Here is a 93028-nt window from a genome sequence, read left to right as displayed (position 1 = left end):
GGCTCTGCGCGCCGCATTCACTTGCGGCCGTGTCGAGACTTCCGGCACGGCGACATCCCACCAGCTTCCACCGGCTTCGGTCGAAACCAGCGGATCGGTATCGATGACCAGCACGGTGGTCCTTGTATTCTTCTTCGCTTGCGTCAGCGCCGTTTCCAGCCCGGCGATCGACGAAACCTTCTCGGCGATGGCACCCAGGCTTGCCGCATGCGCCGCAAAGTCGATATCAGGCACAATCTCGTGGCGTGCGTCCTTCAGCAGATTGTTGAAGTTGGCGCCGCCGGTCGCCATCTGCAGCCGGTTGATGCAGCCATAGCCTCTGTTATCGAGCAGCACGATGGTCAGCTTGAGGCCGAGCATGACCGAGGTCGCGATCTCGGAATTGAGCATCAGATAGGAGCCGTCGCCGATCATCACGACGACCTCCTCGTCGGGCTTGGCCATCTTGACGCCGAGCCCGCCAGCGATCTCGTAGCCCATGGTCGAGAAGCCGTATTCGGCGTGGTAGGAGCCGGGCGCGCCCGCCTGCCAGAGCTTGTGCAACTCGCCGGGCAGGCCGCCGGCGGCATGAAGCAGGATCACGTCGGAGCCCACGGCGCGCTGCACGGCGCCAATCACTTGCGCATCGGACGGGTAGGCGGCATTGGTCGACGCCGTTACCTTGCCGGCTTCGGCCTGCCAGTCCTTCTTGCCCCTGGCCGCATCGTCGGTCCAGTCAGCCGGCGCCTTCCAGCCGTTCAGCGCCGCGCCAAGCTCGGCGAGCCCTTCCGCCGCATCGGCGACCAGCGGCAGCGCCTGGTGCTTTCCCGCATCGAAAGGCTGCGTATTCAGTCCGATAATGGTCTTGCCGGAATTCTTGAACAGCGCCCACGAGCCGGTGGTGAAATCCTGCAATCTGGTGCCGACGGCAAGCACGACATCGGCTTCTTCAGCCAGCCGGTTGGCAGCCGAAGTTCCGGTGACGCCGACCGCCGCCATGTTGAGCGGATGATCGTCCGACAGCGAGGATTTGCCGCCTTGCGTCTCGCAGGCCGGAATGCCGGCGCCTTGCACCAGCTTCGCCAATTCGCCGGAAGCCTGCGAATAAAGCACGCCGCCGCCGGCAATCACCAATGGCTTCTTCGCGCTCTTCAGTGCTGCCACCGCGGCCGCCAGCTCCTGGCGATCAGGACGCAGTCGGCGCTGGGTCCAGACCCGTTCGGCAAAGAAGCTCTCGGGAAAATCATAGGCCTCGGCCTGCACGTCCTGGCAGAGCGCCAGCGTCACCGGTCCGCATTCGGCCGGATCGGTCAGCACCTGCATCGCACGGTTCAGCGCCGGGATGATCTGCTCGGGCCGGGTGATGCGGTCGAAATAGCGCGACACGGGCTTAAAGCAGTCATTGACCGTCGCCGTGCCGTCGGAGAAATCCTCTGCCTGCTGCAGGACAGGGTCGGGGATGCGATTGGCGAAGACGTCGCCGGGCAGAAACAGGACAGGCAACCTGTTTACATGCGCAAGTGCTGCCGCCGTCACCATGTTGAGCGCGCCGGGGCCGATCGAACTTGTCGTGGCCATGAAGCGGCGACGGAAATTGGCCTTGGCGTAGGCGATCGCCGCATGCGCCATCGCCTGTTCGTTGTGGGCGCGGAAGGTCGGCAATTCGTCACGCACCTGGTAGAGCGCCTCGCCGACACCGGCGACATTGCCATGGCCGAAGATCGCCCAGACGCCGCCGAAGATCGGCATTTTTTTGCCGTCGATCTCGGTCATCTGGCGGGCAAGAAAGCGGGTCAGCGCCTGCGCCATCGTCAGGCGGATTGTCTTGGTCATGTTGTCTTCCTCCGCAGTCCTAGTGCCGCGCCTTCTTATGCTGCTTTGCGGCCGCGCGCGGCAAGCCATGCCTCGGTTAGTCTCTCGAAGCGCGACGCCATGTCGGCCACTGCCTCGTCGTCCGACATCTTGCCCGCAAGCCACTGTTCGGCCGCGTTGATGAAGATGGTGCGTCCGACGGCGAAGCCCTTGACGATGGGCGCTTTGGCGGTGGCGGCGAAGGCCGCTTCCAGCTCGTCCTGCGGCGCTTCGAGGCCGAGCAGCACAACCCCACGGCACCACGGATCGTTCTTCAGGATCACCGCCTCGATCTTTGCCCAAGCCCCGGCCGAAGCCTGCGGTTCGAGCTTCCACCAGTCGGGCTTGATATCGAGCGCATAGAGTTCCTCCAGCGCGCGCGGGATCGTCGTGTCGTCGAGCTCGCCGTGCTTTCCGGCGATGATCTCGATGAGAAGTTCTCTTCCCACTTTCCGCGCGGCCTCGAACAGGCTCCGCAGTTTTTGCTGCTGCTCGGTCTTCAGCGGCTCCGGGTCGTCGGGGTGATAGAAGCACAGGCACTTGATGCAATGGTCGACCGGCCACTCGATCAATTGCGAGCCGATGTCCTGCGAGAATTCGAAACGAAGCGGCCGCGATCCGGGCAATTCGACCGGCCGGCCGAGCCAGGCGAAGGAATGGCGGGCGAATTCGAACATCGCCTCGCGGCCGTATTTCTCGTCGAGCAGCATGCCGTAACCGGCTCGGCCGGCGGCCACCCTTGCCGCCGCCTTGACCGTCAGCACCTTGAAATCATGGATGCGCGACGGGTCGGCGCCGGCTTTCGCAGCGACATCGTCAAGCTGGATACGGTGGTCGCAGGCCAGCGCCATCAGCGAGGGAATATCGCGCCGGCGCGTCGTCGCCCAATGGATATGGTTGATCGCCTCGTCCTTGCGCAACGCCAGATGCTGGCTGCCGTTCTTCAGGAAGAATTGCAATTCCTCGAAGGTCGGATATTCCGGCGCACAGAGCAGCCGCGACACGGCGAAGGCACCGCAGGCATTGGCCCAGGTCGCCGCCGTCTCAAGGCTTTCGCCGCCGAGCCAGCCGCGCAGGAAGCCCGACATGAAGGCATCGCCGGCGCCGAGCACATTGTAGACCTCGATCGGAAAACCCTTGCCGACAATGCCGTCTTCGAGATCGTCGCTGATCGGCCCGTCATAGACGATGCAGCCCATGGCGCCGCGCTTCAAGACGATCGTGGCTTTGGACAGCAAGCGGATCGTCTTCAACGCGCTGAGGCAATCGTCAGTGCCGGAGGCGATCATGATCTCTTCTTCGGTGCCGACGATGAGATCGCAGTCGGGCAGCACTGTCTTCAGCTGCGCGGAGACCCGGTCGGATTTCACATAGCGCTCGAACCCTTCGGCATGGCCGGCAAGGCCCCAGAGATTGGGGCGGTAGTCGATGTCGAACACCACCTTGCCGCCCTTGGCCTTGATGGCGCGGATCGCCTTGCGCTGCGCGGCGTCGCTGTTGGGCCGCGAAAAATGCGTGCCGGTGACGACGATGGCGCGTGCCGAAGCGATGAACGCCTCATCTATGTCTTCCTCCGCCAGCGCCATGTCGGCGCAGTCGCTGCGATAGAAGATCATCGGCGAGACGCCTTCGTCCTCGACCGACAGCAGCACAAGCGCGGTCAGCCGGTCCGGGTCGGTCCTGAGGCCGTCGACGGAAACCCCTTCGCGCGTCAGCTGCTCGCGGATGAAGCGGCCCATCTGCTCGTCGCCGACGCGGGTGAGCAGCGCCGAGCGCAGACCGAGCCTCGCCGTGCCGACCGAAATGTTGGCTGGACAGCCGCCGACCGACTTGGCAAAGGAGGTGATGTCCTCCAGGCGCGAGCCGATCTGCTGGCCGTAGAGATCGACCGAGGCGCGGCCAATGGTGATGACGTCGAGCGGCGCATGTTTCGCGTCCATGGCTTCGCCCATTCGAACCTCCCATCAGCCTTGTTGTCTTGGGGTACACGCGCGAGCGGCAGCGTGGCGCCGGGAATATGAAATAATAATTCCAATCCATAGTCAATATGGAACACGCATTCCTTTGCTGAAAAGTAGCCTGTCAGGCCTTGCGCTTGCGGCCGGCATCGCGGCGCTTCTCGCCAACCGCAACGGTCAGCGCCATGGCCAGCGCCATCGTCGCCGACAGCGAGCGGAAGCCGGCGAAATCGGCCTCGGCGATCTCGAACCAGACCTTGGCGAACTGGGCGAGCGGCGAAAAGGAACTGTCTGTGATCGCCACGATCGGAACGCCTTGCTCGGAAATGACGCGCGCCTCGTCGATAGCCGCCGGGGCATAGGGTGAGAAACTGATGGCGATGACGGCATCCCTGGGCGAGGCAAAGCTGATCATCTCGGCGTTGAGGCCGGCGGCCGATTCGATCAGCTGGTTGCGGATCTTGAGCTTGCCCAGCGCATAGGCGATGTAGGAGGCGACCGGATACGAGCGGCGCTTGGCCAGCACATAGATGGTTTCCGCCTTTGCCAGCAAGGCGATCGCATCTTCGAAATGGTCTTCGTTCAACCTGCCTGAAATATCGTTGAGCGAGGTGCTGGCCGCGGCGACGAAGCCGTCGAAGATCGCCCGGTGACCGGCGCCTTCCTCGGCCTTGGCGCGCAATGCCGCCAGTCTTTCGTCATAGGACGAATTGCGCTCACGCAGGCGCTCGCGAAACACCAGCTGCAGACTGGTGAAGCCGTCGAAGCCGAGCTGCTGGGCGAAGCGGATCAAGGTCGAAGGCTGGACGCCGGCGGAGGCGGCGATGCTGGCAGCCGTGCCGAAGGCAATGTCGTCAGGATTGTCGAGCGCATAGGCGGCGATCTGCGCGATACGCTTGGGCAGGCTATGGCGCCGTTCCAGGATCGTCGTCCGCAGCGTCTCGAAATCGCGGGGCACCCGTTCGTCCATCGTCGCTCCGCCTAGGCTCATCAGTCGATGCCGTGTGTGCCCCATCATAGCGAGCCTGTGCAAGAAGGCCATAAAAAATGAGGAATGCGTTCCATTTCTGGATAAAATGGACTAATTCATCCACGCAAATCTTGCTGACAGCGGAGACAAGGGAAATGGTCGGAGTCGGTCTTATCGGCACAGGCTTCATGGGCAAGTGTCACGCCATCGCCTGGAACGCGGTCGGCACCGTCTTTCCCGACGTGGCCAAGCCAGGGCTGGTCCATCTCGGCGAGGTCAATGAGGATCTTGCCAAACGTCGTGCCAGCGAATTCGGCTTCGCCAAGGCCTCCGGCGACTGGCGTGCCGTCGTCGATGATCCGGATGTCGATATCGTCTCGCTGACCACGCCGAACCAGTTCCATCCGCAAATGGCCATCGCCATCCTCGAAGCCGGCAAGCATCTGTGGTGCGAGAAGCCGATGGCGCCGAGTTTTGCCGAGGCGCAAGCCATGGCGGCGGCGGCGCAAAAGGCCGGCAAAGTGGCCGCTCTCGGCTACAACTACATCCAGAATCCTGCGATCCGCCATATCGGTGCGCTGCTCGACGAGAAGATCATCGGCGAGGTAAATCACCTGCGTATCGAGATGGACGAGGACTTCATGGCCGATCCGGAGGCACCGTTCTTCTGGAAACACGAGGCGGCGTCCGGTTACGGCGCGCTCGACGATTTCGCCGTACATCCGCTGTCGCTGGTCGCCGTGCTGTTCGGCCGCGTCGCCCGCGTCATGTGCGACATGGCAAAACCCTATGCCGATCGGCAGGTCGCCTCGGGCGGGCGCCGCGAGGTCGAGACATACGACATCGCCAGCGTGCTGATGCATCTCGAAAACGGCATTGCCGGCACGCTGCTGGTCAATCGTTCGGCCTGGGGCCGCAAGGGCCGGATCGCCATCCAGATCTTCGGCTCGAAGGGCTCGATCCTGTACGATCAGGAGCGGATGAACGAGTTCCAGCTCTACCTCACATCAGACCGGCCGACCGAGCAAGGCTATCGCACCATCCTGGTGGCGCCGCATCACAAGCCCTACGATGCCTTCCTGCCGGCGCCCGGCCACGGTCTCGGCTTCAACGACCTCAAGATCATCGAATGCCGGGAACTTTTGACGCGGCTGGCCGGCAAGCCGGCGCGGATCATCGATTTCGACGAAGGACTTGAGATCGAGCGCACCGTGCATGCCATGGCGCGCTCGTTCGAGGAGCAGCGCTGGGTAGATGTGAGGTAACGCTGGCGTTGGCTCCCCTTCTCCCCTTGTGGGAGAAGGTGGCCGAGCGAAGCTCGGTCGGATGAGGGGTGTTGGACGGATCGTGACTTGAAGTCGTAAGGGCTTCAATTCATCTGATATTTCAGCGTATCGTGTCTTCCAGCACCCCTCATCCGTCTCGACGCTACGCGCCGATCCACCTTCTCCCACAAGGGGAGAAGGTGAAAGCTTCAGGCGGCTCCCGGACGGCTGTCGATCATGGCGCGTCGCGCTGACCGGCGCCGCTCGACGGCGTCGGCAAGACCGTGCAGCACCGTCTCGGTGGTTGTCCAGTCGATGCAGCCATCGGTGATGCTCTGGCCGTAGACGAGCGGCTTGCCGGGCGTGACGTCCTGGCGGCCGGCGACGAGGTGGCTCTCGATCATGACGCCGATGATGCGCTCGTCGCCTGCCGCGACCTGATCCGCCACGTCGGCCGCCACCATCGGCTGGTTCTCCGGCCGCTTGTTGCTGTTGGCGTGGCTGACATCGATCATCAACCGTGGCGGGATGCCGGCGCGGCCGAGTTCCTTGCAGGCAGCCGCGACGCTCGTTGCGTCGTAATTCGGCACAATGCCGCCGCGCAGGATGACGTGGCAGTCCTCGTTGCCGGTGGTCGTCGCGATGGCGCTGCGTCCGCCCTTCGTCACCGCCATGAAATGATGCGGCTGGGCGGCGGATTTCACCGCCTCGGCGGCGATCCGCAGGCTGCCGTCGGTGCCATTCTTGAAGCCGACCGGGCAGGACAAGCCGGATGCGAGTTCGCGATGGATCTGACTCTCGGTCGTACGCGCGCCGATCGCGCCCCAGGCGACGAGGTCGGCAATGTATTGCGGGGTGGCCATGTCGAGGAATTCAGTCGCCGCCGGAAGGCCGAGATTGTTGACGGCGGAGAGCACGTTGCGGGCCAGCCTCAGTCCTTTGTCGATGTTGAAGCTGCCGTCCAGGTCGGGATCGTTGATCAGGCCCTTCCAGCCGACCGTCGTGCGCGGCTTCTCGAAATACACGCGCATCACGATCTCCAGCCGGTCCGACAGGCTCTCGCGCAGACCCGCCAGACGGCTGGCGTAGTCTACGGCGGCGGCCGGGTCGTGGATCGAACAGGGGCCGACGACGACAACAAGTCGATCGTCGGTCCCCGTCAGGATGGAATGGATGGCGTTGCGTGACGTGGCAACGGTGCGCGTTGCCGTCAGCGTGCGCGGTATCTCCCGCATCACCTGGTCCGGCGTACTCAATTCCCTTATTTCCTTGACCCGAAGATCGTCGGTGGTGGTCAACACGGCTTTCTGCTCCTGGTTGGGAGACCTGCCGGCTGAAACAAAAAAAGCCGCCAGGTCTGGCGGCTGTTCGGATTTTGATGCTGCAATCTTCAGATCGAGCGCAATCCTCCCGCCGCCAGCGAGCTGCCGTAGCTAAAGTACCAGAACGAGGCGGTCAGGTGGATCATGCGGCTCATATAGTCGAAGCCGAAACACTTGTCACTACTCGCCGATCACCCCGGCGATGTTCTGATCGTAGTCGACCAGTGAGCCGGTCATGACGCCGGACTGGGGGCTGATCATATAGGTGATCAGCCTGGCAAGCTGCGCCGGCTTCACCAACTGGCCCATCGGCTGCGCGGCCTCGGCCTTTTCCAGCCAATCGTCGGGCGCATCGTGCCACTTCTTCTGCACGATCGCCTCGCCTTCCGTATCCATCCAGCCCGGCAGCACGGCATTGCAGCGGATACGGTGCTTTCGATAGGAACTGGCGACATTCTTGGTCAGCGTCATCAGCGCGCCCTTGCTGGTCGAATAGGGAGTCAGGAAGGACTGACCGGCATGCGCCGACATCGACAGCACGTTGACGATCGAACCCGGCGCGTTGCGCTCCAGCAGGTGCGCGACGAGACCCTGCATCAGGAAGAAGGGGCCGCGCACATTGGTGTCGAAGATTTGGTCGAAAAGCTCCTCCGACGTCTCGACCAGCGAGCCGCGCGCCGAAGTGGCGGCGGCATTGACCAGCGCGTTGACGGTGCCGAAATGAGTGATCGCCGTTTCGACGGCCCGCTTGCAGTCGGCCACCTCTGAGACATCGGCGCTGATGAAGATGGCGTCGACGCCGCTTTTCCCAAGTACGGCGACCGCTTTGTCGCCTTTCTCCTTGGAACGGCCGACCAGCGCCAGGGCGCGACAGCCCTCGTCGGCCAGCGCCTCGGCGACGGCGAAGCCGATGCCTTGCGCGCCGCCGGTGACGATGGCGCGTGTTTCGGAATTTCGACCGGCTGAACCGTTCATCGCCTTGCTCCTGTGCCTGGTGTTGCTCAGATGGTTTTGTCGAGGCGGACGGTCTTGCCTTCTTTGGCCGATTTCAGCGCCGCGTCCGCCAGCCTCAGCGCGACGAGCCCGTCCTTGCCGCTCGGCGCCGCCTTCTTGCCTGACGTCGCCGCCGCGATGAAGGCGGCGACTTCGTTGGCGTAGGCGTCGAGATAGCGGGTCATGAAGAAGTCGTGCAGCGGCGGGCGCGTATAGCCCTTCTCATTAGCCAGTTCGATCGACACCGGCCGCTGGTTCTCGGCCGCAACCATGCCTTTCGAGCCATGCACCTCAATGCGCTGGTCGTAGCCATAAGTGGCGCGCCGCGAATTGGAGATAATGCACTGCTTGCCGGAGGCGGTTTCGAGGATGACGCTGACACTGTCGAAATCGCCGGCGTCGCCGATTTGTCTGTCGACCAGCACCGAGGCATGGGCGCTGACCGCCACCGGCTCCTCGCCGAGCAGGAAGCGCGCCATGTCGAAATCATGAATGGTCATGTCGCGGAAGATGCCGCCCGAGCGGCCGATATAGTCGAGCGGCGGCGGGCCGGGATCGCGCGACGTGATGGTCACCATCTCGACGGTGCCGATGGCGCCGTCGTCGATCGCCTTGCGCACGGCGGCGAAATGCGGATCGAAGCGGCGGTTGAAGCCGACCATCAAAGTGGCGCCGGCCTTGTCGACCACAGCCAGGCATTCTTCCACTCTGCCGGCGTCGAGGTCGATCGGCTTCTCGCAGAAGATCGCCTTGCCGGCCTTGGCGAACCGCTCAATCAGATCGGCATGGGTGTCGGTCGGCGTGCAGATGATGACCGCATCGATGTCCCCGGCTTTTTCGATGGCCTCGATAGTGCGTACTTCCGCGCCATAGGCCGACGCCAGCTCCGTCGCCGCCTTCTCGAAGGCATCGGCAACTGCGACCAGTCTGGCCTGCGGATTGGAACCGACGGCACGGGCGTGGACCTTGCCGATGCGGCCTGCACCGAGAAGAGCGAAGCGGAGAGACATGGGATTTCCTTTGAGAATTGTTCGAAATGGAAGTGCGTCTTTACTGCACCGTTCACGGCAAGGCGCAGTAGATTTTCTTATTGCGGTTGCTCGGCGACGGGCCGATGACCCGCCGCGCCGGCATTCGCCTTAGGCCGCAAGTTCTGCCTCCCCGGTCTTGGCGCCGGTGATGTATGAGACGACGTCGTTGCCGTCGGTGTCCTGCTTGCGCAGATTGGCGACGATGCGGCCGCGTCGGAACACGACGATGCGGTCGACCAGATCAAACACCTGGCGCATGTTGTGACTGATCAGAATCAGCGGCTCGCCATTGGCTTTCAGCGTGCGGATGATGTTTTCGACCTGCAGCGTCTCCTGCACGCCAAGTGCTGCCGTCGGCTCGTCCATGATGATGAGCTTGGACGCAAAAGTCGCGGTTCTGGCGATTGCCACGCACTGGCGCTGGCCGCCCGACATGTGGCGGATGGTGTTGGAAAGGTTGGGAATCTTGACCGCCGTGCGGATCAGCGCTGCCTCGGTCGCCTTACGCATGAACTTGCGGTCGAGGATCGAGAAAGGCCCGAGATTGAAAAGCACCTTTTCGCGGCCGAGAAACAGGTTCGACGGCACGTCGAGATCGTCGGCGAGCGCAAGGTTCTGGAACACCGTTTCGATGCCTGCCTCGCGCGCTGCGATCGGGCCGGCGAAGTTCACTTCCTTGCCGTCGAACCAGACCTTGCCGCTGGTGCGCTGCTCGACGGCCGTGATCTGGCGCACGAAGGTCGATTTGCCGGCGCCGTTGTCACCCATGATGGCAACATGTTCGCCCTTGCGCAGTTCGAAGTTCGCGCCTTCGAGCGCATGCACGCCGCCATAGTATTTGGTCAGGTTTTCGGTCTTCAGGACGATGTCTGACATGGTCAAGCCCTCATTGCCCGCAGGCGCTGGCGCCACTGGTCGAGAACGACTGCGCCGATGATGATCACACCCTTGACCATCTCCTGGTAGTAGGCGTCGAGGCGCAGGAAGGTGAAGCCGGAGATGATGACGCCGAAGATCAGCGCACCGATCACCGTTCCGATGATCGAGCCGCGGCCGCCAGACAGCGATACGCCGCCGATGACCGCCATGGCGATCGCGTCCAGTTCGTACATCACGCCCATGCCGGCCTGAGCGGTGAGGTTCTTGGAGCTCAGCACCACGGCAGCAAGCGAGGCGAGGATGCCGGCAATGACGAAGACGAGGATCTTGTGGTTCTGGACATTTATGCCGGACATGCGGGCGGCGTCCTCGTTGGAGCCGATGGCATAACAGTGCTTGCCGTACCTGGTGTACGACAGGATCAGCTGGAACAAAATCGCCAGCGATATAAAGATGATGACCGGCATCAGCCCCTTGCCGATGGCGGCGAAACTTTCGGTGGGAAACGAGATCGGCTGCCCCTTGGACCACCATTTGGCGACGCCGCGCGCGGTGACCATCATGCCGAGCGTGGCGATGAACGGCGGAATGCGGGTGTAGGCGACCAGCGTGCCGTTGATCAGGCCCGCCAGCAGGCCGCAGCCGATCGCGACGAGCACCGGCACGATCACCGGCAGGTCGGTCCAGCCCTGCTCGATGAACATCGCCTTGGGGTTAGGGTTGCCGTTGACCGTCGCCACCTGAGCGAAACTCATGGCGATCATCGCCGTGGCGCCGACGACCGAACCAGAGGAAAGATCGATGCCGCCGGAAATGATCACCTGCGTCACGCCGATGGCGATGATGCCGACGATCGACACCTGCAGGATGATGATCTGAAGGCGCGCCTGGTTGAAGATCGTATCGACATTGGCGCGGGTGTTGAACAGGAAGCTGTCGCCAAGAAAGACGCGGCCTATCAGCTCGAAGGCGCCGACCAGGATGATGAGCGCCAGGAAAACGTTGAATTCGGCAGGCCATGTGCGCTTCTTCGCATCATAGCTGAGTCCGCCGACGCCATGGGTTGTCTGTGCCAAATCTTGCTTCCTCCATCAGCCGCAGTCGCCCTCCCGCCGCCTGTCTACGGCGATGAGCGGAAAGAGGAGCGGCGCTGCTTTTTTGTTCTTCGAACATCGGACTTCCCAAAACCGGTCCGATGCTCTGCCGCCGCTCCCTGTCGAAAAACGGTCCTCTGCCTCAGTTCTTCTGCAGGAACTTGTCGATGTTTGCCGGCGTGACCAGCTGGAACGGGATGTAGACCTTCTGTTCAACCGCCTCGCCCTTGGAAAGCTTGAGTGCCGCGTCCAGCGCCCCGGCACCCTGGCCGGCCGCATCCTGGAACACGGTGACGTCGAGGTCGCCCGCCTGCATCGCGGCAAGCGCGTCCTGAGTGGCGTCCACGCCGCCGACGACAACCGACTTCATGTCGATGTTGGCGGCCTTCATCGCCTGGATCGCACCGATGGCGCTTTCGTCATTGTTGGCGATGACGCCATCGAACTGCGTGCCGGTCGACAGCCAGTTGGTCATCAGGTTCTGCGCTTCCTCGCGTTTCCAGTTCGACGTCTGCTTGTCGATGATCTTGATGAAGCTGCATTCCGGAGTGGCGATTACATCGTCAATGTCCTTGGTGCGCTGCACCGCGGCCTGGTTCGACAGCTCGCCCATGATCACGTAGACATTGGCTTCGGTCTTGCCGGCTTCCTTGAACAGGCGGCAGACTTCCTGGGTTTCGAGAGTGCCTGACTCGACCTCGTTCGAGGCGACGAAGGCCTGGTTGTCCGGCAGCGTGTCGACATTGACCGGCTCGCGGTTGACATAGACCAGCGGAACATTGGCCGCAGCCGCGGCGTCAGACATTGCCTGGGTGGCCGAGGTGTCGACCGGATTGACGATGATTGCGTCGACGCCCGAGGCGACGAAGTTCTTGATCTGGTCGAGCTGCTTGGCGACGTCGTTCTGCGCGTCCTCGACCTGCAGCTCCACGCCGTCCATGCCCTTGGCCTGCTCGATCATGCCGTTGCGCAGCACGGTGAGAAAATTATCGTCGAACAGCGCCATCGACACGCCGATTTTGGCAGCGAGGGCGGACGAGCTCATCAGCGCCAGGAATGCGGCGCCCAACAGCAGTTTCTTCATTTTATTTCTCCTCCACAGAATTGGTGTCCGGCTGCACCGATCTACCCGGAATCCCCGATCTCCCAGGGAATCTCTCCCGATTGCCATCTCCGTTCCCGATGGCGATTTCCGCGCTGGCTGGGACGCCAAGCCCTCTGCTTGAAACAGATGTTCCGGAACGAAAGAACCAAAATACCTATCTGGTGAAATATTTATTCCATTCTGCGGGCGGGCGTCAAGGAGATTCCGAAAGCGGATGGCGGATTTTCGGACAACGCGGCTGAGGGCCGGCAAATCTTCTGCAAGAATCCATCAGGCTGATGGTTCACCTCATTGCCGATGCATGGTGGTGCCGGATCTGAACCTGGATGCATTGGCTGAGCCCAGATGTTTTGCCCGCATCTAGATGTTTTCCGGCAGATAGATGTCGAAGGGCAGGAAGGTCTGGCCCGGCGCGTTGGCAGCGCCTGCCTCGATGGCATGCGCCATCAGATCGACAAGCTCGCGGCATAGTGCTGCCAGCGGCGTCGAAATCACCATGGTCAGGATGTTGTCGGCGAGCGCCGCGCGCGACTCGGCGTTGATCTCATTGCAAACGACCACCGGCATATTTACGGGCCTCGCTGCCCTGAGCGCGGAAACCGCGCCTTCCATGCCGCCGCCGGCGACGTAGCAGCCGGCAAGATCCGGGTACCGCGCCAGAAGATCGATCATCGCATCATGGGTCACCTGGTTGGCTTCCAGGTTGACCAGCGTCTCCATCACCGTGAATTCCGGCGCATGCTCGCGGAAAAATGATCTGAAGCCGATCTCGCGTAGCTCATGGCCATGGAAGCGATGGCTGCCGACAAAAAGCGCTACCTTGCCAGGCTTCCTCGCCGCCCTGGCGATCATCCAGGCCGCGGTACGACCGACCTTGCGGTTGTCGAGGCCGACATAGCCCTCGCGGATGCCGGCGGCAAAGTCGGATAGCAGGGAGAAGACGGGTTGCCCCCTTGCCTTCAGGGTCTCGACGGCTGCCGTCAGCGTCGGATGGTCCGGACCGACAAGGGCGACCGCCCTGGATTTCGCCGCCAGCTTGCGCACCTGGGCGGCGATCTCGTCGGGGGCCAGCGAACTGGCGAAATCGATGGTTGCGACGCCGCGGAAGCGCTGTGATTGCGACACCGCCAGTTCGAGTTCCCGCGCGAAATCACTGTAGAAAACATCATTGCCCCTCAGCAGCAGAAAGCCGAGCCGATATTCCGGCAGTTCCTGGCGCATCCGCTGCTTGATCAGCCCGGCGGCGTGGTAGCCGATGCTGGTGGCGGCCTCATAGACGCGACGCGCGGTCTCCTCGCGCACCGGGAGGCGGTTGTTCAGCACCCGGTCGACGGTGGCGACGCTGACGCCGGAGGTGCGCGCCAGATCGGTGATGGTCGGCCGTTTTGCCATGGCTGTCTCTCCGCTTCCAAATCAGCTTACATCATTCTGATGGGAAATGATAGAAACCATCTTTGTGATATTGAGCCTATCATGGCTTGGCGTTACTTCTAGGCTTCGAGGCCTGCGACCACGGCCTGGTCATCGACCGGGCGGATTGCAGGACGCTGGTGGAGGCACTCTCATGGACGCAATGTTGGACGCAGCACCGTCCCGGCGTGATTACAGCCTGCTCGGCCGCGACGCGAAGCTCGCCGTCGAGACCGGGCTGGCGGCGGCTGAATGGTATCATACCGACGTACCCCGCAAGCAGATGAAGGAGCTGATGCAACGCTCCGACGGGCCGGCGATCCGCGACACCATCATCTGGCTTGGCGCCCTGATCCTGAGCGGCGCGGGCGGCGCCTGGTTCTGGGGCACGTGGTGGTCCGTCCCGTTCTTCTTCGTCTATGGCGTCCTTTACGGCTCTTCCACCGATTCACGCTGGCACGAATGCGGTCACGGCACCGCGTTCAGGACGCAGTGGATGAATGACGTGATCTATCAGATCGCCTGCTTCATGATCATGCGCAACCCGGTGACCTGGCGCTGGAGCCACACGCGGCACCACACCGATACGATCATCGTCGGCCGCGATCCGGAGATCGCGGTGATGCGTCCACCGGACCTGTTGCGCGTCGTGCTCAATTTCTTCGGCATTGTCGATGGCTGGCATGCCATGAGCGACATGGTGCGCAATGCGGCCGGCATCATCAGCCCGGCGGAAAAGACCTTCATCCCCGAGCAGGAGCAGCCAAAGGCGATCCGCATTGCCCGCATCTGGACGACGATCTATGCCGCGACCATCGCGCTGGCGCTTTATAGCGGCTCGTTCCTGCCCTTGATGCTGGTCGGTCTGCCCCGGCTTTACGGCGCCTGGCATCATGTCATGACCGGCCTGCTGCAGCATGGCGGCCTTGCCGAAAATGTCATCGACCATCGTCTCAACAGCCGCACCGTCTACATGAACCCGATCAGCCGCTTCATCTACTGGAACATGAACTACCATGTGGAGCACCACATGTTCCCGATGGTGCCTTATCACGCGCTGCCCAGGCTGCACGAGCTGATCAAGCACGATCTGCCGGCGCCGACGCCGTCGATCCTTGCCGGCTATCGCGAGATGGTGCCGGCCTTCCTGCGCCAGCTGCGCAATGAGGACTATTTCCTCAAGCGCGCGCTGCCGCCGACTGCCAAGCCTTATCGCGAGGAATTCCACAACGACAACGATGCTGTCGCGGCAGCAGCGGAATGATATGCGCCCATGCCAGGCAACATGCCGGGCAAAGTGACCAAGCAAAAACCGCCGGGAGGACTGATGAGCGACTGGGTCGAGGCCTGTGACGCCGGAGACATCGACGAAGAGGACGTGATGCGGTTCGACCATGACGGCCGCACCTTCGCCATCTATCGCAGCCCCGACGACGAATATTTCGCGACGGATGGTCTTTGCACACATGAGAAGGTGCACCTGGCCGACGGGCTGGTGATGGACGACATCATCGAATGCCCGAAGCACAATGGCCGCTTCAGCTACAAGACCGGGGCCGCCAGGGGTGCGCCGGTCTGCGTCAATCTGAAGACCTATCAGGTCAAGGTCGACGCCGGCAAAATCCTCATTCAGATCGGGTGACGGTGATGACGAAGGGGATGGTCATCATCGGTGCCGGCGAATGCGGTGGACGGGCTGCCTTGGCGCTGCGCGAACTCGGCTATGACGGGCCGGTGACGCTGGTCGGCGACGAGCCGCATCTGCCCTATGAGCGGCCGCCGCTGTCGAAAGACGCGATGGCCAGCGATGCGCCCGCAATCAAGGCGATCGCCAGCGATGAGATCCTGTCCGAAAGATCGATCAGGCATATCCATTCGGTTCAGGCGATTGCGATCGACCGCGCGGCGCACGTCGTGCACCTGTCGGACGGTTCGGTCCTGCCTTACGACAAACTCTTGCTGGCGACTGGCTCAACCCCGCGCAAGCTGCCGATGCCGGGGCTGGGCGAGCGCTGCGTCTACCTCCGGACCTTCAACGACGCGCTGGCCATTCGCGCGTATCTCAGCGCCGGAAACCGCATCGCCATCGTCGGCGGCGGCTTCATCGGTCTTGAGCTCGCCGCCGCGGCACGCAGGCTGGGGGCCACAGTCACTGTCATCGAGGCGCAGCCGCGGATCCTGATGCGCGGCGTGCCGGCCGAGATCGCCAAAATCATCCACGAGGCGCATGAAGCCGAAGGCGTCAAAATCCTGTGCGGCGACGGCATCGCGGCGATCGCCGACGACGGCGCCGGGGTGCGCATCGCGCTTGCCGGCGGACAGGAAATCCTCGCCGACCTGGCAGTGATCGGCATCGGCGCTGTGCCGGTGACCGGACTTGCCGCCGAAGCGGGGCTGACGATCGACAACGGCATAGCAGCCGATGCCGAGCTTCGCACCAGCGATCCGGACATTTTTGCCGCCGGCGATTGCTGCTCGTTTCCGCTTGCCGTCTATGGCGGCAGGCGCGTGCGGCTGGAGGCCTGGCGCAACGCGCAGGAGCAGGGCGCGCTTGCGGCCAGGAACATGCTTGGCGCCGGTGAGGCCCACGCGGCGGTGCCCTGGTTCTGGTCGGATCAGTACGGCCTGACCTTGCAGATATCAGGCCTGTCGGACGAGGGCAGCAAGGTCGTGCGCCGCGACCTCGACGATGGCGCCTTCATCCTGTTCCATTTGGCGCAGGACGGCAGGCTGGCCGCTGCGAGCGGCATCGGCCCAGGCAATTCAGTGGCCCGCGACATAAGGTTGGCCGAGATGCTGATCGCAAAAAGGGCAAAACCGGCGCCTGAGGCGCTCGGTTCGCAAACAGTCAAGCTGAAGTCACTGCTGGCGGCGTGAGCCGCCGCGGGTTCCGGAACCATTTGAAAGAACTGGCGGAGCGCTTGTCGTTCCGGTGGCGACAATCCGACACTTGGTAGTTGGCATGGCGGGAGACGACCCGAAGCGGTCGCTGGCGAAGTGAGCACGGACAGTCATTTCCTTTCACTTGTGGCCGCCGCCGCGAAGATGTACCAGCTTTGCATTGTGCACCCTGATCCTGAAGGGTCACGTTTTGCGCCCTGCCAGCCCCGACGGCGGTTCGGCCTGCGCCTCCCCCCTCATCCTAAGAGTTGTCTCACCGAGGAAGACGGAGGATTTCCCATGTCCGATGCCCAATGCGTATGCGGCGCGCTCAGACTTAAGATGCGCGAGCCGACAAAATTGGTTGCCGCGTGTCATTGTCTAGCCTGCCAGCGGCGAACGGGTACATCATTCAGCGTCAACGCGTTCTACGCAACTGACACCGTCGAGGTTTCGGGAGCCGCAAGGGAGTTCATTCGCGTTGCCGACAGCGGCCGCAATGTACGCATGTATTTTTGCCCGGCCTGTGGTTCGACAGTCTATTGGAAGCCTGATGCGCTACCCACAATAATTGGAGTAGCAGTTGGTGCATTGGCCGATCCAAATTTTCCGGCCCCAACCTTATCAATATTCGAGCGAGATAAACATCATTGGATAACTCTTCCGGAAGCGGTCGAGCGCTTCCGGACAAGTCTGGACGACGACAGGTCCGACATTATTTAAGAGTAATCGCCTGCGCGGCGCAGAGACCCCATAGCATAGCAGGCGTTCGGATCCGTCATCATCGGGGTTCTCATGATAAACCCACCCGGGGCGGCTGTGGTCGTCAGGTACCAAGCGGTAGATTTTCACCGCTAAAACAGCGCCTTCAGCTCCGGCAATTTGTCGTTGACCAGCCAGCCATAGTAATTTTCCTCGGGCAGCTTCTCCGGTTCGCCCGCGTCGCGGCGCCTGTCGTTCTCGGCCTTCAGCGCATGGGCACGCTGTTCCGGATTGCCGACATTGTAGAGCGTCGATGTGATGCCGGGATTGCCCGATATGTCGAAGCCGGCAATGCTCTGGTAGGCATCGATCGATTTCCGGATCGTCGCTGCGACATAATCCAATGTCAGGTCCGGATCCATGATGGTCTTGTAGACCGCGTTCGGATCGCTGACGTCGAGCTTCGGCAGACCGGAAACCTGGTGCACGAGATCGCTCATCTGCAACGCCGTCAGCGGATTGAGCTGACCGAGGCCAAAAGTCTGGCCGGCATAATAGGGCTGGAAGAAAGTGGCGCCGAAGCGGTCGTCGGGGAAGCTCTCACCGCCGACAGTCTTGCCGCGAAAGGACTGGTTCCACACCTGCTCGCGGCATTCCCAGAGCGCGTAACTGTCCGATTTGCCGGCGCATTCCTGGAATTGCGGCCGCTGCACGAAGTCGGTGATGTCCTCGCCCTCATAGGCGAAGGACAGCTTGCTCGACAGATAGGAGATCGCCTTGACGTAGTAGGTCTGCAGCCGGTCGTAGGCGTCGACATTGTAGGTGTGCTCGCCGACGATGGCGCCGACGATATGCATCGGGTCGATGCCATAGGTCGCCGCAGCCTGGCTGATCTTGCCGCGAAGACCGGCGTCGTGCTGCAGCAGCGCATAGACCTTGCTGTATTTTGCCTGGAAGGTGGTGTTGGTGGCTTGGGTGCGCCGGCTCGAGGCGCCCGGTATGTTGGGCTGCTCGGCATGACTGTTGCCCGGCGGCACCATCGTCGCCGCTTCGGCGGCGAACATGGCTGTCGCCAGCGTCAGCCCGAGAATGACGAGGATCAGTTTTTTCATGCGCCGCCGCCTGCAACAGCGCATGACCCCCGGAATCGATTTTCGGGGTCATGCGCAAAACCAACTGTATAGCGCCCTATGCACGCCCAACTGATGCGCGGCGCTGTAGTTGCCGGGCAAACTAGGTAAAGCTGGAAGTGGAGTCGAGGGCCCCTGCGCCGGGCAAGACAAAAGCTGGCCAGATGCTTCCATTTGGCCACACGTTTCAGAACTTGCCGGCTCCCCCGGCCCATTTCTCGTGGGATGGATTGCCTGCTACAGGATGAAACGCGACAAATCCGTGTTTCTGGACAGGTCGCCGACATGCTTCTCCACATAGGCTGCGTCGATGGTCACCGCCGTGCCGTGGCGGTCCGGCGCGTCATAGGAGATCTCGTCCAGCACTCGCTCCATCACCGTCTGCAGCCGTCTGGCGCCGATGTTCTCGACGCTGGCGTTGAGATCGACGGCGATGCCGGCCAAGGAATCGATGGCGTCGTCCGTGAAGACGAGATCGACGCCCTCGGTCTTCATCAGCGCGATGTACTGCTTGATCAGGCTGGCCTCGGTCTCGGTGAGGATGCGGACGAAATCGTCCTTCTCCAGTGCACGCAGCTCGACGCGGATCGGCAGTCGGCCCTGCAATTCCGGCAGCAGGTCCGACGGCTTGGCGACGTGAAACGCACCCGATGCGATGAACAGGATGTGGTCGGTCTTCACCGGTCCGTATTTGGTCGCCACCGTGGTGCCTTCGACAAGCGGCAGCAGGTCGCGCTGCACGCCTTCGCGGGAAACACCGGCGCCCATGCCACCTTCGCGCGAGGCGATCTTGTCGATCTCGTCGAGGAAGACGATGCCGTCGTTTTCGGTCGATTCGAGCGCCCTGCGCACCACCTCGTCCTGGTCGAGCAGCTTGTCGGACTCGTCGCCAACCAGCACGGTGTAGGATTCCTTCACCGTCGTCTTGCGCGTCTTGGTTTTCTGACCGCCCATCGCTTTCGACAGCATGTCGTTGATGTTCAACACGCCGATATTGGCGCCCGGCATGCCGGGGATCTCGAAGCCGGGCATGCCGCCAGTGCCGGTGTCGCTCACTTCGATCTCGATCTCCTTGTCGTCGAGCTCGCCGTCGCGCAGCTTCTTGCGGAAACTGTCGCGCGTGGCCGGGCTCGCCGTCTTGCCGACGAGCGCTTCCAGCACGCGTTCCTCGGCGTTGACATGGGCCCGCGCCTTGACGTCCTCGCGCATCTTCTCGCGCACCAACCCGATGGCGATCTCGACCAGGTCGCGGATGATCTGCTCGACATCGCGACCGACATAGCCGACCTCGGTGAACTTGGTCGCCTCGACCTTGACGAACGGTGCACCGGCAAGACGTGCCAGGCGGCGCGAAATCTCGGTCTTGCCGACGCCGGTCGGGCCGATCATCAGGATGTTCTTCGGCATCACCTCCTCACGCATCTGGCCTTCGAGCTGCTGGCGGCGCCAGCGGTTGCGCAAGGCGATGGCCACAGCGCGCTTGGCATCCTTCTGGCCGATGATGAAGCGATCGAGTTCCGAAACGATTTCGCGGGGCGAGAATGTGCTCATATTCCTAAATTCCACTTTGCCACTGCCGGATGGACTCGAACGGATGCAGCAGCATGATCACGTTGAGCGTCAGATTGTCTCGGATGAGGTAGCCGACACCGAATTCGAAGATGACGGCCAGGGTCACGATCACCCATATAGGAAGCGTGCGCGCCATCACAAATCCCAGCACCATCGCCAGCGTGTCCGCCACTGAATTGATCATGCTGTCGCCATAGTAGTCGAGCGAGATCGTGCCGGCGCGATAGCGCTCGATGATCACCGGGCTGTTCTCGAGAAGTTCCCAACCGCCCTCAATGACGACCGCAAAGGCCAGCCTGAGCCCGATCGGCGAGCGCGGGAACAGAGCCCACGCCAGCGCATAGAACAGGAAGCCGTGGATGAGGTGCGAGAATGTATACCAGTCGGAAATATGCTGGGAATTCTCCGAACTCTGCACGATGCCGTGCCACAGCTTGACGTAGCCGCATGTGCAGATCGGGGTTCGGCCCATGCCGTAAAGGACTCCGGCCTGGAATATGATCAGGCCGAGGACGAGCAGAAGTCCCATCCGCCAGCTGTCTTCATAGGCCGAGACGGGTTTGTCGGCGCCGGTTGTGCTCATGCTGTTACTGCCCCTCTTCGGCTTTATTCGGCGTCGCCTTATTCGATATCGTCCTCTTCGGCGTCGATTGCCATCAGCACGGCGTCGCCATATTCCGATTGCCTTCGATCGATAGCTCTGAAACCGGCCTTTTCATAGGCGCGGATCGCTCGTCCGTTGGATGGATCCGGGTCGATGATGACACGCGGCGCCCCTTCCTCGAACAGCTGTTCCACGAACTGCCGGACAATTGCCGAGCCGTGGCCGCGTCCGATAAGCTCAGGCCTGCCGATCGACAGATCTATGCCGAGCGTACCGAACGGCTGGTCGCTATAGGGATGGCCGTCCTCCAGATGCGGGTCGTAGCTCTGCATGTAGCCGATCGGCTCGCCATCGAGCTCGATGATCAGCGGTTCGACGGAAATGCTGTCGATGTGTTCGCGGATCTGGGCGATCTCCGTCTCGGGATCATCCCACCACTCCGCGACATGCGGCTCGGCCAGCCATGCCGCAATCATCGGCAGGTCCGCCTCCGTCACCGGCCGAAAATCGTACCTATTTTCTTGTTTGGCCATGATCTTCTCCGAACCGAAGGTCAGCGAAGCAAAAATCGGTTTCCACTTTTCGGGATCATGGCCAGCGGCCGGCTCAGCCGGCATCGAGGGTTTCGATGACGAAGTTATTGTTGGTGTAGACGCAAATGTCGGATGCGATCAGCATCGCCTTTCGCGCGATTTCTTCGGCATCCTTGTCGGAGTCCAGCAGTGCGCGCGCCGCGGCCAGCGCGTAATTGCCGCCCGAACCGATGGCCATGACGCCATGTTCGGGTTCGAGCACGTCGCCGGTGCCGGTCAGCGCCAGCGAAACCGATCTGTCGGCAACCAGCATCATCGCTTCAAGCCGGCGCAGATAGCGGTCGGTGCGCCAGTCCTTGGCGAGTTCGACGCAGGCCCGCGTCAATTGCTCCGGATATTGTTCGAGCTTGGCTTCCAGCCGCTCCAGAAGGGTGAAGGCGTCAGCGGTGGCGCCGGCGAAACCGGCAATGACATTGCCGCTTTTGCCGATGCGGCGCACCTTCTTGGCATTGCCCTTCATGATGGTCTGGCCGAGACTGACCTGGCCGTCGCCGGCAATCACCACCTTGCCGCCCTTGCGCACCGTCACGATGGTCGTGGCGTGCATGGTCAGTTCATTCGACATCTTCTGCTCCGATCAGCACCGGTCCCGCAAAAGGCGATTGGCGCGTTACGAGTGACTTGATCGACCATATGTATGCATAGGTCCGATGATTGCAAACCAGCCACCCGCCAGGCTCGATATCCCCTGGCATGGCAACTGGCAATCGCCGGATCATGCTGCTAGAAGGCTCTCGTTTTCAAGCACGTGGACGCTTGGAACGTCTGAACTCTGGACAAGGATGAGGTCATGCCGCCCCGTTCCGCCAACGCCAGCCGCAAGACTGGGGAGACCGACATATCCGTGTCGGTCCAGGTCGACGGCTCGGGAAAATCCGATATTTCGACGGGCGTTGGCTTCTTCGACCACATGCTGGACCAGCTGTCGCGCCATTCGCTGATCGACATGACAGTCAAGGCCAAGGGCGATCTGCACATAGACGACCACCACACGGTCGAGGACACCGGCATCGCGCTCGGCCAGGCGCTGGCCAAGGCGTTGGGCGAGCGGCGCGGCATCATGCGCTATGCCTCGGTCGATCTCGCCATGGACGAGACGCTGACGCGCGCGGCGATCGACGTTTCCGGCCGTCCTTTCCTTGTCTGGAACGTTGCGTTCTCGTCGCCGAAGATCGGCACGTTCGACACCGAACTGGTGCGCGAATTCTTCCAGGCCCTGGCGCAGAATGCCGGCATCACGCTGCATGTCGCCAACCACTACGGCGCCAACAATCATCACATCGCCGAGACCTGCTTCAAGGCGGTGGCGCGCGCGCTGCGTTTCGCGCTTGAAAGCGACCCGCGCCAGCCGGATGCGGTTCCTTCCACCAAGGGATCTCTGAAGGGATAGGCCATGGCCGTCTATGTCGTGATGGAACCGCCGGGCGGCGGCGAAAAGCCTGATGTAACCTTTGTCCGGGATGGGTTTTCCTGGCTCGGCTTCCTCGTGTCGCCGCTGTGGTTGCTCTGGCACCGGTTGTGGATCGAGGCAGCACTGGCGTTTGTCGCCATGGCTCTCCTTTCGATGCTTGCCGAAGGGCTGAGGCTTGGGCTGGCCGGCCCGCTGCTGTCGCTGCTTGTATCGCTCTATGTCGGGCTGGAAGGTCAGGCCTTGCGGATCGCCGCACTGCGCCGTCGTGGCTGGCATGAATGGGGCGTCGTCGAGGCCAACAGGCTCGACGATGCCGATACGCGCTATGTGCTGGAAGCCGAAGCGCAAGCGGACGAGCAAGCGCCAGTGCCGCACATCGTTCCGGACGCCGCCCATGCCCGGCCGACGCATATGGGCATCGCGCTAGGGTTGAACCACACTCCGGGACGACCCTGACATGCGGGTCGCGATCATCGACTACGGCTCGGGCAACCTGCGCTCGGCCACCAAGGCCTTCGAGCGCGCCGCGCATGAAGCCGGTATCGCCGCCGCGATCGACCTGACCGCCGATGCCGAGCGTGTCAGGACCGCCGATCGCATCGTCCTGCCCGGCGTCGGCGCCTATGCCGATTGCGCGGCCGGGCTGCGCGCTGTGGCCGGCATGTGGGAAGCGGTCGAGGAGGTCGCGATCGTCAAGGGGCGGCCATTCCTCGGCATCTGCGTCGGCATGCAGCTGATGTCGGAGCGGGGCCTGGAAAAGACCGTGACAAAAGGTTTTGGCTGGATCGCCGGCGACGTCAAGGAGATCACCCCGGCCGATCCTGCGCTGAAGATCCCGCAGATCGGCTGGAACACGATCGAGCTCACGCGCAAGCATCCGCTGTTTTCCGGCATTCCGACCGGCGCCAAGGGACTGCACGCCTATTTCGTTCATTCCTACCATCTCGACGCGCAGAAGCCGGAGGAGGTGCTGGCGATTGCCGACTACGGTGGTCCGGTGACGGCCGCTGTTGTCAGCGGCAATCTCGCCGGCACGCAGTTTCATCCCGAAAAGAGCCAGGCGCTTGGCCTGGCGCTGATCACTAATTTTCTGCGCTGGAGGCCCTAGGATCATGAATAGGAAAGGCTACTGGGTGGTCATGCTCACGGTGACTGACCCCGACGGTTATCAGCGCTACCGTGACGCCATCGGTGACGCCATTTCGCGCTACGACGGCCGCTATCTCGTGCGCGGCGGACAGGTCACAAACCCAGAAGGATCGGAATTTGACAGGCATGTTGTGGTCGAGTTCGACTCTTATCAGACAGCGCTGAACTGTTACCAGTCGCCGGCCTATCAGACCGCACTACGGAATCGACTGGCGGCTTCGACCGGCCATTTCGCGATCGTCGAGGGTGCCTGAAAGTGATCCTGTTCCCGGCCATCGACCTCAAGGACGGCAAGTGCGTGCGCCTGAAGCACGGCGATATGGCGACCGCGACGATCTACAATGACGACCCGGCCGCGCAGGCCAGGGCCTTCGAGCAACAGGGCTTTGAATGGCTGCATGTCGTTGACCTCAACGGCGCCTTCAAGGGCCAGAGCGTCAACAGCGCGGCGGTCGGCGCCATCCTCAAGGCGACGAAAAACCCGGTGCAGCTCGGCGGCGGCATCCGCACCCTGGCGCAGGTCGAGGACTGGCTCGATCGCGGGCTGGCCCGGATCATTCTCGGCACGGTGGCCGTGCGCGATCCGGATCTGGTCAGGCAGGCTTGCAAGGCGTTCCCGGGCAAGATCGCCGTCGGCATCGACGCCAAGGGCGGCAAGGTGGCGGTCGAGGGCTGGGCCGAGGCCTCGAGCCTCGGCGTCATCGAACTGGCGAGGAAGTTCGAGGGTGCCGGCGTCGCCGCCATCATCTACACCGACATCGACCGCGACGGTGTGCTGACCGGCATCAACTGGGATGCCACCATCGATCTCGCCGAAGCAGTTTCAATCCCGGTCATCGCCTCCGGGGGGCTTGCCTCGATCGCCGACATCGTGCGCATGACCATGCCCGATGCGCAAAAACTCGAAGGTGCCATCTCCGGCCGCGCGCTTTATGACGGGCGTATCGATCCGGCCGAGGCACTGGCGATCCTGGCGGCAGGACCGGAGAAGGCGAGGGCGCGATGAAACTCTCGATCATCCTCGCACCCTATGACAGCGGCCTTTATCATGCCGGCTGTGGCCAGGGCCCCGACGCCATCATTGCCGGCGGCCTCGTCGATGAACTTGCCTTTCGCGGCCACGATGTCGTCGTCGAGGACATCGGCGAGGTCGGCGATGCCCAGAAACGCGAAATCGCGACAGGTTTCGCGGTTTGTCGGGCAGTCGCCACCAAGGTCGACATGGCGCGCGACGATGAGCGTTTTCCCATTGTGCTCACCGGAAATTGCCTGACCGCCGCCGGTGCGGTGGCTGGCGATACCGCTGATTCGATCATCTGGATCGATCAGCATGGCGACCTCAACACGCCCGAGACGTCCGCCTACGGCTTTCTCGACGGCATGGCGCTGGCGACGACGCTGGGGCTCTGCTGGCGCCCTATGACGTCAGCGATTCCCGGCTTCCAGGCGATCGACCCGTCGCGGTGCATACTGGTCGATGCACGCGACCTCGATCCCGATGAAAGGCGGCTTCTGGAGACGTTGCCGATCATTCGCGCCCATTGGGCCGATGCACTCGACAATGTCGGAAAGCTCAAGGCGGCCGGCGCGGCCCAAGTGCATTTGCATCTGGATCTGGATGTTCACGATCCCGATGTGCTGCAAGTGAACCGCTATGCACGGCCGGGAGGTCCAAATCCGGAGCAGCTGCGGCAACTGGTTTGCGGGCTGGCCAAGTCGATCCCGATCGTCGGCGTCACCCTGTCCGCCTACGATCCTGCCTTTGACGCCAAGGGCGAGGTTCCGCCTGTCGTTGGGCAATTGCTTGGCGATTTTCTTGCCTCGCTTGCGAGGATCTGATGCTGAAAGCCCGCGTCATCCCCTGTCTCGACGTCAAGAACGGCCGCGTCGTCAAGGGCGTCAACTTCGTCGACCTGGTCGATGCCGGCGATCCGCTCGAGGCGGCCAAGGCCTATGACGCCGCCGGCGCCGACGAACTTTGCTTCCTCGACATCACCGCTTCGTCCGAAAATCGCGAAACCATCTTCGACATCGTCGCCCGCACCGCCGAACAATGCTTCATGCCGCTGACCGTCGGCGGCGGCGTGCGACAGGTCGCCGACATAAGAAAGCTGCTTTTGGCCGGCGCCGACAAGGTGTCGATCAATACGGCGGCGGTGAAGAATCCCGATTTCGTCGCCGAGGCGGCTGACAAATTCGGCAACCAGTGCATCGTCATCGCCATCGATGCCAAGAAAGTATCGGGCGAAGGCGAGGCCGATCGCTGGGAGATTTTTACCCATGGCGGCCGCGAAAAGACCGGCATCGACGCGGTCGAATTCGCTCAGCAGATGGTCGATCGCGGCGCCGGCGAGATCCTGCTGACGTCGATGGACCGCGACGGCACCAAGGCCGGCTACGACATCGCGCTCACCCGCGCGGTAGCCGACGCCGTGCGTGCGCCGGTCATCGCCTCCGGCGGCGTCGGCACGCTCGATCACATGGTCGAGGGCATTCGCGACGGCCATGCCGGCGCGGTGCTGGCGGCATCGATCTTCCATTTCGGCACCTACAGCATTGCCGAAGCCAAGGCGCATATGGCCCGCGCCGGCCTGCCGATGCGACTGGACTCCCCGGGTGATCGGCTCTAAAGCATGATCCCGAACCGAAGGTCCGCGCCAGCGAAAAATGGCTACCGGTTTTCGGAAAAGATCATGCTTAAACAAGCAGATAGATGGCGCCATGGCTGAGTTTTCGCTCTCCGATCTGGAGACAATCATCAGGGAACGCGCGCATTCCGGCGATCCGGATTCGTGGACGGCAAAGCTGTTCGCACGCGGCATGGACAAGGCGGCGCAGAAGCTCGGCGAAGAGGCGGTCGAAACGGTGATCGCGGCCGTTGGCGGTGACAGACAAGCCCTCGTTTCGGAAAGCGCCGATCTCATCTATCATTGGCTCGTCGTTCTGGGCGTCGCCGGCATTCCGCTTGCCGATGTCCTGACCGAACTCGAACGCCGCACCGGTCGTTCGGGCATCGCCGAAAAGGCGTCTCGGCAGGACCGGGGCTGATCGCTGCGGAGGGTAGGAAACTCGATGGACCAGCTCGCCCCCACCGAGAAATATTCGCCCTTTCGTTTTTTCTCGGCGGAGCAATGGTCGCAGTTCCGCGCCGACACGCCGATGACGCTCGGCGAGGACGAGGTCCGTCGCCTGCGTTCGCTCGACGACCCGGTCGACCTCGAAGAGGTCAAGCGCATCTATCTTTCGCTGTCCCGGCTGTTGTCGGCACATGTCGAGGCGAGCCAACTTCTGTTCAGGCAGCGCCAGGCCTTCTTTAACGCGGTGGATGTCGTCAAGACGCCCTTCATCATCGGCATCGCCGGCTCTGTCGCGGTCGGCAAATCGACCACGGCGCGCGTGCTCAAGGAATTGCTGGCGCGCTGGCCGTCGAGCCCCAAGGTCGATCTGATCACCACAGACGGCTTCCTGCTTCCCAACGAAATCCTGCGCCGCAACAATCTGATGGAACGCAAGGGCTTTCCCGACAGCTATGACGTCGGCGCATTGCTGCGTTTCCTGTCGGGCATCAAATCGGCGCAGCGCAATGTCCGCGCGCCGGTCTATTCGCACCTGACCTACGACGTCGTTCCCGGCGAGTTCCAGACCATCGACCGGCCCGATATATTGATCTTCGAAGGCATCAACGTGCTGCAGCCAGGCAAGCTGCCGAAGGACGGCAAGATTGTGCCTTTCCTGTCGGATTTCTTCGACTTCGCCATCTATATCGATGCCGAAGAGGAGCTGATCCATCAATGGTACATCGCCCGCTTCATGCGGCTGCGCGAGACCGCCTTCCGCGATCCGGACTCCTTCTTCCACCGCTATTCGCAACTTTCGCAAGCAGCGGCCCGCGCCATCGCGGAAGGCCTGTGGGCCAACATCAATCTGAAGAATTTGCGCGAGAACATCCTGCCGACGCGAGCCCGCGCCGATCTCATTCTGCGCAAGGGCGCCAATCATCTGGTCGAGGAAGTGGCGCTCAGGAAGCTGTAACGAAGCGGTTAACGGCGCCTTAGGCAGTGCCCGCTATCGTTCGATTGCCAATTCCGGAGCATTTTGTCGGGAGCCGGTCACCAATATGCCTGCATTGCGCCGGCCTGACATTTCCGCCTGGCGCGGAACACTTGCTCCGCGCCGGCTTCTCAAATTCGCCTCGGTGGGGCTCGCCGCCACAGTGCTCTACGCGTTTTGTGCCAGCCTCTTCACCAGTGCCGGGTCAACATACCTGCCGCCGGCCACAGCCTCCGTCGCCGCCTATTCGGTCGCGGCAATATTCTCCTATCTCGGCCACAAGTTCTTCACCTTCATGTCGGCCGGCTCGCATCAATTCGAAGCGCCGCGTTTCGCCGTGCTGACCGGATTCGGCCTTGCCATCGCCTATCTTCTTCCGCTGCTCCTCGTCGGGCAGTTCGGCCTGCCGGTCGCGATTCCGATACTGCTCACCTGTGTTCTCATTCCGGCGGTCAACTTTGTTGTTCTCGAACGCTGGATCTTTTCCGGCCGATCAGCGGCGGGCCTGGACGGTGATCCGAAGCGGGTGCCGGTCTTGGGGAAATCCGATACTTGAGAAGAGACAGAGCGGCGATACGCCTCGACTTGAAAGTCCGCCGCTCTAGCCAGGATAGGTCACCCGTCTCAGCGTCAGGTTGATCCGCCCGCCATTCCTGAGCAGTGCCGAGGTCGATGGATAGATGCGGTCGACGCCGTGAAAACAGAGGCGGCCTTCGCCGCCAAGCACGACGACATCGCCGCTTTTCAGCCTGAACGATTTGGTGCCGCCTTCGCGCGTGCTCTGGCCGACCCTGAACAGGCAATCGTCGCCCAGTGAAACGGAGACGACCGGCGCGGAGAAATCAATCTCGTCGCGGTCTTGATGGAGGCCCATTTTCGCGTCCGGCGAATAGAAATTGACCAGGCAGGCCTCCGGCGGATGGGGATAGGCGGACACGTCCCGCCACAGCTCCAGCAGCACGTCCGGGATCGGCGGCCAGGGCGTTCCGGACACCGGGTGCATCGGCTGGTAGCGATAGCCGCCCTCCTTATCGGTGACCCAGCCGAGGGAACCGCAATTGGTCATGCGCACGCTCATCTCCTTGCCGGTGCGCGGCATGGCCGGCACGAACAGGGGAGCCTCCTGCACGACCCGTCTCACATCCTCGACCAGCGCTTCCTGCACCGCACGGGACAGATAGCCGGGCATGTGGCGGACGCCTTTGGGCAGAACGAGCATGGTCGCTTGATCCGTTGGTCTGCAAAGAGCCAGAATGCCACCATCAAATGAAAACGGCGACCCGAAAGCCGCCGTTGTCGATTGGCCGTCGCCGATCTGGTCAGGCCTGATTGAGATCCGGTATGCGCAGGACCTGCCCCGGATAGATCTTGTCCGGGTGGGTCAGCATCGGCTTGTTGGCCTCGAAAATGATCGTGTTCTTCGCACCCTTGCCCTTGCCGTAGCTCTTTTCGGCGATCTTCCAGAGATTGTCGCCTTTCTTGACCGTGTAGAAGGTCGGTTCCTTGGCCGGGGCAGCGGGTGTGCCGGATTCGGGTGCGGCGACTTGCAATTCATCCGCCTGCACCTTGGACACGCCGAGCGTGTTGCCAACGGCGATGACCGCTTTTTCGAAGATCGATTGATCCTTGACCACGCCTTTCAGGACAGCCGTATCGCCTTTGACGACGACTTCGACATTGTCGGTGCCGAGCGCGTGCGAATCGAGTTCCTTCTTGAGCGTATCGGCGGTCGGCTCCGGCTCATCGTCGCCGAAGCCGAGCTTCTTGCCGACACCCTTGACGAAATCAAACATGCCCATCTGTGGTCTCCCTTGCTGTGGCGAATATCAAACTTGCCACCTGCAACCTTGAATTGGAAGCCGTCGACCGCGCGATCGATGTCGCGCCTGCCGCATCGGCCGAAAATCGGAATCAATTTTCGAAAAGCACGATGCTTAGTTACAAAATGTTAGAGTGCACTTTGTGCGTCCAAGTGGACGCACGTCGCTCTAATTGTCGTCCACCCGGCCACGCAGTTTCTTGATTGTTCCGCGTCCAGCCTTGGTCTTCAGCCGCCTTTCGACCGCGCCTTTCGACGGCCTCGTCTTCTTGCGCGGCGGCGGCGGCGGTTCGGCGGCCTTGGCGACCAGTTCCGCAAGCCGCGCCCGGGCGTCCGCCCGGTTCTGCTCTTGCGTGCGGAAGCGTCCGGCCTCGATGACGATGACGCCGTCCTTGGTGGCGCGTTGGCCCGCCAGCTTTATGGTTCGCTCGCGGACGCGCTCCGACAGGCCCGGTGCATTCGCCGCATCGAAGCGTAATTGCACCGCCGTCGCCACCTTGTTGACGTTCTGACCGCCAGGGCCGGACGAACGGATGAAGTCTTCGTGCAGGTCATCCGGATGGATCACCGCATCGTCGGCAATGATGATCTTGTCGTCGGCGCTCATGCCGCAGTCATGGCGCGGCAGGCGAAAAAAGAAAAGGCCCGATCCCCGGGTCGGGGCTTCCCGATCCCCGGGTCGGGGCTTCCCGATCCCGGTCCGGGCCTTGAGGTGCAGATATCCAGCCGGCGATTATTCCGCGGCTTCGCGCATGCGCGGCGCGGCGCCGAGCACAATGGCATCGACATGAGGTTCGAATTTTTCGAAATTGACGGCGAACATCCCGACCAGCCTCGCCGCCTGCAGGTCGTAGGCTGATGTATCGGCCCAGGTCGATCTCGGATCGAGAATGGCACGGTCGACGCCGGCAACCGCCACCGGCACATCGAAACCAAAATTGGCGTCGGTCCGGAAATCGGCCCCTTTCAGCGAGCCGTCGAGTGCCGCGGCAAGCAGCGCTCGCGTCGCCTTGATCGGCATCCGCTTGCCGGTGCCGTACGCGCCGCCGGTCCAGCCGGTGTTGACCAGCCAGCAATCGACACCGTGATGGGCGATCAGTTCGCGCAGCAGATTGCCGTATTCCGACGGATGGCGCGGCATGAACGGTGCGCCGAAACAGGTCGAAAACGTCGCTTCGGGTTCGGTGACGCCCTTTTCGGTCCCAGCCACCTTGGCGGTGTAGCCGGAGAGGAAATGGTACATCGCCTGCGCAGGGGTCAGCCGTGCGATCGGCGGCATCACGCCGAATGCGTCGGCGGTCAGCATGATGATGTTTTTCGGGTGACCGGCGCGGCCCGTCTTGCTGGCGTTGGGGATGAAGTGGAGCGGATAGGCGCAGCGCGTGTTTTCAGTGAGACTGCCGTCGTCGAAATCCGGCACGCGGCCCGCATCGAGCACCACATTCTCCAGCACCGTGCCGAAGCGTTGCGTGGTGGCGAAGATCTCCGGCTCGGCTTCGGCCGAAAGCTTTATCGTCTTGGCATAACAGCCGCCTTCGAAATTGAAGATGCCATGCGGACCCCAGCCGTGCTCGTCGTCGCCGATCAGCGTGCGCGACGGATCGGCCGACAGCGTCGTCTTGCCGGTTCCCGAGAGGCCGAAGAAGATGGCCGCGTCTCCGTCGGCGCCTTCATTGGCCGAACAATGCATCGGCATCACGCCCTTGGCCGGCAACAGATAGTTGAGCATGGTGAAGACCGACTTCTTCATTTCGCCGGCATAGGAGGTGCCGCCGATCAGCACGATCATGCGCGAGAGATCGACGGCGATCACCGTTTCGGTGCGGGTGCCGTGGCGAACCGGATCGGCGCGGAACGACGGCAGGTCGATGATCGTCATGTCAGGCACGAAATGCTCGAGCTCGGCGGCTTCCGGACGAATGAGCAGATTGCGGATGAACAACGAGTGCCAGGCAAGCTCCGTGACGACCCTGGTCGTCAGTTTCAAGTCCTCATCGGCGCCGCCGACCAGGTCCTGCACATAAAGATCCTTGTCTGCTGCATGGGCGCGAAAATCGGCGAGCAGCGTTTCGAACTGGGCCGGCGACATCGCCTTATTGTTGTCCCACCATACATGCGGCCCGGTGGTCTCGTCACGCACGACGAATTTGTCCTTGGGCGAGCGGCCGGTGTGCTGCCCGGTCTCGGCGACCAGCGCGCCATGCGCGGTGAGCCGGGCCTCGCCGCGGCGGACCGCTTCCTCGTAAAGGACGGCTTCGCCGAAATTATAGCGCACCGCGCCCGTGGTCTTTAGGCCGATCCGATCGATCGCCCATGCGGGATTGCGTTTGCCGGCTTCCGACATGAGGGGTTCCTTCTTCGATTTGCAGCATCCTGGCCGGCGAATTTCCGGAGCCCCCACGAAGGAGACTGTAACGGTGAGAACCAGAAAAGCCAAATGATATCAAATAATTAATCGATTTAAATATTTTGAAAGTTGTTTAAATCGTTTATATGTGCAAAAAATCAGGCGGTTGCCCAAAGGATTGGCGGTCTTTAACAGTCCAATCCATGTTGAGGTGAGATTGTGGCCGCCGGCATGCCGCTCGTGACAGCGTACGAAGCCTGTGCCACATTTTGTACCTAATTTGTCCTGCAAAAGCCCCTTCTCGACCAAAGAAGGGACAGCTCATGAGGGAGCCACTTGAAATGGCAACAATCGCGCTTGTCGACGACGACCGCAACATTCTGACGTCGGTGTCGATCGCCCTCGAATCGGAGGGGTATCGCGTCGAAACCTACACGGATGGGGCGTCGGCGCTGGAAGGCCTGGCGGCGCGCCCGCCGAATCTCGCCATCCTTGACATCAAGATGCCGCGCATGGATGGCATGGAGCTTCTGCGCCGGATGCGCCAGAAATCCGACCTGCCGGTGATCTTCCTGACGTCCAAGGACGACGAGATCGATGAGCTTTTCGGCCTCAAGATGGGCGCCGACGACTTCATCCGCAAACCCTTCTCGCAGCGTCTTCTGGTCGAGCGGGTTCGCGCCGTGCTGCGCCGTGCCGGCGCCCGCGAGGCATCGGCCAAGACGCCCAGCCAGCAGGCCCGTTCGCTCGAGCGCGGCCAGCTTGTCATGGACCAGGAGCGTCACACCTGCACCTGGAAGGGCGAGCCGGTGACGCTTACCGTCACCGAGTTCCTGATCCTGCATTCTCTGGCCCAGCGCCCCGGTGTGGTAAAAAGCCGTGATGCGCTGATGGATTCGGCCTATGATGAGCAGGTCTATGTCGATGACCGCACCATCGACAGTCACATCAAGCGGCTTCGCAAGAAGTTCAAGGCCGTCGATGATGACTTCGAGATGATCGAAACCCTTTACGGAGTCGGATATCGGTTCCGCGAAGCATGAATTGATGCATGTCGCCCAAAAGTGGTCCCGGTTTTGCGACAACGACATGCTCAAAACTAAAGACTGAGCGGGGGCCGCTATTCGATGGCAGTGGACGTAGAGCGAGTGAGACGGACGGGCGCCCGGCGCCCGTCGCGGATTCTGCCGGCATTCCTGTCGAGAATCACGGTGCCAATGCGCCGCTTCCTCGGCCACCATATCTTTTCCAGTCTGACGCGGCGCATTCTCTTCCTCAACCTCGCCGGCCTGGCCGTCCTGGTCACCGGCATTCTCTACCTCAACACGTTTCGCGACGGGCTGATCGATGCCCGCGTCGAAAGCCTGATGACCCAGGGCGAGATCATCGCCGGGGCGATCGCGGCATCGGCGACGGTCGAGACCGATTCGATCAGCATCGATCCGGAAAAGCTGCTTGAACTGCAGGCCGGCGAAAGCCTGGGCCCCGGCTCCGATCAGCTCGACAATCTCGATTTTCCGATCAATCCGGAGCGCGTCGCGCCGGTGCTTAGGCGCTTGATTTCGCCGACACGGACGCGCGCCCGCATCTATGATCGCGAGGCCAATCTGTTGCTCGATTCCCGTCATCTCTATTCGCGTGGCCAGATCCTTCGCTACGACCTGCCCCCGGTCGACGCGGAAGAGCCCGACCTTCTGGAACGCATCCAGAAGTTCGTCTTCGACTTCTTCCGCAACACCGCGCTGCCGATCTACCATGAACAGCCGGGCGGCAATGGCGCAGCATTTCCGGAGGTGGTCAAGGCGCTTACCGGCAGCCCGTCGACCATCGTGCGGATCTCCGAACAGGGCGAGCAGATTGTTTCGGTCGCCGTGCCGATCCAGCGCTTCCGCGCCGTCCTCGGCGTGCTGATGCTGTCGACGGAAGGCGGCGACATCGACAAGATCGTCGCGGCCGAGCGCAAGGCGATCCTGCGCGTCTTCGGCATCGCCGCCCTTGTCACCGCGATCCTGTCGATGCTGCTCGCCTCGACCATCGCCAACCCGCTGCGCCGGCTCTCGGCGGCGGCGGTCAGGGTGCGGCGCGGCGTCAAGAATCGCGAGGAAATCCCGGATTTCTCCGACCGGCAAGACGAGATCGGCAATCTGTCGATCGCCGTGCGCGACATGACCAATGCGCTCTACGCCCGCATCGAGGCGATCGAAAGTTTCGCGGCTGACGTCTCGCACGAATTGAAGAACCCGCTGACCTCGCTGCGCAGCGCGGTGGAGACCCTGCCGCTGGCCAAGAACGACACGTCGCGCGGCCGGCTGATGGAGATCATCCAGCACGATGTCAGGCGGCTGGACCGTCTCATCACCGACATTTCCGACGCCTCCCGTCTTGACGCCGAGCTCGCGCGGGAAGACGCAGGAACCGTGGATCTCAAGAAATTCATCACGGATCTGGTCGACGTTTCGCGCACTGCGACGCGCAACAAGAAGACGGTCGACATCGAATTCAAGGTCGCCAAACTGCCGCAGGGCGTCAAAGGCTATTTCGTCGCCGGCCATGATCTGAGGATCGGCCAGGTCATCACCAATCTGATCGAGAATGCCCGCTCCTTCGTTCCTGAAGAGCGCGGCCACATCGCCATATCTCTGGCGCGCGCCGGCAAGGTCAACATCATCACCGTCGACGACAATGGTCCCGGTATCAGGGCCGACAACATCGACCGCATCTTCGAACGCTTCTACACCGACCGGCCGGCCGGCGAGGCGTTCGGCCAGAACTCAGGCCTCGGCCTGTCGATCAGCAGGCAGATCGTCGAAGCCCATGGCGGCACGCTGACCGCCGAGAACATCCCGGGCACCAAACCCGGCGAGATCAAGGGCGCGCGCTTCGTCGTGACACTGCCGGCCGAAGGCTGACGCATGATCCCAAAAAGTGGGCAGCGGTTTTCGGACAAGATAATGCGTAAACCAAAAAGCATGACTCCGAAAAGTGGGTCCGCGGCAGCGAAAAGTGGGAACCGGGTTTCGGACAAGATCATGCCTGATCCAACTGTGCTGGCCGAGAACATTCACGGCACGGCGATCCTGATCGGCGAGTGTGGTGTCCTTATCACGGGACCGTCCGGCTCGGGCAAGACGACGCTGGCGCTCGCCCTCATCGATCATTGTCGCCAGCATGGATTGTTTTCGCGGCTGATCGGCGACGACAGGCTCCTCGCTGCCGATCACGCGGGGCGGCTGGTCTGCCGGGTGCCCACTCCCATCGCCGGCCTCGCCGAGGTGCCCGGATTCGGTCCGCGTCCATTGTCGTTCGAGCCCGGCGGCGTAATCGACCTTCATGTCCGGCTGGTGCCGGCAAGCGAGATGGTCCGCTTCCAGGAAGATGTCGGCGAGCCGATCGCGGGCGTTGTGGTGCCACGAATCGATTTTGCCGAACGCAACGTCTCCACCGCCATGCTGGCCATGATGGCGCGGCTGCCAATTGCGCCTTTCGTATGATCCGGTTCCCGGTTTTTTGCTGCAATGCGTCAAAATGGCCTGGGCCGGTGCAATTTTGGGCTTGTCAACGCGTCTCGCGTCGACAAGATAGCGCTCCCGCCGCCTGGAACGGCCGGCGAGCATGAAACGCCTATGAAGCGGCGATGACGGGAGCCACCAAAGAATGATCGGACTCGTGCTTGTAACGCACGGTCAACTGGCCGCCGAATTCCGCCATGCCGTGGAACATGTCGTCGGGCCACAAGACAGTTTCGAGACCGTGGCGATCGGCGCCGATGACGATATGGAGCAGCGCCGCAGCGACATCGTCGACGCCGTTGCCCGTGTCGACACGGGAGCCGGCGTCATCGTTTTGACGGACATGTTCGGCGGAACGCCCTCCAATCTTGCCATTTCAGTGATGGAATCCGGTCGTACCGAAGTCATTGCTGGCATGAACCTGCCGATGCTGATCAAGCTGTCCAGCATTCGCAAGGGCGACAATATGAGCGCAGCGCTGGACGAGGCGCAGGCGGCCGGCCGCAAATACATCAATGTCGCCAGCCAGCTTCTGAGCAGCAAATGAACGCGCTGTTGGCCAAGAAGGGTGACATCGTCCGGGAATTTGCAATCGTCAACCAGCGTGGCCTGCATGCCCGCGCATCGGCGAAGTTCGTTCAGGTCGCCAGCGGCTTCGACGCCTCCGTCCAGGTCGAGAAGGACGGCGTCACGGTTGGCGGCACCTCAATCATGGGCCTCATGATGCTGGCGGCGAGCCCCGGCTATTCGATCCGCGTCACCGCCAGCGGCCCGGAGGCCGAGCAGGTGATCGACGCGCTGGAGCAACTGGTCGCCTCCCGCTTCGGCGAGGAGTCCTGACGCCCAGAGCGCCGCGCCTGATTTGGACGCGCAAAGGACGCTTTGGCACTTTGAATTGCGCATAGGCTTCCGGAAACCGATTCCGATTCCGGACCGAGGCGTCTCCAAAGACATGCACGGATAAAGATTTCTTTATATCCCATTGTCGTCAGACCGACGATCTGCTAGTCAGGCCGGCAACTCGCGCCCTTCGACACGCCTTCCGGCGTGGGCGCATCCCGAAGACAATTCTTGATCGGAGCACTGCCATGACGGGTAGCAATGACTATGTGGTCGCCGACATCTCGCTTGCCGGCTGGGGCCGCAAGGAGATCGAGATCGCCGAAACCGAAATGCCGGGCCTGATGGCGTGCCGCGAAGAATTCGGCAAGGCGCAGCCGCTCAAGGGCGCGCGCATCACCGGCTCCCTGCACATGACCATCCAGACGGCCGTGCTGATCGAAACGCTGAAGGCGCTCGGCGCCGATATCCGCTGGGCCTCCTGCAACATCTTCTCGACCCAGGACCATGCGGCCGCGGCCATCGCCGAGGCCGGCATTCCGGTCTTCGCCGTCAAGGGCGAGACGCTCGAGGACTACTGGGTCTACACCGACAAGATCTTCCAGTGGGCCGATGGCGGCACCTCCAACATGATCCTCGACGATGGCGGCGACGCCACCATGTACATCCTGATCGGCGCGCGCGCCGAAGCCGGCGAGGATGTGCTCTCCAATCCGGGCAGCGAGGAGGAAGAAATCCTGTTTGCCCAGATCAAGAAGCGTATGGCGGCATCGCCCGGTTTCTTCACCAAGCAGAAGGAAGCGATCCGCGGCGTCACCGAAGAGACGACGACCGGCGTCAACCGGCTCTATCAGTTGCAGAAGAAGGGCCTGCTGCCGTTCCCGGCGATCAACGTCAACGATAGCGTGACCAAGTCGAAATTCGACAACAAATATGGCTGCAAGGAGTCGCTGGTCGACGGCATACGCCGCGGCACCGACACGATGATGGCCGGCAAGGTTGCGGTCGTCTGCGGCTATGGCGATGTCGGCAAGGGTTCTTCGGCTTCGCTCAAGGGCGCTGGCGCCCGCGTCAAGGTCACAGAGGTCGATCCGATCTGCGCGTTGCAGGCGGCGATGGACGGTTTCGAAGTCGTCACGCTCGAGGATGCCGCCCCGACCGCCGACATCATCATCACGACCACCGGCAACAAGGATGTCGTCACCCTCGACCACATGCGGGCGATGAAGGACATGGTGATCGTCGGCAATATCGGTCACTTCGACAACGAGATCCAGGTGGCGTCGCTGCGCAATCTGAAGTGGACCAACATCAAGCCGCAGGTCGACATGATCACCTTCCCGGACGGCAAGCGGATAATCCTTTTGTCGGAAGGCCGACTGCTCAATCTCGGCAACGCCACCGGCCACCCGAGCTTCGTCATGTCGGCGTCCTTCACCAACCAGGTGCTGGCCCAGATCGAGCTGTACACCAAGCCCGGCCAGTATCAGAACCAGGTCTATGTCCTGCCGAAGCATCTCGATGAAAAGGTCGCGCGCCTTCATCTCGACAAGCTCGGCGCCCGGCTCACCGAGCTGTCCGGCGAACAGGCCGCCTATATCGGCGTGACCCCGCAGGGACCGTTCAAGCCGGAACACTACCGCTATTAACCACAGCGGAAATTACCACTAGATATTGAGGCCGGGCGATTGACTTTTCGCCCGGCATTATTTTTGCGCTGATTGATTCTTCACGCCGATTCGCGCAAGCGCTATGGTGCTGATTCGCGGGGCCGGGAGACGAGGGCCGACCTCCGCATCAGGGCGGTCTTGTATTCAGGCGGCGAAGAGGACCAGGACATGCCGGGGGATTACCCGCCTTGCGCGGGACAGGCCGTTTCCGGCGGCCACAACGATTCGGTGACCACGGGTTCCGCTGCCAGAGGCGGGAGCCTTCTATGGCGCGCTGGCAGCCGCGTCGGAAAATTGCTTGCTTCTTCCGCGCTCGCCGGTCCGCTGCTTGGCCTTTCGGCACATGCTGGACCCGCTGCTGCGTCCAAAGCCGGGCTGTCGGTCAGCACCGTCGAGGTCATGCAACTCGCGATGTTTGTCGGCGTCATGGGCGCGGCACTTGTCTCAGCCATTTTCCTGATCCGCGAACGGGCGCGTACCTCGGCGCAGAATGTCGAACTCAGAGCCCGCTTGGCCGACGTCAACGCTGCGCTGCAACGCTCCGAGGCGCTGCTCAATCTGCGCGGCCAGCGTGTCGTCGTATGGGCCTCGGAAAACAAGAAGCCCGAGCTCGTCGGGACATTGCCGGTTGAAAGCGGCGCTCCGGAAGACCGTGCCGCCTTCCTCGCCTTCGGCCGTTGGCTGATGCCGCGCTCGGCGGCGGCGGTCGAAAATGCCGTGGCGGGACTGCGGGAAAAGGCGAAGCCGTTCGATCTCGTCCTTGAATCGCAGGCCGGTGCGCCGCTCGAAGTGCACGGGCGCAAGGGCGCAGCACACGTGGTCGTCCGTTTCGTCTCGCTTTCAGAAACGCAGCGAAGCGAGGCCAGGCTGAAAATCGAGAACCAGCGTCTCGCCGCCGACTATGACACCATGCTCGGCCTTCTCAACGCACTCAGCATGCCAGCATGGCTGCGCATGGCGAACGGGCGGCTGAAATGGGTCAACCGCGCCTATGCCAAGGCGGTCGAGGCGGAAAACGCCGAAGCGGCGGTTCGCGATGCGAAGGAATTCTTGGGTAGCCAGGCGCGCGATGCGATCGCTGCACAGCACAAGTCGCATGCCGTCTTCGAGCAGGCGCTTTCCACTGTGATCGAAGGCGACCGCCGCATGTTCGCCGTGACCGACTTCGCCGGCGCGGACGGTTCGGCGGGTCTTGCCTGCGACACCAGCGCCATCGAAACCATCCGTAACGAATATGAGCGGACCGTGCGGAGCCACGCCGACACGCTCGATCAGCTCAACACCGCCGTGGCGATTTTCGATACCGACGAAAAGCTGCGGTTTTTCAACCAGGCGTTCCAGAAATTATGGGGTCTCGACAGCGGCTTCCTGCACAGTGCTCCCGACAACGCCTTGTTGCTCGACCGGCTGCGCAGCGAAGGCAAGATCGCCGAGCAGCCCGAATGGCGGCGCTGGAAGGAAAGCCTGCTTGGCGCCTATCGCGCGGTCGAGTCGCAGGAACATTGGTGGCATCTGCCGGACGGCAAGACCATCCGCGTCGTCGCCAATCCGCAGCCTAAGGGCGGCGTGACCTGGGTGTTCGAGAACCTGACCGAGAAGATGGACCTCGAAAGCCGCTACCAGACCGCGGTGCGGGTTCAGGGCGAGACGCTCGACAATCTTGCCGAAGGCGTGGCCGTGTTCGGCCCGGACGGAAGGCTCAGATTGTCGAACCCGGCATTCGTAGCACTTTGGGGGCTGGACGCCGACGCAGCCAAGCCCAACGTTCACGTCTCCACCATCCGCGATCTGTGCGACCGGCGCGCGCCGGACAGCCCCTGGCGCGGGTTCGTTGCCGCCATCACCGGTTTCGACGACGAGCGCCGCGACCGCCACGGCCAGACCGAGCTGAACAACGGCACCGTGCTGCGCTACGCGATGATCCCGCTGCCCAACGGGCAGGTGATGATGACCTTCGTCGACGTCACCGACAGCGTCAATGTAGAGCGTGCGCTGAAGGACAAGAACGAGGCGCTGGAAAAATCCGACCAGCTCAAGAACGAGTTCGTGCAGCACGTCTCCTACGAATTGCGCTCGCCGCTGACCAACATCATCGGCTTCACCGAGCTTCTTTCGCTGCCGTCGACCGGGCCATTGAGCCAGAAGCAGCGCGAATATGTTGAGCATGTCGGATCGTCTTCCTCGGTCCTGCTCACCATCGTCAACGATATCCTCGACCTGGCGACCGTGGATGCCGGGATCATGGAGCTCGATATCTCCGAAGTTCACGTCGACCGGACCATCGCTGCCGCTGCCGAGCTTGTCTCCGAACGGCTGGAGGAGCATGCGATCAGGCTCAAGGTCGATGCGGCCACTGCGCCGAAGACGTTCCACGGCGACGAAACCCGCATCCGCCAGATCCTCTACAATCTGCTGAGCAATGCCGCGAACTACGCTCCGGAAGCGAGCACCATCACGCTCGCCTGCCGCTCGCTTGCCGAAGGCGTGGAATTCTCCGTTCACGACGACGGTCCCGGCATGCCGCCGGACCTGCTCGATTCGGTGTTCCGGCGTTTCGAACCGCGCACCAATGGCGGCCGCCGGCGCGGCGCCGGCCTCGGCCTGTCGATCGTCAAGAGCTTTGTCGAGCTGCACGGCGGCAGCGTCCGCATCGAGACCGGCAAGGACATGGGCACAACCGTCATTTGTGCCTTTCCCGACACGCCGTCCGGCATCCGCGCGGCGGCCGAGTAGCGCGCTCGATGGCAGGCGTGGTGCTGGAGCGTTTTCTCGCCGACGAGGCTGCGACCGCAAGGCTGGGCGAGGATCTGGCCATGTCGCTTCAACCCGGCGACGTGCTTGCGCTCAAAGGCGATCTCGGTGCCGGCAAGTCGAGTTTGGCGCGGGCGCTGATCAGGGCAATGACCGACGATTCCGGTCTCGACGTGCCGAGCCCGACCTTCACGCTCGTCCAGAGCTATGAGGCGCGCATTCCAGTCCATCATTTCGACCTCTATCGCCTGTCCTCGGCGTCCGAACTGGATGAACTGGGTTTCGACGAAGCACTGGTGCAAGGCGCTGCCCTGGTCGAATGGCCTGAACGGGCAGAGGACTATTTGCCAGAGACTTCGGCTCTGATCGAACTTGTCCATCAGGACGACGGGCGCCTGGCGAGATTGTCGGGACAAGGCGCTGCCTTCGAGCGCGCGGCGCGATCGCTGGCCATGCGCGATTTTCTCGAAAGAGCTGGCTGGGGCGAAGCGCAGAGACGCTATTTTATCGGCGACGCCTCGGCCCGCTCCTATGAGATCGTCTCGCTGGCCGGCCTGCCGCCGCGCGTGTTGATGAACTCGCCGCGGCTGGTGCTCGGGCCGCCGGTCCGCGACGGCAGGCCCTATGCGGTGATCGCCCACACCGCGCAATCCGTCTCGGCTTTCGTCGCTATCGACCGGGCGTTGCGGGCCGGCGGCATCAGCGCCCCGGAGATCCACGCGCAGGACCTGGACCAGGGCTTTCTTCTGCTCGAGCATCTCGGCTCGGAGCGATTTCTCGGCCAGCACGGTCAGCCGGTGGCGGAGCGCTACGCGGCGGCGGCCGAACTGCTCGCCATGATGCATGGCAAGGCATGGCCCGATCGCATCGAGGTCGCGCCCGGCGTCTTTCACGACGTGCCGCCTTTCGATCGCGACGCCATGATGATCGAAGCCGAATTGCTGGTCGACTGGTATGTGCCGGCGATATCAGGCGGCCCGGCAAGCGATGCTTTGCGCGCCGGCTATAACAGGGAATGGGATGCGGTCCTCAACCGGCTGGAAGGGCGCGAATACACGCTTATGCTGCGCGACTTTCATTCGCCGAACATCATCTGGCGCGGCGAGCGTACCGGCCACGATCGCCTCGGCATCGTCGATGTCCAGGACGCGCTGATCGGCCCGTCCGCTTACGATCTCGCCTCGCTGGCCATGGATGCGCGCGTTACGCTTTCGCCTGAGATCGAGCGGCGGACGCTGGATGCCTATATCGCTGCGCGCCATAAGGCTGGCGCTTTCAACGAAGACGAATTCGTCGAGACCTATGCGATCATGGCGGCGCAGCGCAATTCGAAGATACTCGGCATTTTCGTCCGGCTCGAAAAGCGCGACGGCAAGCCCTATTATCTAAAACACCTGCCGCGCATTCGCGACTATCTCCGGCGAGCGCTGGCGCATCCCGGGCTAGCCAACTTGCGGGATTTCTACGCCGCCCACGGCTTGCTGGAGGAACGGTCGTTGTGACGGCGCGCCTCAAGACCGCAATGGTGCTTGCCGCCGGGCTGGGAAAGCGCATGCGGCCAATCACCGACACGATGCCGAAGCCGCTGGTCAAGATATCAGGCAAGACACTGCTCGACTGGAGCCTGGACAGCCTGGCCCACGCCGGCGTCGACAAGGCCGTGGTCAACGTCCATTATTTTCCGGAACAGATCGTCGCCCATGTCGCCGCGCGCCGCGCCCCGCGGGTCGTCATTTCCGATGAAAGCGAAAGACTGCTCGATTCCGCCGGCGGCATCGTCCATGCTTTGCCGGAACTGGGAGGGGCTCCTTTTTACATTGTCAACGCCGACACCTTCTGGATCGACAGCGGCGTGCCCAACCTTGCCCGCCTCGCCCTTGCGTGGGACGCGGCGAAAATGGATATTCTGCTGATGCTCGCGGATCCCCAGTCAGCAACCGGACACAGCGGCGGCACGGATTTCCTGATGTCGCCGGACGGCGCCTTGCGGCGTTCGAAAGGCGACCCGACAGGCCTGATCTATGCCGGTGCGGCGATCGTCCATCCCAGGCTTTTCAAGGATGCGCCGGCCGGGCCGCATTCGCTCAACGCCTATTTCGATGCGGCCATCGCTGCCGGTCGCCTGTTCGGTATGGTGATGCAGGGCCATTGGATCACAGTCGGCACGCCCGACGCCATTCTGCTTGCGGAAGCGGCGGTTGCCGCCGCTCTTGCTGAGTCGCCCAGCGCCTTCACCGAGTTGAAATGAGCGGCTCCCGCCGCGTTTTCTCAATCCCGCCCGGAGCGCCGTTTCTGCCGACGCTGGCCGAGGCTCTGCTGTCAGGGCGGCTCGTTCCCGATTTCCGCTTCGACTGCGACCCGCTGGCGCTGGCCGACGCCACCATTTACGTGCCGACGCGCCGCGCCGCGCGGGCGCTGCGCGGCGTTTTCGTCGACCGTCTGGGCAGCCGCTCGGCTATCCTGCCGGTCATCCGCCCGCTCGGCGAGTTCGACGAGGACGAGGCCGCGTTCGAGACCGACGCATCGGCGGCAATCGACCTCGCGCCGCCGATCGCCGCAATCGAGCGGCTGCTGCTGCTGGCGCCGCTGGTTCGCGCCTGGAAACGCCGCCTGCCGGCGCATGTCGCGGCACTTTTCGACGAGGAGATCGTCGTGCCGGCCTCCGCCGCCGACGCCATCTGGCTGGCGCGCGACCTGGCCCGGCTGATGGACGAAATCGAGACGGAAGGTACGGACTGGACCAGGCTCGCCGATCTGGTGACCGGCAACCTCGCCGGCTGGTGGCAAGTGACACTCGACTTCCTGAGAATCGTCACCGAAAACTGGCCGAATCTCCTCGAAGAACGCGACCGCTCCAACCCGGCCGCGCATCGTAATGCGCTGATAAGGCTGGAAGCAGCACGGCTAAAGCGCAATCCGCCGGCCGGACCGGTGATCGCCGCCGGCTCCACCGGGTCCATTCCTACCACGGCCGAACTGCTTGCGGTGATCGCCGGCCTGCCCAGCGGCGCCGTCGTGCTGCCCGGCCTCGACCTGATGCTGGATGAGCCGTCTTTCGCGGCGATCGCCGCACCTGGCGCCCGGCCGGCCTTGCTTGGCCACCCGCAATACGGCCTGGCAAAACTGATCGGCAAGATCGGCGTGCTGCGCGGCGATGTCGGGGAGATCGCCGTTGCCGAAAGGCCGCTCGCGCTGCGCGCCGCTCTTGTCGGCGAAGCGCTGCGGCCGGCTGAGACCACCGAGCTGTGGGCGCAGACGCGCGCCCGCTTTACGGCCGGCGATATCACCGAGGCCTTCGCCGACGTGACGCTACTCGAAGCCGCCGGCGAGCGCGACGAAGCGGTGGCTATCGCCGTCGCGCTCAAACGCGCCGTCGAACAGCCCGGCCAGCGCGCCGCACTCGTCACTGGCGACCGCGCGTTGGCGCGGCGCGTCTCGGTCGAGCTCTTGCGGTTTGGTGTCGTCGCGGACGATTCGGGCGGCGCGCCGCTCATCAACACGCCAGCCGCCGGCCTGCTCAGGCTGGCGCTTCAGGCCGCGTTCCGGCCCGGCGACCCGGTCGCTCTGCTGTCGCTGCTCAAGCACCCGCTGCTTGGCCTCGGCCTGGAACGCACAAGCGTCCGTCACGCGGCGGAGATCGTCGAACTGGTGGCGCTGCGCGGCGGCACCGGCCGCCCCGACGTCGCCTCGCTGCCGGAGCTATTCGAGGCCCGCCTCACCGGCCTGGGCAGCACCCGGCCGCCCTTCTGGTTTTCCCGCCTGACTGTGCGAAACATCGAGCGCGCCCGCGAATTGCTCGTTCGCCTTGCCGATGCTCTGGCGCCGCTGACCGCCTTTCGCAGTCAAGCCGAAGCCGATCTTGCCGAATTGACCCGGGCCAGTGTCGTCGCGCTCGAAAGTTTAGGCCGCACCGCGGACGGCAGCCTGAGCGAACTCTATGCCGGCGACGCCGGCGAGAAGCTTGCCGAGCTTTTGCGCGGGCTGGTCGCCGCCTCGGCGCCGTTGTCCTTCGCGGCTGACGAATGGCCCGATGTGATGGAGGCGCTGATCGCGCCCGAAACCGTCAAACCGGCACAAGGCACCGACCGGAACATCGCCATCTGGGGTGCACTGGAAGCCCGGTTGCAGAGCGTCGACACACTGGTCGTCGGCGGGCTCAACGAAGGCGTGTGGCCGCGCAAGCCGGAAGGCGACCGCTTCATGTCGCGTCTGATGAAGACCGGCATCGATCTCGAACCGCCCGAACGGCGCATCGGCTTGGCCGCCCATGATTTCCAGATGGCCATGGGAGCGAAGAAAGTGGTGTTGGCGCGCTCCGCCCGCTCCGGCGACGCGCCGGCAGTGCCGTCGCGCTGGCTACAGCGCCTCCTGACGTTCATCGGTAAGGACCATGCGGCGGTGCTTCGCCGGCGTGGTGATGAATTCCTGTCCTGGGCACGGGCGCTCGATGCCGCGGAAAGGAGAGATTTCGCGCCGCGGCCGCAGCCGAAGCCGCCGCTGACTGTGCGGCCGAAGCATTTCTCCGTCACCGAAATCGAGACGCTGCGCCGCGACCCTTACGCCATCTATGCCAGGAGGATTCTCGGCCTGATGCCGCTCGATCCGGTCATCCGCGACCCGGGCGCCGCCGAGCGCGGCACGCTGTTTCACGCCATCCTGCACCTCTTCACGGCCAGGGTCGCCGACCCGCTTGTGCCGGAGGCGCTGGATGGTCTTATCGCCGCCGGCCGCGCATGTTTTACCGAGGCCGCCCTTCCTCCCGATGTCGAGGCGGTGTGGTGGCCGCGCTTCGAAAAGCTCGCCGCCGGCATCATCGAATGGGAGCGCGGCCGCGCCTTCGCCGTGACAATGCGGCACGCCGAGGAGCGCGCCGAGAAAACCGGCGTCGGCCAGTCCGGCGTGACGCTGTCCGGCTATGCCGATCGTGTCGATCTCCTGGCCGGCGGCATGGCCGACATCCTGGATTACAAGACCGGCTCCTCGCCGTCCAAGGCGCAGGCTCATACGCTCCTTTCGCCGCAACTGGCGCTCGAAGGCGCGCTGCTCAGCCGCGGCGCCTTCAAGGGGCTTGGCGCGCGCGAGCCGTCGCAGCTGGCCTTCATCAGGCTGAAACCGAACGGCGAGGTGTTCGAGGAATCCATCCTCGAATACAACCGCAAGCCGCGAACCGCCGCCGATCTCGCCGAGGAGGCCTGGGTGCGGCTTGAAAAGCTGCTGATCCACTATGCCGACCCGGCGACCTTCTATCTGTCGCGCGCGCTGCCGTTCCGCGAGGGCGAGACCGATGGCGACTACGACCATCTCGCCCGCGTGCTCGAATGGTCTGCCGGCGGCGACGCCGACGACGAGGGAGGGGAGGCATGAAGAAGGCCTATCCCATCCCGACCGACACCGCCGCCAGCCAGGCAAGCGCCTCCGACCCGCAAAACTCCGCCTGGGTGTCGGCCAATGCCGGATCGGGCAAGACCCATGTGCTGGCTCAGCGTGTTATCCGGCTCTTGCTGCGCGGCACCGATCCGTCGAAGATCCTGTGCCTGACCTACACCCGCGCCGCCGCCGCCAACATGTCGAACCGGGTGTTTTCGACTTTGTCGGAATGGACGGCGCTTGGCGACGTCGAACTGGCGGCAAGGATAGCGGCGCTGGACGGTCGCCAGCCCGATCGCGAAACCGTGCGCCGCGCGCGCCGGCTGTTCGCCGAGGCGCTCGAGACACCGGGCGGGCTGAAGATCCAGACCATCCACGCCTTCTGCGAATCGGTGCTGCACCAGTTTCCGCTGGAGGCCAACATACCGGCCCATTTCGAAATGCTCGATCCCCAGATGGAGGCATCGCTCTTCGCCGCCGCCCGCCGCGACATGATCTCGGGCACTGCCGCCGGCGATGCGGGGCTGGCCGAGGCTTTCGCCGCCATTCTGGAACGCGGCGGCGAACATGGGCTCGACGCCTTGCTGGCCGAGATCGTGCGCAAGCGCGACGGCTTGCGCGCCTTCATCAGCGCTGCCGGCGGTGATAGCTTCCGCGCGCTGTTCGACGAGTTTAGGTTTCGCGCCGGCCAGACCGCCGAAGGCCTGGCGGCGTCCGTCTGGCCGCTGCCGGGCTTCCTGCCGGACTATTTCGTCACCTTTGCCCGCGCTGCCGAAGCCGCCGATGCCCGCATCGTGCTGAACAATTTGCTGCCCTACGCCCATCTTGCCCTCGCCGAGAAGGATCCGGTTCGCCGGCTGCAATTGTTGGCAAAAGCCTTCCTGCGAGCCGATGGCGAGCCTTATGAGCCGGCAAAGACGTTCAAGAAGGCGTTGCTCGACCGATTGCCGCATCTTGCCGAGCGCTATCTCTCGGCGGCCGATGCCATTCTCGAAATCTCCGATCGATTGGCCTTGTTCAGGATGGTCGAGGGCACACGTGCCGCGCTGACCATCGCCGACTGGCTGATCGCCCGCTACGAGCACTTGAAGCGCGCCCGCGGCTTTCTCGACTTCAACGATCTCATCACCCGAACGGTCAATCTTCTGGCGCGGCCCGACGCCGGTCCTTGGGTGCAATACAAGCTCGACCAGGGCATCGACCATATCCTGCTCGACGAGGCGCAGGACACCAGTCCCGACCAATGGGAGGTGGTGAAGCGGCTGGCGGAGGAATTCTTTGCCGGGCTCGGCGCGCGCGACACGGTTCACCGCACGGTCTTTGCCGTCGGCGACGAAAAACAGTCGATCTATTCCTTTCAAGGAGCGGCGCCCGACTCCTTCGCCGACTCAAGGCTGCTGTTTGCCGGAAAGGTGCGCGACGCCAACGCCGCCTTCGCCGATCTGAAGCTGACCTGGTCGTTCCGCTCGACCGACGACGTGCTTGCGGCGGTGGATCGTGTCTTTGCCGACCCGGTCGTGCGGCGCGGCATCAGCCACGATCCCGACCCGCTGAACCACAAGGCGATCCGCACCGATGCGCCGGGCTATGTCGAGGTCTGGCCGTCGATCGGTGCCGACGCCGTTGACGAGCCTGACGACTGGACGCAAGCCGTCGACCACGCCCATGCGCCGGCGGTGCGTGTTGCCGAAAACGTCGCGGCGACCATTTCCGGCTGGATCGGCGCCGGCGAAATCATCGAAGGCCGCGGCAAGAAGCTTCGGCCAGGCGACGTGCTGGTGCTGGTGCGCAAGCGCGATCGCTTCGTCCATGCGCTGACGCGCGCACTGAAGCGCCGCGACATCCCTGTCGCCGGCGCCGACCGGCTCAGCCTGCCCGGCCATATTGCGGTAAAGGACCTGATCGCGCTCGGCCACTTTCTCGTCCAGCCTGAGGACGATCTGTCGCTTGCCGCCGTGCTGCGCAGCCCGATTTTCGATGTTTCGGAAGAGACGCTTTTCGCGCTTGCCGGCGAGCGGCCGTCCGGCCTCTCGTTGATCGCCTCGCTCAGGCAGCATGCCGGTGAAAGCGCTGCCTTGGCCGCAATCGCTGCCCGACTCGACACTTGGTCCGATGAAGCCGCATTCAAGCCGGTGTTCGAATTCTATGCCGGGGCTCTCGCCCGCGACGGCCTGCGCAAGAAGATGATAGCGCGGCTCGGGCCGGAAGCCGGCGACATCCTCGACGAGTTCCTGAGCTTCTGCCTGGCCGAGGAACGGACCGGCCTGCCGGGACTGGCATCCTTCCTGTCGACGCTGGAAAATGCCGGCCCCGAGATCAAGCGTGAAATGGACCAGACCCGCGACGAGGTTCGCGTCATGACCGTGCATGCCGCCAAGGGCCTGGAGGCGCCTGTCGTGTTCCTGGTCGACGGCGGTTCTGCCCCGTTCAGCGACCAGCATCTGCCGCGACTGATGCCGTTCGAAGGCTCGGGCGACCATTGGGACGGCAAGGGCTATCTCTGGCGCTCGGCCAGCGATGTCGCCAATGGATTTTCGCGGGCCGCTTCGGCCCGCGCTCGCGAGCTGGCCGACGACGAGTACCGCCGGCTGCTCTATGTCGGCATGACCCGGGCCGAGGACCGGCTGATCGTCTGCGGCTATCACGGCAAGCGGGCACCGAACGCCGGCACCTGGCATTCGATCGTCAGCCGCGCGCTGGTCGGCGCCCCCGAAAGTGCTGAGCGGCAGCACCCCGCCACCGGCGAGACCGTGCATCGGTTTCACGTGACAAAATTGCCGCCGGTCGGACATGCGGCTGCCGAAGAGGCGCGGCAGACGACACAGTTCGAGCCGTTGCCGAAGAGCCTGTTCCAGCCCTTGCCGCCCTTCGAGGATCTGCCGCGGCCGCTGTCGCCGTCCGGCGCCTCGGTGCTGATCGACGAGGCCAAGCAAGCGGTGATCGACACCGGCTCGCCTGTGCTGGACACCGAGGCGGAGCCTGGCTTTGCCGTGATGCGGGGGCTGGCGCTGCACAAGTTGCTGCAGATGCTGCCGGGCATTGCGGAGGCCGAACGCCGCTATGCCGCGGAACGCTACCTCAAGCGCGCCGGGGCGCAATGGCCTGAAACCGAGCGCGACAAGGCCTTGGCCTCGGTGGTGACGATCCTTGCCGACAGCCGCTTCGATCAGCTGTTCGCGTCGAATTCACGCGCTGAAGTCGCGGTCATGGGCAGCCTGGAGGTGAAGGGCAAGCTGCGCTCGATCTCCGGCAAGATCGACCGGCTGGCGGTCACATCAGGCAAGGTGTCGATCGTCGATTACAAGACCAACCGGCCAGCGCCCGCAACCCTTGCGGACGTTCCACCGGCCTATGTCCTGCAGCTCGCGCTTTATCGCGCGCTGCTCCAGCCGCTTTATCCCGAGCATGAGGTCTCGGCGGCGCTGCTGTTCACTGAAGCACCACGGCTGATCGAGCTGCCGCCGGCGGTCATGGACGACGCTCTTGCCCGACTCACGGGAGCGTGACACAACAGCTGCTTGAAGAAGGGCGCGATCACCACCACATTTGGTGCGACAATAACTCTCGAAAGGATTTTCGCATGGCCACCGTCAAGGTCGACAAGAGCAATTTCCAGACCGATGTGCTTGACGCCAAGGAGCCGGTCGTCGTCGATTTCTGGGCGGAGTGGTGCGGCCCCTGCAAGATGATCGCGCCGGCGCTGGAAGACATCGCCATCGAACTCGGCGGCAAGGTCAAGATCGCCAAGCTCAACATTGACGAGAATCCCGAGCTTGCGGCGCAGTTCGGCGTGCGCTCGATCCCGACGCTGATGATTTTCAAGGGCGGCGAAATGGCCGACATGAAGGTCGGCGCCGCGCCGAAGACGGCGCTGTCCCACTGGATCAACGGCAATCTCGCCTGATCCGATTGAGAATTTCGCAGACAAGCCCGGCCCTCGCGCCGGGCTTTTTGTTGGCGTCACCGAACTGCCGATCTGGCACTCGCCACTTGCCGCCTCATGTTCTTGTCTGGCTTAAAGGCAGGAGAACGATATGACCGGATCCGCCACGGCCACCGTCTTCATCGACAATGAGCGCGTTATCGTCACCGAATACCGCTTCGCGCCGGGCGACAACACCGGCTGGCACCGTCATGCCCATGATTACGTCATCGTGCCGCTGATGGACGGCAAGCTCAAGCTCCTGACCAAGGACGGCGAATCCTTCGCCGAAATGAAGAAGGGGGCGCCCTATTTCCGCAAGGAGGGCGTGGAGCATGACGTCATCAACGCCAATGAGGGCGAGTATGCCTTCATCGAGATCGAGCTGAAGTAACGCGGGAGCAGGCCCTCGCAACATCGCCGCTTGAGGCAGGAAGCGCAATGACTTGGCAATCGCTCCCGCGTTCGAGACCGTTCAGCTTTCGATAGAACCGCCGAACCGCTCTAAGTATTTGTTTTACGCAATTCCCTAGGGAAAGCGCGACGCGCTTTTCCCGGGAAAGCCGCGACGCACTTTTCCTGGAATTGTTCTGGCCTCTTCGTACCGGAGGTCCGGCAGAATAGATCAGGTCGGCGGTGTGCCGTTTTCGGCCAGCACCGCGCCGGCCAGATAGAGCGAGCCGCTGATCAGGATGCGCGGCGGCGGTCCGTCCCATGTGTCGCGCAGCAGCATCAGCGCATTGGCGACGGAGCTCACCGGTTCGGCCGAAAGGCCGGCCTCGACGGCGCGGATCGCCAGTTCGTCATTCGGCACGCTTGCCTCGCTGAGGCTCACCGGCACCGTGTAGACATGCCGCACCAGCCCCTTGAAGGCGCTGAAATAGCCGCTCTGGTCTTTGGTGTTGATCATGCCGGAAATCAGGAACAGCGGCCGCGGGTTCTTTTCCTCCTGCTCGGCAAGTGCTTCGGCGACGACCACGCCGGCGCCCGGATTGTGGCCGCCGTCGAGCCAGATGTCGGCGCCCTTCGGCGCCAGTTCCGTCAGCCTGCCTTGCGGCAATTTCTGCATCCGCCCCGGCCAGGTGACATTGGCCATCGCCTTGTCTGCGACGCGATGGCTGATCTCGAAGCCCGCCGCCTTGACCGCCGCAATCGCCGCCGCCGCATTGGCGAACTGGTGGCGCCCTGGCAGCCGCGGCGGCGACAGGTCCATCAGCCCGTCTTCGTCCTGATAGACCATCCGGCCGTTTTCCTCGAAGGCGAGGAAATCCTGGCCATAGACGAAGGCGGGACAGCCGAGCCGCTCGGCGGTTTCGATAAGCACCTGCAGCGCCGTTTCGCTTTCCTGCGCGCCGATGACCACCGGGCAACCGCCCTTGATGATGCCGGCTTTTTCGGCGGCGATCAGTTCGACACGATCGCCGAGAAAGGATTCGTGGTCGAGCGAGACCGGCATGATCACCGACACCGCCGGCTCGCTGATGACATTGGTGGCATCGAAGCGGCCGCCAAGGCCGACCTCGATGATGACGGCATCTGCCGGATATTCGGAAAACAGCAGGAAGGTGACGGCGGTGAGGATTTCGAAGACGGTGATCTTCTGGCCTTCATTGGCTTTGGCGACGCGGGCGATGGCGTCGGCGAAGACCTTATCCTCGACCAGCCTGCCGCCGCCGTCGGCGGCCAGCCGGTAGCGCTCATGCCAGTTCACCAGATGCGGCGATGTGTGGACATGGACGCGGTGGCCGGATGCTTCCAGCAGCGCCCGCGAAAACGCGGCGCAGGAGCCCTTGCCGTTGGTGCCGGCGATGTGGATGACCGGCGGCAGATGGTCCTGCGGATTGCCCAGCCGCTCCAGCAGCCGCGAAATGCGGTCGAGCGAAAGATCGAAGCCCTTCGGATGAAGCGACATCAGGCTTTCGATTTCGCGGTCGGCTGCAAGCGTGGTCATGGGAGAATCCTAGCGCATGACCCCGAAAATCGAAATCGGAAAGCATCATGCGCGAATCAAGATGCTACAGCGCCACAGATGGCGCGCAATCGCGGTTCGCGACGACGAATGTCGCGTCAGGCTTGCGGGCGTGCTTCCGCCGGGAGCGCCACCGGCGGCAGAATTTCCGGTTCCAGCGGCTTTTCTTCTTCCGGCAGCTTAAGCAGCATTTTCAGGAGCCGCGCGATCGTCTGGCGCATCTCCAGCCGCGACACCACCATGTCGACCATGCCGTGCTCCATCAGATACTCGGCGCGCTGGAAGCCGTCGGGCAGTTTTTCCCTGATGGTCTGCTCGATGACGCGCGGCCCGGCAAAACCGATCAGCGCGCCGGGCTCGGCGATGTGCACGTCGCCCAGCATGGCGTAAGAGGCGGTGACGCCGCCGGTGGTCGGGTTGGTCAGGACGACAATATAGGGAAGACCGGCTTCCTTCAGCCGATCGACGCCGATCGTGGTTCTCGGCAATTGCATGAGCGACAGGATGCCTTCCTGCATGCGGGCGCCGCCGGAGGCCGCGAACAGGATCAGCGGCCGCTTGCGTTGCACAGCGATCTCAAAGCCACGAACGATGGCATCGCCGGCTGCCATGCCGAGCGAGCCGCCCATGAAGGCGAAGTCCTGCACGGTCACCACCACCGGCAGGCCCTCGACGGTCCCCACCGCATTGATGATGGCGTCCTCCAGCCCGGTCTTGGCCTTGGCCTCCTTCAGCCGGTCGGTGTAGCGCTTCTCGTCGCGGAATTTCAGCGGATCCTGCACCACCTTGGGGTTTTCGAGCATCTCGTACTTGCCGTCGTCGAAGAAGAATCTCAGCCGCTCCTTGGCCGAGATCTTCATGTGATGGCCGGAGGACGGGATGACGAACTGGTTCTGCTCCAGGTCCTTATGGAAGACCATCTCGCCGGTCTCCGGATCCTTGATCCAGAGGTTCTCAGGCATGTCGGTGCGCCGGCCGAGCATCGAATTGATCTTCGGGCGAACGTAGTTGGTGATCCAGTTCATCGCTTCGGCTCCTGTCCTGACGAAGACGTAGGAAGACTATTCGGCGGCAGCAAGGCGGGCCGCGCGCACGCCTTGCGAAAGCCCGCTGACCAGCGTGGCGACCGCCTCGGCCGGATCGGCGGTCTTTTCGCCCTTCGGCCCCAGAACATTGGCGACCGCATTGACGATCGCGGTGCCGACGACGACGCCGTCGGCTGACGCCCCGATGATGCGTGCCTGCTCGGCGGTCTTTACGCCGAAGCCGACGCAGACCGGCAGGTCGGTATGCCCCTTGATGCGCGTGACCGCCGCCGCCACCTTGTCGGTGTCGGCAAGCGCCGAGCCGGTGATGCCGGTCATCGACACGTAATAGACGAAGCCGGAGGTGTTCTGCAGCACCTTGGGCAGGCGCCTGTCGTCGGTGGTCGGCGTCGCCAGGCGGATGAAATTGATGCCGGCCTTCAGTGCCGGAATGCACAATTCTTCGTCCATTTCCGGTGGCAGGTCGACGACGATCAGCCCGTCGATGCCACTGGCCAGCGCATCCCTGAGGAAGCGGTCGACGCCGTAGATGTAGATCGGATTGTAGTAGCCCATCAGTACGATCGGCGTTTCATTGTCGGCGGCACGGAATTCCGACGCCATCTTCAACGTCTTGACCAGCGTCTGGCCGCCTTTCAGCGCGCGCAGGGCGGCCGCCTGGATCGCCGGGCCGTCGGCCATCGGATCGGAAAACGGCATGCCCATTTCGATGATGTCGGCGCCTGCCTTGGGCAGCGCCTTCATGATCGACAAGGCAGTGTCGTAGTCCGGGTCGCCGCTCATGAAATAGGTGACGAGCGCCGGGCGGCCCTCGGCCTTGAGCTTGGCCATGCGGCGGTCGATGCGGGTGGTCATGATCAGATCTCCATGCCCAGCATATTGGCCACCGTATGCACGTCCTTGTCGCCGCGGCCGGACAAATTGACGATGACGATCTGGTCCTTGTCCATGCCGGGTACAATCTTCACCGCATGCGCGATGGCATGGGCGGATTCGAGCGCCGGGATGATGCCTTCGACGCGTGTCGTCAGCTGGAATGCCTCCAGCGCCTCGTCATCGAGGATTGGCACATAGTCGACGCGGCCACTGTCGCGCAGCCAGGAATGCTCCGGTCCGACGCCCGGATAATCGAGGCCGGCCGAGATCGAATGCCCGTCCATGATCTGCCCGTCGGCGTTCTGCAGGAGGTAGGTGCGGTTGCCGTGCAGCACGCCGGGCGCGCCAGCGCTCATCGAGGCGCAATGCTCGATGCCATCGAGGCCGCGGCCGCCGGCCTCGATGCCGATGATGCGAACCTCTTTGTCGTCGAGGAAGGGATGGAACAAGCCGATGGCGTTCGAGCCGCCGCCGACGGCGGCGATGATCGTGTCCGGCAGCCGGCCTTCCTGCTCCAGGATCTGGGCGCGCGCCTCGGTGCCGATCACCGACTGGAAGTCGCGCACCAGCTCCGGATAGGGGTGCGGGCCGGCGGCGGTACCGATCAGGTAATAGGTGTCCTCGACATTGGTCACCCAATCCCGGAGAGCTTCGTTCATGGCGTCCTTGAGCGTACCGTGACCGGCGGTCACCGGCCGCACCTCGGCGCCGAGCAGCTTCATGCGGAAGACGTTCGGACTTTGCCGGGCGACGTCGGTAGCGCCCATGTAGACGACACACGGAAAGCCGAAACGCGCCGCAACGGTGGCCGACGCCACGCCATGCTGGCCGGCGCCGGTCTCGGCGATGATACGCTTCTTGCCCATACGCTTGGCCAGCAGAATCTGGCCGAGGCAGTTGTTGATCTTGTGCGAGCCGGTGTGGTTCAAATCCTCGCGCTTGAAGTAGACCTTCGCGCCGCCGCCCAGACCCTTCGCCGAGGAAACCTCGCGAAGATGCCTGGTCAGGCCTTCGGCGAAATAAAGCTTCGACGGCCTTCCGGCATAGTGGGTCGAAAGGTCCGTCAGCTCGGCCTTGAAATCCGGGTCGTCCTTAACCTCGTTCCAGTGCCGCTCCAGGTCGAGGATCAGCGGCATCAGCGTTTCGGCAACGAAACGACCGCCGAAGATGCCGAACATGCCCTGTTCGTCGGGTCCGGTGCGGAAGGAATTGGGTATCGCCGGCTTGTTCATCGCCTACTTCTTGTTTTGGAGCATGTCCTTGTCGGAAAACCGGTTTCCACTTTTCCGGGACATGCTCTGGGTTCTATCCTTCAGGCTGCGCGTGTATCCCGCGCGGCTCTGACAGCCCGGAAAAACTGTTCGATCAGCGCCGGATCCTTGACGCCCGGCGCGCTTTCCACGCCCGAGGAAATGTCTAATCCGGGCGGGTTGGCAAGCCGAAAAGCGTCGCCGATATTGGCGGCGTTGAGCCCACCGGAAAGCATGTAATCGACGCCTGCGTCAAGGCCGGCCAGAAGGCGCCAGTCGAAGGCAATGCCGTTGCCGCCCGGCAGTTCCGAACCTTTCGGCGGCTTGGCGTCGAACAGGAAACGGTCGGCAATGCCAACGAAGGGTGTTATCCGCTCCAGATCGGCAGCCTCGCTGACCGGCAGCGCCTTCATCACCGGCAGGCCATAGCGGGCCTTGATCTCGGCCACCCGCTCGGGTGTTTCCGAGCCATGCAGCTGCAGCATGTCCGGGCGCATTTTTTCGACGATTTCATCCAGAAACGCATCGCCGGCGTCGACCGTCACGGCAACCGCCTTGGCCTTGCCGATTGCCGCTTCGCGCAAGCGGCCGGCTTCCGCCGGCTCGACATAGCGCGGGCTTTTGGCAAAGAAAATAAAGCCGACATGGCTGGCGCCGCCGGCCAATGCCGCGGCCAACGCCTTGCCGGTCTTCAATCCGCATATCTTGATGTCAAGCGCCATGACGCGGGGATTGGCACGAAACGGCAAAAGAGTCGAGAAAAAGCGCCATGTTTGCCACCAGCGCTGAACGCGCTACCTTACTTCAGACAGCACAGGCGGGAGCAAACAAGCATGGCAGACCAAACCGTCGCCCAACTCAGGCAAAAGCTCGCGCAGGCCCGCGAGGTCATCGCGCATCTGATGGACAAGGCCGCCTTCAATGGCGCCGAGGCACACCGCGCGCTCGACTATTTCAGCAACGATGCCTTCGAGAAGAATTTCTTGCCATGGCCGCGCCATACCGACGAGGGCTTGCGTCCTGAAGAGCTCAACGCCGCCAACGACGACTGATCGGGCGATCTACTCGAACGTGATCGCTTGCAGCACGCCGCCATTGCGCTTGAGCCAATCCTTGCAGCGCTCGGTGTCGGGGCAGAGCTGCTCGCACAATTTCCAGAATTTTGGGCCGTGGTTCATCTCCTTGAGATGCGCCACCTCATGCGCGACGAGGTAGTTTATGACCGGTCGCGGCGCCATCATGATGCGCCAGGAGAACGACAGGTTGCCCTCCGACGTGCACGATCCCCAGCGGCTCGACGTGTCCTTAAAGCGGATTGCCTTGGCGCGCTTGCCGACCGCCCCGGTATGCTTGACCACCAGCGCCTCGATCTCGCGCTTGGCTTCGCGCTTGAGAAAATCGGCGATGCGGCGCGGCAGGTGCACGCGATCGCCATGCACGATCATCAGCGGACCGCGTTCGTCGCGCGACAGCGTCACGGTCCCGCGTTTTGAAGGCTCATGAACGATGCGATGCGGCACGCCGCGCACCGGTATCTTGATGCCCGGCCGCACCTGCGGCCGGTTGGGCACCTTGGCCAGCCGCTGCTCCAGCCAGTCCTGATGGCGATCGAGAAATTTTTCCACTTCGCCTCGGCGCAGGCCCGGCGGCACGGTGATGCGCAGACCACGTCCGCCGGAATCGATGCGCAGCGTCAGGCGCCGTGCCCGGTCGCTCTCGACGATCTTGAGCGGCAGCGTGCGGCCGGCAACACAATGCTCCCGCTCCACGACGGGGGCGGGCCTGGGTTTGGTCAGGTGGCGGAAGAAGCCGAATGACATGGCGGGACGATACGTGATTCGAGGAAAACGAATAGAACAAAAACGAAACGGCGCCGCTGACGCGACGCCGTTTTTGATTATTTATATCAGGCCAAGTGCGTTACTCGTCCAGTAGGCCTGGCGTGGATTTGCCACCGTTGCCAGTCCCCGTCGAGCCGGTCGATCCACCAGTTGTAGGAGATGTCGGCTTGTTGCGGTTCGCCATGAAGCGATCGAACTCTTCCTGGTCTTTGGCGCGACGCAATTCCCTGGCATATTCGTCGAACTCGCTCAGCATCTCGTCGAGCTTGCGGCGCTCTTCATTGAGCCGCTCGAGTTCCTTTTCGCGCCAGTCGTCGAAAGCGACATTGCCGGTGCGGGCGGAGCCGTGGCCCCAGCGCGCCGCTCTGTCGGAACCGCGGCGGCAGCCGGCGAAGATGCCGTCGGTCGCGCGGTTGACGTCGCGCTTGAAGCCGTCAAGCCGGTCGCCCCAGATGATGTAGGCGAGCATGGCGAGGCCGAGCGGCCAGAACACCATGAAGCCGATCACCATCAGTGCGATGGTCGCCGGCGTCCAGGCCGGACGGATCAATGCAGATGTGTTCATTTTCTCCCAATCCTTCAGTTGGAGACAGCCAATCCCGGCTGCGTGGAATCGAAATGGGATGGGAAAAACGGCGATTCAAGACAGTGCCGGCCAAAACCGGACAAGCGGCTGAAATGATTATCGCTTTTTGAGGGTTTCGAGGAAAAGCACGACCAAACCGGCGATCAGCCCCCAGAATGCCGCGCCGACGCCGAAAAGCGTCAGCCCCGAGGCGGTGGCGGCAAAGGTGACGGTGGCGGCCATGCGTTCGCTCTCCTCCTTCAAGGCAATCGACAGCGCGTTGGCGAGCGGCGCCATCAGCGCCAGCCCGGCCACCAGCACGATCAGGCTCTGCGGCAGCACGGCGAAGATCGCCACCAGCGAGGCGCCGAAAATGGCGAAGACGAGATAGGCAAGCGCGTAGAAGGGACCGGTCTTCCAGCGCTCGCCCGGATCGGGATGCACATCGGGGCCGGTGCAGATCGCCGCAGAGATCGCCGCAAGATTGGTGGTCGAGGCCCCGAACGGCGCCGACAGCAGCGAAAGCAGGCCGGTGACGCCGATCAGCGGGCCAGGTTCCGGGTGATAGCCCGCGGCCCTCAGCACGGCGAGGCCGGACAGGTTCTGCGAGGCCATGGTGACGAGATAAAGCGGCAGCGCCAGGCCAATGATCGCCGTGACGGTGAACTGCGGCGCAATCAGCGTCAACGTCGAAAGTTCCGGGGTCGGCAGGCCACCGACCCGGCCGGTGATGAAGGCGGCAGCGCCGCCGCCGACCAGCACCGCCAGCACCGAGAGCGCCGGATTGAACAAGCGGATGACAAAGAAGGCGGCGATCAGCGGCAGGATCAGCCACGGGTCGACGGGAATGGCCTTCACCGCATTGATGGCGAAGGTGACGACGATGCCGGCCAGCATCCCCGACGCGACCGAGGCCGGTATCCTGGCGATCAGCTTGGTCAGAGGCCTGAACAGGCCGGTGGCAATCAGCAAAATCCCGGTGACGATGAAGGCGCCGACGGCCTCGCCGATCGAAAAGCCGCTCGATGCCGCGATCAGCGCCACCCCCGGCGTCGACCATGCGGCGATGACCGGCATCCTGGTGCGCCATGACAGCCACAGGCTCTCGATCGCCATGGCGAGGCAGATCGCCGTCACCCAGCTCGCGGTTTCGACCTGCGTCGCGCCGACCGCCTTGGCGGCGGCGATGACGATGGCCAGCGTGCCGCCGAAGCCGACAATCGCCGCGACGAAGGCGGATACCGGAATGGAAATGCGCATGTCCCTAGCCTGCCTGCCGCACCATGGCGTCGACCGCCCGCACCAGCATGTCGAGATCCTGAGGCCGCGACAGGCGGTGGTCGCCGTCGGGGATCAGCGACAGCGTGACGTCGTCGGCCGGCAGCAGGCCGACCAGTTTCAGCGCATGGCTCGGCGGCACGTCGGCATCGGCCAGCCCTTGCAATATGTGGACGGGGCAATGGGTGTCGATCGGCCCGTTCATTGTCAGGTTGTTGCGGCCATCCTCGATCAGCGCTCGGGTGTAGATGTAAGGCTCGGCCGAATAGTCCGACGGCTCCGCGAAAAAGCCCTTCTTGGCAAGATCGCGCTTCTGCGCTTTGGTCAGCGCCGGCTCGACCAGCTCTGCGGTGAAATCCGGCGCCGGCGCCAGCAGCACCAGGCCGGCGATGCGGTTCTGGCCTTCCTTGTGCAATTCTTGGCGCAATTCCTGGATCATGCGCAGCGCGATCCATGCGCCCATCGACGAGCCGACCAGGATTTGCCTGCCTTGCGTGAAATGGCGGAAGACAGCGAGGCTTTGCGAAAGCCATTTCGAGACGGTGCCGTCGGCAAAGGCGCCGCCCGATTCGCCATGACCGGAATAGTCGTGGCGCAGGAATGCCCGGCCTTGCCCGCTCGCCCATTCCGCCAGCTTCTCGGCTTTGGTGCCCAGCATGTCCGACTTGTAGCCGCCGAGCCAGACAATGCCTGGCGCGGCACCCGCAGCGCGCCTGACAGCGATGCTGGTTCCGTCGACATCGAGAAAAACCGGTGCGGTCACGGCGAACTCCTCACGCAAGTCTTTTGACACAGCTGGCGGTTCAACGAAAAGTGCTCGGCAAGTTTCTTCGTTTGGTACAGGCAGAAGTCAGGGAACAGGGTGATTTCCTGTGAACGCTGTGCTATTGACTCCGGCCGCGCGCTCACCACATTGGCGCGTTCGCAATCTGAATTAAAAATCCTGAACGAAACGGCTCAAGGAGACCACGACCATTCGCAGACCTTTCAAAGCAACGGCGCCCACCAAGGAGGGCCCGCGCTCCAACCGTGACATCCGGGTTCCCCGGGTCCAACTTATCGACGCCGAAGGCCACAACCATGGCGATGTCTCCATCAATGACGCATTGCTGCTCGCCGAAGAGGCTGGGCTCGATCTGGTCGAGATATCGCCCAACGCAGTGCCGCCCGTCGTAAAAATTCTCGATCTCGGCAAGTTGAAATACGCCAACCAGAAGAAGGCGGCCGAGGCGCGCAAGAACCAGAAGGTCATCGAGATCAAGGAGATCAAGATGCGCCCAAACATCGACAGCCATGACTACGAGACCAAGATGAAAGCGGTCCGGCGGTTTTTCGAGGAAGGTGACAAGGTCAAGCTGACATTGCGCTTTCGCGGCCGCGAGATGGCGCATATGGAACTCGGCATGCAGCTTCTGAATAAAGTTCGTGAGGAAGTGGCGCCCATCGCCAAGGTCGAAGCCGAACCGAAACTCGAAGGCCGCCAGATGATGATGGTGCTGGCGCCCCGCTAAAGCGATCCCGTCGAAAGCAAAGGCCGCTTCGGCGGCCTTTTGTTTGTTTTGTCTTCGCCATGATTTCTCCGCAAGTTGCATCGACAAGGATTCGGGTTGCCGGTCCTCGCGGCGAAAGGATTGTCCCATGGCCGCTGCGGCACGTTCTCCGATTGAACAGTCGTTCGACGAAATGGGCCGCTATCAGCGGCGCCGGCGCGTCCTGCTGGCGCTGCTGATTGGTGCTTTTTGCGCTTTGCTGATCTTCGGCGGCTCCACGCACGATGAACTAGGCCACGAACGCATAGAGGGGCAGTACGGGATCGCCCTGATACTGATCGGGATCGGCGGCAGGCTCTGGTCGATCCTCTATATCGGCGGCCGCAAGTCGACCGAAGTGGTTGCCACCGGGCCATATTCGGTGATGCGCAACCCGCTGTATTTTTTTTCCACCGTAGCGGCCGCCGGCATCGGCGCCCAGACCGGCAGCGTGATCGTCTCGGTGGCGTCGGCGGTTTTGTGCGCGGCCGCGTTCTACATCGTCACGCTGCGCGAGGAACGGCATTTGACGACCGTGCTCGGGGCGCCGTACAAGGACTACATCGCACGGGTGCCGCGATTTTTTCCCAATCCCCGACTTTTTCGCGATCAGGCCGAAGTCACCTTCACACCGCGCATCTTCAATCACACGCTGCGCGACGGCTTGATGTTCCTGGCTTCCATACCGTTTTTCGAACTCATCGAGTCCGGACAGGAAAGCGGTGTAATTCCCGTCCTCTTCTGGCTGTATTAGCTGCGGATGACGGCAAAAGAGGCGACATGCATTAAATACGCCTGAATCATCCTGCAAAGGCGTCCCGGCGATCGGCGGGGGCGCCTGTTTTCTTGGCCAGGCGCTGCGATCGCCGGCGAAGTTCCTCGACGATCGGATTCCCGACATGCTTAATGAAGTTAAATCGGCGCGCGCCGAACAAGCGCAGGCCAAGCGTGCGCTGGGCAGGTATCAGCACGCACGCAGGATGGTGCTTGCCGCCCTCGTGGTCGTCATGTTCGCAGCGCTGCTGTTTGGCCAGTCTGCTTTTCCTCCCGAAAGCGTGCCGCACGAAACGATCGAAATGGTCGGCGTCCTGCTGATCTTTCTCGGCATTGTCGGGCGCTTGTGGTCAACGCTCTATATCGGCGGACGCAAATCCTCCGAGGTGGTTACCGGCGGACCCTATTCGATCACCCGCAATCCGCTCTATGTCTTCTCCTCGATAGCTGCCGCCGGCGTCGGCGCGCAGATGGGCTCGATCACTGCGGCGATCGGCTTCGCGGTGATTTGCGCCGCCGCCTTTTATGTCGTCATCGTGCGCGAAGAGAAGTTCCTGAAGGAGGCCTTCGGTGCTCCATTCCAGGCGTATATGGCGCGGGTGCCGCGCTTCTTCCCGAAGCTTTCGCTGTATCAGGAAGGCGACACCGGCAGCTTCAAGCCGCGCCTGCTGCGGACGACGCTGCTGGACGGACTGGTATTCCTCGTTGCCCTGCCGTTTTTCGAATCGATCGACGGCGCCCAGCAATCGGGCATACTGCCGGTGCTGTTCCGTTTCCCATAGGCACAGGGTGTTGCGCGCCGGCCCGCTTTGACGTATAGCACCGCCGTTCCCAAAAACCGCCCGGCAGGGCATGCCGTGGCGGTTTCATTTGCTTTTCGGGCTTTGGTCGGCCTGAAGCGAACAAAAAGCGCGATGATGCGCACATAAACGGAGTAGCAAAATGCCCAAGATGAAGACCAAGTCAGCCGCTAAGAAGCGGTTCAAGATCACAGGTACGGGTAAAGTCCTGTCGGCTGCGGCCGGCAAGCGTCACGGCATGATCAAGCGTTCCAACAAGTTCATTCGAAATGCCCGCGGCACGATGGTTCTGGCTGAACCGGATGGCAAGAAGGTCATCAAGAATTTTCTGCCGAACGGCCTCTAGGGCATTCGGTCTGGACAACGTTTTAAGGAGATCATGACATGGCACGCGTAAAAAGAGGCGTCACTTCGCACGCCAAGCACAAGAAGGTCCTGAAAGCCGCCAAGGGTTTTTATGGCCGCCGCAAGAACACGATTCGCATCGCCAAGCAGGCGGTGGAAAAGTCGCTGCAGTACGCCTACCGCGACCGCAAGAACCGCAAGCGTTCGTTCCGCGCTCTCTGGATCCAGCGCATCAATGCCGCGACCCACGAGCATGGCCTGACCTATGGCCGCTTCATCGACGGTCTCAACAAGGCCGGCATCGAGATCGATCGCAAGATCCTGTCGGACATGGCCATCCACGAGCCGCAGGCATTTGCCGCACTTGTGGCCAAGGCCAAGGTCGCGCTCGAATACCTCAAGAACACCACGCCGAACGCTTTTGAAAGCGCTGTAGCCTAACCAGCGCCTTCCCAAGCACTTCGACACTTGATTTGGGAAACCCGCGCTGGCAGGGCTGGCGCGGGTCTTTCTTTGCCTCCAATCGGGCCTGAAACATGAGTGACATGGAAACCCTCGAAAATTCCCTGATGACCGACATCGCGTCGGCCGCCGACGAGGCCGCGATCGAAGCCGTTCGCGTCGCAGCGCTCGGCAAGAAGGGCTCGGTCTCAGACATGCTGAAGACGCTCGGCTCGATGAGCGCAGAAGAGCGCCAGATAAAAGGCCCGGCTATCAACGGCCTCAAGAACCGCATCACCGAGGCGCTTACCGCGCGCCGCGCCGAGCTGAAGGACGTGGCGATCGCGGCACGGCTCGCGGCGGATAAGGTCGATGTCACATTGCCTGTGCGGCAATCGCCGGCCGAGCGCGGTCGCATCCATCCGATCAGCCAGGTCAGCGATGAGATTGCCGCGATCTTCGGCGACCTCGGCTTTGCCATCGCCGAAGGTCCCGATATCGAGACCGACTATTACAATTTCACCGCGCTGAATTTCCCGGAAGGCCATCCGGCGCGCGAGATGCACGACACCTTCTTCTTCCAGCCGGACGAGAAGGGCGAGCGCAAGCTTTTGCGCACCCACACCTCTCCGGTGCAGATCCGCACCATGGAGGTGCAGAAGCCTCCGATCCGCATCGTCATCCCCGGAAAAACCTACCGGCAGGACTCCGATGCCACCCATTCGCCGATGTTCCATCAGGTCGAGGGACTGGTGATCGACAAGACGGCCAATGTCGCCAACATGAAATGGGTGCTGGAGGAGTTCTGCAAGGCCTTCTTCGAGGTGCCGCAGGTCAAGATGCGCTTCCGGCCGTCCTTCTTCCCGTTCACCGAACCCAGCATGGAGGTCGACATCCAGTGCGACCGTTCGCGGCCGGGCGAAGTGCGCTTCGGCGAAGGCTCCGACTGGATGGAGATCCTCGGCTGCGGCATGGTCCACCCCAACGTGCTCCGCTACGGCGGGCTCGATCCCGACGAGTATCAGGGCTTTGCCTGGGGCATGGGCATCGACCGCATCGCCATGCTGAAATACGGCATGCCGGACCTGCGCGCCTTCTTCGACGCCGATGTGCGCTGGTTGTCGCATTACGGCTTCCGGCCGCTCGACATGCCGACGCTATTCGGGGGCTTGAGCGCATGACAGCGGCCCACACCGGCGGCTGCCGTTGCGGCGCCGTGCGGTTCGAGGCTTCGGCCGAACCGCACCATGTCAGCTATTGCCATTGCGGCGATTGCCGGCGGGCCAGCGGCGCGCCGCTGTCGGCTTTCGTCGGCTTCATGACCGAGCAGGTCGCCTTCACGGGCAAGGCGCTGAAGATGTTTGAGAACGGGTCGGTGACGCGCTCCTTTTGCGGCGTCTGCGGCTCGCCGATCGCCTATGTCGACGAGCGGCTGGCCGACCATATCTATTTCGTGCTCGGCGCCATGGACATGCCGGCCTATTTCAAACCGACGCACCATGCCCATGTGCGCGAGCAACTGCCCTTCCTGCACATGCCGGACGACTTGCCGCGCCATTTGAAGACCAGCGTGCCCAGACCATCAGACGGAACACAGTCATGAAACTCACCCTCTCCTGGCTCAAGGATCATCTCGAGACCGACGCCTCGCTGGCCGAGATCGTCGAGCGGTTGACCTCGATCGGCCTCGAAGTCGAGCATGTCGACGACAGGTCGAGCCTGAAGCCGTTCGTCATCGCCAAGGTGCTGACGGCGGTGCAGCATCCCGACGCCGACCGGCTGCGCGTGCTGACGGTCGATACCGGCGACGGCAAGGCCCCGGTGCAGGTCGTCTGCGGTGCGCCCAACGCCCGCGCTGGCCTGATCGGCGCCTTTGCAGCACCCGGCACCTATATTCCCGGGATCGACGTGACGCTGGCGGTCGGCAAGATCAGGGGTGTCGAAAGTCATGGCATGATGTGCTCCGAGCGCGAGCTGGAGCTTTCCGAAGAGCATGACGGCATCATCGACCTGCCCGCCGATGCGCCTGTCGGCGCCAGCTACGCCGCCTACGCGCATCTCGACGATCCGGTCATAGAGATCAATTTGACGCCGAACCGTCCGGACGCGACCAGCGTCTATGGCATCGCCCGCGATCTGGCGGCGAGCGGTCTCGGCCGCCTGGTCGGCGGCGCGATCATGCCGCATGCCGGCGACGGCATGTGCCCGGTCAAGGTGAATATCGAAGCACCGGAGCTCTGCCCGGGCTTCGCGCTCAGGCTGGTGCGCGGCGTGAAAAACGGCCCGTCGCCGAAATGGCTGCAGCAGCGGCTGATCGCCATTGGGCTGAGACCGATCAGCGCGCTGGTCGACATCACCAACTACGTCACCTTCGACCGCGGCCGGCCGCTGCATGTGTTCGACGCCAACAAGGTCGCCGGCAATCTTACCGTGCGCAGGGCGCGTGACGGTGAAAAGGTGCTGGCGCTCGACGGCCGCGAATACACGCTGACGCCTGACATGTGCGTCATAGCAGACGAGGACGGCGTCGAATCGATCGCCGGCATCATGGGCGGCGAGCATTCCGGCTGCGACGAGAACACCACCGACGTGCTGGTCGAATCCGCACTTTGGGATCCGATCACCACGGCGCGCACCGGCAGGACGCTAGGCATCATCAGCGATGCGCGTTACCGGTTCGAGCGCGGCGTCGATCCTGAATTCATGGTGCCTGGGGTGGAACTGGCCACCAAGCTGGTGCTGGATTTCTGCGGCGGGACGCCGACCGAAACCGAAGTCGTCGGCTATGCCGGCCATGTCGAGAAGATCGTTTCCTTCCCGTTGTCGGAAGTGAAGCGGCTGACCGGCATCGAGGTGCCCAGGGACGAGAGTCTCGCCATCCTTTCGCGCCTCGGCTTCAAACCGGAAGGCGTGGGTGATGTCATCAATGTCGCCGTGCCATCCTGGCGGCCGGATGTCGACGGCAAGGCCGACCTGGTCGAGGAAGTCATGCGCATCCATGGCATCGACAATATCGCCCCGCAGCCGCTCGGCGCGCATGATGCCGTCAATGCCAAGATCCTGACCACGCTGCAGGTCCGCACCCGCGCCGCCAAGCGGGCGCTGGCGGTGCGCGGCATGATGGAGGCGGTCACCTGGTCGTTCATTCCGGCAAAACATGCCGAACTGTTCGGCGGCGGCGGGACAGCACTCAAGCTCGCCAATCCGATCGCCACCGACATGTCCGACATGCGGCCGTCGCTGCTGCCGGGCCTGATCGCCGCCGCCCAGCGCAATGCCGACAAGGGCATCGGCGATGTCGCGCTGTTCGAAGTATCGGGCACCTATGAGGGCGATGCGGCCGACCAGCAGCGACGCGTCGCCGCCGGCGTTCGGCGCGGCACGGCCAAGCTCGAAGGCTCCGGCCGTCATTGGGCCGGCAATGCCGGTCCGGTCGGCGTTTTCGACGCCAAGGCCGACGCGATCGCAGCGCTCGAAGCCTGCGGCGCGCCGGTCGAGCGGCTGCAGATCGAGGCCGGCGGCCCGGCCTGGTATCATCCCGGCCGTTCCGGCACGATCAAGCTCGGACCTAAAGTCATTTTGGGAACGTTCGGCGAATTCCACCCTAAGACGCTGGAGGAACTGGACGTCTCCGGGCCGCTCTGCGGCTTTGAGGTGTTTATCGATGCCGTGCCCGAGCCGAAGGCCAAGCCGACGCGGACAAAACCGAGGCTGGAGCTGTCCGCCTTCCAGGCGGTCAAACGCGATTTCGCCTTCGTCGTCGACAAGGCAGTCGAAGCCGGCACGTTGACCCGTGCCGCCCTTGCCGCCGACAGGAAGCTGATCACCAACGTCTCGGTCTTCGACGTGTTCGAAGGGGCATCGCTCGGCGCAGCCAAGAAATCGATCGCCATCGAAGTGTCAATCCAGCCGATCGAAAAAACGCTGACCGATGAGGATTTCGAAGCGCTGGCAAAGCGCATCGTCGAGAATGTGCACAAGCAGACCGGCGGCGTGCTGCGGGCATAAATTTGGATTGGAAACAAAGAAGGGGCGCCGGAGCGCCCCTTTCGAATTTTCATCCAGCCGCTGTCTATCCGTTGACCAGCGCCAGCATCTCTTCGGTGTAGCGCTTGCCGGTGACCTTCTCCGGCGACAGCGCGTCGCCGATGGCCGCCACCTCGGCTTGGCTCAGCGCGATCTGTGCCGCTGCCGCGTTCTGCTCCAGATGGCGGATCTTGCGAGCGCCAGGGATCGGCACGATGAAATCGCCCTGATGCAGCACCCAGGCGAGCGCCAGCTGCGCCGACGTCACGCCCTTCTGGGCCGCCATCGTCTCCAGCGCGGCGATAACAGCCGCATTGGCTGCCATGGCGTCGGCCTGGAAGCGCGGCAGAGTGAGGCGCCAATCGCCGGCGCCGAGAGCCTCTGGCTTGGCGATCGTCCCGGTCAGCAGGCCGCGACCGAGCGGGCTGTAGGGAACAAAGCCGATGTCGAGTTCACGGCAGACGGCAAACACCTCTTCTTCCGGATCGCGGCTCCACAGCGAATATTCGCTCTGCACGGCTGATATCGGATGCACGGCATGCGCCCGGCGAATGGTCGCCGCACTCGCTTCCGACAGGCCGAGCGCGCGCACTTTGCCCTCGCGCACCAGCTCGGCCATGGCGCCGACCGTATCCTCGATCGGCACATTGGGATCGACGCGATGCTGGTAGTACAGGTCGATCACCTCGGTGCCCAGCCGCTTCAATGAGGCTTCGGCGACCGCTTTGACGTTTTCGGGGCGGCTGTCGACACCGGCCATGCGCTCGACGCCATTGCCTTCTTCGAGGATCTTGAAGCCGAATTTTGTCGCGATCGTCACCTGATCGCGCACCTGCTTCAACGCCTTTCCGAGCAGGATCTCGTTCTCGTAGGGGCCATAGACTTCGGCCGTGTCGAAGAAATTGACGCCGATCTCGACGGCGCGGCGCAGCGTGGCGATCGCGTCGGCCTCCGCCTGGCCGCCATAGACGAAGCTCATCCCCATGCAGCCGAGGCCGACCGGATAGACGTCAAGTTCATTTCCAAGCTTGCGGGTTTGCATTACGCGCCTCCTTGTTGTGATGCGACGGAAATAGCGTCTTGCACCGCGTTCGATAACCAGCTCTCATTCGCACGGGCTGTTCTAAAAAACAGATCAATGAACCGTACTCACCTCTCACAGCTTGCAGTGTTGGCAACCGTCGCCCAGTGCGGCAGCTTTCGTGGCGCGGCCAGGGAACTGGCCATTGCGCCCTCCGCAGTCAGCCATGCGGTTTCCAGCCTGGAAGCGCGTCTTGGCGTGCGGCTCCTGGCGCGCAGCACGCGCAGCGTCGCCCCGACCGAGGAAGGCGCACAGCTGCTCGAGCGGCTGAGGCCGGCGTTGTCCGAAATCGACCTCGCCCTGGAATCGGCGGTCGAGGCGCGAGACCGGCCGGCCGGCAATCTCAGACTGACCGTGCCGCGCACCGCAGCCCACCTGGCGCTGACGCCGCGGCTCGGCGCCTTTGCGTCGGCCTATCCCGACATCGTGCTGGAGATCGTCATTGAAGATCGCTTCACCGACGTGGTCGAAGGCGGCTTCGACGCCGGCGTCCGGCTCGGCGAGAGCCTGCAGCGCGACATGATCGCGGTGCGCATCGGGCCAAACCTTCGCGGCGCCGTCGTCGGCGCGCCATCCTATTTCGCGACCATGCCCAGACCGCGCCATCCACACGATCTTGCCGGTCACCGTTGCATCCGCTTCCGCTTCTCCAGCGGCATCCTCTACCGCTGGGAATTCGAGAAGGACGGCGAGGAGATCGAGTTCACGGTGCAAGGGCCGCTGATCCTCGACGAGGACCATCTGATCGCCAATGCGGCGATCGACGGCGCCGGCCTTGCCTTCGTGTTCGAGGACTATGTTCGCAATGGCATTGCCGACGGCAAGCTCATTCGCGTGCTGGAGGACTGGTGCCCGCCCTTCGACGGTTTCTTCGTCTACTATCCGAGCCGCCGCCAGATGCGGCCGTCGCTCAGGGCGTTTGTCGATTTCTTCAAGACGGCGGGATAGACTGTTGGCAGTGGAAGAAAGCCGGGGCCGCCGGCGTTTGCTGGCCATGCCCGCATTGATCACAAACGACACCACCCGCTATGGCTGGGCGGCAATCGTCCTTCACTGGCTGATCGCGGCGCTCTTCATCGGCCAGTTCATGCTCGGCGTCGTCATGGTGCGGGTATCCAGCCAGCGCACCGCCTTCGAGCTGATCCAGCTGCACAAATCCCTGGGCTTTCTGCTGCTCGGCCTGGTGATCCTGCGCATCGCTTGGCGGCTCGGCAATGCGGTGCCGGCGCTGCCGCGCTCGGTCGGGCGCTTTGAGCGCCGGACGGCGGCGCTCGTCCATTTCGCGCTCTACGCGTTTCAGCTCGCGCTGCCCCTGTCCGGCTGGGCGCTGGTGTCGGTGTCGATGCTGGAGATTCCGAGCGTGCCATTCTACCTGTTCGTCATACCGGACCTGCCACTCGCGGAATCGGACCCGGCGGAAAGCTTCTGGACGTCGGTGCATTGGTATCTCGCCTATGCCGGCATCGGACTTGTCGCCCTGCATTTCGCCGCGGCGCTGCGCCATCATTTTTGGCTGAAGGACACGGTGCTGACGCGCATGATCACGCCTTCGTCGGATCACAACGCGGAATAGAGTGGGCGGCTGATTCGTTGGTGGGGCGAGGGCGCTAAAAAGCGTTGCCTCCAAAAAAGGATCACGCCCATGGTTGCGCGCGTCTTCGGATTTGCGGCGGTCGCCGCTTGCCTTGCCGTGCCTGTTTTCGCGGCGGTGGCGCTCAGCGACGCTGCCGGCAGCTACACGATCAGCCCGGCCGGTTCCAGCATCCGTTTCTCCGTCGGCAAGGCCGGCGGCGGCGGGCTCGCCGGCGCCTTCGCCCGCTTCAAGGGCAGCATCCGTATCGACAACAGCAATATCGGGCGCTCCCAGGTCAATATCACGATCTTTCCCGAAAGCGTCGGCACCGGCCAGCGCCGCGTCGACGCCTTCCTCCGCTCCGACGCGGTATTCGACGCAGCCAACAACCCGGAAATCCAGTTCCGCTCGATCAGCGTGAAACGCACCGGCGACACGTCAGCCCTTGTCACCGGCCGGCTGACGGCGCGCGGCAAGACTTTTCCGGAAAAGTTCACCGCCGAGCTCGCCGGCCTCAAGGCAGGCACGATCAGATTCCATGTCACCGGCCAGGTGCTGCGGTCACGCTACGGCATGGATGTCGGCACGCCGATCTATTCGAACGTTGTCGACTTCGACATGACGCTTACAGGTAGAAGGGGATAGCCTTTGCAGGACCCAAGCTCTGCGGAGGGCAGCGCCGGCACCCGAACAAGCCGCAGACGATCGCCTTACTCCCTGCCATGCTTCGCATTGGCTTTTCCGCCGATTTCAGGCAAACCTCGACGTCTGCATTAAAGATGGAGAAGCCTGATGTTCCGATGGGGTGTTTTGTCGACGGCCAAGATCGGCCGCGAGCATCTTTTGCCCGCAATAGTCGAGGCGGAGAACGGCGTGCTGTCCGCGATCGCCAGCCGCGACATTTCGAGGGCCCGTGCCCTGGCCGATCGTTTCGGCGCCCCCCATGCCTTCGGTTCCTATGACGAGCTGCTCGCATCCAAGGACGTCGACGGCGTCTACATCCCGCTGCCGACCGCGCAGCATGTCGAATGGACCGCCAAGGCGATCGAGGCCGGCAAGCATGTTTTGGTCGAAAAGCCGCTGGCCCTCGATGCCAAGGACATTCCGCCGCTGATCAAGCTGCGCGACGCCAAGAACGTGCTCGTCTGCGAAGCCTTCATGGTCGTCTACCACCTGCAATGGATCAAGGTGCGCGAGCTGATCGCCAACGGCGCCATCGGCCGGCTGCGCCATGTGCAGGGTGCGTTTTCCTACTATAATGTCGATCCAAAGAACATGCGCAACCAGCTCGATCTCGGCGGCGGCGCGCTGCCCGACATCGGCGTTTACCCGACGGTATCGACGCGTTTTTCGACGGGCAAGGAGCCGCTGCGCGTCCAGGCGACGATCGAGCGCGACAAGACGTTCGGCACCGACATCTACTCTTCGATCCGCGCCGATTTCGGCGACTTCGAACTGTCGTTCTACCTGTCGACGCAGATGGCGGCGCGGCAGGTGATGGTGTTCCACGGCGAGAAGGGCTTCATCGAGGTGCTTTCGCCGTTCAACGCCGGGATCTACGACCATCATCGCATCGAGCTGCACAACCAGAACCACAGCGAGGCGCAAGTGTTCCGCTTCCCCGGCATGCAGCAATACCGGCTGGAGGTCGAGGCCTTCGCGCGGGCGGCACAGGGCGGCACCGACCGCGTCTTTACGCTGGAAGAGTCGGTGCTCAACCAGAAGGTCATCGACGCCATCTTCCGCGCCGGCGAGAAGGAAGGCTGGGAGACGGTCTGACGATCCGTCAAAGCCGGGAGGAGAGCCGGGGGAGGAGGGAATGGCTGACGATGCCGATGTGATCATTGTCGGCGCTGGCCTCGCCGGCCTCGTCGCCGCGGCGGAACTGGCCGAGGCCGGCAAGAAGACCATCATCGTCGACCAGGAGCCGGAACAGTCGCTCGGCGGCCAGGCGTTCTGGTCGCTTGGCGGCATCTTCCTCGTCGATTCGCCCGAACAGCGGCGCATGCGCATCCGCGATTCGCATGATCTGGCGCTCGAGGACTGGCTGGGCACCGCCGCCTTCGACCGCCCGGAAGATCTCTGGCCGCGCCGCTGGGCCGAAGCCTATGTCGGCTTCGCCGCTGGCGAGAAGCGTTCATGGCTCATGCAGCGCGGCATAAAGTTCTTTCCGGTGGTCGGCTGGGCCGAGCGCGGCGGCGGCAATGCCGTCGGCCACGGCAATTCGGTGCCGCGCTTCCATATCACCTGGGGCACTGGACCCGGCGTGCTCGACCCGTTCGTTCAGCGCGTGCGCGAGGCCGAGAAAAGCGGGCTGATCCGCTTCAAGTTCCGCCACCGGGTCGACGAACTGATGCGGACAGGCGCTGTCGTAAACGGCGTGCGCGGCGACATTCTGGTGCCGAGCGATGTCGAGCGCGGCCGCAAGAGCTCACGCGATATCGCTGGCGATTTCGAGCTCAAGGCGCAAGCGGTCATCGTCGCTTCCGGCGGCATCGGCGGCAATCCCGAGCTTGTCCGGAAAAACTGGCCGCAGCGGCTCGGCGCGCCGCCCAGGCGCATGATCTCCGGCGTTCCCGACCATGTGGACGGCCGCATGCTGGCGATCACCGAGGCGGCCGGCGGCAGCATCATCAACCGCGACCGCATGTGGCACTATGTCGAAGGCATCAGGAACTGGGCGCCACTCTGGACCGACCATGCGATCCGCATCCTGCCCGGCCCGTCGTCGCTGTGGCTCGACGCCCGGGGCAAGCGGCTGCCGGTGCCGCTCTATCCCGGCTTCGACACGCTGGGCACGCTCAGCCACATCATGAGCACCGGCTTCGACTACTCCTGGTTCATCCTGACCAAAAAAATCATCCAGAAGGAGTTCGCGCTGTCGGGCTCCGAGCAGAACCCCGACCTGACTGGGAAAAGCTGGCGCCAGGTGCTTGGCCGCGCAACGTCAGGCGTTCCCGGTCCGGTGAGGGCGTTCATGGAGAAGGGCGCGGATTTCATCGTCGAGCCCGATTTGCCGGCATTGGTCGCCCGCATGAACGCACTAGTCGGCGGCGAGCCGCTGCTTGAGCTCAGCAAGGTCGAGCGCGAAATCCGCGCCCGCGACCGGCAGCTCGACAATCCGTTCTCCAAGGACATGCAGATCACCGCCTTGCGCGGCGCCCGCGCCTATCTCGGCGACCGGCTGATCCGCACGGCCAAGCCGCACAAGATGCTCGATCCTGCCAATGGCCCGCTGATCGCAGTCAGGCTCAACATCCTGACCCGCAAGACGCTGGGCGGCTTGCAGACCGATCTCGACAGCCGCGTGCTGGACGCCGAGGGCCAACCGGTTGAAGGACTGTATGCCGTCGGCGAAGCCGCCGGTTTCGGCGGCGGCGGCATGCACGGCTATGCCGCGCTGGAAGGTACGTTTCTCGGCGGCTGCATTTTTTCCAGCCGCAGCGCCGGCCGCGCCGCGTCACGCGGGGTAGGGTGAGAGGCAGAGCAATCGCTTCTGAGCAATTCTGGACGTCGGCGCTGCCCCTCACCTGCCTGGCGGCATCCTCTCCCCGTATAGTGACGGGGAGAGGGACGCTCTCATCAGAGGTTCGCCAATATCCAACATTGTAGAATGTGCGCCAAGATTGCGGCCAGCCCCTTCTCCCCGTGGCTATACGGGGAGAAGTGCCCGGCAGGGCGATGAGGGGCAGCGCCAGGATCGGCAATAAGCCCTGAGCGATCGTCCTGAGAGGAACGCCGCGCAGCCGTGGTCCCGGCTACAATGGCGGCTATCTCTCACCAGATCCATTCACCCCGCCCCAGAACCGCCACGGCGTCGACGATCCGGGTAAAGCTCGAGCGGGCGCGGCCGACCGTATGCCTGGCTCTGAGATAGCCATGCACCAGACCCGGCTCCTCCAACCAGAAGGCGTATCCCTCCGCCGCGACGATGCGATCGCGATAGGCCTCGCCGTCCGACGACAGCGGGTCGCATTGCGCGGTGATCAGCACGGTCGGCGGCAGATTGGCAAAATCGGCGTCGGCCAGCGGCGACAGCGTGAGATCGCCGGTGCGGTCTTCGCCGCCGGTCCTGATATTCGTGTAGAAATCGAGGTCGCGCACCGTCAGCATCGGCGCCTCGGCATGGGTCACGTAAGAGCCTTGCGAGCGGTCGCCGCCAAGGCCGGGATAGATCAGTACCTGGCTGATCGGCCTTCGCGCATGGCCGCGTGTTGCGTGGCTGACCGCAGCGGCGAGATTGCCGCCGGCGCTGTCGCCGCAAAGCAGGATCGGGCGCTTGTAAGTCGTCGCCGCCCATTCGAAGGCGCTGATGGCATCGTCGAAGGCGGCCGGATGAAGATGTTCCGGCGCCAGCCGGTAGTCGACCGAAACCACTTCATAGCCGGTGCGGCCGCAAAGCTCGGCGCAGATATCGTCATGGCTGTCGAGCCCGCCGAGAATAAAACCGCCGCCGTGGAAATAAAGCACCATCGCCGCCGCTTCGGGCGCCGGGGTCCGATAGATGCGGATCGGGATCGGATGCGAGGGCGTCACAATGGCGGTGGTTTCCGCCGTAACCCCTTGCGGATAGCCGGCAGAGAACTCGCGGCACATGCGGTCGTAGATTTCGCGCTGCTGATCGATCGTGTAGTCGATCGTATCCGGTGGATAATAGGAATTGGTCCGCTCGATGAATGCCCAGGTCTCGGCGTCGATCAGCTTTTTGTAGTCGGTCATGGGAACTCCTTACCTCTCCATCGAGGAGAGCGTAAAAGTGGAGCCACTACTTGCCCTTCCACACCGGGTCGCGCTTTTCGGCAAAGGCGCGAAAGCCCTCGAGATTGTCCTCCGAGCCGTACAGTGCGTCAACCGTCGGCAATTGGCGGCGCGTCACCCGGTTCATCGCGTCCTGGAAGGTGAGCGATTCGGCGACCCGCGCCGTCTCCTTGATCGCGGCAAAGACCAGCGGCGGTCCGCTGGCCAGCAGCCGGGCGACCTCCCAAACCCGATCCTCCAGCCTGTCCTTGGGCAGCACCTCATTGACCAGGCCCCAGCGATGGGCTTCGGCGACATCCATCCAGCGCCCGGTGAGCAAAAGGTCCATGGCGACATGATAGGGGATGCGCTTCGGCAGCTTGATCGTCGCCGCGTCGGCCAGCGTGCCGGCGCGGATTTCCGGCAGCGCGAAGGAGGAATGATCCGACGCGTAGATGAGATCGCAGGACAGCGCCAGCTCGAAGCCGCCGCCGACCGCCATGCCGTTGACGCAGGCGATGACCGGCTTGTTGAGGTCGCGCAATTCCTGCAGTCCGCCGAACCCGCCGACGCCATAGTCGCCGTCGACCGCATCGCCGCCGGCCGCGGCCTTGAGGTCCCAGCCGGCGCAGAAGAACTTGTCGCCGGCGGTCCTGATGATGGCGACCCGCAGACCCGGATCGTCGCGGAACGCCTTGAACGTCTCGCCCATAAGGCGCGAGGTCTTCAGGTCGATGGCATTGGCCTTGGGCCGGTCGAGCGTGACTTCGAGGATGGTGCCCTCGCGGCGGGTGGTGATGACGTCAGACATTCTTTTTCTCTCCAAGCACCAGCAGCGCGTCGGCGATCCAGGCGCCCTTGCCCTCGGCGCAGACGATCAGCGGATTGATGTCGAGTTCCTCGATCTCGCCGGCATTTTCCTGCACGAAGGCGGCGATGCCTGATATCGCATCGATGGCGGCCGCGACATCGGCCTTGGGCCGGCCGCGATAGCCTTCGAGTAGCGGGAACAATTTGAGCCCGCGCAATGCCGCCTCGATGTCGTCGCGTGTCGCCGGCAGCATCAGCGTGACGCTGTCGCGCAGCAGTTCGACCAGCACACCACCGGTGCCGAGCGTCATAACCGCGCCGAACATCGGGTCGCGGGTGAAGCCGACGAGCAGTTCGGCGACGCCGTCGCGCACCATGCGCTCGACATAGAGGCCGGTGCCGAGCGCATAGAGATCATGGGCGGCCGTGCTGACGGATTCGGCATCCCTGAGGTTAAGCCGCACCGCGCCAAGCTCGGATTTGTGGGTGACGCCCAAAGCCTTCAGCGCAACCGGAAAACCGAGCGCCATCGAGGAGATCACCGCTTCGACCGCATTGCCGGCGCATTCGCCCCTGGGCACGGGAAGCCCGGCCTCGATCAGCCGCGCTTTCGCTTCGGCCTCATCAGGCGTGACATGGTCGCTGGCCAGCGCACCTGACGCGGAGGTGTCGATCGGCTGCGCCTGCGGCTCGCGCCAGGCCCAGCCGATGAAGGCGGCCGCCTGGGCGGCGTCCATTGCCTCGGAAATGCCGAACAACGGCACCATGCCGCGTGCCATCAGCCCGGCGATGTATTCCTCGGGCAGGTTCTCCGGCAGCGAGGAGACGATCGCGCCCTGCGCCTTGTTGGTCTTCAGCGCCGACTCGAAGGCGCGCAGCGTCGTCCACCAGTCGGTATCGGAGCAGCGGTCCGGGCGCGGGAAATCGAGCACCAGCATGTTGAGGTCGAAGCCGCCCGACACCATGGCGGTGAAGGTGGCGGTCATCGCCGGCTCGTTGTTCCAGATGAAGGTGTGGTAGTCGAGCGGGTTGGCCACCGCAACCAGCGGCCCGAGCGTCGATTTGACGTGGGCGCGATGCGTGTCGGTCAGCGCCGGGAAATTCACCCAGCGGCCTTCTGCGCTGTCGGCCATGACAGACGCTTCGCCGCCCGAACAGCTCATCGACGACAGCCGGTAGCCGGGCAGGGGACCGGTGACGTGCAGCAGCTTGAGGGCCTCGATGAAGGCAGGGATGGAATCGACGCGGGCGATGCCGAGCCGCTTCAGGAAGGCATCGGAGGCAGCATCCGAGCCGGCCAGCGACGCGGTATGCGAGACGGTCGCTTGCCGCGCCTGCTCGGAGCGGCCGACCTTCATGGCGATGATCGGTTTCTTCAGCTCTCGCGCCCGCGCGGCCAGCCTTTCGAAGCCGGCTACTGAATCGAAGGCCTCGATATGCAGGCCGAGCGAAGTGACGCGATCGTCCTCGATCAGGCCGAGCGCCATTTCGGAAAGGCCGGTCTGTGCCTGGTTGCCGGCGGTCATCAGAAAGGCGATCGGCAGGCCGCGCTTCTGCATAGTCATGTTGATGGCGATGTTCGACGATTGGGTGATGATGGCGACCCCGCGGCCACCCTCGGCCAGCCTGATACCGCCATGCTGGTCGGGCCATAAAAGCGCGCCGTCGGCATAATTGATCAGGCCGTAGCAGTTCGGCCCGATGATCGGCATCTGGCCGGCCGCCGCGACCAGTTCGGCCTGCAGCCGCTCGCCGTCCTCGTCATAGGCCTCGGTCTCGAGAAAGCCGGCGGCAAAGCAGACGGCGCCGCCGGCACCGCGCTCGGCCAACGCCTTGACCACTTCGATGGTCAAATGCCGGTTGACGCCGACAAAGGCAGCGTCCGGCGCCGCAGGCAGGTCGGCCACCGAGCGATAGGCCTTGCGGCCGGCGACCTCCTCCTTGGTCGGGTGCACCGGCCAGATCTCGCCGGCAAAGCCCATCTTGATCGACTGCGCGACGACGGCGGCAGCTTGCGCGCCGCCGAAGACGGCAATCGTTCGCGGGCGCAATAGGCGCTCAAGTTTGTGCATCGATCAGCCCCCGAACGGGCGCAGCAGCGCCCGCGAGATAATGTGGCGCTGGATTTCCGAAGTGCCTTCCCAGATGCGCTCGACGCGGGCGTCGCGCCAGATGCGCTCCAGCGGCAGGTCGTCCATCAGCCCCATGCCGCCATGGATCTGGATTGCTTCATCGGCGACGAAGGCGAGCATTTCGGTGGCCTTCAGCTTGGCCATGGCCATGTCCTGATCAGTGACGGTGCCCTGATCGTACTTCCAGCCGGCTTCGAACACCATCAGGTCGGCCGCCTTCAGTTCGGTCGCCATGTCGGCGAGCTTGAACGATACGCCCTGGAACTTGCCGATCTGCTGGCCGAATTGCTGCCGCTGCGCGGCGTATTCGACGGCATGGCCAAGCGCCCGCTCGGCCCGGCCGAGACAGGTGGCGCCGACCTGCAGGCGGGTTGCGCCAAGCCACGAATTGGCGACGTCGAAACCCTTGTGGACCTCGCCGAGAACTTGGGCGCCGGGCAGCCGGCAATCGTCGAATTCGAGGATGGCGTTGGTGTAGCCGCGATGCGAGACATTGCGGTAGCCGTCACGCACCGAAAAGCCCTTGGTGCCCTTGTCGACGAAAAAGGCGGTGATCTTCTTGCGCTTGCCGCGCGGCGTCTCCTCTTCGCCCGAGGCCATGAAGACGATGGCAAAGTCGGCAAGGTCGGCATGGCTGATGAAATGCTTGGTGCCGTTCAGCACCCAGTCGTCGCCGTCCTGAACGGCGGTCGCCTTCATGCCGCGCAGATCGGAGCCGGCGCCCGGCTCGGTCATCGCCAGGCAGTCCCATTTCTCGCCGCGAATGCAGGGATAAAGGTATTTCTCGCGCTGCTCCGGCGTGCCGGCCAGAAGGATGTTGGAAGGCCGCGCCACGCAGGTCCAGTGCAGCGCGTAATTGGCGCGGCCGAGCTCTTTTTCGTAAAGCAGCCAGGTCACCGTGTCGAGCCCGGCGCCGCCGACTTCCGTTGGCATGTTGGCGGCATAGAGCCCGGCTTCGATTGCCTTGGCCTTGATCTCCTCGATCAGCTCACGGCGCAGCACGCCGGTGCGCTCGACTTCGCGCTCATGCGGGTAGAGTTCAATCTCGACGAAGGCGCGCGTCGTCTCGACGATCAGTTTCTGTTCTTCGGAGAGGCCAAATTCCATACTATTAGCCTTTCTTCTTTTTCTTCGGCTTTTCAGCCTTGGCTTTTTCGGCCGCCTTGGAAGCGGTGGGCTTCTTCGCCGCGAGCTTGGCGAGCTGCTTGGTATAGTCCTTGTGCAAGGCGCCGGCGCCCCAGCCCTTGCCCTTGTTCTGTTTCGACAGCGCCTCCATGATCGCGACCAGATTGTCGTCGCGGATCTTTTCGAGCTCACGGATCGACAGGCCATGCGCCTGGTCGTCCGACTGGGTGGCGATGAGCTCGACCAGTTCGTCGTTGAACTCCGGCACATCCATCAGCTTGGTCCATGGCCATTTCAGGCACGGTCCGAACTGCGCCATGAAGTGGCGCATGCCGGCTTCGCCGCCGGCGACGCGGTAGACCTGGAACATGCCCATCTGCGCCCAGCGCAGGCCGAAGCCATAGCGCATGATGTCGTCGAGTTCCTCGACCGTGCAGATACCGTCCTTGATCAGCCACAGCGCCTCGCGCCATGCCGCCTCCAGCAGGCGGTCGCCGACAAACGCCTCGATCTCCTTGCGGATCACCACCGGCTTCATGCCGATCGAGGCGTACATCTCCTTGGCGACTTCGATCGCCTCGGGAAAGGTCTGTTCGCCGCCGACGATCTCGACCAGCGGCAGGAGGTAGACCGGGTTGAACGGATGGCCGACGACCAGCCGCTCCGGATGCTTCTTCATCGCCACCTGCATGTCGGTCGGCTTGATGCCGGAGGTCGAGGAGCCGACGATGGCGTTGGCCGGCGCATAAAGGTCGATCTCGGCCAGCACGCGATGTTTCAGGTCGAGCCGTTCAGGTACGCTTTCCTGGATGAAATCGGCATCGGCGACGGCGTCGGCGATGGTCTTGGCAAAGGTCAGTTTGCCTTCCTTGGGCAGGCCGTCGGGCAGCATCTGCTTGTAGGCGCGGCGCGCGCCTTTCATCACTTCGCCGACCTTGCGCGCTGCTTCGGGGTCGGGATCGAAAATCGACACGTCGATGCCGTTCAAGAGCAGCCGCGCCACCCAGCCGGCGCCGATGACGCCGCCGCCTATGGCAGCCGCCTTGGTGATGATGCTCATGCGGAGGCTCCGGTTCTTGTCCTGGCTATTTCCAGGTCGATGAGAGGCACGCGCTCGCCGGCGCGGATCACGGTGGGGTCATAGGCCCTGCGCGCAAACACTTCGAGCACGAAGGGCCGGAAGAAATCGATCGGCAACGTGTCGTAATCCGGATCGAAGCTCGACTGGTCCCAGCGCTCGCAGAACTGGTCGCAATCGTCGAAATAGTGATGGCCTGCGAAACGGTCGCGCGCATGGGGATCGCCGCCGAGATGGTGGGCGTAATAGAGGCGCTGGAAGTCACCGTGCTTTTCCACCACCCAGGTGCACTGCTCGCGCACGAAAGGTTTTAGGATCGAAGCTGCATATTCGTCGTGATTGTAGGGTGCGTAGATGTCGCCGATGTCGTGCAGCAGCGCGCAGGCGATCCAGTCGGTGTCGGCGCCGTCGCGCCATGCGCGCGTCGCCGCCTGCAGCGAATGGCCGAGCCGGGTGATCTTATAGCCGGACAGGCCCTCGTCGAGCTGGACAAGCGCATCAAGCAGCCGTTCGCCGGTCTTCGCCGCATAGTCGATCTCGTGCTCGGTGAGGAAGGCGTAGTCGTCGCGGTCGCCGTCCTTCATGGCGGTGAATTTCACGGTCTTCATCGGCGGCTCCTCCCTACCGATTCCCTGTTCAAAGCGGCGCGCGCTTCGTCAGATTGAGCTTCTTGCGCACTTCTTCCGGGCCGATGACCCTTGCGCCCATGTTCGACACGATGCTGACCGCCCGCTCGACCAGCTGCGCGTTGGTCGCCAGCACGCCCTTGTCGAGCCAGAGATTGTCCTCGAGCCCGACGCGAACATTGCCGCCGGCCAGCACCGCGGCGGCGGCATAGGCCATCTGGTTGCGGCCGATGGAAAACGCCGACCAATTCCAGCTCGACGGCACATTGTTCACCATCGCCATGAAGGTGTTGAGATCATCGGGCGCGCCCCATGGCACGCCCATGCACAATTGCACGAGAGCATCCGGATCCAGCACCTTTTCCTCGACAAGCTGCTTGGCAAACCAGAGATGCCCGGTGTCGAAGGCCTCGATCTCCGGCTTGACGCCGAGCGCCGTCATGATGCCGCCCATGGCGCGCAGCATGCCGGGCGTATTGGTCATGACATAGTCGGCTTCGGCGAAATTCATCGTCCCGCAGTCGAGCGTGCAGATTTCCGGCAGGCACTGGCGCACATGTTCCACGCGGTTGGTCGCGCCGCCCATATCGGTGCCTTTCTCGTTGAGCGGCAGCGGATTTTCCGGCGAACCGAACACCATGTCGCCGCCCATGCCGGCGGTCAGGTTCAGCACCACGTCGACATCTGCAGCACGGATGCGCTCGGTTACTTCGCGATAGAGCTGCACGTCGCGCCGTGGCTTGCCGGTTTCGGGGTCGCGCACATGGCAGTGGACGATCGCCGCACCCGCCTTTGCCGCATCGATGGCTGAATCGGCAATCTGCTTGGGCGAACGCGGCACATGCGGACTACGGTCCTGCGAGCTGCCGGACCCGGTCACGGCACAGGTAATGAAAACCTCACGGTTCATCGTTAGCGGCATGGACTTTCCTCCCAACCAGCACAGACGGCCCAATCAAACATGGGCCTGATCGAACAGACGGCAACAATGCCTGACTTGCCGGAAACTGTTTTGCGTTTTACGAAGATCGCATGATTAAAAACGAAAAGCCTTCGATCTTTCGCGCCGAACGCTCGCCGCTCAAGGTAACGCTTCTGATATTTTCCGGGTCGTCGATCATGTGCGTGGCATCGGCGGTCGATCCGCTGCGCGCCGCCAACCGTATTGCCGGCGAGACGCTGTTCGATTTCAGGCTGGTTTCGGTGACCGGCGAAGCACCGGTCACCACGTGCGGCCTGCCGGTTGCGGTCAGCGGCCGCTTCGATGCGGCGGACACGGCCGATGTGCTCGTCGTCGTTGCCGGTTTCGGCACGCAGAACTATGCCACGTCGGCCCTGCTTGCCGGCCTGCGCCGGGCGGCGCGCGCCGCACGCGCCTGCGGCGGTGTCGAAGCCGGCACCTGGCTGGTCGCCCGCGCCGGCCTGCTGGAAGGGCGCAGCGCCACCACGCATTGGGAGGACATGGAAGATTTCTCGTCGGCCTTTCCCGGCGTCGATGTCCGCCCCGACCGCTACGTCATCGACGGGCCGGTCTTCACCTCGGGCGGTGCTTCGCCGACCTTCGACCTGATGCTGCATCTGATCCGCACGCGGCTCGGTATGGCCGTCGCGCTCGATGTGGCAAGTGTCTTCATCTACGATCAGGCGCGCGCCGCGACCGACGCGCAGCCGCTGGTCTCGCTCGGCCGCCTCGACGGCTACGATCCGCGGCTGGCGCAAGCCATCCGGCTGATGGAAGCCCATGTCGACCAACCCTTGACCATCGCTGCTGTGGCAAAGCGCGCCGGGGTGACGGCAAGAACGCTGGAAAGCATCTTTCGCAAGTCGATCGGCGAGACGCCGGGCGCCTATTATCTCAGGCTGCGGCTGGGTGCCGCGCGCCGGCTGGTGGTCGACACGCGCGTGGCCATGGCCGATATTGCCGGGCGGACAGGGTTCTCGTCCGCCGCGGCATTTTCCAGGGCGTTTTCAAGAGCTTTCGGCGAAGCGCCGGTCAGGCTGCGTAGGGGATAGTCGGGATTAGGCAGCGTCCTGGCGGTCGCTTTTGCCGTCGATGTGCGAGCGCATCTGTCTCGCAAGATGGGTCTCAAAGCGGCTGGCGACCGCGCGATCCCATTCGTTTGCACTGCGCGCACCGTGCTTCGGATGCGGCAGCGCCATCAGCCGGTCGATGATCGATCCGGCCTCTCCAGATGAGAGCAGGGCGTCGATTTCGCGTTCGTGCTGCATATCGTTTCGCCTCCTTCTTTCCGTTCCCGCCACAAACCACACTATACGAGATTCGTGACGGCTGTTTGAAGGCAAGAGCGAGGCGATTGAGGGGCGGTGCGAGGCAAAACCTTGTCGTCGGTTCCGCCCTCGCGCAAAGCTGTTTCGCGCCGGCGGATCGGCAAGAGACCCGCCGGTGCGACACCTCAGACGTACCGGTTGACGACATTCTCGAGCAGTTCCTGGCGGCCGGATCTGGGCTGCGGCTCGATCTTCTTCTTGACGACGCGTTCGGTGATCTCCTCCAGCGTCCGCTTGCCGGCGAGCATCGCCTTGGCCTCGGCCGAGTTCCAGCCGGCATAGCGCTCGGCCAGCGGTCCCGACAGCGCCTTGTCCTCGACCATGCGCGCGGCGGCCTTGAGGCCGCGTGCGCAGCAATCCATGCCGCCGATATGGCCAATCAGCAGATCCTGCGGGTCGAGCGACTGGCGCCGCAACTTGGCGTCGAAATTGGTGCCGCCGGACTTGAAGCCGCCGGCCTGCAAGACCTGGTAATAGGCCAGCGCCATCTCCGGCACATTGTTGGGGAACTGGTCGGTGTCCCAGCCCGACTGGTAGTCGTTGCGGTTCATGTCGATCGAGCCAAAGATGCCGAGCGCACTGGCCAGCGCCAGTTCATGCTCGAAGGAATGGCCGGCCAGGATCGCATGGCCCTGCTCGATGTTGAGCTTGACCTCCTTCTCCAGCCCGAAGCGTTTCAGGAAACCGTAGACCGTGGCGACGTCATAGTCGTACTGGTGTTTTGTCGGCTCCTGCGGCTTCGGCTCGATCAGGATGGTGCCCTTGAAGCCGATGCGGTGCTTGTAATCGACGACCAGGTTGAGGAAGCGGCCGGCCTGTTCCTGTTCGCGGGCAAGGTCGGTGTTGAGCAGCGTCTCATAGCCCTCGCGGCCGCCCCACAGCACATAGTTCTCGCCCTTCAGCCGCTTGGTGACATCGATGCAGTGTTTCACCGTCGCTGCCGCGTAGGCAAAGACATCCGGGTCGGGATTGGTGGCGGCACCCGACATGAAGCGGCGGTTGGAGAACAGGTTGGCCGTGCCCCAAAGCAGCTTGACCCCAGTCTGCTTCATCTTCGCCGCAAAGTAATCGGCGATCTCATCGAGGCGCGCGGCACTTTCGGAAAAATCTTTTCCTTCCGGCCGCACATCGGCATCGTGGAAGCAGAAGTACGGGGCACCGAGCAGCGCAAACATCTCAAACGCGATATCGGCCTTGAGCTTGGCCAGCGCCATCGTGTCGGTGCCGCCGGCCTTGGCAAACCACGGCCGCTCAAAAGTCTGGCCGCCGAACGGATCGCCGCCCGGCCAGGCGAACGAATGCCAGTAGGCGACGGCAAACCGCAGATGGTCTTCCAGCCGCTTGCCGGCGACAATCTCGTCGGGATTGTAGAACCGGTAGGCCAGCGGATTGGTCGAATCCGGCCCCTCGTATTTGATCTTCTGGATGTCGCCGAAAAAGCCGCTGGTCATGATTGTCTGTCCTCTCGCATGGTTCTGTCCTGATTACCTCAGGCGTAATTGGTTTCGCGTTGGCGTTGGATGAAAACGGTCAGGTCAAAGCCACTCAACAAAGGAGACAGACCATGACCGACCTCAACACGATCGCCGAAAACTACATCACTGCCTGGAACGAGAGCGACGCCGTGCGCCGGCAAGCCTTGCTCAAGGCGGCCCTCACCGAGGACGTCAGCTACCGCGATCCGATCATGCAGGGCGACGGCCATGACGGCGTCGCCGCACTGATCGAAGGCGTCCAGCAGCGTTTTGCCGGCTTCCGGTTTTCGCTGAAGGGCAAGCCGGACGGATTTGGCGACACGATCCGCTTCTCGTGGAATCTCGGGCCGGAAGGCACGGATTCCGTCATCGAAGGCACCGACATCGGCGTCATCGAGAATGGCCGCCTGAAAAGCGTCACCGGCTTTCTCGACAAGGTTCCGGCACAGTGACGTCATCTCAGGCCTCGGCGGGGGTGGGAAACCACTCACGCCGTGGCGGCCTTGATGGCTGGGTAAAGCAAGCGGTAGCGTTGATAGGCATCCGCATAGGCATTGCTTAGTGCGGCGACCGGTTCGATGGTGGCATCGGTGGCCGGCGCCGTGCACACTCTGAGCGGATCGGCGCCCGCCGCCGCGATCATGCCGAGTCGCGCCGCACCGAAGGCAGCGCCGAAATCGCCATCGGCCGGGATGTCGACGGGCAGGCCGAGCGCGGTGGCGATTGCCTTCAGCCAGTAGCGCGAGCGCGAGCCGCCGCCGATCGCCGTCACCCGCGTCAGCGTCGTGCCGGACGTGGCCAGGGCCTCGAGACTGTCGCGGAAGGCGAAAGCCACACCTTCGACTACCGCCCGGGTCAGCACAGCGCGGCTCGATTCATGCGCAAGCCCGGTGAACGCGCCGCGGATGGCCGAGTCATTGTGCGGCGTACGCTCGCCGGAGAGATAGGGCAGGAAGGACACGCCGGTCGGCGCTTTCAGCCTATCGCCGAGTTCGGCGGTCAGCTCGCCAGCGCCTTTCCCCGATATCTCCGACAGCCAATTGAGCGAATCGGTTGCCGACAGGATGACGCCCATCTGGTGCCAGGTGTCGGGCAGCGCGTGGCAGAACGTATGCACCGCGCTTTCCGGGTTTGGCAGATAGGCGGCGTTGGCGGCAAACAGCACGCCTGACGTGCCAAGCGAGACGAAGGCCTGGCCGGCGGCGACCGTGCCCATGCCGCAGGCTGACGCCGCATTGTCGCCGGCGCCGCCGGCGATCGGGATGCCGGCCTGCATTCCCCATTTCGAGGCCAGTTCGCTGCGCAGGGCGCCGGCCTTCTCAGTGCCTTCGACCAGTGACGGCATCTGCTTCTCGTCGAGCGACGTGGCGGAAAGCAGGTCGGATGACCAGCCTCGCTTGCCGACATCGAGCCAGGACGTGCCTGCCGAGTCCGACATCTCCGAAATATGTTCGCCGGTGAGCCAGAGCCGCAGGAAATCCTTCGGCAGCAAGACCTTTGCCACTTTCGCGAAAACATCCGGCTCGTTGTTTTTCACCCAGACCAGCTTTGGCGCGGTGAAACCGGGGAAGACAATGTTGCCGGTCAGATTGCGAAAGCGCGGATCGGCGTCGAGCTTGGCCGCCTCGGCATGGCTGCGCGTGTCGTTCCACAGGATGCAGGGGCGCAGCACCTGGTCGCCGGCATCGAGCAATGTAGCGCCGTGCATCTGGCCGGAGAGGCCGATGCCTCTGATGGCAGCGAGCTGCCCCGGATGGGAGGCCTTCAGCTCGGCGATCGCCTCCTCGCAGGCGCGGATCCAGTCGGCGGGGTTCTGCTCCGACCAGCCGGGATGCGGCCGCGAAACGTCGAGCGACGCATGGCCGGAGCCGATGACGCTCTGCCCGGCGTCGATTAAAAGCGCCTTGACGCCCGACGTGCCAAGATCGAGGCCGAGATACATGGTGTCCTCCCACTGCCATTAATTTTTTCGGATCTCGAAAAAATCTGACTTCGCAGTTTTTAAGACAAGATCCGCCTCCGGTCAATTCTCCGACAAATCGGCGGCCCGCCGCGAGAACAGCGCCGAGAGCGGACTGTCCGGCCGTGCCAGCGCGCGTTCCGCGGCAAGCGCACTCGCCAGCGCATGATCGCCGGAACGCAACGCCGCTTCGATCAGCGTCAGGTCGATGATGTCGCGTTGCGCGTGGCTGCCGCCGAACCGGTGAGCGATCGCCCGGATTGGCCGGACCAGGCGCACCGTCTCGATGTAGTTGCCGTCGCCGAATGCTTTGATGGCGAGCGTCAAGGGATGGCCGACGTCGCGGGTGAAGGCGGCGTTGTCGTCGTTGCCGTGCATGGCCTCGCTCTGCGCCTCGAGCAAGGCGCGAACCGGCGCTTCTTGGCCGGCGCCGACGAAGGCCATCATCGCGTGGGCATCGTTGAAGGCATAATTGCCGGCGCTGGCCTTGGCCCAGTTGGCGGCGAGCGCCGCCCAGCGGGCGCCGACATCGACGCCGCCGAGATGCAGCCGCCACAGGATCGCCGAAGCGTCGACCATGTTGAGCGCCAGCGTCGAGCGCTCGCCGTAGATCGGCCCGTCATAGAGCGCCAGCACCTGTTCGGTCTCGCCGAGATCGTAGTGAAACAGCGCCAGATGCCACCAATTGTGCACTTGCAGAAAGCTTTCCTTTGTCCACGCTTCGGGGTTGGCTCGCATCCAAGCGATGCCGTCCTTTTGCCGGCTCTGCATTTCCATGACATGGGCGACGGCGTGCTGTGCCCAGCCGTCGCGCGGCTCGATGTCGACTGCCATGCGGCCAAGCCTTTCGGCGCGCGCAAAGTCGCCCATTTCCTCCAGGCCGAACGCCTGCATGCCGAGTATGGCGTGGTAGCCTGGCATGCCGCTTTGCCACGACGGCAGCGCGCGGCCGATGCGGTCGCGCAGCATGCGGGCATTGCCGGTGAAGAAATCGATCTGGTGCCCGGTCTGCAGCGCCAGCGCATCGAGCGGAAACTCGATGGCGATATCCTCGAGCAGACGGGCGGCTTCATGCCAGCGTCCTGCGGCAAGACGGCCGAGCGCAGCGACATGCGCCTGCTCACGCGGCGTCGCCGCAAGCGGCAGCGACGCCTCATAGCAAGTCCTGGCCACGGCTGTCGCCTCACGCTCGGTGGCGAGGCCGAAGAGATAGCCCTTGAACACATGCGCCATGACCAAGTCGGGATCCTCGGCGATGGCGCGATCGACCGAGCCGACCGGATCGCCGATGAAGCATTGCAGTTCGCGGACAGCCTGGCTGTAGGACGAGAACCCGGCCTCGGTTGCACCCGAAAATGTCAGGCCGAATGCGTCCCTGACTGGCATGTCATGTCCTCAATTGCCCGAGCGCATCGCCACCGTCGCGATGCCGGCGCCGACCAGCAGCGTGCCGCCGGTGCGGTTGAAGATGCGGATCGCCAGGGGATTACGCACGACGTTGCGCGCCCTTGCCGCGATCAACGCGTAGCCGAAGGCATTGGCGAAGGCGAGCGCCAGGAAGGTCGTTTCGAAGATCAGCATCTGCGTCCAGAAGTCGGCGTGCCGGTCGAGAAACTGCGGCAGGAAGGCGACGAAGAAGGTGATGCTTTTCGGGTTGAGCGCGGTGACCAGCCAGGCATGCGCCATCATCTTGGCCGACGACACCGCGTCTAGGCGCGGCTCGGCCTTGAGCGTGCCACCGGCGCGAAACAGCTTTACGCCGAGATAGATCAGATAACCGGCGCCGATCACCTTAAGCAGCGTGAATACGGTGGCCGACGCCGCCAGCAGCGCGCCGATGCCCAGCATCGACAGCGTCATCGCCGTGAAGTCGCCGAGCGCCACGCCGACCGCCATCGGCAGCGCGGTGCGCCAGCCCTGGCCGAGAGCATAGGACACGACCAGAAGGATGGTCGGGCCGGGAATGACAAGAAGGATCGTCGAGGCGGCGGCAAAGGCGGCCCAGTTTTCGAAGGGCATGTTCGTCTCCTTGAGCTCAAAGAAAAGGATAAATCCTTGGGCTCGCAAAGATGTAAAGGGGCAGCATCGAAAATGTGCGGCGCGACGGCTCGGGCCGGGAGGTTAAGGAAGGCCAAGACGTCTTCACGCTTTTTCAACCATGATTGGTGAAAATGCACTCTATCCGGCCGGACCGTGTTTCCGCCGACAGCGTAGGGTTTGGGTAGATGCGTGAGTTGCCGCAAGGTCTGACGCCGCCGTACAATGGCGACGAAATCGAAATCGATATTTCCGAAATCCAGCTTTCCCGCCGCGCAGTGTTGTCCGGCGCCGGTGCACTGGCGCTGCTCGGCGTCGCCGGCTGCAGCCAGACGCTCGATTTGTCGGCGCTGCAACTCGACGGCGTCACCACCGGCGCGATCACCCCCATCCGCCCAAGCATCAGCGTCGACAAGAACATCACCAGTCCCGATGTGATGTATGCCTCCGTCACCGACGGCGGCTTCACGCTGCCGGAAGTGCCCTACCTCAAAGTCAAGCCGGAGTTCCGTCGCCAGATCGTCGTCGACCCGACCGGCGAGCAGCCCGGCACCATCGTCGTCCATTCGCAGGAGCGGCTGCTCTATCTGGTGCAGCCCGGCGGTGACGCGATCCGCTACGGCGTCGGCATCGGCAAGGAAGGCTTCCGCTGGTCCGGCCGCGCCAACATTCAGTACGGCAAGGAATGGCCGACCTGGACGCCGCCGGCCGAGATGATCGCCCGCAAGCCGGAACTGGCGAAATGGCAGGCCGGGCAACCTGGCGGCCTCGACAACCCGCTCGGCGCGCGCGCCCTCTACATCTACCAGAACGGCCACGACACCGGCTACCGCATCCACGGCTCGCCCGAATGGTGGAGCATCGGCCAGGCGATGTCGTCGGGGTGCGTTCGCCTGATCAACCAGGACATCATCGACCTCTACAGCCGCGTCTCCAGGAAGAACCCGGTCGTCGTCGTCTGACCCTCCCGGTTGTCGTCTGATCTGATAGCGGGCCGGCGCGGCCGCTCGACTCTCCCGTTGCGTGATCTTGCAAGACAGGCGAATGTGCCTGCAAAGCCACTGCTCGGGAGACGTGAAGCATGTCCGGAACTTTTGTGATCGCGCAAGGCGGCGGTCCGACCGCCGTCATCAACCAGACGATGGTGGGCGCTGCGCTCGAAATCCGCAAGCGGCATCCCGGCGCTAAGGTCCTGGGCTCGATCCATGGCGTGCGCGGCATTCGTGACGGCAACTATGTCGATCTCTCAGCCATTCCAGAGGATCGGCTGCGGCTGATTGCGGCAACGCCGAGCGCCGCACTTGGCTCGACGCGCGACAAGCCGGATGACGCCTATTGCGAGATCATCCTCAATGGTCTGAAGAAGGCCGGCGCCGACGCGTTCATCTATATCGGCGGCAACGACACATCGGGCACGCAGCAGATCCTGACCGATGCCGCCGGCGGCAAGATGGCTTTCGTCCATGCGCCGAAAACCATCGACAACGATCTCGAGGAGAACGACCACACGCCCGGCTTCATTTCGGCAGCCGAGTTCGTCGCCGGCGCCTTCCTCTCGGTCGACCTCGACTTCCGTGCTCTGCCGGGTATCTATGTCGGCATCGTCATGGGGCGGCATGCCGGCTTCCTCACCGCCGCCGCTGCCGCATGGCAACTTGACCCCGACAGCGGCCCGCATCTCGTCTATGTGCCGGAGCGGCCGTTCTCGGCTGCGGCCTTCATCGACGACGTGCGCGCCACGCTCGACCGCCACAAGCGCTGCATCGTTGCCGTGTCCGAAGGCGTCAGCACCGCCGACGGCAAGGCACTGGTCGAAAGCCTTGTCCCGCCGGAGAAACTGGAGCGCGATGCGCATGGCAACGTCAAGCTGTCGGGCAGCGACCTGCCGGCCGCCCTCGAGCGCGCGCTGGCCGAAGGATTGCCGGGCAAGCGGGCGCGTGTCGATGCGCTCGGCTACATGCCGCGCGGCTATGTTGGCGCCATCAACGCCGTCGATGCGCAGGAAGCCTTCGATGCCGGGGTTTTTGCGGTCGCTGTCGCCGAACAGGGCGGCGGCTCGGTGGCGCTGCAATATGACGGCAAGAAAACCGTGCTGAAGAAGGTGCCGCTGCAAAACGTCGCTGGCAAGACCCGCCACATGCCCGACGATTTCATGCTGCCGGAGGTCAACCAGCTCTCCGATGCAGGCATGGCCTATCTGAAGCGACTGGTTCCGGAAAAATACAGGGTTGGAAAACCGTTCGTCTGATGCCGGCCCTCTTCTGATGCCGGATATCTTGTGATGCTTGACTGGTTCAGCAAGACGAAGGTCGACGCCGTTACAACCATGCTGACCGAGCCGTTCGTGCATGATTTCGTGCGCGCCAACATCTGGCATCTTCGCGGCCGCGACGTCGACCTGCTTGTCGACACCGGCATGGGCATCCGCCCGCTGGCGCCGGAGATCGACACGCCGGCGGGCAAGCCGCTGCTGGTCGTCGCCACCCATATCCATCTCGACCATGTCGGCTCGCTGCACGAATTCCCGCTGCGGGCCGGGCCGAGACACAGCGCCGCGTATTTCAACAGCATGGATGACGCCGTCACCTACGCCCACATGTTCCACGATCTCGACGGCGCCGTCTCGAAGCTGCCAGCGCCCGGCTGGAAAGCAGCCGATTACAAAATTCCGCCGGCGCCGCTGACGCGAACACTTGACGAGGGCGACACGGTCGATCTCGGCGACCAGCAATTCCGCGTGCTGCACCTGCCCGGCCATTCGCCCGATTCGATCGCGTTGTTCGACGAGGCCGACGGCCTGTTCTTCGCCGGCGACGCCATCTACGACGCGATGCTGATCGACGACCTGCCGGACTCCGACCGATCAGCCTATCGCCGGACGATGCAGCGGCTGCTCGATCTGCCGATCCGCATCGGGCATGGCGGCCACGGCCCGAGCTTCGACGCCAAACGGATGCGCGAGATCGCGACCGGCTATCTCAGGCGGACAGACGGGATCGGCGCATAAGAGGCTTCGATGGCCGCAGGACAGAGCCGGGAAGAGATGCGAGCTCGTGATACCTGTCGGCAATTTGTTCTTGCTTTGTGCCGGCGATTATGTTATCGATTTCCGCATAGTGCTGATCGCGCCAACAACCCGCCGCCAGGCGGGTTTCTTGTTTCAGGTCGGCGCTACACCTCTTCATCGTTCGACTCCAGCCATGCATCTGGCGAGCGGGCGACACCGACCCGATAAATTAAATCTTCGTAATATCATCTGGTAACCGCGATCGCCGCCCTAGATGCGGGGGCTGTCGATCCGGTCGGCTGCCTCCAGGCGAGACAGGCAAGACGACCCTCGACACGTCCGTCAAGATTCTGGTTGCCCGACAGAGCATCTTCGAGAAGACTGGTGAAGGCCGACAGACGGCCTCAAGCAAACGGATTGTCTCGATGGTCACCCGCGGCTTCTCTTCAGGACGAAAGCCCCCTACGGATGCGGATGCGCGCATCCCGCCGGGGCAGTATCTCGAGCAGGGATTCCCGGTGCTGTCGGCCGGGCCGACGCCGCGCGTGCGCACCGAGGACTGGTCGTTCACGCTCAAGCACGGACCGCGGCCGATCAAGAAGTGGAACTGGACAGAGTTCAACGCACTGCCTTTGACCAAGATGACGCGCGATATCCATTGTGTCACCGCGTGGACCAAGTTCGACACGGCGTGGCAGGGCGTGCTGGTCGACGATATTCTGGCGGATGCCGGCATTGAGCCACTGAGCCCCTTCACGCTGGCGCTGTCCTTCGACGGCTACACCACCAACGTGCCGACGAAAGATCTCACCGCCGGCAAGGCGATGGTGGCGCTGCTTTACGAAGGCAAGCCGATCACGCCGGACCATGGCGGCCCGGCGCGGCTGCTGGTTCCGCATCTCTATTTCTGGAAATCGGCCAAATGGCTGAACGGGCTGCAGTTCACCGAGCGCGATGAGCCCGGGTTCTGGGAGTTGCGCGGCTATCACATCTATGGCGACCCGTGGCGCGAGCAGCGCTATACGGGCGATCCATGAGCGACGGGCCGGCGGCGCAGTCGCCCTGGCAGACCGTCACCATCCGACGCATCGAAAAGCGCACGCCGCGCGTCACCAGCTTTTTCCTCGAGCCGTCGCGGCCCTTCGCCTATCGTGCCGGGCAGCATGTCGATGTCAGGCTGACGGCGCCGGACGGTTATCAGGCGGGTCGCTCCTACTCGATCGCCTCGGCGCCGGAAGCCGGCGAGACGATCGAACTGGCGATCGAAAGGCTCGATGATGGCGAGGTCTCGCCGTTCTTCCACGATATCGCGGCTGTTGGCGACGAGGTCGAATTGCGCGGACCGCTCGGCGGCCACTTCGTCTGGTCCGACGGCGACGGCGGTCCGCTTCTGCTGGTCGGCGGCGGGTCCGGCGTGGTTCCGCTGATGGCGATGATCCGCCATCGCGCGGCGCGCAGATCGGCGGTGCCCGTGGCACTGGTGTTTTCCGCACGGGTCTGGGACGAGTTGATCTTTCGCGACGAGCTGATCGACTTCCACGATCGTCGGGACGGCTTCGATCTGGTGCTGACGCTGACCCGCGAGGCCGCCCGGCGCCCGGCGGACTATTCGCGGCGGGTCGATGCCGCGATGATAGAGCAATCGATGGTGCGGCTGCCCGCGCCGCCAAGGTTCGCCTTTGTCTGCGGCTCGAATGCCTTCGTGTCGGCCGCCGCTCAGGCGCTGATCGATGCCGGCGTTCCGGCAGGCCTCATCCGCACCGAGCGCTACGGGGTTTAATGCATGTCGCGCAAAAGTGTGCAGCGGTTTTGCGATAACGACATGCATAGAAAACGACAACGTAAAGCGCGTCGCATAAGGCCGGCCAACGCGACGCGCTTTAGCCGCCTCGCCGGTCAGGCGTCGATTTCGAGCGCCGTCAGTGGCTTCGAACAGCACGCAAGGATGAAGCCATCATCGATCTCGTGATCGAGGATGCCGCCATTGTGGCTCATCTCGACTGTGCCCGAGACCTTTTTCACCTTGCAGGTTCCACACAGGCCGAACTCGCAAGCCGCTGGGATGCGCACGCCCGAAGCGCGCGCCGTCTGCAGCACGGTCTGGCCGGCAACGCAGTCGGCATCGACATCCGAAAGCGAAAAGCGGATCGGCGTTGCGGCCTCGGCAGGTGCCTCGACCCCGCCC

The 93028-nt window shown here is 63.4% G+C and carries 91 protein-coding genes; 49 read left to right on the top strand and 42 right to left on the bottom strand.

The window, feature by feature from the left end; all coding sequences use genetic code 11:
• The 3 genes from iolD to EOA78_RS07700 all read right to left on the bottom strand — a co-directional run.
• A partial coding sequence (iolD, locus tag EOA78_RS07710) for a 3D-(3,5/4)-trihydroxycyclohexane-1,2-dione acylhydrolase (decyclizing) (protein ID WP_127314603.1) occupies window positions 1-1812 on the bottom strand: 1812 nt, incomplete at its 3' end.
• A gap of 35 nt (window positions 1813-1847) precedes the next feature.
• Window positions 1848-3782 carry a 5-dehydro-2-deoxygluconokinase gene (gene iolC, locus EOA78_RS07705; RefSeq protein WP_127314602.1) on the bottom strand — a complete coding sequence of 645 codons (1935 nt, stop codon included), beginning with the start codon at window positions 3780-3782 and terminating at the stop codon, window positions 1848-1850.
• Window positions 3783-3912: 130 nt separating this feature from the next.
• Complete coding sequence (locus EOA78_RS07700; RefSeq protein WP_164783668.1) at window positions 3913-4758, bottom strand: MurR/RpiR family transcriptional regulator; 846 nt, start codon at window positions 4756-4758, stop codon at window positions 3913-3915.
• 155 nt (window positions 4759-4913) lie between these two features.
• On the opposite strand from EOA78_RS07700, the gene EOA78_RS07695 reads away from it, so the two are divergent.
• The gene (locus EOA78_RS07695; RefSeq protein WP_127314600.1) at window positions 4914-6023 is read left to right on the top strand and encodes a Gfo/Idh/MocA family oxidoreductase; all 1110 of its coding nucleotides are present in this window, start codon (window positions 4914-4916) and stop codon (window positions 6021-6023) included.
• A gap of 209 nt (window positions 6024-6232) precedes the next feature.
• Here the strand turns inward: EOA78_RS07695 and EOA78_RS07690 are convergent, their stop codons facing one another.
• The 7 genes from EOA78_RS07690 to EOA78_RS07660 all read right to left on the bottom strand — a co-directional run bounded on the left by EOA78_RS07690 (window position 6233) and on the right by EOA78_RS07660 (window position 13839).
• Complete coding sequence (locus EOA78_RS07690; RefSeq protein WP_127314599.1) at window positions 6233-7324, bottom strand: 3-deoxy-7-phosphoheptulonate synthase; 1092 nt, start codon at window positions 7322-7324, stop codon at window positions 6233-6235.
• A 201-nt stretch (window positions 7325-7525) separates the two neighbouring features.
• On the bottom strand, window positions 7526-8320 hold the full coding sequence (locus tag EOA78_RS07685) for an SDR family oxidoreductase (protein ID WP_127314598.1): 795 nt from the start codon (window positions 8318-8320) through the stop codon (window positions 7526-7528).
• Window positions 8321-8346: 26 nt separating this feature from the next.
• Window positions 8347-9348, bottom strand: coding sequence for an inositol 2-dehydrogenase (gene iolG / locus EOA78_RS07680; RefSeq protein WP_127314597.1), 1002 nt, complete (start codon window positions 9346-9348; stop codon window positions 8347-8349).
• Window positions 9349-9477: 129 nt separating this feature from the next.
• On the bottom strand, window positions 9478-10245 hold the full coding sequence (locus EOA78_RS07675) for an ATP-binding cassette domain-containing protein (protein ID WP_127314596.1): 768 nt from the start codon (window positions 10243-10245) through the stop codon (window positions 9478-9480).
• A 2-nt stretch (window positions 10246-10247) separates the two neighbouring features.
• Window positions 10248-11324 (bottom strand): ABC transporter permease, encoded by a 1077-nt coding sequence (locus EOA78_RS07670; protein WP_127314595.1) that lies wholly within the window; start codon window positions 11322-11324, stop codon window positions 10248-10250.
• 160 nt (window positions 11325-11484) lie between these two features.
• Complete coding sequence (locus EOA78_RS07665; protein ID WP_127314594.1) at window positions 11485-12426, bottom strand: sugar ABC transporter substrate-binding protein; 942 nt, start codon at window positions 12424-12426, stop codon at window positions 11485-11487.
• 381 nt (window positions 12427-12807) lie between these two features.
• Window positions 12808-13839 carry a LacI family DNA-binding transcriptional regulator gene (locus tag EOA78_RS07660; protein ID WP_127314593.1) on the bottom strand — a complete coding sequence of 344 codons (1032 nt, stop codon included), beginning with the start codon at window positions 13837-13839 and terminating at the stop codon, window positions 12808-12810.
• Window positions 13840-14011: 172 nt separating this feature from the next.
• Between EOA78_RS07660 and EOA78_RS07655 the strand changes: the two genes are divergently transcribed.
• The 4 genes from EOA78_RS07655 to EOA78_RS07640 all read left to right on the top strand — a co-directional run bounded on the left by EOA78_RS07655 (window position 14012) and on the right by EOA78_RS07640 (window position 17460).
• Entirely contained in the window at window positions 14012-15121 is a 1110-nt protein-coding gene (locus EOA78_RS07655; protein ID WP_164783667.1) for a fatty acid desaturase family protein, read from the top strand.
• A 63-nt stretch (window positions 15122-15184) separates the two neighbouring features.
• Complete coding sequence (locus EOA78_RS07650; RefSeq protein ID WP_127314592.1) at window positions 15185-15499, top strand: MocE family 2Fe-2S type ferredoxin; 315 nt, start codon at window positions 15185-15187, stop codon at window positions 15497-15499.
• Window positions 15500-15504: 5 nt separating this feature from the next.
• Window positions 15505-16734, top strand: a complete 1230-nt coding sequence (locus EOA78_RS07645) for an FAD-dependent oxidoreductase (RefSeq protein WP_127314591.1) — start codon at window positions 15505-15507, stop codon at window positions 16732-16734.
• Window positions 16735-17037: 303 nt separating this feature from the next.
• Window positions 17038-17460, top strand: coding sequence for a GFA family protein (locus EOA78_RS07640; protein WP_127314590.1), 423 nt, complete (start codon window positions 17038-17040; stop codon window positions 17458-17460).
• 131 nt (window positions 17461-17591) lie between these two features.
• Here the strand turns inward: EOA78_RS07640 and EOA78_RS07635 are convergent, their stop codons facing one another.
• From EOA78_RS07635 to hslV, 5 genes are all read right to left on the bottom strand, one after another.
• A complete protein-coding gene (locus tag EOA78_RS07635; RefSeq protein ID WP_127314589.1) occupies window positions 17592-18551 on the bottom strand; it encodes a DUF1402 family protein in 960 nt (319 codons plus the stop codon).
• Between the two features lie 255 nt (window positions 18552-18806).
• Entirely contained in the window at window positions 18807-20120 is a 1314-nt protein-coding gene (gene hslU / locus EOA78_RS07630) for an ATP-dependent protease ATPase subunit HslU (RefSeq protein ID WP_127314588.1), read from the bottom strand.
• A 4-nt stretch (window positions 20121-20124) separates the two neighbouring features.
• Complete coding sequence (locus EOA78_RS07625) at window positions 20125-20724, bottom strand: DUF2585 domain-containing protein (RefSeq protein ID WP_127314587.1); 600 nt, start codon at window positions 20722-20724, stop codon at window positions 20125-20127.
• Window positions 20725-20762: 38 nt separating this feature from the next.
• Window positions 20763-21278, bottom strand: a complete 516-nt coding sequence (locus EOA78_RS07620) for a GNAT family N-acetyltransferase (RefSeq protein ID WP_127314586.1) — start codon at window positions 21276-21278, stop codon at window positions 20763-20765.
• Window positions 21279-21351: 73 nt separating this feature from the next.
• Complete coding sequence (hslV, locus tag EOA78_RS07615; RefSeq protein ID WP_127314585.1) at window positions 21352-21903, bottom strand: ATP-dependent protease subunit HslV; 552 nt, start codon at window positions 21901-21903, stop codon at window positions 21352-21354.
• 225 nt (window positions 21904-22128) lie between these two features.
• Between hslV and hisB the strand changes: the two genes are divergently transcribed.
• The 10 genes from hisB (at window position 22129) to EOA78_RS07565 (ending at window position 28504) form a co-directional block, all read left to right on the top strand.
• The gene (gene hisB / locus EOA78_RS07610; RefSeq protein ID WP_065011535.1) at window positions 22129-22728 is read left to right on the top strand and encodes an imidazoleglycerol-phosphate dehydratase HisB; all 600 of its coding nucleotides are present in this window, start codon (window positions 22129-22131) and stop codon (window positions 22726-22728) included.
• Window positions 22729-22731: 3 nt separating this feature from the next.
• Window positions 22732-23205: a DUF2628 domain-containing protein gene (locus tag EOA78_RS07605; protein WP_127314584.1), complete on the top strand. Its 474-nt coding sequence runs from the start codon at window positions 22732-22734 to the stop codon at window positions 23203-23205.
• Between the two features lies 1 nt (window position 23206).
• Window positions 23207-23857, top strand: a complete 651-nt coding sequence (gene hisH / locus EOA78_RS07600; RefSeq protein ID WP_127314583.1) for an imidazole glycerol phosphate synthase subunit HisH — start codon at window positions 23207-23209, stop codon at window positions 23855-23857.
• Window positions 23858-23861: 4 nt separating this feature from the next.
• The gene (locus EOA78_RS07595) at window positions 23862-24152 is read left to right on the top strand and encodes a DUF1330 domain-containing protein (protein WP_127314582.1); all 291 of its coding nucleotides are present in this window, start codon (window positions 23862-23864) and stop codon (window positions 24150-24152) included.
• Window positions 24153-24154: 2 nt separating this feature from the next.
• Window positions 24155-24904 carry a 1-(5-phosphoribosyl)-5-[(5-phosphoribosylamino)methylideneamino]imidazole-4-carboxamide isomerase gene (gene hisA, locus EOA78_RS07590; protein ID WP_095517448.1) on the top strand — a complete coding sequence of 250 codons (750 nt, stop codon included), beginning with the start codon at window positions 24155-24157 and terminating at the stop codon, window positions 24902-24904.
• Window positions 24901-25737, top strand: coding sequence for an arginase family protein (locus EOA78_RS07585; protein WP_127314581.1), 837 nt, complete (start codon window positions 24901-24903; stop codon window positions 25735-25737). Before hisA ends, EOA78_RS07585 begins: the two co-directional genes overlap by 4 nt.
• Window positions 25737-26528, top strand: a complete 792-nt coding sequence (gene hisF, locus EOA78_RS07580) for an imidazole glycerol phosphate synthase subunit HisF (RefSeq protein ID WP_127314580.1) — start codon at window positions 25737-25739, stop codon at window positions 26526-26528. Before EOA78_RS07585 ends, hisF begins: the two co-directional genes overlap by 1 nt.
• A 91-nt stretch (window positions 26529-26619) precedes the next feature.
• Window positions 26620-26946: a phosphoribosyl-ATP diphosphatase gene (locus tag EOA78_RS07575; RefSeq protein ID WP_029347429.1), complete on the top strand. Its 327-nt coding sequence runs from the start codon at window positions 26620-26622 to the stop codon at window positions 26944-26946.
• Between the two features lie 24 nt (window positions 26947-26970).
• A complete protein-coding gene (gene coaA, locus EOA78_RS07570) occupies window positions 26971-27930 on the top strand; it encodes a type I pantothenate kinase (protein ID WP_127314579.1) in 960 nt (319 codons plus the stop codon).
• An 85-nt stretch (window positions 27931-28015) separates the two neighbouring features.
• Window positions 28016-28504 carry a GtrA family protein gene (locus EOA78_RS07565; protein ID WP_127314578.1) on the top strand — a complete coding sequence of 163 codons (489 nt, stop codon included), beginning with the start codon at window positions 28016-28018 and terminating at the stop codon, window positions 28502-28504.
• A 45-nt stretch (window positions 28505-28549) separates the two neighbouring features.
• Here EOA78_RS07565 and EOA78_RS07560 read toward each other — a convergent pair whose 3' ends face one another.
• The 4 genes from EOA78_RS07560 to EOA78_RS07545 form a co-directional block, all read right to left on the bottom strand.
• Window positions 28550-29167 carry an alpha-ketoglutarate-dependent dioxygenase AlkB gene (locus tag EOA78_RS07560; protein WP_127314577.1) on the bottom strand — a complete coding sequence of 206 codons (618 nt, stop codon included), beginning with the start codon at window positions 29165-29167 and terminating at the stop codon, window positions 28550-28552.
• A gap of 100 nt (window positions 29168-29267) precedes the next feature.
• Window positions 29268-29747: a peptidoglycan-binding protein LysM gene (lysM, locus tag EOA78_RS07555; protein ID WP_127314576.1), complete on the bottom strand. Its 480-nt coding sequence runs from the start codon at window positions 29745-29747 to the stop codon at window positions 29268-29270.
• A 189-nt stretch (window positions 29748-29936) separates the two neighbouring features.
• On the bottom strand, window positions 29937-30374 hold the full coding sequence (gene arfB, locus EOA78_RS07550) for an alternative ribosome rescue aminoacyl-tRNA hydrolase ArfB (RefSeq protein ID WP_127314575.1): 438 nt from the start codon (window positions 30372-30374) through the stop codon (window positions 29937-29939).
• A 126-nt stretch (window positions 30375-30500) separates the two neighbouring features.
• Entirely contained in the window at window positions 30501-32111 is a 1611-nt protein-coding gene (locus EOA78_RS07545; RefSeq protein WP_127314574.1) for a phosphoenolpyruvate carboxykinase, read from the bottom strand.
• A gap of 344 nt (window positions 32112-32455) precedes the next feature.
• Here EOA78_RS07545 and EOA78_RS07540 point away from each other — a divergent pair, with 344 nt between their 5' ends.
• The 13 genes from EOA78_RS07540 (at window position 32456) to EOA78_RS07475 (ending at window position 50567) form a co-directional block, all read left to right on the top strand.
• Complete coding sequence (locus EOA78_RS07540) at window positions 32456-33157, top strand: response regulator transcription factor (RefSeq protein ID WP_127314573.1); 702 nt, start codon at window positions 32456-32458, stop codon at window positions 33155-33157.
• Between the two features lie 84 nt (window positions 33158-33241).
• Complete coding sequence (locus EOA78_RS07530) at window positions 33242-35023, top strand: sensor histidine kinase (protein ID WP_127314572.1); 1782 nt, start codon at window positions 33242-33244, stop codon at window positions 35021-35023.
• A gap of 120 nt (window positions 35024-35143) precedes the next feature.
• Window positions 35144-35605 (top strand): HPr kinase/phosphorylase, encoded by a 462-nt coding sequence (locus tag EOA78_RS07525; protein ID WP_127314571.1) that lies wholly within the window; start codon window positions 35144-35146, stop codon window positions 35603-35605.
• A 163-nt stretch (window positions 35606-35768) separates the two neighbouring features.
• Window positions 35769-36170: a PTS sugar transporter subunit IIA gene (locus tag EOA78_RS07520; protein ID WP_029347440.1), complete on the top strand. Its 402-nt coding sequence runs from the start codon at window positions 35769-35771 to the stop codon at window positions 36168-36170.
• Window positions 36167-36463: an HPr family phosphocarrier protein gene (locus EOA78_RS07515; protein WP_127314570.1), complete on the top strand. Its 297-nt coding sequence runs from the start codon at window positions 36167-36169 to the stop codon at window positions 36461-36463. Before EOA78_RS07520 ends, EOA78_RS07515 begins: the two co-directional genes overlap by 4 nt.
• A gap of 248 nt (window positions 36464-36711) precedes the next feature.
• Window positions 36712-38112, top strand: a complete 1401-nt coding sequence (ahcY, locus tag EOA78_RS07510; protein ID WP_127314569.1) for an adenosylhomocysteinase — start codon at window positions 36712-36714, stop codon at window positions 38110-38112.
• A 189-nt stretch (window positions 38113-38301) separates the two neighbouring features.
• On the top strand, window positions 38302-40866 hold the full coding sequence (locus EOA78_RS07505; RefSeq protein WP_127314568.1) for a PAS domain-containing sensor histidine kinase: 2565 nt from the start codon (window positions 38302-38304) through the stop codon (window positions 40864-40866).
• Between the two features lie 8 nt (window positions 40867-40874).
• On the top strand, window positions 40875-42386 hold the full coding sequence (tsaE, locus tag EOA78_RS07500; RefSeq protein ID WP_127314567.1) for a tRNA (adenosine(37)-N6)-threonylcarbamoyltransferase complex ATPase subunit type 1 TsaE: 1512 nt from the start codon (window positions 40875-40877) through the stop codon (window positions 42384-42386).
• Entirely contained in the window at window positions 42383-43132 is a 750-nt protein-coding gene (locus tag EOA78_RS07495) for a nucleotidyltransferase family protein (RefSeq protein WP_127314566.1), read from the top strand. Before tsaE ends, EOA78_RS07495 begins: the two co-directional genes overlap by 4 nt.
• A complete protein-coding gene (gene addB, locus EOA78_RS07490) occupies window positions 43129-46248 on the top strand; it encodes a double-strand break repair protein AddB (protein WP_127314565.1) in 3120 nt (1039 codons plus the stop codon). Before EOA78_RS07495 ends, addB begins: the two co-directional genes overlap by 4 nt.
• Window positions 46245-49757 (top strand): double-strand break repair helicase AddA, encoded by a 3513-nt coding sequence (gene addA / locus EOA78_RS07485; RefSeq protein WP_127314564.1) that lies wholly within the window; start codon window positions 46245-46247, stop codon window positions 49755-49757. The genes addB and addA overlap by 4 nt, the downstream gene beginning before the upstream one ends.
• Before the next feature lie 74 nt (window positions 49758-49831).
• Window positions 49832-50155 carry a thioredoxin gene (gene trxA / locus EOA78_RS07480; RefSeq protein WP_091592579.1) on the top strand — a complete coding sequence of 108 codons (324 nt, stop codon included), beginning with the start codon at window positions 49832-49834 and terminating at the stop codon, window positions 50153-50155.
• 130 nt (window positions 50156-50285) lie between these two features.
• Window positions 50286-50567, top strand: coding sequence for a cupin domain-containing protein (locus tag EOA78_RS07475; RefSeq protein WP_127314563.1), 282 nt, complete (start codon window positions 50286-50288; stop codon window positions 50565-50567).
• A gap of 231 nt (window positions 50568-50798) precedes the next feature.
• Here EOA78_RS07475 and EOA78_RS07470 read toward each other — a convergent pair whose 3' ends face one another.
• The 5 genes from EOA78_RS07470 to EOA78_RS07450 all read right to left on the bottom strand — a co-directional run bounded on the left by EOA78_RS07470 (window position 50799) and on the right by EOA78_RS07450 (window position 56036).
• Window positions 50799-52124, bottom strand: a complete 1326-nt coding sequence (locus EOA78_RS07470) for a folylpolyglutamate synthase/dihydrofolate synthase family protein (RefSeq protein ID WP_127314562.1) — start codon at window positions 52122-52124, stop codon at window positions 50799-50801.
• Between the two features lie 116 nt (window positions 52125-52240).
• Window positions 52241-53167, bottom strand: a complete 927-nt coding sequence (gene accD / locus EOA78_RS07465; protein ID WP_127314561.1) for an acetyl-CoA carboxylase, carboxyltransferase subunit beta — start codon at window positions 53165-53167, stop codon at window positions 52241-52243.
• Between the two features lie 36 nt (window positions 53168-53203).
• Window positions 53204-54043, bottom strand: coding sequence for a tryptophan synthase subunit alpha (gene trpA / locus EOA78_RS07460; RefSeq protein ID WP_127314560.1), 840 nt, complete (start codon window positions 54041-54043; stop codon window positions 53204-53206).
• A gap of 2 nt (window positions 54044-54045) precedes the next feature.
• On the bottom strand, window positions 54046-55296 hold the full coding sequence (trpB, locus tag EOA78_RS07455; protein ID WP_127314559.1) for a tryptophan synthase subunit beta: 1251 nt from the start codon (window positions 55294-55296) through the stop codon (window positions 54046-54048).
• An 80-nt stretch (window positions 55297-55376) separates the two neighbouring features.
• Window positions 55377-56036, bottom strand: coding sequence for a phosphoribosylanthranilate isomerase (locus EOA78_RS07450; protein WP_127314558.1), 660 nt, complete (start codon window positions 56034-56036; stop codon window positions 55377-55379).
• A 111-nt stretch (window positions 56037-56147) separates the two neighbouring features.
• Between EOA78_RS07450 and EOA78_RS07445 the strand changes: the two genes are divergently transcribed.
• Window positions 56148-56366: a hypothetical protein gene (locus tag EOA78_RS07445; RefSeq protein WP_065011512.1), complete on the top strand. Its 219-nt coding sequence runs from the start codon at window positions 56148-56150 to the stop codon at window positions 56364-56366.
• Window positions 56367-56375: 9 nt separating this feature from the next.
• Here the strand turns inward: EOA78_RS07445 and EOA78_RS07440 are convergent, their stop codons facing one another.
• The 4 genes from EOA78_RS07440 to EOA78_RS07425 all read right to left on the bottom strand — a co-directional run bounded on the left by EOA78_RS07440 (window position 56376) and on the right by EOA78_RS07425 (window position 59761).
• The gene (locus EOA78_RS07440; protein ID WP_127314557.1) at window positions 56376-57134 is read right to left on the bottom strand and encodes a M48 family metallopeptidase; all 759 of its coding nucleotides are present in this window, start codon (window positions 57132-57134) and stop codon (window positions 56376-56378) included.
• 100 nt (window positions 57135-57234) lie between these two features.
• Window positions 57235-57720: a DUF2852 domain-containing protein gene (locus EOA78_RS07435; protein ID WP_029347463.1), complete on the bottom strand. Its 486-nt coding sequence runs from the start codon at window positions 57718-57720 to the stop codon at window positions 57235-57237.
• Window positions 57721-57837: 117 nt separating this feature from the next.
• On the bottom strand, window positions 57838-58980 hold the full coding sequence (locus EOA78_RS07430; protein WP_127314556.1) for a benzoate/H(+) symporter BenE family transporter: 1143 nt from the start codon (window positions 58978-58980) through the stop codon (window positions 57838-57840).
• Between the two features lie 4 nt (window positions 58981-58984).
• Entirely contained in the window at window positions 58985-59761 is a 777-nt protein-coding gene (locus EOA78_RS07425) for an alpha/beta hydrolase (RefSeq protein WP_127314555.1), read from the bottom strand.
• Between the two features lie 211 nt (window positions 59762-59972).
• Between EOA78_RS07425 and infC the strand changes: the two genes are divergently transcribed.
• The 8 genes from infC (at window position 59973) to pheT (ending at window position 66895) form a co-directional block, all read left to right on the top strand.
• A complete protein-coding gene (gene infC / locus EOA78_RS07420; protein WP_077374810.1) occupies window positions 59973-60509 on the top strand; it encodes a translation initiation factor IF-3 in 537 nt (178 codons plus the stop codon).
• A 127-nt stretch (window positions 60510-60636) separates the two neighbouring features.
• Window positions 60637-61281, top strand: coding sequence for an isoprenylcysteine carboxylmethyltransferase family protein (locus tag EOA78_RS07415; RefSeq protein WP_127314554.1), 645 nt, complete (start codon window positions 60637-60639; stop codon window positions 61279-61281).
• 145 nt (window positions 61282-61426) lie between these two features.
• Window positions 61427-62083 carry an isoprenylcysteine carboxylmethyltransferase family protein gene (locus EOA78_RS07410; RefSeq protein ID WP_127314553.1) on the top strand — a complete coding sequence of 219 codons (657 nt, stop codon included), beginning with the start codon at window positions 61427-61429 and terminating at the stop codon, window positions 62081-62083.
• A 160-nt stretch (window positions 62084-62243) separates the two neighbouring features.
• Entirely contained in the window at window positions 62244-62447 is a 204-nt protein-coding gene (gene rpmI, locus EOA78_RS07405; RefSeq protein WP_006201248.1) for a 50S ribosomal protein L35, read from the top strand.
• Window positions 62448-62485: 38 nt separating this feature from the next.
• Window positions 62486-62887: a 50S ribosomal protein L20 gene (gene rplT / locus EOA78_RS07400; protein ID WP_006201247.1), complete on the top strand. Its 402-nt coding sequence runs from the start codon at window positions 62486-62488 to the stop codon at window positions 62885-62887.
• Window positions 62888-62982: 95 nt separating this feature from the next.
• Complete coding sequence (pheS, locus tag EOA78_RS07395; RefSeq protein ID WP_127314552.1) at window positions 62983-64068, top strand: phenylalanine--tRNA ligase subunit alpha; 1086 nt, start codon at window positions 62983-62985, stop codon at window positions 64066-64068.
• On the top strand, window positions 64065-64490 hold the full coding sequence (locus EOA78_RS07390; RefSeq protein ID WP_127314551.1) for a GFA family protein: 426 nt from the start codon (window positions 64065-64067) through the stop codon (window positions 64488-64490). Before pheS ends, EOA78_RS07390 begins: the two co-directional genes overlap by 4 nt.
• Window positions 64487-66895, top strand: coding sequence for a phenylalanine--tRNA ligase subunit beta (gene pheT, locus EOA78_RS07385; RefSeq protein ID WP_127314550.1), 2409 nt, complete (start codon window positions 64487-64489; stop codon window positions 66893-66895). The genes EOA78_RS07390 and pheT overlap by 4 nt, the downstream gene beginning before the upstream one ends.
• Before the next feature lie 64 nt (window positions 66896-66959).
• On the opposite strand, the gene EOA78_RS07380 is transcribed toward pheT, so the two are convergent.
• Window positions 66960-67955: an aldo/keto reductase gene (locus EOA78_RS07380; protein ID WP_127314549.1), complete on the bottom strand. Its 996-nt coding sequence runs from the start codon at window positions 67953-67955 to the stop codon at window positions 66960-66962.
• A gap of 96 nt (window positions 67956-68051) precedes the next feature.
• Here EOA78_RS07380 and EOA78_RS07375 point away from each other — a divergent pair, with 96 nt between their 5' ends.
• The 5 genes from EOA78_RS07375 to EOA78_RS07355 all read left to right on the top strand — a co-directional run bounded on the left by EOA78_RS07375 (window position 68052) and on the right by EOA78_RS07355 (window position 73045).
• Window positions 68052-68942 carry a LysR family transcriptional regulator gene (locus EOA78_RS07375; RefSeq protein WP_127314548.1) on the top strand — a complete coding sequence of 297 codons (891 nt, stop codon included), beginning with the start codon at window positions 68052-68054 and terminating at the stop codon, window positions 68940-68942.
• A gap of 46 nt (window positions 68943-68988) precedes the next feature.
• The gene (locus EOA78_RS07370; RefSeq protein WP_127314547.1) at window positions 68989-69567 is read left to right on the top strand and encodes a cytochrome b; all 579 of its coding nucleotides are present in this window, start codon (window positions 68989-68991) and stop codon (window positions 69565-69567) included.
• 69 nt (window positions 69568-69636) lie between these two features.
• On the top strand, window positions 69637-70212 hold the full coding sequence (locus EOA78_RS07365) for a YceI family protein (protein WP_127314546.1): 576 nt from the start codon (window positions 69637-69639) through the stop codon (window positions 70210-70212).
• Window positions 70213-70359: 147 nt separating this feature from the next.
• Complete coding sequence (locus tag EOA78_RS07360; RefSeq protein WP_127314545.1) at window positions 70360-71346, top strand: Gfo/Idh/MocA family oxidoreductase; 987 nt, start codon at window positions 70360-70362, stop codon at window positions 71344-71346.
• 40 nt (window positions 71347-71386) lie between these two features.
• On the top strand, window positions 71387-73045 hold the full coding sequence (locus EOA78_RS07355) for an FAD-binding dehydrogenase (protein WP_127314544.1): 1659 nt from the start codon (window positions 71387-71389) through the stop codon (window positions 73043-73045).
• A 299-nt stretch (window positions 73046-73344) separates the two neighbouring features.
• On the opposite strand, the gene EOA78_RS07345 is transcribed toward EOA78_RS07355, so the two are convergent.
• The 7 genes from EOA78_RS07345 to EOA78_RS07315 are packed head-to-tail and all read right to left on the bottom strand — an operon-like array spanning window position 73345 to window position 80997.
• Window positions 73345-74286 (bottom strand): alpha/beta hydrolase, encoded by a 942-nt coding sequence (locus EOA78_RS07345; protein WP_127314543.1) that lies wholly within the window; start codon window positions 74284-74286, stop codon window positions 73345-73347.
• A gap of 46 nt (window positions 74287-74332) precedes the next feature.
• Window positions 74333-75115: a carnitinyl-CoA dehydratase gene (locus EOA78_RS07340; protein ID WP_127314542.1), complete on the bottom strand. Its 783-nt coding sequence runs from the start codon at window positions 75113-75115 to the stop codon at window positions 74333-74335.
• A complete protein-coding gene (locus EOA78_RS07335; protein WP_127314541.1) occupies window positions 75108-77186 on the bottom strand; it encodes an acetate--CoA ligase family protein in 2079 nt (692 codons plus the stop codon). Before EOA78_RS07335 ends, EOA78_RS07340 begins: the two co-directional genes overlap by 8 nt.
• Window positions 77187-77189: 3 nt before the next feature.
• Window positions 77190-78353 (bottom strand): acyl-CoA dehydrogenase, encoded by a 1164-nt coding sequence (locus EOA78_RS07330; protein WP_127314540.1) that lies wholly within the window; start codon window positions 78351-78353, stop codon window positions 77190-77192.
• Between the two features lie 4 nt (window positions 78354-78357).
• Entirely contained in the window at window positions 78358-79431 is a 1074-nt protein-coding gene (locus EOA78_RS07325) for a carnitine 3-dehydrogenase (protein ID WP_127314539.1), read from the bottom strand.
• On the bottom strand, window positions 79428-80057 hold the full coding sequence (locus EOA78_RS07320) for an HD domain-containing protein (protein ID WP_127314538.1): 630 nt from the start codon (window positions 80055-80057) through the stop codon (window positions 79428-79430). The genes EOA78_RS07325 and EOA78_RS07320 overlap by 4 nt, the downstream gene beginning before the upstream one ends.
• A gap of 28 nt (window positions 80058-80085) precedes the next feature.
• Entirely contained in the window at window positions 80086-80997 is a 912-nt protein-coding gene (locus EOA78_RS07315; RefSeq protein ID WP_127314537.1) for a 3-keto-5-aminohexanoate cleavage protein, read from the bottom strand.
• 110 nt (window positions 80998-81107) lie between these two features.
• On the opposite strand from EOA78_RS07315, the gene EOA78_RS07310 reads away from it, so the two are divergent.
• Window positions 81108-82088 (top strand): GlxA family transcriptional regulator, encoded by a 981-nt coding sequence (locus tag EOA78_RS07310; RefSeq protein ID WP_127314536.1) that lies wholly within the window; start codon window positions 81108-81110, stop codon window positions 82086-82088.
• 6 nt (window positions 82089-82094) lie between these two features.
• On the opposite strand, the gene EOA78_RS07305 is transcribed toward EOA78_RS07310, so the two are convergent.
• Both EOA78_RS07305 and xylA read right to left on the bottom strand, forming a co-directional pair.
• Window positions 82095-82304, bottom strand: a complete 210-nt coding sequence (locus EOA78_RS07305; RefSeq protein ID WP_029347507.1) for a hypothetical protein — start codon at window positions 82302-82304, stop codon at window positions 82095-82097.
• Window positions 82305-82489: 185 nt separating this feature from the next.
• Entirely contained in the window at window positions 82490-83815 is a 1326-nt protein-coding gene (gene xylA, locus EOA78_RS07300) for a xylose isomerase (RefSeq protein ID WP_127314535.1), read from the bottom strand.
• 113 nt (window positions 83816-83928) lie between these two features.
• Here xylA and EOA78_RS07295 point away from each other — a divergent pair, with 113 nt between their 5' ends.
• Window positions 83929-84291: a nuclear transport factor 2 family protein gene (locus EOA78_RS07295; protein WP_127314534.1), complete on the top strand. Its 363-nt coding sequence runs from the start codon at window positions 83929-83931 to the stop codon at window positions 84289-84291.
• Between the two features lie 35 nt (window positions 84292-84326).
• On the opposite strand, the gene xylB is transcribed toward EOA78_RS07295, so the two are convergent.
• The 3 genes from xylB to EOA78_RS07280 all read right to left on the bottom strand — a co-directional run bounded on the left by xylB (window position 84327) and on the right by EOA78_RS07280 (window position 87818).
• On the bottom strand, window positions 84327-85781 hold the full coding sequence (xylB, locus tag EOA78_RS07290) for a xylulokinase (protein ID WP_127314533.1): 1455 nt from the start codon (window positions 85779-85781) through the stop codon (window positions 84327-84329).
• 81 nt (window positions 85782-85862) lie between these two features.
• Window positions 85863-87185, bottom strand: a complete 1323-nt coding sequence (locus tag EOA78_RS07285; protein WP_127314532.1) for a tetratricopeptide repeat protein — start codon at window positions 87183-87185, stop codon at window positions 85863-85865.
• A 9-nt stretch (window positions 87186-87194) separates the two neighbouring features.
• Window positions 87195-87818 (bottom strand): LysE family translocator, encoded by a 624-nt coding sequence (locus tag EOA78_RS07280; protein ID WP_127314531.1) that lies wholly within the window; start codon window positions 87816-87818, stop codon window positions 87195-87197.
• Between the two features lie 206 nt (window positions 87819-88024).
• Here EOA78_RS07280 and EOA78_RS07275 point away from each other — a divergent pair, with 206 nt between their 5' ends.
• The 5 genes from EOA78_RS07275 to EOA78_RS07255 all read left to right on the top strand — a co-directional run bounded on the left by EOA78_RS07275 (window position 88025) and on the right by EOA78_RS07255 (window position 92623).
• Window positions 88025-88798 (top strand): L,D-transpeptidase, encoded by a 774-nt coding sequence (locus EOA78_RS07275; RefSeq protein WP_127314530.1) that lies wholly within the window; start codon window positions 88025-88027, stop codon window positions 88796-88798.
• A 119-nt stretch (window positions 88799-88917) separates the two neighbouring features.
• Window positions 88918-90084, top strand: a complete 1167-nt coding sequence (locus EOA78_RS07270; RefSeq protein WP_127314529.1) for a diphosphate--fructose-6-phosphate 1-phosphotransferase — start codon at window positions 88918-88920, stop codon at window positions 90082-90084.
• Between the two features lie 33 nt (window positions 90085-90117).
• On the top strand, window positions 90118-90843 hold the full coding sequence (locus tag EOA78_RS07265; RefSeq protein ID WP_127314528.1) for an MBL fold metallo-hydrolase: 726 nt from the start codon (window positions 90118-90120) through the stop codon (window positions 90841-90843).
• A gap of 425 nt (window positions 90844-91268) precedes the next feature.
• Window positions 91269-91880, top strand: a complete 612-nt coding sequence (locus EOA78_RS07260; protein ID WP_127314527.1) for a molybdopterin-dependent oxidoreductase — start codon at window positions 91269-91271, stop codon at window positions 91878-91880.
• On the top strand, window positions 91877-92623 hold the full coding sequence (locus EOA78_RS07255; RefSeq protein ID WP_127314526.1) for an FAD-binding oxidoreductase: 747 nt from the start codon (window positions 91877-91879) through the stop codon (window positions 92621-92623). The genes EOA78_RS07260 and EOA78_RS07255 overlap by 4 nt, the downstream gene beginning before the upstream one ends.
• Before the next feature lie 116 nt (window positions 92624-92739).
• On the opposite strand, the gene EOA78_RS07250 is transcribed toward EOA78_RS07255, so the two are convergent.
• Window positions 92740-93028, bottom strand: a 289-nt coding sequence (locus EOA78_RS07250; RefSeq protein ID WP_127314525.1) for a 2Fe-2S iron-sulfur cluster binding domain-containing protein, incomplete at its 5' end; no start/stop codon positions are given.

This window comes from Mesorhizobium sp. M5C.F.Cr.IN.023.01.1.1 (assembly GCF_003997585.1).
Taxonomy (GTDB): Bacteria; Pseudomonadota; Alphaproteobacteria; order Rhizobiales; family Rhizobiaceae; genus Mesorhizobium; species Mesorhizobium wenxiniae.
This window is presented reverse-complemented; position numbering and strand designations above follow the sequence as displayed.

Coding starts and splice junctions, on each gene's coding strand:
- iolC (WP_127314602.1), bottom strand. CDS start 3,782: ATGGGCGAAGCCATGGACGCGAAACATGCGCCGCTCGACGTCATCACC.
- EOA78_RS07700 (WP_164783668.1), bottom strand. CDS start 4,758: ATGGACGAACGGGTGCCCCGCGATTTCGAGACGCTGCGGACGACGATC.
- EOA78_RS07695 (WP_127314600.1), top strand. CDS start 4,914: ATGGTCGGAGTCGGTCTTATCGGCACAGGCTTCATGGGCAAGTGTCAC.
- EOA78_RS07685 (WP_127314598.1), bottom strand. CDS start 8,320: ATGAACGGTTCAGCCGGTCGAAATTCCGAAACACGCGCCATCGTCACC.
- iolG (WP_127314597.1), bottom strand. CDS start 9,348: ATGTCTCTCCGCTTCGCTCTTCTCGGTGCAGGCCGCATCGGCAAGGTC.
- EOA78_RS07675 (WP_127314596.1), bottom strand. CDS start 10,245: ATGTCAGACATCGTCCTGAAGACCGAAAACCTGACCAAATACTATGGC.
- EOA78_RS07665 (WP_127314594.1), bottom strand. CDS start 12,426: ATGAAGAAACTGCTGTTGGGCGCCGCATTCCTGGCGCTGATGAGCTCG.
- EOA78_RS07660 (WP_127314593.1), bottom strand. CDS start 13,839: ATGGCAAAACGGCCGACCATCACCGATCTGGCGCGCACCTCCGGCGTC.
- EOA78_RS07655 (WP_164783667.1), top strand. CDS start 14,012: ATGGACGCAATGTTGGACGCAGCACCGTCCCGGCGTGATTACAGCCTG.
- EOA78_RS07650 (WP_127314592.1), top strand. CDS start 15,185: ATGAGCGACTGGGTCGAGGCCTGTGACGCCGGAGACATCGACGAAGAG.
- EOA78_RS07645 (WP_127314591.1), top strand. CDS start 15,505: ATGACGAAGGGGATGGTCATCATCGGTGCCGGCGAATGCGGTGGACGG.
- EOA78_RS07640 (WP_127314590.1), top strand. CDS start 17,038: ATGTCCGATGCCCAATGCGTATGCGGCGCGCTCAGACTTAAGATGCGC.
- EOA78_RS07635 (WP_127314589.1), bottom strand. CDS start 18,551: ATGAAAAAACTGATCCTCGTCATTCTCGGGCTGACGCTGGCGACAGCC.
- hslU (WP_127314588.1), bottom strand. CDS start 20,120: ATGAGCACATTCTCGCCCCGCGAAATCGTTTCGGAACTCGATCGCTTC.
- EOA78_RS07625 (WP_127314587.1), bottom strand. CDS start 20,724: ATGAGCACAACCGGCGCCGACAAACCCGTCTCGGCCTATGAAGACAGC.
- EOA78_RS07620 (WP_127314586.1), bottom strand. CDS start 21,278: ATGGCCAAACAAGAAAATAGGTACGATTTTCGGCCGGTGACGGAGGCG.
- hslV (WP_127314585.1), bottom strand. CDS start 21,903: ATGTCGAATGAACTGACCATGCACGCCACGACCATCGTGACGGTGCGC.
- hisB (WP_065011535.1), top strand. CDS start 22,129: ATGCCGCCCCGTTCCGCCAACGCCAGCCGCAAGACTGGGGAGACCGAC.
- EOA78_RS07605 (WP_127314584.1), top strand. CDS start 22,732: ATGGCCGTCTATGTCGTGATGGAACCGCCGGGCGGCGGCGAAAAGCCT.
- hisH (WP_127314583.1), top strand. CDS start 23,207: ATGCGGGTCGCGATCATCGACTACGGCTCGGGCAACCTGCGCTCGGCC.
- EOA78_RS07595 (WP_127314582.1), top strand. CDS start 23,862: ATGAATAGGAAAGGCTACTGGGTGGTCATGCTCACGGTGACTGACCCC.
- EOA78_RS07585 (WP_127314581.1), top strand. CDS start 24,901: ATGAAACTCTCGATCATCCTCGCACCCTATGACAGCGGCCTTTATCAT.
- hisF (WP_127314580.1), top strand. CDS start 25,737: ATGCTGAAAGCCCGCGTCATCCCCTGTCTCGACGTCAAGAACGGCCGC.
- EOA78_RS07575 (WP_029347429.1), top strand. CDS start 26,620: ATGGCTGAGTTTTCGCTCTCCGATCTGGAGACAATCATCAGGGAACGC.
- coaA (WP_127314579.1), top strand. CDS start 26,971: ATGGACCAGCTCGCCCCCACCGAGAAATATTCGCCCTTTCGTTTTTTC.
- EOA78_RS07565 (WP_127314578.1), top strand. CDS start 28,016: ATGCCTGCATTGCGCCGGCCTGACATTTCCGCCTGGCGCGGAACACTT.
- EOA78_RS07560 (WP_127314577.1), bottom strand. CDS start 29,167: ATGCTCGTTCTGCCCAAAGGCGTCCGCCACATGCCCGGCTATCTGTCC.
- lysM (WP_127314576.1), bottom strand. CDS start 29,747: ATGGGCATGTTTGATTTCGTCAAGGGTGTCGGCAAGAAGCTCGGCTTC.
- arfB (WP_127314575.1), bottom strand. CDS start 30,374: ATGAGCGCCGACGACAAGATCATCATTGCCGACGATGCGGTGATCCAT.
- EOA78_RS07545 (WP_127314574.1), bottom strand. CDS start 32,111: ATGTCGGAAGCCGGCAAACGCAATCCCGCATGGGCGATCGATCGGATC.
- EOA78_RS07540 (WP_127314573.1), top strand. CDS start 32,456: ATGGCAACAATCGCGCTTGTCGACGACGACCGCAACATTCTGACGTCG.
- EOA78_RS07530 (WP_127314572.1), top strand. CDS start 33,242: ATGGCAGTGGACGTAGAGCGAGTGAGACGGACGGGCGCCCGGCGCCCG.
- EOA78_RS07525 (WP_127314571.1), top strand. CDS start 35,144: ATGCCTGATCCAACTGTGCTGGCCGAGAACATTCACGGCACGGCGATC.
- EOA78_RS07520 (WP_029347440.1), top strand. CDS start 35,769: ATGATCGGACTCGTGCTTGTAACGCACGGTCAACTGGCCGCCGAATTC.
- EOA78_RS07515 (WP_127314570.1), top strand. CDS start 36,167: ATGAACGCGCTGTTGGCCAAGAAGGGTGACATCGTCCGGGAATTTGCA.
- ahcY (WP_127314569.1), top strand. CDS start 36,712: ATGACGGGTAGCAATGACTATGTGGTCGCCGACATCTCGCTTGCCGGC.
- EOA78_RS07505 (WP_127314568.1), top strand. CDS start 38,302: ATGCCGGGGGATTACCCGCCTTGCGCGGGACAGGCCGTTTCCGGCGGC.
- tsaE (WP_127314567.1), top strand. CDS start 40,875: ATGGCAGGCGTGGTGCTGGAGCGTTTTCTCGCCGACGAGGCTGCGACC.
- addB (WP_127314565.1), top strand. CDS start 43,129: ATGAGCGGCTCCCGCCGCGTTTTCTCAATCCCGCCCGGAGCGCCGTTT.
- addA (WP_127314564.1), top strand. CDS start 46,245: ATGAAGAAGGCCTATCCCATCCCGACCGACACCGCCGCCAGCCAGGCA.
- trxA (WP_091592579.1), top strand. CDS start 49,832: ATGGCCACCGTCAAGGTCGACAAGAGCAATTTCCAGACCGATGTGCTT.
- EOA78_RS07475 (WP_127314563.1), top strand. CDS start 50,286: ATGACCGGATCCGCCACGGCCACCGTCTTCATCGACAATGAGCGCGTT.
- EOA78_RS07470 (WP_127314562.1), bottom strand. CDS start 52,124: ATGACCACGCTTGCAGCCGACCGCGAAATCGAAAGCCTGATGTCGCTT.
- accD (WP_127314561.1), bottom strand. CDS start 53,167: ATGAACTGGATCACCAACTACGTTCGCCCGAAGATCAATTCGATGCTC.
- trpA (WP_127314560.1), bottom strand. CDS start 54,043: ATGACCACCCGCATCGACCGCCGCATGGCCAAGCTCAAGGCCGAGGGC.
- trpB (WP_127314559.1), bottom strand. CDS start 55,296: ATGAACAAGCCGGCGATACCCAATTCCTTCCGCACCGGACCCGACGAA.
- EOA78_RS07450 (WP_127314558.1), bottom strand. CDS start 56,036: ATGGCGCTTGACATCAAGATATGCGGATTGAAGACCGGCAAGGCGTTG.
- EOA78_RS07445 (WP_065011512.1), top strand. CDS start 56,148: ATGGCAGACCAAACCGTCGCCCAACTCAGGCAAAAGCTCGCGCAGGCC.
- EOA78_RS07440 (WP_127314557.1), bottom strand. CDS start 57,134: ATGTCATTCGGCTTCTTCCGCCACCTGACCAAACCCAGGCCCGCCCCC.
- EOA78_RS07435 (WP_029347463.1), bottom strand. CDS start 57,720: ATGAACACATCTGCATTGATCCGTCCGGCCTGGACGCCGGCGACCATC.
- EOA78_RS07430 (WP_127314556.1), bottom strand. CDS start 58,980: ATGCGCATTTCCATTCCGGTATCCGCCTTCGTCGCGGCGATTGTCGGC.
- EOA78_RS07415 (WP_127314554.1), top strand. CDS start 60,637: ATGGCCGCTGCGGCACGTTCTCCGATTGAACAGTCGTTCGACGAAATG.
- EOA78_RS07410 (WP_127314553.1), top strand. CDS start 61,427: ATGCTTAATGAAGTTAAATCGGCGCGCGCCGAACAAGCGCAGGCCAAG.
- rpmI (WP_006201248.1), top strand. CDS start 62,244: ATGCCCAAGATGAAGACCAAGTCAGCCGCTAAGAAGCGGTTCAAGATC.
- rplT (WP_006201247.1), top strand. CDS start 62,486: ATGGCACGCGTAAAAAGAGGCGTCACTTCGCACGCCAAGCACAAGAAG.
- pheS (WP_127314552.1), top strand. CDS start 62,983: ATGAGTGACATGGAAACCCTCGAAAATTCCCTGATGACCGACATCGCG.
- EOA78_RS07390 (WP_127314551.1), top strand. CDS start 64,065: ATGACAGCGGCCCACACCGGCGGCTGCCGTTGCGGCGCCGTGCGGTTC.
- pheT (WP_127314550.1), top strand. CDS start 64,487: ATGAAACTCACCCTCTCCTGGCTCAAGGATCATCTCGAGACCGACGCC.
- EOA78_RS07380 (WP_127314549.1), bottom strand. CDS start 67,955: ATGCAAACCCGCAAGCTTGGAAATGAACTTGACGTCTATCCGGTCGGC.
- EOA78_RS07375 (WP_127314548.1), top strand. CDS start 68,052: ATGAACCGTACTCACCTCTCACAGCTTGCAGTGTTGGCAACCGTCGCC.
- EOA78_RS07370 (WP_127314547.1), top strand. CDS start 68,989: ATGCCCGCATTGATCACAAACGACACCACCCGCTATGGCTGGGCGGCA.
- EOA78_RS07365 (WP_127314546.1), top strand. CDS start 69,637: ATGGTTGCGCGCGTCTTCGGATTTGCGGCGGTCGCCGCTTGCCTTGCC.
- EOA78_RS07360 (WP_127314545.1), top strand. CDS start 70,360: ATGTTCCGATGGGGTGTTTTGTCGACGGCCAAGATCGGCCGCGAGCAT.
- EOA78_RS07355 (WP_127314544.1), top strand. CDS start 71,387: ATGGCTGACGATGCCGATGTGATCATTGTCGGCGCTGGCCTCGCCGGC.
- EOA78_RS07345 (WP_127314543.1), bottom strand. CDS start 74,286: ATGACCGACTACAAAAAGCTGATCGACGCCGAGACCTGGGCATTCATC.
- EOA78_RS07340 (WP_127314542.1), bottom strand. CDS start 75,115: ATGTCTGACGTCATCACCACCCGCCGCGAGGGCACCATCCTCGAAGTC.
- EOA78_RS07335 (WP_127314541.1), bottom strand. CDS start 77,186: ATGCACAAACTTGAGCGCCTATTGCGCCCGCGAACGATTGCCGTCTTC.
- EOA78_RS07330 (WP_127314540.1), bottom strand. CDS start 78,353: ATGGAATTTGGCCTCTCCGAAGAACAGAAACTGATCGTCGAGACGACG.
- EOA78_RS07325 (WP_127314539.1), bottom strand. CDS start 79,431: ATGAGCATCATCACCAAGGCGGCTGCCATAGGCGGCGGCGTCATCGGC.
- EOA78_RS07320 (WP_127314538.1), bottom strand. CDS start 80,057: ATGAAGACCGTGAAATTCACCGCCATGAAGGACGGCGACCGCGACGAC.
- EOA78_RS07315 (WP_127314537.1), bottom strand. CDS start 80,997: ATGCCGCTAACGATGAACCGTGAGGTTTTCATTACCTGTGCCGTGACC.
- EOA78_RS07310 (WP_127314536.1), top strand. CDS start 81,108: ATGATTAAAAACGAAAAGCCTTCGATCTTTCGCGCCGAACGCTCGCCG.
- EOA78_RS07305 (WP_029347507.1), bottom strand. CDS start 82,304: ATGCAGCACGAACGCGAAATCGACGCCCTGCTCTCATCTGGAGAGGCC.
- xylA (WP_127314535.1), bottom strand. CDS start 83,815: ATGACCAGCGGCTTTTTCGGCGACATCCAGAAGATCAAATACGAGGGG.
- EOA78_RS07295 (WP_127314534.1), top strand. CDS start 83,929: ATGACCGACCTCAACACGATCGCCGAAAACTACATCACTGCCTGGAAC.
- xylB (WP_127314533.1), bottom strand. CDS start 85,781: ATGTATCTCGGCCTCGATCTTGGCACGTCGGGCGTCAAGGCGCTTTTA.
- EOA78_RS07285 (WP_127314532.1), bottom strand. CDS start 87,185: ATGCCAGTCAGGGACGCATTCGGCCTGACATTTTCGGGTGCAACCGAG.
- EOA78_RS07280 (WP_127314531.1), bottom strand. CDS start 87,818: ATGCCCTTCGAAAACTGGGCCGCCTTTGCCGCCGCCTCGACGATCCTT.
- EOA78_RS07275 (WP_127314530.1), top strand. CDS start 88,025: ATGCGTGAGTTGCCGCAAGGTCTGACGCCGCCGTACAATGGCGACGAA.
- EOA78_RS07270 (WP_127314529.1), top strand. CDS start 88,918: ATGTCCGGAACTTTTGTGATCGCGCAAGGCGGCGGTCCGACCGCCGTC.
- EOA78_RS07265 (WP_127314528.1), top strand. CDS start 90,118: ATGCTTGACTGGTTCAGCAAGACGAAGGTCGACGCCGTTACAACCATG.
- EOA78_RS07260 (WP_127314527.1), top strand. CDS start 91,269: ATGGTCACCCGCGGCTTCTCTTCAGGACGAAAGCCCCCTACGGATGCG.
- EOA78_RS07255 (WP_127314526.1), top strand. CDS start 91,877: ATGAGCGACGGGCCGGCGGCGCAGTCGCCCTGGCAGACCGTCACCATC.